At 74.1% G+C, this 99,890-nt stretch carries 89 protein-coding genes and 1 pseudogene; 53 read left to right on the top strand and 37 right to left on the bottom strand.

Annotated elements, in window-relative coordinates; genetic code table 11:
- Positions 1 to 378 precede the first annotated feature (378 nt).
- From ACIQU6_RS25010 to ACIQU6_RS25000, 3 genes are all read left to right on the top strand, one after another.
- Complete coding sequence (locus ACIQU6_RS25010) at positions 379 to 606, top strand: hypothetical protein (RefSeq protein ID WP_274911865.1); 228 nt, start codon at positions 379 to 381, stop codon at positions 604 to 606.
- 144 nt (positions 607 to 750) lie between these two features.
- Positions 751 to 2,238: a bifunctional transcriptional activator/DNA repair enzyme AdaA gene (locus tag ACIQU6_RS25005; RefSeq protein WP_403483905.1), complete on the top strand. Its 1,488-nt coding sequence runs from the start codon at positions 751 to 753 to the stop codon at positions 2,236 to 2,238.
- Positions 2,235 to 2,744, top strand: coding sequence for a methylated-DNA--[protein]-cysteine S-methyltransferase (locus ACIQU6_RS25000; RefSeq protein ID WP_403483904.1), 510 nt, complete (start codon positions 2,235 to 2,237; stop codon positions 2,742 to 2,744). The genes ACIQU6_RS25005 and ACIQU6_RS25000 overlap by 4 nt, the downstream gene beginning before the upstream one ends.
- 41 nt (positions 2,745 to 2,785) lie before the next feature.
- On the opposite strand, the gene ACIQU6_RS24995 is transcribed toward ACIQU6_RS25000, so the two are convergent.
- Both ACIQU6_RS24995 and ACIQU6_RS24990 read right to left on the bottom strand, forming a co-directional pair.
- Complete coding sequence (locus ACIQU6_RS24995) at positions 2,786 to 3,550, bottom strand: SDR family oxidoreductase (RefSeq protein ID WP_403483903.1); 765 nt, start codon at positions 3,548 to 3,550, stop codon at positions 2,786 to 2,788.
- Between the two features lie 189 nt (positions 3,551 to 3,739).
- Positions 3,740 to 4,708 carry a ScbA/BarX family gamma-butyrolactone biosynthesis protein gene (locus tag ACIQU6_RS24990; RefSeq protein ID WP_403483902.1) on the bottom strand — a complete coding sequence of 323 codons (969 nt, stop codon included), beginning with the start codon at positions 4,706 to 4,708 and terminating at the stop codon, positions 3,740 to 3,742.
- Positions 4,709 to 4,880: 172 nt separating this feature from the next.
- Here ACIQU6_RS24990 and ACIQU6_RS24985 point away from each other — a divergent pair, with 172 nt between their 5' ends.
- The 17 genes from ACIQU6_RS24985 (at position 4,881) to hypE (ending at position 23,252) form a co-directional block, all read left to right on the top strand.
- On the top strand, positions 4,881 to 5,588 hold the full coding sequence (locus ACIQU6_RS24985) for a ScbR family autoregulator-binding transcription factor (protein ID WP_403483901.1): 708 nt from the start codon (positions 4,881 to 4,883) through the stop codon (positions 5,586 to 5,588).
- Positions 5,589 to 6,152: 564 nt separating this feature from the next.
- Positions 6,153 to 8,510: an MFS transporter gene (locus ACIQU6_RS24980; protein ID WP_403483900.1), complete on the top strand. Its 2,358-nt coding sequence runs from the start codon at positions 6,153 to 6,155 to the stop codon at positions 8,508 to 8,510.
- A gap of 666 nt (positions 8,511 to 9,176) precedes the next feature.
- A complete protein-coding gene (locus tag ACIQU6_RS24975) occupies positions 9,177 to 9,881 on the top strand; it encodes a DUF4232 domain-containing protein (protein WP_403483899.1) in 705 nt (234 codons plus the stop codon).
- Positions 9,882 to 10,037: 156 nt separating this feature from the next.
- Entirely contained in the window at positions 10,038 to 11,123 is a 1,086-nt protein-coding gene (locus tag ACIQU6_RS24970; RefSeq protein ID WP_403483898.1) for a hydrogenase expression protein HypE, read from the top strand.
- Positions 11,124 to 11,190: 67 nt separating this feature from the next.
- A complete protein-coding gene (locus ACIQU6_RS24965; RefSeq protein WP_403483897.1) occupies positions 11,191 to 12,972 on the top strand; it encodes a nickel-dependent hydrogenase large subunit in 1,782 nt (593 codons plus the stop codon).
- Positions 12,969 to 13,514, top strand: coding sequence for a hypothetical protein (locus ACIQU6_RS24960; protein WP_403483896.1), 546 nt, complete (start codon positions 12,969 to 12,971; stop codon positions 13,512 to 13,514). The genes ACIQU6_RS24965 and ACIQU6_RS24960 overlap by 4 nt, the downstream gene beginning before the upstream one ends.
- Positions 13,511 to 14,158 (top strand): DUF5947 family protein, encoded by a 648-nt coding sequence (locus ACIQU6_RS24955; RefSeq protein WP_403483895.1) that lies wholly within the window; start codon positions 13,511 to 13,513, stop codon positions 14,156 to 14,158. The genes ACIQU6_RS24960 and ACIQU6_RS24955 overlap by 4 nt, the downstream gene beginning before the upstream one ends.
- Entirely contained in the window at positions 14,155 to 14,847 is a 693-nt protein-coding gene (locus ACIQU6_RS24950; protein ID WP_403483894.1) for a DUF6084 family protein, read from the top strand. The genes ACIQU6_RS24955 and ACIQU6_RS24950 overlap by 4 nt, the downstream gene beginning before the upstream one ends.
- Positions 14,844 to 16,241: a hypothetical protein gene (locus ACIQU6_RS24945; protein WP_403483893.1), complete on the top strand. Its 1,398-nt coding sequence runs from the start codon at positions 14,844 to 14,846 to the stop codon at positions 16,239 to 16,241. Before ACIQU6_RS24950 ends, ACIQU6_RS24945 begins: the two co-directional genes overlap by 4 nt.
- Positions 16,238 to 16,804, top strand: coding sequence for a hydrogenase maturation protease (locus tag ACIQU6_RS24940; RefSeq protein WP_403483892.1), 567 nt, complete (start codon positions 16,238 to 16,240; stop codon positions 16,802 to 16,804). The genes ACIQU6_RS24945 and ACIQU6_RS24940 overlap by 4 nt, the downstream gene beginning before the upstream one ends.
- Positions 16,798 to 16,899, top strand: coding sequence for a DUF6893 family small protein (locus ACIQU6_RS24935; protein ID WP_376568530.1), 102 nt, complete (start codon positions 16,798 to 16,800; stop codon positions 16,897 to 16,899). The genes ACIQU6_RS24940 and ACIQU6_RS24935 overlap by 7 nt, the downstream gene beginning before the upstream one ends.
- 147 nt (positions 16,900 to 17,046) lie before the next feature.
- Positions 17,047 to 17,427: a hydrogenase maturation nickel metallochaperone HypA gene (locus ACIQU6_RS24930; protein WP_403483891.1), complete on the top strand. Its 381-nt coding sequence runs from the start codon at positions 17,047 to 17,049 to the stop codon at positions 17,425 to 17,427.
- 4 nt (positions 17,428 to 17,431) lie between these two features.
- Positions 17,432 to 18,190 (top strand): hydrogenase nickel incorporation protein HypB, encoded by a 759-nt coding sequence (gene hypB, locus ACIQU6_RS24925; protein WP_403483890.1) that lies wholly within the window; start codon positions 17,432 to 17,434, stop codon positions 18,188 to 18,190.
- Positions 18,187 to 20,688, top strand: coding sequence for a carbamoyltransferase HypF (gene hypF, locus ACIQU6_RS24920; RefSeq protein ID WP_403483889.1), 2,502 nt, complete (start codon positions 18,187 to 18,189; stop codon positions 20,686 to 20,688). Before hypB ends, hypF begins: the two co-directional genes overlap by 4 nt.
- A 44-nt stretch (positions 20,689 to 20,732) precedes the next feature.
- Positions 20,733 to 21,032, top strand: coding sequence for a HypC/HybG/HupF family hydrogenase formation chaperone (locus tag ACIQU6_RS24915; RefSeq protein ID WP_376568535.1), 300 nt, complete (start codon positions 20,733 to 20,735; stop codon positions 21,030 to 21,032).
- A complete protein-coding gene (gene hypD, locus ACIQU6_RS24910; protein WP_403483888.1) occupies positions 21,029 to 22,153 on the top strand; it encodes a hydrogenase formation protein HypD in 1,125 nt (374 codons plus the stop codon). Before ACIQU6_RS24915 ends, hypD begins: the two co-directional genes overlap by 4 nt.
- Positions 22,146 to 23,252, top strand: coding sequence for a hydrogenase expression/formation protein HypE (gene hypE, locus ACIQU6_RS24905; protein ID WP_403483887.1), 1,107 nt, complete (start codon positions 22,146 to 22,148; stop codon positions 23,250 to 23,252). Before hypD ends, hypE begins: the two co-directional genes overlap by 8 nt.
- A 133-nt stretch (positions 23,253 to 23,385) precedes the next feature.
- Here the strand turns inward: hypE and ACIQU6_RS24900 are convergent, their stop codons facing one another.
- On the bottom strand, positions 23,386 to 24,663 hold the full coding sequence (locus ACIQU6_RS24900; protein ID WP_403483886.1) for a Dyp-type peroxidase: 1,278 nt from the start codon (positions 24,661 to 24,663) through the stop codon (positions 23,386 to 23,388).
- Between the two features lie 197 nt (positions 24,664 to 24,860).
- Between ACIQU6_RS24900 and ACIQU6_RS24895 the strand changes: the two genes are divergently transcribed.
- Complete coding sequence (locus ACIQU6_RS24895; protein ID WP_403483885.1) at positions 24,861 to 25,097, top strand: acyl-CoA carboxylase subunit epsilon; 237 nt, start codon at positions 24,861 to 24,863, stop codon at positions 25,095 to 25,097.
- Between the two features lie 155 nt (positions 25,098 to 25,252).
- Positions 25,253 to 25,507, top strand: coding sequence for a hypothetical protein (locus ACIQU6_RS24890; protein WP_403483884.1), 255 nt, complete (start codon positions 25,253 to 25,255; stop codon positions 25,505 to 25,507).
- Between the two features lie 57 nt (positions 25,508 to 25,564).
- On the opposite strand, the gene ACIQU6_RS24885 is transcribed toward ACIQU6_RS24890, so the two are convergent.
- A complete protein-coding gene (locus ACIQU6_RS24885; protein WP_403483883.1) occupies positions 25,565 to 27,013 on the bottom strand; it encodes an MFS transporter in 1,449 nt (482 codons plus the stop codon).
- A gap of 120 nt (positions 27,014 to 27,133) precedes the next feature.
- On the opposite strand from ACIQU6_RS24885, the gene ACIQU6_RS24880 reads away from it, so the two are divergent.
- The 4 genes from ACIQU6_RS24880 to ACIQU6_RS24865 all read left to right on the top strand — a co-directional run bounded on the left by ACIQU6_RS24880 (position 27,134) and on the right by ACIQU6_RS24865 (position 31,574).
- The gene (locus ACIQU6_RS24880; protein WP_403483882.1) at positions 27,134 to 27,874 is read left to right on the top strand and encodes an ArsR/SmtB family transcription factor; all 741 of its coding nucleotides are present in this window, start codon (positions 27,134 to 27,136) and stop codon (positions 27,872 to 27,874) included.
- A gap of 189 nt (positions 27,875 to 28,063) precedes the next feature.
- Complete coding sequence (locus ACIQU6_RS24875) at positions 28,064 to 29,623, top strand: APC family permease (protein WP_403483907.1); 1,560 nt, start codon at positions 28,064 to 28,066, stop codon at positions 29,621 to 29,623.
- Between the two features lie 81 nt (positions 29,624 to 29,704).
- Entirely contained in the window at positions 29,705 to 30,532 is an 828-nt protein-coding gene (locus tag ACIQU6_RS24870) for a PP2C family protein-serine/threonine phosphatase (RefSeq protein WP_274911839.1), read from the top strand.
- A gap of 64 nt (positions 30,533 to 30,596) precedes the next feature.
- Complete coding sequence (locus ACIQU6_RS24865; protein WP_403483881.1) at positions 30,597 to 31,574, top strand: MASE1 domain-containing protein; 978 nt, start codon at positions 30,597 to 30,599, stop codon at positions 31,572 to 31,574.
- Positions 31,575 to 31,589: 15 nt separating this feature from the next.
- Here the strand turns inward: ACIQU6_RS24865 and ACIQU6_RS24860 are convergent, their stop codons facing one another.
- Positions 31,590 to 32,651 carry an ATP-dependent DNA ligase gene (locus ACIQU6_RS24860; RefSeq protein ID WP_403483880.1) on the bottom strand — a complete coding sequence of 354 codons (1,062 nt, stop codon included), beginning with the start codon at positions 32,649 to 32,651 and terminating at the stop codon, positions 31,590 to 31,592.
- Positions 32,652 to 32,736: 85 nt separating this feature from the next.
- Here ACIQU6_RS24860 and ligD point away from each other — a divergent pair, with 85 nt between their 5' ends.
- Complete coding sequence (gene ligD / locus ACIQU6_RS24855) at positions 32,737 to 33,750, top strand: non-homologous end-joining DNA ligase (protein ID WP_403483879.1); 1,014 nt, start codon at positions 32,737 to 32,739, stop codon at positions 33,748 to 33,750.
- A gap of 156 nt (positions 33,751 to 33,906) precedes the next feature.
- A complete protein-coding gene (locus tag ACIQU6_RS24850; protein ID WP_403483878.1) occupies positions 33,907 to 34,221 on the top strand; it encodes a hypothetical protein in 315 nt (104 codons plus the stop codon).
- 87 nt (positions 34,222 to 34,308) lie between these two features.
- Here ACIQU6_RS24850 and ACIQU6_RS24845 read toward each other — a convergent pair whose 3' ends face one another.
- On the bottom strand, positions 34,309 to 35,853 hold the full coding sequence (locus ACIQU6_RS24845) for an AMP-binding protein (RefSeq protein ID WP_403483877.1): 1,545 nt from the start codon (positions 35,851 to 35,853) through the stop codon (positions 34,309 to 34,311).
- Positions 35,854 to 36,219: 366 nt separating this feature from the next.
- On the opposite strand from ACIQU6_RS24845, the gene ACIQU6_RS24840 reads away from it, so the two are divergent.
- Both ACIQU6_RS24840 and ACIQU6_RS24835 read left to right on the top strand, forming a co-directional pair.
- Positions 36,220 to 38,310 (top strand): SpoIIE family protein phosphatase, encoded by a 2,091-nt coding sequence (locus tag ACIQU6_RS24840; protein ID WP_403483876.1) that lies wholly within the window; start codon positions 36,220 to 36,222, stop codon positions 38,308 to 38,310.
- Between the two features lie 305 nt (positions 38,311 to 38,615).
- Positions 38,616 to 40,061: an APC family permease gene (locus tag ACIQU6_RS24835; RefSeq protein ID WP_403483875.1), complete on the top strand. Its 1,446-nt coding sequence runs from the start codon at positions 38,616 to 38,618 to the stop codon at positions 40,059 to 40,061.
- A 10-nt stretch (positions 40,062 to 40,071) separates the two neighbouring features.
- On the opposite strand, the gene ACIQU6_RS24830 is transcribed toward ACIQU6_RS24835, so the two are convergent.
- The gene (locus ACIQU6_RS24830; protein WP_403483874.1) at positions 40,072 to 40,416 is read right to left on the bottom strand and encodes a hypothetical protein; all 345 of its coding nucleotides are present in this window, start codon (positions 40,414 to 40,416) and stop codon (positions 40,072 to 40,074) included.
- A gap of 328 nt (positions 40,417 to 40,744) precedes the next feature.
- Between ACIQU6_RS24830 and ACIQU6_RS24825 the strand changes: the two genes are divergently transcribed.
- The 5 genes from ACIQU6_RS24825 to ACIQU6_RS24805 all read left to right on the top strand — a co-directional run bounded on the left by ACIQU6_RS24825 (position 40,745) and on the right by ACIQU6_RS24805 (position 48,634).
- Complete coding sequence (locus ACIQU6_RS24825; RefSeq protein WP_403483873.1) at positions 40,745 to 43,471, top strand: SpoIIE family protein phosphatase; 2,727 nt, start codon at positions 40,745 to 40,747, stop codon at positions 43,469 to 43,471.
- 109 nt (positions 43,472 to 43,580) lie between these two features.
- Positions 43,581 to 44,447: a DeoR/GlpR family DNA-binding transcription regulator gene (locus ACIQU6_RS24820; RefSeq protein WP_403483872.1), complete on the top strand. Its 867-nt coding sequence runs from the start codon at positions 43,581 to 43,583 to the stop codon at positions 44,445 to 44,447.
- A 119-nt stretch (positions 44,448 to 44,566) separates the two neighbouring features.
- Positions 44,567 to 46,927 (top strand): 4-hydroxythreonine-4-phosphate dehydrogenase PdxA, encoded by a 2,361-nt coding sequence (gene pdxA, locus ACIQU6_RS24815; protein ID WP_403483871.1) that lies wholly within the window; start codon positions 44,567 to 44,569, stop codon positions 46,925 to 46,927.
- Positions 46,924 to 48,270, top strand: coding sequence for an MFS transporter (locus ACIQU6_RS24810; protein WP_403483870.1), 1,347 nt, complete (start codon positions 46,924 to 46,926; stop codon positions 48,268 to 48,270). Before pdxA ends, ACIQU6_RS24810 begins: the two co-directional genes overlap by 4 nt.
- A gap of 145 nt (positions 48,271 to 48,415) precedes the next feature.
- Positions 48,416 to 48,634, top strand: coding sequence for a hypothetical protein (locus ACIQU6_RS24805; RefSeq protein ID WP_403483869.1), 219 nt, complete (start codon positions 48,416 to 48,418; stop codon positions 48,632 to 48,634).
- Between the two features lie 119 nt (positions 48,635 to 48,753).
- On the opposite strand, the gene ACIQU6_RS24800 is transcribed toward ACIQU6_RS24805, so the two are convergent.
- Complete coding sequence (locus ACIQU6_RS24800) at positions 48,754 to 49,248, bottom strand: MarR family winged helix-turn-helix transcriptional regulator (RefSeq protein ID WP_403483868.1); 495 nt, start codon at positions 49,246 to 49,248, stop codon at positions 48,754 to 48,756.
- Between the two features lie 52 nt (positions 49,249 to 49,300).
- On the opposite strand from ACIQU6_RS24800, the gene ACIQU6_RS24795 reads away from it, so the two are divergent.
- Both ACIQU6_RS24795 and ACIQU6_RS24790 read left to right on the top strand, forming a co-directional pair.
- Positions 49,301 to 49,981 (top strand): TIGR03086 family metal-binding protein, encoded by a 681-nt coding sequence (locus tag ACIQU6_RS24795; RefSeq protein ID WP_403483867.1) that lies wholly within the window; start codon positions 49,301 to 49,303, stop codon positions 49,979 to 49,981.
- Positions 49,982 to 50,179: 198 nt separating this feature from the next.
- The gene (locus ACIQU6_RS24790) at positions 50,180 to 51,241 is read left to right on the top strand and encodes an isopenicillin N synthase family dioxygenase (protein ID WP_403483866.1); all 1,062 of its coding nucleotides are present in this window, start codon (positions 50,180 to 50,182) and stop codon (positions 51,239 to 51,241) included.
- Positions 51,242 to 51,417: 176 nt separating this feature from the next.
- Here ACIQU6_RS24790 and ACIQU6_RS24785 read toward each other — a convergent pair whose 3' ends face one another.
- From ACIQU6_RS24785 to ACIQU6_RS24755, 7 genes are all read right to left on the bottom strand, one after another.
- A complete protein-coding gene (locus tag ACIQU6_RS24785) occupies positions 51,418 to 52,821 on the bottom strand; it encodes an 8-oxoguanine deaminase (protein WP_403483865.1) in 1,404 nt (467 codons plus the stop codon).
- Between the two features lie 140 nt (positions 52,822 to 52,961).
- Positions 52,962 to 54,239, bottom strand: a complete 1,278-nt coding sequence (locus ACIQU6_RS24780) for an MFS transporter (RefSeq protein ID WP_403483864.1) — start codon at positions 54,237 to 54,239, stop codon at positions 52,962 to 52,964.
- An 88-nt stretch (positions 54,240 to 54,327) separates the two neighbouring features.
- On the bottom strand, positions 54,328 to 56,103 hold the full coding sequence (locus tag ACIQU6_RS24775) for a M4 family metallopeptidase (protein ID WP_403483863.1): 1,776 nt from the start codon (positions 56,101 to 56,103) through the stop codon (positions 54,328 to 54,330).
- Positions 56,104 to 56,466: 363 nt separating this feature from the next.
- Complete coding sequence (locus ACIQU6_RS24770; RefSeq protein ID WP_274911754.1) at positions 56,467 to 56,760, bottom strand: hypothetical protein; 294 nt, start codon at positions 56,758 to 56,760, stop codon at positions 56,467 to 56,469.
- A 141-nt stretch (positions 56,761 to 56,901) separates the two neighbouring features.
- Positions 56,902 to 57,900 (bottom strand): alpha/beta hydrolase, encoded by a 999-nt coding sequence (locus ACIQU6_RS24765; protein ID WP_403483862.1) that lies wholly within the window; start codon positions 57,898 to 57,900, stop codon positions 56,902 to 56,904.
- Entirely contained in the window at positions 57,897 to 58,649 is a 753-nt protein-coding gene (locus ACIQU6_RS24760; protein WP_403483861.1) for a glucose 1-dehydrogenase, read from the bottom strand. The genes ACIQU6_RS24765 and ACIQU6_RS24760 overlap by 4 nt, the downstream gene beginning before the upstream one ends.
- Positions 58,646 to 59,773, bottom strand: a complete 1,128-nt coding sequence (locus ACIQU6_RS24755) for an LLM class flavin-dependent oxidoreductase (protein ID WP_403483860.1) — start codon at positions 59,771 to 59,773, stop codon at positions 58,646 to 58,648. The genes ACIQU6_RS24760 and ACIQU6_RS24755 overlap by 4 nt, the downstream gene beginning before the upstream one ends.
- Positions 59,774 to 59,908: 135 nt before the next feature.
- Between ACIQU6_RS24755 and ACIQU6_RS24750 the strand changes: the two genes are divergently transcribed.
- Complete coding sequence (locus ACIQU6_RS24750; protein ID WP_403483859.1) at positions 59,909 to 60,553, top strand: PadR family transcriptional regulator; 645 nt, start codon at positions 59,909 to 59,911, stop codon at positions 60,551 to 60,553.
- A 141-nt stretch (positions 60,554 to 60,694) separates the two neighbouring features.
- Here the strand turns inward: ACIQU6_RS24750 and ACIQU6_RS24745 are convergent, their stop codons facing one another.
- The 3 genes from ACIQU6_RS24745 to ACIQU6_RS24735 are packed head-to-tail and all read right to left on the bottom strand — an operon-like array spanning position 60,695 to position 63,781.
- Complete coding sequence (locus tag ACIQU6_RS24745) at positions 60,695 to 61,699, bottom strand: acyl-CoA dehydrogenase family protein (protein ID WP_403483858.1); 1,005 nt, start codon at positions 61,697 to 61,699, stop codon at positions 60,695 to 60,697.
- 58 nt (positions 61,700 to 61,757) lie between these two features.
- Complete coding sequence (locus tag ACIQU6_RS24740) at positions 61,758 to 62,930, bottom strand: acyl-CoA dehydrogenase family protein (protein WP_403483857.1); 1,173 nt, start codon at positions 62,928 to 62,930, stop codon at positions 61,758 to 61,760.
- Positions 62,930 to 63,781, bottom strand: coding sequence for an enoyl-CoA hydratase (locus tag ACIQU6_RS24735; protein WP_403483856.1), 852 nt, complete (start codon positions 63,779 to 63,781; stop codon positions 62,930 to 62,932). Before ACIQU6_RS24735 ends, ACIQU6_RS24740 begins: the two co-directional genes overlap by 1 nt.
- Before the next feature lie 139 nt (positions 63,782 to 63,920).
- Between ACIQU6_RS24735 and ACIQU6_RS24730 the strand changes: the two are divergent.
- From ACIQU6_RS24730 to ACIQU6_RS24715, 4 genes and pseudogenes are all read left to right on the top strand, one after another.
- Positions 63,921 to 64,055: pseudogene (locus tag ACIQU6_RS24730) on the top strand (acyl-CoA dehydrogenase); the annotation flags it as partial.
- Complete coding sequence (locus ACIQU6_RS24725; RefSeq protein WP_403483855.1) at positions 64,052 to 64,834, top strand: SDR family oxidoreductase; 783 nt, start codon at positions 64,052 to 64,054, stop codon at positions 64,832 to 64,834. The pseudogene ACIQU6_RS24730 and the gene ACIQU6_RS24725, both read left to right, overlap by 4 nt.
- Positions 64,827 to 65,411 (top strand): TetR/AcrR family transcriptional regulator, encoded by a 585-nt coding sequence (locus ACIQU6_RS24720; protein ID WP_403483854.1) that lies wholly within the window; start codon positions 64,827 to 64,829, stop codon positions 65,409 to 65,411. The genes ACIQU6_RS24725 and ACIQU6_RS24720 overlap by 8 nt, the downstream gene beginning before the upstream one ends.
- Positions 65,412 to 65,454: 43 nt before the next feature.
- Positions 65,455 to 66,612 (top strand): acetyl-CoA C-acetyltransferase, encoded by a 1,158-nt coding sequence (locus tag ACIQU6_RS24715; RefSeq protein ID WP_403483853.1) that lies wholly within the window; start codon positions 65,455 to 65,457, stop codon positions 66,610 to 66,612.
- A gap of 145 nt (positions 66,613 to 66,757) precedes the next feature.
- On the opposite strand, the gene ACIQU6_RS24710 is transcribed toward ACIQU6_RS24715, so the two are convergent.
- The 4 genes from ACIQU6_RS24710 to ACIQU6_RS24695 are packed head-to-tail and all read right to left on the bottom strand — an operon-like array spanning position 66,758 to position 70,180.
- Positions 66,758 to 67,855: an NAD(P)H-dependent flavin oxidoreductase gene (locus tag ACIQU6_RS24710; protein WP_403483852.1), complete on the bottom strand. Its 1,098-nt coding sequence runs from the start codon at positions 67,853 to 67,855 to the stop codon at positions 66,758 to 66,760.
- Positions 67,852 to 68,580 carry a CoA-transferase subunit beta gene (locus tag ACIQU6_RS24705; RefSeq protein WP_403483851.1) on the bottom strand — a complete coding sequence of 243 codons (729 nt, stop codon included), beginning with the start codon at positions 68,578 to 68,580 and terminating at the stop codon, positions 67,852 to 67,854. The genes ACIQU6_RS24710 and ACIQU6_RS24705 overlap by 4 nt, the downstream gene beginning before the upstream one ends.
- Positions 68,577 to 69,416, bottom strand: coding sequence for a CoA transferase subunit A (locus ACIQU6_RS24700; RefSeq protein WP_403483850.1), 840 nt, complete (start codon positions 69,414 to 69,416; stop codon positions 68,577 to 68,579). The genes ACIQU6_RS24705 and ACIQU6_RS24700 overlap by 4 nt, the downstream gene beginning before the upstream one ends.
- Positions 69,413 to 70,180 carry an enoyl-CoA hydratase family protein gene (locus ACIQU6_RS24695; RefSeq protein ID WP_403483849.1) on the bottom strand — a complete coding sequence of 256 codons (768 nt, stop codon included), beginning with the start codon at positions 70,178 to 70,180 and terminating at the stop codon, positions 69,413 to 69,415. Before ACIQU6_RS24695 ends, ACIQU6_RS24700 begins: the two co-directional genes overlap by 4 nt.
- Positions 70,181 to 70,260: 80 nt before the next feature.
- Between ACIQU6_RS24695 and ACIQU6_RS24690 the strand changes: the two genes are divergently transcribed.
- The gene (locus ACIQU6_RS24690) at positions 70,261 to 71,049 is read left to right on the top strand and encodes an SDR family oxidoreductase (protein ID WP_403483848.1); all 789 of its coding nucleotides are present in this window, start codon (positions 70,261 to 70,263) and stop codon (positions 71,047 to 71,049) included.
- Between the two features lies 1 nt (position 71,050).
- The gene (locus ACIQU6_RS24685; protein WP_403483847.1) at positions 71,051 to 71,959 is read left to right on the top strand and encodes an SDR family oxidoreductase; all 909 of its coding nucleotides are present in this window, start codon (positions 71,051 to 71,053) and stop codon (positions 71,957 to 71,959) included.
- 493 nt (positions 71,960 to 72,452) lie between these two features.
- On the opposite strand, the gene ACIQU6_RS24680 is transcribed toward ACIQU6_RS24685, so the two are convergent.
- Together ACIQU6_RS24680 and ACIQU6_RS24675 are read right to left on the bottom strand one after the other, a co-directional pair.
- The gene (locus ACIQU6_RS24680) at positions 72,453 to 72,968 is read right to left on the bottom strand and encodes a cupin domain-containing protein (protein WP_403483846.1); all 516 of its coding nucleotides are present in this window, start codon (positions 72,966 to 72,968) and stop codon (positions 72,453 to 72,455) included.
- Positions 72,969 to 72,993: 25 nt separating this feature from the next.
- Positions 72,994 to 73,236: a hypothetical protein gene (locus ACIQU6_RS24675; protein WP_403483845.1), complete on the bottom strand. Its 243-nt coding sequence runs from the start codon at positions 73,234 to 73,236 to the stop codon at positions 72,994 to 72,996.
- A 157-nt stretch (positions 73,237 to 73,393) separates the two neighbouring features.
- On the opposite strand from ACIQU6_RS24675, the gene ACIQU6_RS24670 reads away from it, so the two are divergent.
- Positions 73,394 to 74,326 carry a DMT family transporter gene (locus ACIQU6_RS24670; protein ID WP_403483844.1) on the top strand — a complete coding sequence of 311 codons (933 nt, stop codon included), beginning with the start codon at positions 73,394 to 73,396 and terminating at the stop codon, positions 74,324 to 74,326.
- A gap of 4 nt (positions 74,327 to 74,330) precedes the next feature.
- On the opposite strand, the gene ACIQU6_RS24665 is transcribed toward ACIQU6_RS24670, so the two are convergent.
- The 5 genes from ACIQU6_RS24665 to ACIQU6_RS24645 all read right to left on the bottom strand — a co-directional run bounded on the left by ACIQU6_RS24665 (position 74,331) and on the right by ACIQU6_RS24645 (position 80,168).
- Positions 74,331 to 75,353 (bottom strand): TolB-like translocation protein, encoded by a 1,023-nt coding sequence (locus tag ACIQU6_RS24665; protein ID WP_403483843.1) that lies wholly within the window; start codon positions 75,351 to 75,353, stop codon positions 74,331 to 74,333.
- Complete coding sequence (locus ACIQU6_RS24660; protein WP_403483842.1) at positions 75,350 to 76,660, bottom strand: MFS transporter; 1,311 nt, start codon at positions 76,658 to 76,660, stop codon at positions 75,350 to 75,352. The genes ACIQU6_RS24665 and ACIQU6_RS24660 overlap by 4 nt, the downstream gene beginning before the upstream one ends.
- Positions 76,661 to 76,665: 5 nt before the next feature.
- Positions 76,666 to 77,559: an alkaline phosphatase family protein gene (locus tag ACIQU6_RS24655; RefSeq protein WP_403483841.1), complete on the bottom strand. Its 894-nt coding sequence runs from the start codon at positions 77,557 to 77,559 to the stop codon at positions 76,666 to 76,668.
- A gap of 250 nt (positions 77,560 to 77,809) precedes the next feature.
- A complete protein-coding gene (locus ACIQU6_RS24650; protein WP_403483840.1) occupies positions 77,810 to 78,757 on the bottom strand; it encodes a trypsin-like serine peptidase in 948 nt (315 codons plus the stop codon).
- Positions 78,758 to 78,986: 229 nt separating this feature from the next.
- Entirely contained in the window at positions 78,987 to 80,168 is a 1,182-nt protein-coding gene (locus tag ACIQU6_RS24645; RefSeq protein ID WP_403483839.1) for a CaiB/BaiF CoA transferase family protein, read from the bottom strand.
- 131 nt (positions 80,169 to 80,299) lie between these two features.
- Between ACIQU6_RS24645 and ACIQU6_RS24640 the strand changes: the two genes are divergently transcribed.
- Positions 80,300 to 81,718 (top strand): tetratricopeptide repeat protein, encoded by a 1,419-nt coding sequence (locus ACIQU6_RS24640; protein WP_403483838.1) that lies wholly within the window; start codon positions 80,300 to 80,302, stop codon positions 81,716 to 81,718.
- Between the two features lie 16 nt (positions 81,719 to 81,734).
- Here ACIQU6_RS24640 and ACIQU6_RS24635 read toward each other — a convergent pair whose 3' ends face one another.
- The 4 genes from ACIQU6_RS24635 to ACIQU6_RS24620 form a co-directional block, all read right to left on the bottom strand.
- Entirely contained in the window at positions 81,735 to 84,170 is a 2,436-nt protein-coding gene (locus ACIQU6_RS24635) for a SpoIIE family protein phosphatase (protein WP_403483837.1), read from the bottom strand.
- A 97-nt stretch (positions 84,171 to 84,267) separates the two neighbouring features.
- Complete coding sequence (locus ACIQU6_RS24630) at positions 84,268 to 85,041, bottom strand: uracil-DNA glycosylase (protein WP_403483836.1); 774 nt, start codon at positions 85,039 to 85,041, stop codon at positions 84,268 to 84,270.
- A 57-nt stretch (positions 85,042 to 85,098) separates the two neighbouring features.
- Positions 85,099 to 87,147 (bottom strand): SpoIIE family protein phosphatase, encoded by a 2,049-nt coding sequence (locus tag ACIQU6_RS24625; RefSeq protein WP_403483906.1) that lies wholly within the window; start codon positions 87,145 to 87,147, stop codon positions 85,099 to 85,101.
- Between the two features lie 179 nt (positions 87,148 to 87,326).
- Complete coding sequence (locus ACIQU6_RS24620) at positions 87,327 to 87,677, bottom strand: CU044_2847 family protein (protein ID WP_403483835.1); 351 nt, start codon at positions 87,675 to 87,677, stop codon at positions 87,327 to 87,329.
- A gap of 278 nt (positions 87,678 to 87,955) precedes the next feature.
- Between ACIQU6_RS24620 and ACIQU6_RS24615 the strand changes: the two genes are divergently transcribed.
- A complete protein-coding gene (locus ACIQU6_RS24615) occupies positions 87,956 to 89,416 on the top strand; it encodes an SDR family NAD(P)-dependent oxidoreductase (RefSeq protein ID WP_403483834.1) in 1,461 nt (486 codons plus the stop codon).
- Between the two features lie 93 nt (positions 89,417 to 89,509).
- Positions 89,510 to 89,884, top strand: coding sequence for an MmcQ/YjbR family DNA-binding protein (locus ACIQU6_RS24610; protein WP_403483833.1), 375 nt, complete (start codon positions 89,510 to 89,512; stop codon positions 89,882 to 89,884).
- Here the strand turns inward: ACIQU6_RS24610 and ACIQU6_RS24605 are convergent.
- Complete coding sequence (locus ACIQU6_RS24605; protein ID WP_403483832.1) at positions 89,871 to 90,917, bottom strand: zinc-binding alcohol dehydrogenase family protein; 1,047 nt, start codon at positions 90,915 to 90,917, stop codon at positions 89,871 to 89,873. The two genes, ACIQU6_RS24610 and ACIQU6_RS24605, sit on opposite strands and share 14 nt — an antisense overlap.
- A 290-nt stretch (positions 90,918 to 91,207) precedes the next feature.
- Here ACIQU6_RS24605 and ACIQU6_RS24600 point away from each other — a divergent pair, with 290 nt between their 5' ends.
- Together ACIQU6_RS24600 and ACIQU6_RS24595 are read left to right on the top strand one after the other, a co-directional pair.
- The gene (locus ACIQU6_RS24600; RefSeq protein ID WP_403483831.1) at positions 91,208 to 91,474 is read left to right on the top strand and encodes a GlsB/YeaQ/YmgE family stress response membrane protein; all 267 of its coding nucleotides are present in this window, start codon (positions 91,208 to 91,210) and stop codon (positions 91,472 to 91,474) included.
- 146 nt (positions 91,475 to 91,620) lie between these two features.
- A complete protein-coding gene (locus tag ACIQU6_RS24595) occupies positions 91,621 to 92,202 on the top strand; it encodes a TerD family protein (protein WP_403483830.1) in 582 nt (193 codons plus the stop codon).
- 52 nt (positions 92,203 to 92,254) lie between these two features.
- Here ACIQU6_RS24595 and ACIQU6_RS24590 read toward each other — a convergent pair whose 3' ends face one another.
- Entirely contained in the window at positions 92,255 to 93,079 is an 825-nt protein-coding gene (locus tag ACIQU6_RS24590; protein ID WP_403483829.1) for a hypothetical protein, read from the bottom strand.
- A gap of 154 nt (positions 93,080 to 93,233) precedes the next feature.
- Between ACIQU6_RS24590 and ACIQU6_RS24585 the strand changes: the two genes are divergently transcribed.
- Entirely contained in the window at positions 93,234 to 93,488 is a 255-nt protein-coding gene (locus ACIQU6_RS24585) for a hypothetical protein (RefSeq protein ID WP_403483828.1), read from the top strand.
- Positions 93,489 to 93,527: 39 nt separating this feature from the next.
- On the opposite strand, the gene tatA is transcribed toward ACIQU6_RS24585, so the two are convergent.
- Positions 93,528 to 93,878 (bottom strand): Sec-independent protein translocase subunit TatA, encoded by a 351-nt coding sequence (tatA, locus tag ACIQU6_RS24580; protein ID WP_403483827.1) that lies wholly within the window; start codon positions 93,876 to 93,878, stop codon positions 93,528 to 93,530.
- Between the two features lie 157 nt (positions 93,879 to 94,035).
- Here tatA and ACIQU6_RS24575 point away from each other — a divergent pair, with 157 nt between their 5' ends.
- Both ACIQU6_RS24575 and ACIQU6_RS24570 read left to right on the top strand, forming a co-directional pair.
- Entirely contained in the window at positions 94,036 to 95,523 is a 1,488-nt protein-coding gene (locus ACIQU6_RS24575) for an LCP family protein (protein WP_403483826.1), read from the top strand.
- 71 nt (positions 95,524 to 95,594) lie between these two features.
- Positions 95,595 to 96,995: a hypothetical protein gene (locus ACIQU6_RS24570; RefSeq protein ID WP_403483825.1), complete on the top strand. Its 1,401-nt coding sequence runs from the start codon at positions 95,595 to 95,597 to the stop codon at positions 96,993 to 96,995.
- 45 nt (positions 96,996 to 97,040) lie between these two features.
- Here ACIQU6_RS24570 and mgtA read toward each other — a convergent pair whose 3' ends face one another.
- The gene (gene mgtA, locus ACIQU6_RS24565) at positions 97,041 to 99,764 is read right to left on the bottom strand and encodes a magnesium-translocating P-type ATPase (protein WP_403483824.1); all 2,724 of its coding nucleotides are present in this window, start codon (positions 99,762 to 99,764) and stop codon (positions 97,041 to 97,043) included.
- Between the last annotated feature and the right edge of the window lie 126 nt (positions 99,765 to 99,890).

The following is a 99,890-nucleotide window of genomic DNA, read 5'->3' as shown; positions in this document are numbered from 1 at the left end:
CGCCTCCCTCCGCGCCCAAGGCGACGGCGGCCTGGACCACTCCGCCCTCCTCCGCGGCACCGAACGCCTCGCCACACCCACCCCCAAGGGCTGAGGTCTCAACGGCCGAACCCTCAGGGGCGGTTGGCCAACGAGCCGCGAACCACGGCTCGTTGCCCAGGGGTGGTGTCCCTGGGCCGCTACCGAGCCCCGGACCGCGGTCGCAGACTGCGACCGCACCGGACCCCCGGCGCCGCGGCCGCCGCACTGCGGCCGCGGCACCGGCGCGTCGTCCGCCGCCCCCCGGCGCCGCCGTCCCGCCCGGACCGAGGCCCAGCCGTCCGGGTGAGTTACCGCCGCCGACGTGCGAGCGCGCGGAGCCCGTCGCACGCTGGAGGCATGTCCGAGCATCCGCCTGTCATCGTGCACCCGCCGACGCCGTCCGGTGGCCGTCGGGTGACCGTGCACGGGCAGATCGTCGGCCTGGCGCACGGCCGCGGCGACGTGGCCGAGTTCCTCCGCCGTGCCGGGGTCACCGACCCCGCCGAGGACATCGCGCTGGACGACCCGCGCCTGGTCGAATGGCGCGGCGGCTCCCTGGACGACTGGCCGATGCCGCCGGCCTGACCCCGGCCCGGCCGCTGCGGTACCCGCCCGGTATCCGGGCCGTCGCAGCGCGTCTCGTACGCATGTGCCCCGACGCCCCCCACCAGCGTCGCGTCCGATTTCCGCCAGAAGGCGGGCCCGGGATGGCGCACAGTAGGGGGTGTGATGAGCGAGGACAGCAGATACGAGGCGGTGCGGAGCCGGGACGCCAGGTTCGACGGGGCGTTCTTCTTCGCGGTGTCGACGACGGGGATCTACTGCCGGCCGAGCTGCCCCGCCACCACCCCCCGCCGGCGCAACGTCACCTTCTTCCCGACCGCCGCGGCCGCCCAGGGCTCCGGCTTCCGGGCCTGCCGGCGGTGCCGCCCCGACGCGGTGCCGGGTTCCGCGGAGTGGAACGCCCGGGCCGACGTCGTGGGGCGGGCCATGCGGCTGATCGGTGACGGGGTGGTCGACCGGGAGGGCGTCGCCGGACTGGCGTCCCGGCTCGGCTACAGCGCCCGCCAGGTGCAGCGGCAGCTGACCGCCGAGCTCGGCGCCGGGCCCGCGGCCCTGGCCCGGGCCCAACGCGCCCACACCGCACGGGTGTTGCTCCAGACCACCGGCCTGCCGATCGCCGAGATCGCGTTCGCCGCCGGGTTCGCCAGCGTCCGGCAGTTCAACGACACCATCAAGGAGATCTACGCGCTCACCCCGAGCACCCTGCGCGCGGTCCGCCCCGGACCCGGCGCCCGCACCGGCCCGGCCGCGCCGTCCGCGACCCCCGGTGTGCTGCCGTTGCGGCTGGCGTTCCGCGGCCCGTACGCGGCCCGGCAGATCTTCGACTACCTGGCGCTGCGGACGCTCGCCGGCATCGAGGAGGTCACCGGGGAGCCCGGCCGGCGGACGTACCGGCGCACCCTGCGGCTGCCCAACGGCACCGGCATCGCCGAGGTCGACGAGGCCACCGGCGACGGCTGGCTGGACTGCCGGCTGCACCTCGCCGAGCTGCGCGACCTGACCACCGCGGCCCAGCGCCTGCGCCGCCTCTTCGACCTCGACGCCGACCCGTACGCGGTCGGTGAACGGCTCGGCGCGGACCCGGCGTTGGCCCCGCTGGCCGCCGCCCGCCCGGGACTGCGCTCCCCGGGAACCGTGGACCCGGACGAGCTCGCGCTGCGCGCCGTCCTCGGCGGCCGGGCCGGTACCGCCGAAGGGCGCGCCCTGGGCGCGGCGCTGGTCGCCGCGCACGGTGAGCCGCTGGCCCGGCCCGCCGGCACCCTCACCCACCTCTTCCCGCGCGCCCCGGAGCTCGCCCGGGCGCCGCTCGCCGACCTCGTCCCGTCCCGGTCGGGCGCCGCCGCGCTGCGCGCCCTCGCCGAGGCGCTGGCCACCGGCGAGGTCACCCTGGACGCCGGGACCGACCGCGACCGGGCCGAGCACGCGCTCCGCGGGCTCCCCGGCGTCGATGCCCGGACCGCCGGCTACGTCCGCATGCGGGCCCTCGGCGACCCCGACGTCCTCCTCGCCGACCCGGCCCCGGGCAGCGCCCCGGAGCTCTGGAGCCCCTGGCGCTCGTACGCCACCCACCACCTCTGGGCGGCCGACGCCGCCGAGCCCGCCGGCTGTCCTCAAGGGCACCGCAACCCCACAGAAGGGCACGACCCCGCATGACCCTGTACACCACCCTCGACAGCCCCCTGGGCGAACTCCTGCTGGTCGGCGAGCGGTCGGCCACCGCCCCCGGTGGCACCGCGCTGGCCTCGCTCTCGCTGCCGGGCCAGAAGCGCGCGGCGGTCGTGCAGGACGACTGGACGCACGACCCGGCCGCCTTCGCCGACATCGCCCGGCAGCTGCGCGCCTACTTCGACGGCGCGACCGCCCCGTTCACCCTCGAATGCGTCCCCCGTGGCACCGACTTCCAGCAGCGCGTCTGGGCGGCGCTGGAGGCCGTCCCGTACGGCACGACGACCACCTACGGGGCGATCGCCGCCGCCATCGGGGCGCCGCGCGCCGCCGTCCGCGCAGTCGGGACGGCGATCGGCGCCAACCCGCTCTTGGTGCTCCGGCCCTGCCACCGCGTCATCGGCGCCGACGGCTCGCTCAGTGGCTACGCCGGCGGCCCGGAGCGGAAACGGCAGTTGCTGGACCTCGAAGGGGCGGTGCCGGGCGCCGCCTGAGGAGGCGGCCGCGGCCGGTTGCACCGCCGCGGCGCCGGTCGTCAGAGCATCGAGCCGCCGGTCACGTCGAGCCGCTGGCCGGTGATCCAGCGCGCGTCGTCCGAGGCCAGGAAGGCGACCACGTCCGCGACGTCGGCCGGCCGGCCGAGCCGGTTGAACACCGAGATGGCGGCAAGTGCCGCATGCGCCTCGGGAGTTGACCGCATGGCGGCGTTTATATCGGTTTCCAGGAAACCCGGCGCGACGGCGTTCACCGTGATCCCGCGGGCGCCGAGGTCCTTGGCGAGGGTGCGGGTGAGGGTGTCGAGCGCCCCCTTGGAGAGCCCGTAGGCGAGCGTCGAGGGGAAGGCCGTACTGGTCACGGCGGACGAGACGTTGATGATCCGCCCGCCGTCCCGCATCCGCCGCAGACCGTGCTGGATGAGGAAGAGCGGCGCCTTGGTGTTGACCGCGAGGACCCGGTCGAACTCCTCCGGCGTCACCTCGTCGATATGCCCGGGCAGGCTGATCGCCGCGTTGTTCACCAGGACGTCCAGGCCGGGTTCCGCGCCGGCGGCGGCCAGTTCGGCGTCGAAGGCGGCGAACAGCGTCTCCGCGTCGCCCGGTACCCCCAACTCCGCGGCAACCGGGAACGCCCGGCCGCCGCCGCCCCGGATGCGCTCGACGGTCTCGCCGGCCGCGTCGGCGTTCCGCCCGTAGTGGACGGCGACCAGCGCGCCGTCCCGGGCGAGGCGTAGGGCGATCCCGCGGCCGACGCCCCGGCTGGAGCCCGTCACCAACGCGGTCTTTCCGTTGAGGTCACCCATGGTCGTTGTCGGCCTTCCGTTGTGCTGACGGCGGCGGGCGCCACCGTGACCGGGCGGGGCGTCGCCCGCGCGGGGCGGAACGCCCGGCGCGCCAGTCTCCCGGCCGAAGGGGCCCAGGCTCATGGGGCATGCCTGATGCGGGCTCCTACGAGTTCGGCGGACCGCCCGGGCCGGTGCCGGCGCACCTGCTCAGTGGTACGCGTCCAACCCCGTCAGGGTCGATACGAAAACCGGTTCCCCATGCTGCTCCCCGACGACCTCGACCGTCGTGATGCCGGGGAGCGTCGGAGGGATCCGGCGCGCCGCGATCACACAGGGCACGCCGTGTTCCGCGTACCGGTGGAACTGCGTGCTGAAGGCGTACGGAACGAAGGGGGCGGGCGCGAACAGCGCGCGGGCGGCCTGCTGCGCCGCGTCGAGCAACGAGAGCCCGGGGACATGGTCGTTCGCCGGGTTGACGACCGTGGCGTGCCCGGGCGCCACCCGCAGCAGCCACCGGCCCGGCTCCCCGGTGGGGGAGAGCAGCACATCGCGGTCGCTGGCGTTGCCGGTCAACTCCCGCGGTACCGGTGGGGCGAGCGGGCCCGGGGCGGGCCGGGCCAGCAGCCGTTCGCCGCGGATCCTCCGGTAGACACCGGGCGAGGTCACGTTCACGTGGGAGTGACCGGTGGCGACGACATGACCACCCGTGCGGATGGTCATGTCGAACCGGCTGCTGGCCAGCGCACCGGCCCGCATGCGGGTGCCGCTGCACGTGACGTCGATGACCAGCGGGGTCGGCGCGGTCCTGGAGGCGAGGTGCCCGGGGGACATCGTGTAGACGAGGTCACTGAGGATGAAGTGGTGACCGAGGGGGACCCCGAGCTCGCTGTGCGAGAGCAGCAACCCGGCCTGGCGGATGGTCTCGCCGGTGAGGACGAGGTGGTGCCGGCCGTGGCTGGGGGTGAAGTACCCGTGGTTGTGGGGCCATTGGCCGGTGAGCGAGAAGCGGCTGCCGTCCCGGCGCTGCCAGGACGTGATCAGTACGTCCTCCGGATGCGGGCGGTGCACGAGCTCGCCGGGAACGGGGGGCGCCGTGACGGGACGGTTCCGGGCCGGTTGCGTCTGACGTCGGGTCGTGGGCCGAACTGTGCTGCTGACCTGCAACGTGTCGCTCATGACAGCCCCTAGGCATCAAACGGGAGAGCTCCGGACACGGTTTAAGATACGTACCATCCGGTTTTCTTTTCAATGCTGGTGCCGAGGTGCGGGGAGGGCGCCGTTCTGGAGGAAACTTGAGCCGTAGCGAATTGCTGAGAGACTCAAGCCTTTGAGAGACGGGAGGCGTTCTGTGGCACGTCAGGACCGCGCGATCAGGACCCGGCGAGTGATCTTGGAAGCCGCCGCGTCGGTCTTCGACGAGTCCGGCTTCGACCGCGCGACCATCGCGGAGATCCTGACGCGCGCGGGCGTGACGAAGGGCGCCCTGTACTTCCACTTCTCGTCCAAGGAGGAACTCGCCCTGGCCGTGCTGCACGAGCAGGTGTTGGACATCGCCGTGCGGCCGCAGCAGATCAAGCTCCAGGAGTTCGTGGACGCGGGGCAGATTCTCGCCTACCGGCTCCGCGACGACGCGATCCAGCGCGGCGCCGCCCGTCTGGCCATCGAGCAGGGCTCCAACCGCCTCGACCGCCGGCAGTCGATGTCGGCGTGGACGTCGTTCGTCGAGGGCCTGCTCAAGGAGGCCAAGGCGCGGGGCGAGGTCCTGGAGAGCGTCAACGTGCGGGACGCCGCAGAGCTGTTCGTCGGCGCCTTCGCCGGGATCCAGATGATGTCGAAGGCGTTCACCGACCAGGACGACCTCTGTCACCGGTTGGCCGTCTTCTTCGAGCACACCCTGCCCACCATCGCCGTGCCCGCCATGCTGGCCCGCCTCAGGCTCGACCCGGAGCGCGGCGCACTGCTCGACGCGGAACTCCGGCGGCACCGGGAGGCGCGCGACGCCTCCGACGGCGCGAAGGACGCGGCGGGAGCGCGCCTGCTGGACGCGGCGCCGTAGCGAGACTTCCCCGTCGTGCACGGGAGGATCCGCCGGGCGCGGAGCTCCGGAACGGAAGCTCCCCCGGTGTACCGGAAAGCCGGTTCCGTCCCCGGCGCGCGCCGGCGCCCGCACTCCGCCTTTGACCCACTCTTGATCCCCGCGCGGACGCATTGTCAGTGGCGTGCGGTTCACTGGATCCAGTGTCCGAAACGAGCCGGGGGAGGAGCGGTGCACGGCGTGCCGGACGGACCCGGGCGTGGACCGGGGAGCGGACAGTGGGGTAGGCCGAGGAGAGCCCCCAGGAGGGCGTCGCCGGCCGGGCGCACGCGGTTGGCCTGCGCAGGGACGGGGGCGATCGGCGGTGCGGTGCACGGGAGTTGGCACGGGCGGCCGCCGAGAGCGGCGGGCGTGAGCGAGATCACCGCCCGAAGCGCAAGCCGCGCGTAGGTGTCTTGGAATAGCCCCTCGCGGTGAAACGTTCGTCATGCACGTATCAAGGGGTCGCCCCCTGCCCGAGCGCCGCGCACCGTCGCGCACGGCGCACCCGCTCCGCTCGCTCCTGCCGCTCTGGAGGCCGCCCGCATGACCCAGACGACGACGGATCAACTCCCCGCGAGTTCGGCGGAATCCGCCGGCCCACCACTGCTGCCCCCGCGCTCCGGCGGCGGACACCGCGCACCCCGCAGGGCGGACGCCGGGGTCGTCCCCGTCCTCGCCTTCGCCGGCATCACCGTCGCGGTGATGCAGACGCTGCTCGTCCCGGTCATCAAGGACCTGCCGACGCTGCTCGGCACGGCGCCCAGCAACGCCACCTGGGTCATGACGGCCACCCTCCTCGCCGGCGCCGTCGCCACCCCCATCATGGGCCGCCTCGGCGACCTCTACGGCAAGCGGCGGATGCTGCTGGCCAGCCTCGGCGTCATGGTCATCGGCTCGCTGATCTGCGGATTCACCAGCCAGTTGGTCATCATGATCATCGGTCGCGCGCTCCAGGGCTTCGCGATGGGCGCGATCCCCCTCGGCATCGGCCTGATGCGCGACGAACTCCCCAGGGAGCGGCTCGGCTCGGCGATGGCGCTGATGAGCTCCTCGATAGGCGTCGGCGGCGGACTCGCGGTGCCCGGCGCGGCCCTGGTGGCCCAACACGCCGACTGGCACGCGCTGTTCTTCACCGCCGCCGGGCTCGGCGTGCTGTCGATGCTGCTCACGCTGCTCATCGTCCCGGAGACCCCGGTCCGGGCACCCGGCCGCTTCGACGTCGCCGGCGCCCTCGGTCTGTCCGCCGGGCTCGTCGCCCTGCTGCTGCCGATCACCAAGGGCGGTGACTGGGGCTGGGGTTCGCCCCGCACCCTCGTCCTGTTCGGGGCCGCCGCGCTGATCCTGCTGCTCTGGGGCGTGATGGAGCTGCGGATCGCCGACCCGCTGGTGGACCTGCGCACCAGCGCCCGCCGCGAGGTGCTGCTCACCAACCTCGCCTCCATCACGGTCGGTGTGGCGTTCTACGCCATCTCGCTGGTGTTGCCGCAGTTGCTCCAACTGCCCAAGTCGACCGGTTACGGCCTCGGCCAGACGATGGTGGTCGCCGGGCTCTGCGTGGCACCGCTGGGCCTAACGATGATGTTCGTCGCGCCGGTCTACGCCCGGATCGCCGCCCGCCGCGGCCCGAAGGTCTCCCTGCTGCTCGGCATGCTGATCATCGGCGTCGGGTACGGCGCCGGCATCGGCCTGATGCAGGCCCCCTGGCAGACCGCCGTCGTCGCGGTGGTGGTCGGCGCCGGCATCGGCCTGGCGTACTCCTCGCTGCCGGCGCTGATCGTCGGCGCCGTCGACGCCTCCGAGACCGGCGCGGCCAACGGACTGAACACGCTGATGCGTTCCATCGGCACCTCCGTCTCCAGCGCCGTGATCGGCATGGTCCTGGCGCACATGTCCCAGCCGCTGGGCTCGGTCACGGTCCCCACGATGGCCGGCTTCCGGGTCTCGTTCCTGATCGCCACAGCCGCGGTCGCCCTCGGCGTGCTCGTGGCCGCCTTCCTGCCCTCACCGCGCACGTCCCCGCCTCGCCCGCGGCCCACGGACGAGGTCGAGTCGACGCCCACCGCCCCCGGGTCGACCACCGCCGACGCACCCGCGACGCTCGCCCAACTCACCGACCCCGCCGGCTTCCGGGGTCGGGTCACGAACGCCACCGGCGAGCCGGTCCCGGGCGCCACCGTCACCCTCATCGACCGGCACGGGCAGCAGGCCGGCGTCACCACGGCCGCGCCCGACGGGAGTTACGCCCTCGCCGCCCCGGCCGCGGGCACCTACGTCCTCACCGCCGCCGCCCCCGGCCACGCCCCGCAGGCCACCTCCGCCACGCACTTCGGCGCGGGCACGGTGGCCGACGCCGACCTGGTCCTGCCGGCCACCGACAGCATCCTCCACGGCACCCTGCTCGGCGGCCCGCACGGCACCCCCCTGCCCGACGCCAGCGTCGTGGTCACCGACGCGCGGGGCGACGTGGTCACCGCCACGGCCACCGACACCGACGGCCGGTGGACCCTCCCCCACCTGCCGGACGACGACTACACCCTCGTCTTCAGCGCGCCGGGGCACCAACCGACCGCCCGCGCGGTCCAGTTGACCCCCGGCGACCGCCCGGCCGCCCCCCACGCCCGGGAGATCCGCCTGCACCCCAGTGCCACCGTCGCCGGCACGGTCCTCGCCCCCAACGGCCGCCCCCTCGCCGACGCCTCGGTAACGCTCCTGGAAGACGGCACGGTCGTCGCCCACACCGTCACGGGCCCGGACGGCGCCTACGCCTTCACCGACCTGGCCGCCCGCCACTACACCCTGTCCGCGGCCGGGTATGCGCCCCACGCCGCCCCCGTATCCCTCGCCAACGGCGCCGAAGCGCACCTCGACCTGGACCTCGCCCACCCCGCGGCCGGAAACTGACCGGGGCCGTCCGCGACGGCCCGGGGCGCCAGACCCAAGGAAGGTGACGGGCCGGGGCAGATGACGGCCCGTCACGCACTCCCACCCCCGACCCGCGCGCCGCGACCGCGCCCGCCGAAAGGACGTGACATCGCGTCACCGACCAACGAGGGCACCGCTCACGACGCCCCGGCCCCCGCCCGCCGCGGCCGAAAAACACGGTTCCCGTGCAACCCCAGCGTCAAGGAACGCGTCTCGTCCACACCCTATGGTGGGATTTCGGTCGAGTGCGGACTCCCGGTCCGCCCCGGTCGCGCTACCGCACCATCAGCACCGACGCCCGGAGCCCGCCCCTGCGCACTTACCAGGGGCATGGGCCCACGGCCCGGGACACCTGGGGCGGAAGCGGTATTCCGGGACAGGTGGGCAGGAAGGCTGAAACGGCCGAACCTCGTAGTGCCGCGTCCGCAACCGCGCGGATTTCTGCGAGCCTGGGCGGCGCACCGGAGTTCTGGCTGGTCACACCGGCCACCGGGGCAGCGTCCCATCGGGCGCGCGGCCTCGTTAGCGGGGTGTTAGTCCCTCGTTAGCGGACCGGCAGTGCTCGGGAGCACGCTGGAAGAGCAAGGGACGGACCGTACGCACCCACCTTTACGAGGGTACCCACCTACCAGACGAGGGGGACTCATGTCGCTCACCTTCAAGACCCTCGGTCGCGGCCGCCGCGTCGCCGCCGGATCGCTGATCGCCGTCACCGCGCTGACGCTCTCCGCCTGTCAGAACGGCACGGACAACAGCGCGTCCCGCTCCTCGTCGGCCGCCGCACCCGCCACTGCCACCGCCGCGAACGGCACGCCGTCGGCCGGTGGCGCCACGCAGTCCGCGGGCCACGCGCCCCGGCCGTCCAACGGGGCCAAGCCCTCCGGCGGCGCCAAGGGCGTCCCCAACGCCAGCCAGGCCAACCCCTCGGCCATGACGGACTCGGACCGTTGCACCGCGGCGAACATGTCGCTGCGCCTGGGCCGCACCGACATCGGGGCCGGCAACATCCGGATCCCGCTGATCTTCACCAACAAGGGCAAGAAGGCGTGCTCGCTGCGCGGCTTCCCCGGCGTCTCCCTGATCCAGCGCGACGGCTCGGCGGTCGGCACACCCGCCACCCGTGAGGGCGACGCCGGCGGCAGCGTCCGCCTCCAGCCCGGGCAGAGCGCGTCCGCCCTGCTGCACACGGTGAACGAGGGCGTCTCGGACACCCCCTGCTGGTCGAACTCGCAGATCGTCTTCGTCTACCCGCCCGGCTCCAAGGAGTCCATGACCACCGGCAGCGGCGGGCTGCGGGTGTGCGGCGGCACCTTCACGGTGTCCACGCTGACCACCGGGGTGCCGTCCTAAGAACCACCCCCCCACGGGCCGCGGGGCCGTTCCGGTGCAGGTGCGTCACCGGAACGGCCCCCGTCGGCTCTCCACGCCTCCCGGGCGGTGTTACCAAGGTGGACGGAAGGCGCGCCGCGCGCCCCGCCCACCACCTCCCCGAGGAGGCGCACCGCCATGAAAGCCGCACCCGCTGCCGCAACCGATTCCTCCTCGCCCGCGCGCAACGACGCGGACGAGTCCCCGATCCACGTCCTCTGGATCAACGCCGGGCTGAGCTGCGACGGCGACTCGGTGGCGCTCACCGCGGCGACCCAACCGAGCATCGAGGAGATCGCGCTCAGCGTCCTGCCCGGCCTGCCGAAGATCCAGGTCCACTGGCCGCTGATCGACTTCGAATGCGGCCCCACCCAGGGCGCGGACACCTTCATCGAGTGGTTCTTCAAGGGCGAACGGGGCGAGATCGACCCGTTCGTCCTCGTCGTCGAGGGGTCCATCCCCAACGAGGCCATCAAGCCCGAGGGTTACTGGTGCGGCTTCGGTGACGACCCGGAGACCGGGCAGCCCATCACCACCAGCGAGTGGATCGACCGGCTCGCCCCCAACGCGCTCGCCGTCGTCGCCATCGGCACCTGCGCCACCTACGGCGGCATCCACGCCATGGCCGGCAATCCGACCGGCGCCATGGGCGTGCCCGACTACCTCGGCTGGGACTGGAAGTCCAAGGCCGGCATCCCGATCGTGTGCGTGCCTGGCTGCCCGATCAAGCCGGACAACTTCGCCGAGACCCTGGTCTACCTGCTCTACCAGGCGGCCGGCGCCGCCCCGATGATCCCGCTGGACGACCAGCTGCGGCCCACCTGGCTCTTCGGCGAGACCGTGCACGAGGGCTGCGACCGGGCCGGCTACTACGAGCAGGGCCAGTTCGCTACCACCTACGACTCGCCGAAGTGCCTGGTGAAGGTCGGTTGCTGGGGCCCCGTGGTCAAATGCAACGTGCCCAAGCGGGGCTGGATGGACGGTATCGGCGGATGCCCCAACGTGGGCGGTGTCTGCATCGCCTGCACCATGCCCGGCTTCCCCGACAAGTTCATGCCGTTCATGGACGAGCCGCCCGGCGCCAAGCTCTCCAGCACCGCCAGCGCGACCTACGGCGGTCTCGTACGCCGACTGCGTGGCATCACCGCCAAGACCGTTGACCACGAACCCAAGTGGCGGCACCGCGGCGAGCAGTTGACCACTGGTTACCGCCGTCCCTGGTGACCGGTCCTCTCCTCGACGCTCCGTCAGTTCCCCACACCGGTAAGCGAAGAAGGGCAGTGCACAGACGATGGCACCGAAGACCAAGACGGCCGGTGACGGCAGCGGTCTGACGGAGATGTCCTGGGATCCCATCACCCGGATCGTGGGTAGCCTGGGCATCCACACCAAGATCGACTTCAAGCAGAAGCGGGTCGCCGAGTGCTACAGCACCTCGTCCGTCTTCCGCGGCTACAGCGTCTTCATGCGCGGCAAGGACCCGCGCGACGCGCACTTCATCACCAGCCGGATCTGCGGGATCTGCGGCGACAACCACGCGACCTGCTCCGTCTACGCGCAGAACATGGCCTACGGGGTCAAGCCCCCGCACCTCGGCGAGTGGATCATCAACCTCGGTGAGTCCGCGGAGTACATGTTCGACCACAACATCTTCCAGGAGAACCTGGTCGGGGTCGACTACTGCGAGAAGATGGTCCGCGAGACCAACCCCGGCGTGTGGGAGCTCGCCCAGCGCACCGAGTGCCCGCACGCCGGCGACCACGGCTACCGCACCATCGCCGACATCATGACCGCCCTCAACCCCATCGAGGGCGAGTTCTACCGCGAGGCCCTCCAGGTCAGCCGCTACACCCGGGAGATGTTCTGCCTCATGGAGGGGCGCCATGTGCACCCCTCCACGCTCTACCCGGGCGGCGTCGGCACGGTCGCCAGCGTCCAGCTCTTCACCGACTACCTCAGCCGGTTGATGCGCTACGTCGAGTTCATGAAGCGCGTGGTGCCGCTGCACGACGACCTCTTCGACTTCTTCTACGAGGCGCTGCCCGGCTACGAGGAGGTCGGCCGGCGCCGGGTGCTGCTCGGCTGCTGGGGCGCCCTCAACGACCCCGAGCACTGCGACTTCACCTACCGCAACATGACGGACTGGGGCCGTCGGATGTTCGTCACCCCGGGCATCATCGTCGACGGCAAGCTGGTCACCAACGACCTCACCGAGATCAACCTCGGCATCCGGATCCTCCTCGGCAGCTCCTACTACCAGGACTGGGAGGGCCAGGAGAAGTTCGTCACCCACGACCCGCTCGGCAACCCCATCGACGCCCGCCACCCCTGGAACCAACACACCATCCCCGCCCCGCAGAAGCGGGACTTCAACGACAAGTACAGCTGGGTGATGTCGCCGCGCTGGTTCGACGGCAAGGAGCACCTGGCGCTGGACACCGGCGGCGGCCCGATCGCCCGCCTGTGGTCCACCGCGCTGTCCGGGCTCGTCGACACCCCCTACGTCAAGGCCACCGGCAACAGCGTCGTCATCGACCTGCCGCGCAGCATGACCCGGCCCGAGGCCCGCTTCGAGTGGAAGATCCCGAAGTGGAGCAACGCCCTGGAGCGCAACCGCGCCCGCACCTACTTCCAGGCGTACGCGGCGGCCATGGCGCTGCACTTCGCCGAGCAGGGGCTGGAGGAGGTCCGCGCCGGACGGACCCAGACGTGGGAGAAGTTCGAGGTGCCCGACGAGTCCATCGGCTGCGGTTTCACCGAGGCGGTGCGCGGCGTCCTCTCGCACCACATGGTCATCCGGGACGGGAAGATCGCCAACTACCACCCCTATCCGCCGACGCCGTGGAACGCCAGCACCCGCGACTCCTACGGCACCCCGGGCCCGTACGAGGACGCCGTGCAGAACACCCCGATCTTCGAGGAGAACACCCCGGAGAACTTCAAGGGCATCGACATCATGCGGGCGGTGCGCAGCTTCGACCCGTGCCTGCCCTGCGGCGTCCACATGTACGTCGGCGGCCGGACCGTGGAGACCATGCACGTCCCCACCGGGCTGAGCGGGCTGGCCGGATGACCGCCCAAACCGCCGTGCCAGACGCCGAGTTGACGGGGCGTCGGGTCGAGGAACTGCTGGACCGGCTCGTCGAGCGCGGCGACGCCGCGACGGCCGCCACCGCCGAGGAGCTCGTCCGGGTCCTGATGGACTTCTACGGCGCCGGGCTGGCCCGCGTCCTGCACCTCGTGGAGCGGCGCACCGACGCCGGCGGGCCGCGGGCCGCGCTGCTGGGCGACGCGTTGGTCGCCAGCCTGTTGGTGCTGCACGACCTGCACCCGGAGGACGTCACCGCCCGCATCGGGCGGGCGTTGGCGAGCGTGCGGAGCCAGGACGCGGTGGAGGTGGCGGAGTTCGTGCCGGAGAGCGGGGCGCTGCGACTGCGGGAGGGCGCGTCCGGGGGGTGCGGATGCGGCGGTGCTGCCGACCGGTCCGCGGTGGAGGGCGCGCTGTCCTGCTTCGCGCCGGAGGTGACCTCGGTGGCCTGGGAGGCCGGCGGCGCGCCGGAGTTGCCGCTGCTGCAGATCTCCCGCCGCCCGCCGACCACCGCCCCGGTGTCGTGAGCGCCGCGCGCACCGCCGCCGCCCACCGCGGCCTGCGGCGCTTCCGGGCCCCGGCGCCGGCGCCGCCCGAGCGCTGCGAGCTGTGCGGCACCGAACTCGTCGACCGGCACCGCCACTTGGTCGACACCAGGAACCGGGCGCTGGCCTGCGCCTGCCCGCACTGCGCGCTGCTCTTCGAGCGCCCCGGCGCCGGCGGCGGCCAGTTCCGCACCGTCCCCGACCGCTACCTCACCGACCCCGGGCACCGCCTCGACGACGCGCTCTGGGACCGGCTCCAGATCCCCGTCGGCGTCGCCTTCCTGCTGGACAACACCGCGCTGGGCCGGATGGTGGCGCTCTACCCCAGCCCGGCCGGCGCCACCGAGAGCGAACTCGACCCGGCCGCCCGGCAGTCCGTCCGCGACGCCACCCGGCTGGCCGGGCTCCTCGCCCCCGACGTGGAGGCCCTGCTGCTGCACCGCACCCCGGGCCGGACCGACTGCCACCTGATCCCCGTCGACCGCGCCTACGAACTCACCGGCCGGCTCCGGACGGTGTGGCGGGGCTTCGACGGCGGGGCCGAGGCCCGGGCCGCCCTGGCGGAGTTCTTCACCGAGGTCGCGGGCCGGGCCCGGGAGCCACGGGAGGAGGACCGGCGGCCGTGACCGAGCTGTCCTTCACCTGCACCGGCGTCCGAGCCGACCGCTACGCCGCCGCCCCCACCCTCCTCTTCCGCCTGCGGGTCACCGCCGCCGGCGGGGACCGGGTGCACGCCCTCGCGCTACGTTGCCAGCTCCGCATCGAACCGGCCCGGCGCGACCACGACGCCGAGGAGGCCGCCGCACTGGCGGGCCTCTTCGGCGCGCGGTCCCGTTGGGGCAGCACCCTCAAGCCCCTCCAGTTCGCCCAGGTCTCCCTGGTCGTCCCCGGTTTCCACGGCGAGACCGAGGTGGACCTCCCCGTCCCGTGCAGCCACGACCTGGAGGTCGCCGCCGGCCGCTACGTCCACGCCCTGCGGGACGGCGAGGTGCCGCTGCTGCTGCTCTTCTCCGGCACGGTCTTCGCCGGGCCGGGTGGCTTCCAGGTCGCGCCGGTGCCCTGGCACAAGGAGGCCGAGTGCCGGCTCCCGGTGGCCGTGTGGCGGGAGATGACCGACACCCACTTCCCCGGCTGCGGTTGGCTGCGGCTGCCGCGGGAGAGCCTGGACGCCCTGCTGGCGTTCCGGTCCCGACACGCCCTGCCGTCCTGGGAGGCCACCGTCGCCGCGCTGTTGGCCACCGCGGACGGTGCCGCGCCCGCCCGCGGGGGTTTCCCCGCCGTCGCCCGCCCCGCCATCGAGAGGACCGCACCGTGACCACCTCCGCGCCCACGGACACCCTGGCGGAACGGTTCGCCACCGCCCGGCAGGTCGCGGACGCCGTGCTCTTCGAGGGCTATGTGCTCTACCCCTACCGGGCGTCCGCCGCCAAGAACCGGCTCCGGTGGCAGTTCGGCGTCCTGGTGCCGCCCCGTTGGGGCGCCGACCGGGGCGAACCGTCCCACCAGCGCACCGCATGCCTCATGGAGCCCCGCGCCGGCGCCCGGCTCCGCGCCGAGCTGCGGTTCCTGCGCGCCCAGCGGCGGACCGTCCAACGCCTGCGCCCGGACGGCACGTTCGAGACCGTCCCGGAACTGGAGCTGCCCGACCGGGTGTTGGTCCCGTGGGACGAGGGCGTCGAGGAGCGCTGCCCGGTCGACGTCCCCGTGGCCGGGCTGGCGGGCGACGGCGTCACCGTCCCGTTCACCCGGCCCGCGGGCGAGGAGACCGAGCCGGTACACGACGCGGACGGGCGGCAGGTGGGCCGGCTGGTGCGCCGCCGCGCGGAGATCAGCGGGACGCTGCGACTGACCGCGCGGGAGCTCGCCGGCCCGTACGCGGTGCGGCAGTTGACCGCGACCGTGACGAACACCAGCGACTGGCAGCCGGGCCCGGACGCCGGCGACCGGGACGCGGCGCTGCCCCGGTCGCTGGTCGCCGCGCACCTCCTGCTCGGCCTGACCGCCGGCCGGTTCCTCTCCCAGACCGACCCGCCCGAATGGGCCCGGGGCGCGGTCGCCGACTGCCGCAACGAGCACGTCTGGCCGGTCCTGGCCGGCCCGCCCGGCAGCGCGGACGTGGTGCTCTCCGCCCCGATCATCCTGGCGGACCACCCGGCCATCGCCCCCGAGAGCCCCGGCGCGCTCTACGACGCCCTGGAGATCGACGAGATCCTCACCCTCCGCACGGCGGCCCTCACCGACCAGGAGAAGCGCGAGGCCCGCGGCACCGACCCCCGGGCCGCCGAGGTCATCGCCCTCGCCGACGGGATGCCGCCCGAGGTCCTGGAACGGCTGCACGGCGCCGTACGGGAGTTGCGGGCGGCCACCGGGCTCGACCCGGCCCCGGAACCGGCCCGCCCCGACACCCCCTGGTGGGACCCGGGCGCCGACCGCTCCGTGGACCCGCTGAGCGACCGCATCACCGTCGACGGCCGCCCGGTCGGCGCCGGCAGCCGGGTGGCGCTGCGCCCCGGCCGGCGCCGCACGGACGCCCAGGACCTCTTCCTGCACGGCCGTACCGCGCGCGTCGAGGCCGTGCTGCACGACGTGGACGGCGGGGTGCACCTCGCGGTGACCGTCGACGGCGACCCGGGCGCCGACATCCGGCGCGAACAGGGGCGGTTCCTCTACTTCCAACCCGACGAGGTCGCGCCCCTGGAGGACGAGTGAACAGCGACCGGATCCGCCCCTTCCCGCCCGGCCGCACCCTGATCGCGGGCGTCGGCAACATCTTCCTCGGCGACGACGGCTTCGGCGTCGAGACCGCCCGCGCGCTCGGGGAACACCCCCTCCCCGACGGGGTGGACCTGGTCGACTCCGGTATCCGGGGCGTCGACCTGGCCTACCGGATGCTGGACGGCTACGCCTCGGTGCTGCTGGTGGACGCCGCGGCGCGCGGCGGCCGGCCCGGCTCGCTCTACCTCCTGGACGCCACCGACCCCGCCGCCGCGACCGTCCGCCCCGGCGCCGGTCCGCTCGACGCCCACCACATGACCCCGGACGCCGTCCTGGCGCTGCTCGGCACGCTCAGCGCGGGCACCGGCGCCCACCGCCCGGAGCGCGTCCTGGTCGTCGGCTGCGAACCCGCCGACACCGCCGAGGGGATCGGCCTGAGCGCCCCGGTCGCCGCCGCCGTCGACGAGGCCGTCCGGCTCGTGCTGCGGTTGGTCGGCGCACCGGAGCCGGCGCCGGTCCCCGCCGACCCCACCGAGAGGAACACCACCCCATGCTGAAGATCGCCCTCGGCGGCACGCTGGCCGCCATCCTCGCCGTCGCCCTGCGCAACCTGCCCGACATCAAGCGGTACTTGCGGATGCGCGCCATGTGAGGCGCGTCGGTCCCGCGGCCGGCGGGGCGCGCTGCACCGAACGGTGTATGCCACCGCCCCGCCCGGCGAGGCATCCCGGGCGGCCCGGGGTCGGGCCGTCTAATGAGGCAGCGGCAACCGGTCGTCACACCCGAAAGAGACGGGCCGATGCACGAGATGTCCATCGCGCTGGCGGTCATCGACCAGGTCGAGAGCGCGGTCCCGCCCGCCGGCGCCGCCGCGGTCAGCAGCGTCCGGCTACAGATCGGTGAACTGGCCGGGGTGGTCCCCGACGCCCTGGCCTTCTCCTTCCAACTCGCCATCGAGGGAACGGCGCTGGCCGGCGCCGAGCTGATCACCGAACCGATCGCGGCCCGCGCCCGCTGCGGCTGCTGCGAGCGGACCTGGCCGGCGGGCCGGCCGCCGCGGCTGAGCTGCACCGGGTGCGGTGGGGCGTCCGTGGAGCTGCTGTCCGGCCGCGAACTGCGGATCGCGGACGTCAGTTGGCACGACGGCCCGCTACCCACCCCGACGCACGAGGAGCGTTGATCCCATGTGCCGTGTCCTTGATCTGCAACAGGCGGTGCTCGCCAAGAACGACGCCTGCGCCCACACCCTCCGCGAAGACCTGGCGGCCCGCGGCACCGCGGTCGTCAACCTGCTCTCCAGCCCGGGCAGCGGCAAAACCGCCCTGTTGGAACGGGAGTTGACCCTTGCCAGGGAGCGCGGGGTGCCGGTCGCCGCGCTCACCGCCGACCTGGCCACCGAGAACGACGCGGTCCGCCTGGCCCGCGCCGAGGTCCCCGTCAAACAGGTGCTCACCGACGGGCTGTGCCACCTGGAGGCCGAGATGCTCGGCGGGCACCTGGACGGCTGGCTGCCCGCCGGCACCCGGCTGCTGTTCGTCGAGAACGTCGGCAACCTGGTCTGCCCGGCCTCCTACGACCTGGGGGAGACGCTGCGGGTGGTGCTGGCCTCGGTGACCGAGGGCGAGGACAAGCCGCTGAAGTACCCCACCGCCTTCGGGCTGGCCCACCTGGTGCTGATCACCAAGACCGACCTCGCCGCCGCGGTGGAGTTCGACGAGGCGACGTTCCGCGCCAACGTGGAACGGATCAACCCCGGTGCCGAGGTCGTGCGCACGTCGGTCCGCGGCGGCGAGGGCCTCGGGACGCTGCTGGAGCGGGCGTTGGCGGCGCGGGAGAACGGTCCCGGGCACATCCCGGTGATGACCCGCCGGTCGCACCACCTGCACGACGGCCCGGAGGACCGGGACGGCGACCGCGGCCCGGTGGGGTCGAGCCGGTCATGACCGTCGGGCAGCCCGGCGCCGGCACCGTTCCGCAGGCTCCCGCGCCGTCCCCCGGCCCGCCGGATCCGGCGCCCGCCCCGTCCTCGTACGACGGCGGAGCGGTGCGCACCGCCCGTCCGGCACAGGCGCCCGCAACGGACTTCGCGCGCCGCCGGATCACCGTGCGCGGCATCGTCCAGGGCGTCGGGTTCCGCCCGTTCGTCCACGGCCTCGCCACGGAACTGGGGCTGACCGGGCACGTGAGCAACACCGGTGAGGGCGTGGACGTGGAGGCCGAGGGACCGGCCGCGGTGCTGCACCGGTTCGCCGCGCGGCTGCGGGCCGAGGCGCCACCGCTGGCCGTCGTCGAGGCCGTGGACGGCGAGGACCTCGCGCCCACCGGCGGCAGCGGGTTCGCCATCCGCCCCTCCCGCACCCGCGGCCCGTCCCGCACCCTGGTCGCCCCGGACGCCGCCACCTGCGACGCCTGCCTGGCCGAGCTGACCGACCCGGACGACCGCCGCCACCGGCACCCGTTCATCAGCTGCACGCACTGCGGCCCGCGCTTCACCATCGTCCGCGCGCTGCCCTACGACCGCGCCCAGACCACGATGGCCGGCTTCCCGATGTGTCCGCGGTGCGCCGCCGAGTACGCCGACCCGACGGACCGGCGGTTCCACGCGCAGCCGATCGCCTGCCACGACTGCGGTCCCCGGCTGCGCCTGCTGGCCGCGGGCCCGGACGGTGCGGACGGCACCGCGGAGCCGCCGCGTCCGGTCCCCGGCGACCCGGTGGCCGGCACCCGGCGGCTGCTCGCCGACGGCGCCATCGTCGCCGTCAAGGGGCTCGGCGGCTACCACCTGGTGTGCGACGCGGCGAACGACCGCGCGGTGACGGAACTGCGCCGCCGCAAGGCCCGCGGGGACAAGCCGTTCGCGTTGATGGCACGTCAACTCGCCGATGTGGCAAGGCTGGTGGAGGCCGGGCCGGAGGAGCGCGAGCTGCTCACCGGGCCGGTGCGGCCGATCGTGCTGCTGCGCCGGCGTCCCGGCGGGTCCGCGGGCGGAGCGCCCGCGGTCTCCGACGCCGTCGCCCCCGGCTGCCCCGACCTCGGGCTGATGCTGCCCTACACCCCGCTGCACCACCTGCTGTTCGGCCTGCCCGGCGACGACCACGGCCCCCGGCTGTTGGTGATGACCAGCGGCAACGTGTCCGGCGAACCCCTCGTCACCGACGACGCGGACGCTTTGGTCAAACTGGCGCGCCTGGCGGATGCCTGGCTCGCCCACGACCGGGCCATCCAGGTCCCGTGCGACGACTCGGTGGTCCGGATCAGCGACGGCGAGCCGCTGTACGTCCGGCGCTCGCGCGGCCGCGCGCCGTACCCGGTGGCGCTACCGGTGCCGGTCCGGCCCGCGCTGGCCACCGGCGGTGACCTCAAGACCGCGCTGTGCCTGGGGGAGGGGAAGCGGGCCTGGCTCTCCGCGCACATCGGCGACATGGACGACCTGGCCACCCAGTTGGCGTTCGAACGGGCCGCCGCGCACCTGGAAACGATCACCGGGGTCCGGCCGCGGCTGCTCGCCACCGACCGGCACCCCGGATACCGCACCGGCCAGTGGGCCCGCCGCCACACCGGCGGCCGGCCGCTGGTCCGGGTCCAGCACCACCACGCCCACGTCGCCGCCGCCATGGCCGAACACGGACTGGACGGCCGGCAGCCGGTGATCGGCGTCGCCTTCGACGGCACCGGCTACGGCGACGACGGAGCGATCTGGGGCGGCGAGATCCTCCTCGCCGACTACGCCGGATACCGCCGCTTCGTCCAACTCGGCTACGTCCCGCAGCCCGGCGGCGACGCCGCGGTCCGCCGCCCCTACCGCATGGCCCTCGCCCACCTGCACGCCGCCGGCCTGCCCTGGAGCGCCGACCTGCCGCCGGTGACGGCCTGTCAGCCCGATGAACTTCCCTTGCTGGAGCGCCAGTTGGAGCGGGACCTCAACTGCTCCCCGACCTCCAGCATGGGCCGGCTCTTCGACGCGGTCTCCTCGCTCGCCGGGATCTGCCACCACGCCGGGTACGAGGCCCAGGCCGCGACGGCTCTGGAGGCCGCGGCCCGCGCCGCCGGCGACGACCGCGGCCCCGGCTACACCTTCGCGCTGCGCACCGGCGCCCCGGTCGGCGGCGCCGCCGCGCTGGTCGCCGACCCCGCCCCCGTCCTCGCCGCGATCGTCGAGGACGTGCGCGCCGGCACCGGCCAGGCACTGGTCGCGGCCCGTTTCCACGCCGCCGTCGCCGGCCTCGTCCGGCGCGCCTGCGGGCTGGCCCGGGAGCGCACCGGCCTGGCGACCGTGGCGCTGACCGGCGGCGTCTTCGGCAACACCCTGCTGTCCGAGACCGCCGCCCGCATGCTGCGGCAGGACGGTTTCACCGTGCTGCGGCACCGTCTGGTCCCGCCCAACGACGGCGGGTTGGCGCTCGGCCAGCTGCTGGTCGCGGCCCGCAGTCGCGGCGCCTAGCCCGTAGCCCGTATGTACCCCCACCCGCACGACGAGGAGGACCCATGTGCCTGGCGGTGCCCGGCATGGTGATGGAGATCGAGGATCGGGACGGCACCCGGATGGCCACCGTCGACTTCGGCGGGGTGGTCAAGGAGGTGTGCCTGGAATACGTCCCGGACCTCGCGGTCGGCGAGTACGCGATCGTCCACGTGGGCTTCGCGCTCCAGCGGCTCGACGAGGAGTCGGCCCGCCGGACCCTGGCGCTCTTCGAGGAACTGGGGCTGCTCCAGGAGGAGTTCGGTGATCCCTGGGAGGCGGCCGCGGAACAGGACGGACCGCAGGCGGAGGAGGCGCGGCAGTGAAGTACCTCGACGAGTTCCAGAACCCCGAGCTGGCCCGGCGGTTGTTGGACGACATCCGGGGCATGGTGACCCGGCCCTGGGCGCTGATGGAGGTCTGCGGCGGTCAGACGCACACCATCATCCGACACGGTATCGACCAACTCCTGCCCGAGGAAGTGGAGTTGATCCACGGGCCGGGCTGCCCGGTGTGCGTGACCCCGCTGGCGGTCATCGACAAGGCGCTGGAGATCGCCGCCCGGCCCGAGGTGATCTTCTGTTCGTTCGGCGACATGCTGCGGGTCCCCGGCACCGACCGCGACCTGTACCGGGTGCGCAGCGAGGGCGGCGACGTCCGCGTGGTCTACTCCCCGCTCGACGCGCTGAAGATCGCCCAGCAGAACCCGGACCGCGAGGTGGTGTTCTTCGGCATCGGCTTCGAGACCACCGCCCCGCCCAACGCCATGGCGGTCCACCAGGCGCGCAGGCTGGGCCTGGACAACTTCAGCATGCTGGTCTCGCACGTCCGGGTCCCGCCCGCGATCGAGGCCATCATGAACTCGCCGAGCTGCCGGGTGCAGGGCTTCCTGGCCGCCGGCCACGTGTGCAGCGTGATGGGCGTCGACGAGTACCCGGCCCTCGCCGACCGCTTCGGCGTGCCGATCGTCGTCACCGGCTTCGAACCGCTGGACATCCTGGAGGGCATCCGCCGCACCGTCCGCCAACTGGAGCGCGGCGAGCACACCGTGGACAACGCCTACCCGCGCGCCGTCCGCCCCGAGGGCAACCCGGCCGCCCGGGCGATGCTGGCCGACGTCTTCGAGGTCGCCGACCGCTCCTGGCGCGGCATCGGCACCATCCCCGCCAGCGGCTGGCGGCTCTCCGAGCGCTACCGCGGCTACGACGCCGAACACCGCTTCTCGGTCGAGGGCATCACCACCCGCGAGCCGGCGGCCTGCCGCAGCGGCGAGGTCCTGCAGGGGCTGATCAAGCCCCACGAATGCCCGGCGTTCGGCACCACCTGCACCCCGCGCACCCCGCTCGGCGCCACCATGGTCTCCAGCGAGGGCGCCTGCGCCGCCTACTACCTGTACCGCCGGCTCGGCACCGCGCCGACCCCCTTGGAGGCGACCCCCGTTGTCTGACACCACCTCGTCCCGCCCCGCCACCGGGGCGGGCCCCCGGGACCTGCCCACCGTCGACATCACCGGCTGGACCTGCCCCGCCCCGCTGCGCGAGACCCCCCGCGTCGTCATGGGTCACGGCGGGGGCGGGGCGCTGACCGCCGAGCTCGTCCAGCAGATCTTCGTGCCGGCCTTCGGCGGCGAACTCCTCGGCCAGCTGGGCGACTCGGCGGTCTTCCCGCTCGGCGGGCAGCGGCTGGCCTTCTCCACCGACTCCTACGTCGTCCGGCCGCTGTTCTTCCCCGGCGGCAGCATCGGCGACCTGGCCGTCAACGGCACCGTCAACGACCTCGCCATGAGCGGCGCCCGGGCCGCCTACCTCTCCTGCGGCTTCATCCTGGAGGAGGGCGTGGAGATGCCGGTGGTCGCCGGGGTCGCGGACGCGATGGGCGCCGCCGCCCGGGCCGCCGGGGTGGAGGTGGCCACCGGCGACACCAAGGTCGTCGAGGCCGGCCGCGGCGACGGCGTCTACCTCAACACCGCCGGCATCGGCGTCATCCCGCCCGGCGTCGACCTGCGGCCGCAGCGGGTGGTGCCCGGCGACGTGGTGATCGTCAGCGGCGACATCGGGGTGCACGGCGTGGCCATCATGAGCGTCCGCGAGGGCCTGGAGTTCGGCGTCGAGATCGAGAGCGACTGCGCGGCCCTCGGCGGGCTCGTCCAGACCATGCTCGCGGTCACCCCCGATCTGCACGTGCTGCGCGACCCGACCCGCGGCGGGCTGGCCGCCGCGCTCAACGAGATCGCCACCGCCTCCGCCACCGGTGTGGTCATCGAAGAGCGCGCCGTCCCCGTCCCGCCGGTCGTCGCCAACGCCTGCGCCATCCTCGGCCTGGACCCCATGTACGTCGCCAACGAGGGCAAGTTGGTGGCGTTCGTCCCCCGCGAGCACGCCGACGCGGTGCTGGACGCGATGCGCGCCCACCCGCTGGGCGCCGGCGCCGCGGTGATCGGCGAGGCGGTCGCCGCCCACCCCGGCATGGTGGTGGCCCGCACCCCGCTGGGCGGGACGCGGGTGGTCGATCTGCCGCTGGGGGAGCAACTTCCCCGGATCTGCTGAGACTTCGGGACGGTCGGCGGCCGGGCGGCAACGTCCGGCCGCCGACCGCCGTGTCCGCGCACTCGGGGCCGGAGACGGCGCACCCCGCGCCGCCCGCGTGGGGCGACACGGGGTGCGCCGGTCGCGGTACGGCTCAGTGGGTGTCGCGCATCAGCCGGGACCCGAACCAGTCGTCCTTGTCCCGCACGCCGGGCAGGACGAAGAAGTAGCCGCCGCCCTCCGGGGTGATGAAGTGCGACAGCGGCTCGTGCCGCAGCCGGCGCTGCACGCTGGCGAACTGCCGCTGGACGTTCTGCTGGTAGCCGCAGAAGACCAGCCCGAGGTTCATCCGCCCGCTCCGGTCGTAGCCCCGGTCGTAGTTGTAACTCCGGCGCAGGAAACGGGACTTGTCGGTGCGCGGGGTGCGCGGGTTGGCCAGTCGGATGTGCGCGTCGAGGGGGATCGTGCGGCCGTGCGGGTCGTGGTGGTAGTCCGGTGCGTCGTTCTCCCGCTCGCGCCCCAGGGGTGCGCCGCTCGCCTTCTGCCGGCCGAAGATCCGTTCCTGGCGGCCGACCGGCACCTGGTCCCAGGACTCGACGTGGAACCGGATCAGCCGCAGCACCTGATAGCTGCCGCCCTCGGCCCAGTCCGGCTCCCCGCACTCCGGCGTCACCCAGATCAGCCGGTTCATCTCGCGCGCCGAGCTGGTGTCCGGGTTGACGATGCCGTCCTTGAAGCCGACGAAGGTGCGCGGTGACCCCGAGGGCCGGGACGGGTTGAGGAACGCGTCCGTCCGCCACCGCGGCCGCATCATCCCGTGGGTCTCCCGGCCCAGGTCGCGCAGGACGTGCACCACCGCGTCCGGGTGCTCCGCGCAGACCTGCAACGACAGGTCGCCGTGGCAGCGCGCCGGGTCCAGCCGGTCGTCGGGGAAGGCCGGCATGGCCTTCAGGTGCCGCGGCTTGTGCCCGGCCAGCCCGAAGCGGTCGTCGAAGAGGGACGCGCCGACGCCGACCGTGATGCTCAGCGAGTCCGGGGTCGGCGGCTCCGCGGCGGTCTTCTCGTCCTTCGGCTTCACCCCGGCGGCCAGCACCCGGGACCGTTCGGTGACCTTCTTGAGCAGTCGCGTCAGCTCCGCCCGGTCCTGCACCAGCACGTCGAACGCCACGAAACCGGCGAACAGTTGCTGCGGGGTGACGATGCCAGCCTGGTGGTGACCGTGGAACGGGATCCGGTCCGGCGGCAGCAGCCGCCCCTCCGCGGAGTGGCCCTGCGGCGACGGCGACCGGCGCGCCGGGACGGCCGCCGCCTCGCCGCCGCACAGCCCCGCGCCGGCCGCCGCGCCCGCGACCCCGGCCGCGTACTTCAGGAACCCCCGGCGCCCGCCGTCCTGCGCCGCGCCCCGCTCGTCTCCGCTCCGCTCATCTCTCATCGCCCAGCCATCCCCACTGCGGCTCTCGCCGCCGGTGTGCGTTGCCCCTGCTTGCGCCGCGATCCTCGCGGCCGGCCCGGCGCCGCCCGGGAACAACACGGTGGGGCCCGTCGAAATCACGCGTGGGGTGGCCACTCGGCCGCCGAACGGCGCAGGCCCCCGCGCCGTCGCCGGCGTCCGCTCCTAGCGTCGGCGGGGTGACCCGCCCGACTGAGGACGACCCCGCCGAGATGCCGCTGCGCATCGTCCGGGGCAACGCCGAGCCCGAGGAACTGGCCGCGCTCACCGTCGTCGTGTGCAGTCGGCTCGCCTGGGCCCGGGCGCTCGCCGACGATGAGTCCGCGCAGGCGCGCGACGACGGACTCACCGACCGCCAACTGCGCAACCACCGCGCCCGGTCGGCGTGCTGGGCGGGGTGTTGGCTCTGCGGATGAGTCCGCGGCGGGCGGTTGGGGGCTTCGCCGGCGGGGGCTCGTCCGGAGGCTGACGGCGGTTGTGGGGGCGACCGCGCGTTCCCCGGTGGGCCGGTGGGTGTGCCGGCCTGGTCGACGGGCAGGCGGCGGGTGTGGAGGAACGTGAGGAGAGGCCGATGACGTTGCCGTGGCGGGAGGACGAGCGCTGGCGCCGCCGGTATCCGCGGTCGGGGCCCGACTGGACCAGCGGGATGCCGCAGGGGACGACCGAGCCGCTGACGCCGATGGGGCGGAGCGAGCAGTACGGGCGGATGGGGGGTGCCCTGCGGGGCGGCTGGGTGGCGCCCTGGCAGCGGAAGGTGATCGCGGGCTTCGTCGTCGGGGCCGTTGTGGTGGCCGTGGTGGCGGCCGGGTTGGTCGTCTTCGGGTGAGCGGAGCCGGGGCCGCCCCTGAACCGGCCGTTCTGCCGCGTCGGCTACGGGGCCCGGCTAGCGGCGCCGGCTGGAGCGTACGGGCGCGTGCTGGGCGGCCGTTCCCGGTGACGTGCGGCGGGAGCCCGGGGCCCAGCGGGCCGCGCCCAGGGCGGCGGCCAGGAAGCCGGCGGCGCCGATCAGCGCCGCGGTGTGCAGCCCGGGGACCAGGCCGCCGGTGGTCAGCGTGCCGAAGACCGCGACGCCGAGGACGCTGCCCATCTGGCGGGCGGCGTTGAAGACCGCGGCCGCCGCGCCGCCGCGGTCGCCGGGGGCGGACTCCATCACCGCCGCGGTGGCGGCCGGCATGGTCAGCGCCGTGCCGAAACCGGCGGCGGCCATCGGGCCGACCAGCGCCGCGTAGGGCGTCCCGGGCCCCGCGCACAGCCAGCCGGCCAGGCCCGCCGATCCGACGAGCAGGCCGGCCACCATCGGCGGCCGGGGCCCGCTCCGCGCGGTCAGTCGGCCGGCCAGCGCCGAACCGACCGCGATCAGGCCGACGGCCGGCAGCAGTGCCCAGCCCGTGCGCAGCGCGCTGTAGTGGTGGACCCGCTGGAAGTAGAGCGGGGCGAGGAACAGCAGCCCGTAGAAACCGGTGTTGAGCAGGACGCCGACGGCCGCGGAGGCGGCGAAGGCCCGGCTGCGGAAGAGGGCGAGCGGCAGCATCGGGGCCGGCGCACGGTGTTCCAGGAGCAGGAAGGCGGCCAGGCCGAGCAGCGCGAGGGCGAACGCGCCGAGGACGAAGGGGTGCGTCCAGCCCAGGGAGCCGGCCTCGATGCAGCCGGCGGCCAGTGCCGCGACGCTCACCGTGGCGGCCGTCTGGGCCGGGACGTCGAGCCCGTCGCGGGTCGGTCCGTCGGGGGAGCGCGGGATGTGACGGAGCGTCAGTGTCAGGGCCAGCAGCGCGGGCGGCAGGTTCGCCAGGAACACCGCGCGCCAGCCGAACGCGGCGACCAGCGTTCCGCCGAGCACCGGGCCGGCCCCGGCGGCCAGCCCCGCGACCGTTCCCCAGACGCCGAACGCCCGCGCCCGGGCGGCCGGTTCGCGGTACGCGGCCCGCAGCAGCGCCAGCGACGCGGGCACCAGGAGAGCCGCGCCGACCCCCTGCGCCAACCGGGCCAGCACCAGCACCGCCACCGACGGGGCCAGTGCGCAACCGGCCGAGGCCAGTGCGAACACCGCCAGCCCGGCCAGGAACACCCGCCGCCCGCCGAACCGGTCGGCCAGTCCGCCGCAGAACAGCAACAGCCCGGCGAAGACCAGCGTGTAGCCGTCCACCGTCCACTGGAGGCCGGTCACCCCGGCGCCCAGCGCGCGGCCCAGGTCAGGCAGCGCCACCGTGACCACGGTGACGTCCAGGATGACCAGGAAGTAGCCCAGGCACACGGCCACCAGGGGCAGGCGGGCGGCGCGGGCGGTGCGTGGCCGGGCCGGGGCGGGGGCGGGGAGCGTCGGTGTCGTCGGCATGCGGTCAGTGTCGGGCCGGGACGTTGCGGTCTACGGCGAAACGTTCCTGTCGAGGGAGGGGTCCGGGGCCGCGAGGACGTTTCGCTGATTGCCGAATCGTTCGCGACGTACGGTCGCGGTATGGACGCCCGGACCGAGCCCGCAGCCCGCACCGAGACGGACGTGGCGCACGTCGCCGCGGCGATCGGCGACCCGTCCCGGGCCAAGGTGCTGCTCGCCCTCGCCGGGGGCGGTGCGCTGCCGGCCAGCGCCCTGGCGGCCGAGGCCGGGGTGAGTCCCTCCACCCTCAGCGGCCATCTGGCCAGACTCCGGGAGGCGCGGCTGCTCACCGTCGAGCTCGACGGCCGGCACCGCTACTACCGGCTCGCCACCCCCGACGTCGCCCGCGCCCTGGAGCAACTCGCCCAGATCGCCCGGCCGTTGCCGGTCCGCTCCCTGAACGCCGACACCCGCGCCCGGGCCCTGCTGCGCGCCCGGCTGTGCTACGACCACCTCGCGGGCCGCCTCGGCGTCGCCCTGATGGCCGCCCTGCTGGCCGACGGCGTCCTCGGCGAGGAGCGCGCCGGCGACGAGGCCGCCGACGTCCGCTACGTCCTGACGCCGTCGGGCCGCCGTGCGCTGACCTCCTTCGGCGTGGACCTGGACCGGCCGCCGCGGCGCCGTTCGGCGGTCCGCTACTGCGTCGACTGGGCCGAGCGCCGCCACCACCTCGCCGGTCCGCTCGGTGCCGCCGTCACCACCCGGCTGTTCGCGCTGGACTGGCTGCGCAACGGCCGGTACCGGCGGGTCGTCCGGCTCACCGACGCCGGGCGTCGGGGGCTGTCGGAAACTTTCGGCCTCGCCCCCGAGCGGCTCGGCTAGCGCCGGAAACCCTCCCGCCAAACGCTTCACATTGCCGCAACATTTGGCTTCCCCTTGGCGCGAACACGTCGAGTAGGGTCCTGACCGGCGCAGACAGCGAGTCGAGGAGGCCGTTTCGTGACGGAGCATCAGGTAGCGGGGGAGCCCGTCGGAGGCGGTGCGTCCGAAGTGCGGACGCAGGAACGCCGATTGCGGCGCGACCTGGGCTTTTGGGGACTGACCGGAATCGGCTTCTCCAACATCGTCGGCTCCGGATGGCTATTCGCCGCCATGTACGCCGCGCAGACCGCCGGCCCGGCCGCGCTGCTGTCCTGGGTGGGCGCGGGCCTGCTGTGCGGGCTGGTCGCGCTGGTGATGATCGAGCTGGGGGCGTCCCGACCGGAGGGCGGCGGCACCGTCCGCTGGCCGCTGCTCGCCAATGGGCGGCTGGTCGGCACCCTCGTCGGCTGGTCGGTGCTGCTGTCGGTCGGCGCCACCGCCGCCGAGATCAGCGCCATCATGCAGTACACCGCGCACTACGTCCCCGGCCTCTACAACGGCCACACCCTCACCGCCTCCGGACTGGCCGTGGCCGCCGGCCTCAGCGTGCTGCTGACCGCACTGAACTGGTTCGCGGTCCGGCTCTTCGCCCGCCTCAACACCCTGGTCTCGATCTTCAAGATCGCGGTACCGGTCGCCACCGTGCTCGCCCTGATCGCCTCCGGCTGGCACTCCGGGCGCCTGACCGACCACGGCGGCTTCGCCCCGTACGGCTACGTCGCCTGCCTGACCGCGCTGGCCGGCGGCGGCATCGTCTACTCCGTCAACGGCTTCCAGGCCCCGATGGACTTCTCCGGCGAGACCCGCAACCCCCGCCGCACCCTCCCGTGGGCCGTCCTGGCCGGCATCGGCCTGGCCCTGCTGATGTACGTGGCGCTCCAGGTCGCCTATCTGTTCACCGTCCCCGAGAGCCTGCTCGGCGGCGGCTGGAAGGGCGTCTCCTTCGACTCGCCCTTCGGGCAGTTGGCGCTGATCCTCAACCTCCACTGGCTCTCCAGCCTGCTCTACGCCGACGCGGTGCTCTCGCCCGGCGGCTCGGCGTACGTCGGGGTGGCCATCGACGCCCGGCACACCTACGCGCTGGCCAAGAACGGCACCATCCCGCGCTACTTCATGAAGATCGACGAGCGCTCCGGCATGCCGCGCCGCGCGCTGGTGATCAACCTCGTGGTGATCGTGCTGTACCTGCTGCCGTTCGGCGGCTGGCAGGACATCGTCAGCGTCATGGGCGACATGTACCTGCTGATCTACTGCGCCTCCGCGGTCGCGGTGGCGGTCTTCCGCACCGACGCCGGCGGCGGCACCGCCGGGTGGGTACCGGGGCTGCGCTGGATCGCCCCGCTGAGCTTCGTGGTGGCCACCGAGTTCGTCTACTGGTCGGGCTGGCAGCACCTGCGGCTGGCGCTGCCGATGGTCCTCGTGGGACTGCTGATCTTCCTGGTGATGCGGCGGCCCGGCGCCCGGGCCGCGGAGAGCGACGGAGCCGGTCCGCGCCGCCCGCTGAAGGCCGAACTCACCACCGGCGCCTGGCTGGTGGTGTACCTCCTCGCGCTCACCGCACTGTCCTGGCTGGGCACCTTCAAGGGCTCCGGGCACCTGCCCGCCCCCTACGACTCGCTCACCGTGGCCGCCGTCGCGCTGACGGTCTTCTTCTGGGCGGTACGGTCCGGCGTCGGCCACCTGACGGCCGTGCGGCGTGCCGTCGCCTGAAACCCTCGTGCCCCGGCGGGAGCCGCCGGGGCGCCCGGTCGCCGCGGAGCGGATGCCGGACCCCGGAAATATGATGGGGCCATGCTTCGGCGTCGTCCCCCGCGGTCGGCGAGCGCCGACGATCTGCTGAGCACGCTCGGCCGGCTGACCGCCCAGGCGCGGGAGGGCGCGGAACTCCAGCGGGCCAGGGTCGAGCTGGCCGAGGTCCTCCAACGGGAGATGCTGCCGGCCACCCTCCCCGAGCTCCCCGGCCTGCGCACCGCCGCCAGCTACGTCCCGGCCCGGCACGGCCTCGCCATCGGGGGCGACTGGTACGACGGCTTCGCCCTCCCGGACGGCTCGCTCGCCTTCTCCGTCGGCGACGTGCAGGGCCACGACGTCGAGGCGGCCGCGTTCATGGGGCAGATCCGGATCGGGCTGCGGGCCGTCGCGGCCCACGCCCCCGACCCCGGCGAGGTGCTCAGCCGGGCCAACGACCTGCTGCTGTCCATCGACTCCGAACTCTTCGCGACCTGTACCTTCGTCCGCTTCGACCCGGTGTCCTGGGAGTTGACCAGCGCCCGCGCCGGGCACGTCCCCGCGGTGTGGGCCACCACCGACCGCCGGTGCGGCCTGGCCGAGGACCCCGGGGGCATCCCGCTCGGCGTGCTGCCGGGCCAGCACTATCCGGTCACCCGCCGGCGGCTCGCCACGGCGGGCGCGTTCGTGCTGCTCACCGACGGGGTGATCGAGGGCCCGTCGTTCCCCATCGACGACGGACTGGCGGAGGTGGCCCGGCTGGTCGGCGCGAAGGCCGGGGACGACCCGGCCGAGGTCGCCGAAGCGGTGCTGTGCGTCGCCGAACTCACCGGGCACACCGACGACGCCGCCGTGATCGTGCTGCGCTACGACGCGGACCGACGGGGGTGAAGCCCGGAGCCGCGAGCGCGTGTCGTCGCCGGGGCCCGGCCACCGGCGTTGTCTGATGGCAGGCGTGGTGCGCACCGGGGAGATCCGTCGGCTGGCGCCGGCAGCCCTGGGGAACCTCGCGCTCGCCGCCGTCTACTACGGAGCCGCGAAGGTCGGTCTGCTGGAGCAGGTGGTGGTCGCGGGGGCGGTGGTCACCCCGCTGTGGCCACCCACCGGCATCGCGTTGAGCTTCCTGTTGCTGATGGGCCTGCGGATGTGGCCGGGCATCGCGCTCGGCACCTTCCTGGTCATCTCCACGCTCACCAGGCTGGACCCCGCCGGCATCGGCGTGATCGTCGGCAACACCCTCGCCCCGGTGTGTGCCTGTCTGATGCTGCGCCGGGTCGGCTTCCGCACAGAACTGGACCGGCTGCGCGACGGGGTGGCCCTGGTGGTGCTGGGCGCGTTCGCCGCGATGGTGATCAGCGCGACGCTGGGCAGCGGCACCCAGGTGCTGACCGGGACGCTGCCCACGGGGGACTTCTGGCGCACCTGGGCGTCCTGGTGGGCGGGGGACGCGATGGGGGTCCTGGTCATCACCCCGCTGCTGTTGGCCTGCCGGACCGTCCGGTGGCCCCGGCACTTCCCCCTGTACCGCTGGGCCGAGGCGATCATGCTCCTGGTGGCCGTGGCGGCGGTCTCGGCGGTGATCACCCGCTCCTCGCTGTCCCTGCTGTTCCTGGTCTTCCCGGTGATCGTGTGGGCGTCGCTGCGGTTCCAACTGATCGGCGCGGCGCCCTGCGTGCTGGTGATGTCGGTCTGCGCGATCACCGCCGCCACCCGCGGGTACGGCCCGTTCGCCGGCCGGAGCCTGCTGGAGACCATGGTCAACCTTCAGGCCCTGAACGCCTCCGCCGCCCTCACCGCGCTGCTGCTCTCGGCGATCGTCACCGAGCAGAACGCCGTCCGGCGGCGGATCGAGCAGGCGTGCCGGGAGCTCGCCGAGGTGGTGGACCGGTTGGCGCCGGGGGAGAGCCGGCGCAGCTGGCCGCCGGAGCAGTGACCGGCCGCCGCCCGGTCACTCGCCCAGCAACTCGCCCAGGTCGTAGCCGACCGGCTCCTCCAACTGGGCATAGGTACAGCTCTCCGGCGTGCGGTCGGGGCGCCAGCGGCGAAACCGCGTGGTGTGCCGGAAGCGGTCGCCCTCCATGTGGTCGTAGCCCACCTCGCACACCCGCTCCGGGCGCAGCGGCACCCACGACAGGTCCTTCCCACCGCTCCAGCGGCTCGGGCCGCCCGGCATCCGACGGGCCCCGTGCGCCGCCTCGTCGGTCCAGTCGCCCCAGGGGTGGCCGGTCGCGTCGGCCATCCGCAGCGGTGCCAACTCCGCCACCAGCGCCCGCCGTTCGGCCATCGGGAACGAGGCGCAGACCCCGACGTGTTGGAGGTGGCCGGCGTCGTCGTGCAGCCCCAACAGCAGCGAGCCGACCACCGGGCCGCTCTTGTGCTCGCGGTAGCCCGCGACCACGCAGTCCGCGGTCCGGGCGTGCTTGACCTTGAACATCGCCCGGTCACCGGCCCGGTACGGCAGGTCCAACGGCTTGGCGATCACGCCGTCCAGCCCGGCGCCCTCGAACTGCGCGAACCACCGCCGGGCCAACTCCAGATCGGTGGTGGCGGGCGCGGTGTGCACCGGCGCCCGGGCCGGCCGCAACGCCTCCACCAGCGCCTCCCGGCGGACCGCCTGCGCCTCGCCGAGCAGGGCGGCGTCGTCCAGCGCCAGCAGGTCGAAGGCGACCAGCGACGCCGGCGTACGGGCCGCGAGGGTCCGTACCCGGGAGGCGGCCGGGTGGATGCGCTCCAGCAGCTCCTCGAAGTGCAGCCGGCCGTCGTGCGCGATGACGAGCTCGCCGTCGAGCACGCAGCGCGGCGGCAGTTGGGCCCGCGCCGCGTCGAGCACCTCGGGGAAGTAGCGGCTCAGCGACTTGGTGGTGCGGCTGGCGATCTCGACCTCGTCGCCGTCCCGGAACACGATGACGCGGAAGCCGTCCCACTTGGCCTCGTACTGCATGCCGGCGGGGAACTCGGCGACCGGCTTGGCGAGCATGGGGGAGACCGGGGGCATCACGGGCAGGTCCATGCCCCGATCCTGCGGGCCGCGGCCCGTTCCCGCCCGCCGGGCCGGCCGGCGCGCGCGGGCGTGCGGCGGAACCTAGCGTGGAGGCATGGCCGGAGCCGGAGCGGTGGAGCTGGACGTCGCGGGACGCGCGGTGCGGGTGTCGAACCCGGACAAGACGTACTACCCGGAGCGCGGCTTCACCAAGCTGGACGTTGTCCACTACTACCTGGCGGTAGCCGACGGCGTGCTGCGCGGGCTGCGGGACCGGCCGACGACGATGCAGCGCTTCCCCGACGGCGTAGAGGGCGAGTTCTTCTACCAGAAGCGGGCGCCCAAGGGGCTCCCGGACTGGCTGCCCACCGCTCGAATCACCTTCCCCAGCGGGCGGTTCGCGGACGAGATCTGCCCCGGCGAGCCCGCCGCCGTGATCTGGGCCGCCAACCTGGGGTGCCTGACGTTCCACCCCTGGCCGGTCCGCCGCACGGACACCGAGCACCCCGACGAGATGCGGATCGACCTCGACCCGCAGCCCGGCACCGGCTTCGCCGACGCCGCCGTGGTCGCCCACGAGCTGCGCGCGCTGCTGGCCGAGCACGGGCTGTGCGGCTGGCCCAAGACCTCCGGCGGCCGCGGGGTGCACGTCTATGTGCCGATCCGCCCCCACTGGACGTTCACCGAGGTCAGACGGGCCGCGATCACCGTGGCCCGGACGCTGGAGCGGCGGCTGCCGCAGCGGGTGACCGCCGCCTGGTGGAAGGAGGAGCGCGGCAGCAAGGTGTTCGTGGACTACAACCAGATGGCCCGCGACCGCACCATCGCCTCGCCCTACTCGCTGCGTGCCCGCCCGCGGGCGACGGTCTCCACCCCGCTGCGCTGGGAGGAGCTGTCCGCCGCCCAACCCGAGGACTTCGACCTGCTCACCGTCCCGCCCAGGTACGCCGAACTCGGCGACGTGCACGCGGACATGGCCGAGCACGCCTTCGGTCTGGAGTCGCTGCTGGAGCTGGCCGACCGGTACGCCGCCGACGAGGGCCTGGGCGATCTGCCGTATCCGCCGGACCACCCGAAGATGCCGGGCGAACCGGCCCGGGTGCAGCCGAGCCGGGCGCGCAAGCACTAGGACGCTTCTGCCGGATCGCCTTGCGGGGGCCCGGGAGTCTTGCGTTCGGAGCAATCGCGGGGGCCGTTGGAGTGGATGCGCGCCGTGCCTGCGAGGAAACGGACGGTGCGAGGTACCCATCACGTGTCCGATTTCCTGCCAATCAGGAGAAACGTAATGCGTAAGTTTATAGGCCGTTCCCTGGCCGTCGCGGCCCTTACCGCCGCAACCGTCGTTCCGGCCGCCGGTGTGGCCTCGGCCGCTCCCCAGAGCCAGACCGTTGCGGTGAGCGGCGACCACGGGCGCGGTGGCAACCACGGGCGTGGCGGCAACCACGGCCGCAACCACCGACGCCACGAGTGCCGGCACCACCACTTCCGCTTCGGTCACGAGGGCCGTGAGGGCCGCGAGGGCCGGCGGGGCGAGGAGGGCCGTTTCGGGTTCTTCGGCCTCCGGCACATCCTCCACCGGATCCTCAGCTTTTGGTTCTGATCGGAAGCAGCCCGGCGGGCCGCCGCAGTTGAGCAACTGCGGCGGCCCGCCGCTGCCGGTCCGGCGCCGCGGACCGGCGGGCCGGGGTCAGACCGCGGCGCCCGACTCCTCGGCGCGGCGCCGGAGTTCCTTCTTGTCCGGCTTGCCCACGTCGGTGAGCGGCAGCGCGTCGACGAAGGTGATCCGCGCCGGCTCGTACATCGCGCCGCGGGCCTCGCGCACCATGGTGCACAGCCGCTCGGCGTCGAGGTCGCTGCCGGGGGTGCGGACCACCGTCGCGTGCACCCGCTCCATCCGGTCGGCGTCGCGGACGCCGTAGACGGCGCTCTGGAGCACCTCCGGGTGGGAGTTGAGGAGGTCCTCCAACTCGGTGGTGTAGACGTGGCCGCCGACCACGACGATCATGTCCTTGATCCGGTCGACGATGGTCAAGTAGCCCTCGTCGTCCAGGAATCCGACGTCGCCGGTGTGCAGCCAGCCGTCCCGGAGGACCTCGGCGGTCAGCTCGGGCTGCTTCCAGTAACCCTGCATGATCATGGTGGAGCGGACACAGACCTCGCCGTGCTCGCCGTGCGGCAGATCGCGGCCTGACCCGTCCCGGATCACCACCTCGACGTCGTCGAGCACCTTGCCGGCCGAGCGCAGCCGGTCGGGGCGCTCGGGGTCGTGGTCCTCCGGGCTGAGCACGCTGATGCCGCCGGCCTCGTTCTGGCCGTAGCCCTGCACCAGCACCGGGCCGAACGTCCGTACCGCGTCGGCGAGTCGGGCCGGGGACGCCTGGCAGCCGCCGTAGGTGACCATGCGGAGGCTGGAGGTGTCGGTCGTCGGGCGGCTGGGGTGGTCCATCAACTGGTAGAGCAGCGGCGGCAGCAGGAACATCGCGGTGATCCGCTCGCGCTCGATGGTGGCCAGCGCCTCCTCGGCGTCGAAGTCGTCGAGGAGGACGACGGTGCCGCCGGAGTGCAGGACGGTGTCGGCCATGTAGCCGGCCCCGTGGGCGAGGGTGGTGCACACCAACTGGCGGTGCTTGACGCCCTCGAACTCCGGGAGGACGCCGCTGAACCAGCGCGCCTGCTCGAAGGTGGTGCAGATGCCCTTGGGGTGGCCGGTGGTGCCGCCGGTGTGGCGGATGGTGCAGATGTCGTCGGGGAGTGACGCGGCGGCGAGCGGTTCGTCGCTCTGACCGGCGGCCAACTCCAGGAGGTCCGTGCCCAGCTTGGCCGGGCCGAGCACCAGCACGTCCGGGACGGGCGCCAACTCGACCAGTTCCGCGGCCCGTTCGGCGAGGCGCGGGTCGACGATCAGCGCGCGGGTCTCGACGTCGCGGACGATCGCGGCCTGGGAGTCGGCGGAGAGCTTGTTGTAAAGGTGGTTGATCCGGGCGCCGACGAGGTTGGCGGCGTAGCGGGCGGCGATCGTCTCGGGGAGGTTGCCGCTCAGCAGGGTGACGGTGGTGTCGCGGCCGACGCCGCGGTCGCGCAGGGCGCGGGCCATGCGCAGGACCAGGGAGCGGAACTCGCCGGCGGTGACCCGGCGGCCCTGATGGACCAGGACCTCGTTGTCCGGGTCGTGGTTAAGCGCATCGAGGTTCTCCTCCACGTATATGCGGAACGAGTGGTCGGATATGGGCATCGGGGGCTTCCTCCTGACCCCGGCGGCGCGTGGGGTGCGCCGGGGCGCGACTAGCGATTATTGGTTGCCTCCAGCAACTAATCTCAGGGTAGACCCAAGAGATCGACATCTCCAACTCGGGAGTCCCTCAGGGGGCGTTGTCCGGCCAACCGGCAGTGGATCAATATCGTCAATCCGGTCGACCTGCCGGGGGAGTGCGGCGCATAATGCTCCATCCGGTTCCGTCCCCGCCCTGGTGGGCCGCGCTCTGCCTGCGGGTTCGTCCGGTGTCGAGAGATGATGGAGGGCAGCGGCAGCACGGCAGGGCCAGCCGTGCACGGAGCGCCACGGCTGTCGGCCTGGCAGGCCGGCGGAAGGAGTGCCTGGATGGGTGCGACCGACGCGTCCCCTGACGCTGTCGCCCAGGCCGGGGCCGGGCCGAGCCAGCCCGGTGGGCTGCTGGACCTCCTGGGTGTGGCCGCCGTCATGCTCGACGCAAAAGGCCGGATCGCGCTGTGGAGCCCGCAGGCCGAGAAGCTCTTCGGGTGGAGCGCGCAGGAGGCCCTCGGCCGGTCCGCCGTCCGGCTGCTGGTCAACCCCGAGCACGTCGACCTGGTGATGCGGCTGTTCGCCGGGGTGATGGCCAGCGGCGAGAGCTGGGCCGGGGTCTTCCCCGTCCGGCACAAGGACGGCAGCACCCGGCTCGTCGAGTTCCGCAACATGCGCCTCCAGGACGAGCACGGTGCCTCCTTCGCCCTGGGCATCGCCACCGACCAGTCGGTGCTGCGCGAGGTCGAGCGGGATCTGGCGCTCTCGGTGCGGCTGGTGGCCCAGTCGCCGATCGGGCTGGCGGTGCTCGACACCGACCTCCGCTTCGTCATGGTCAACCCGGCGCTGGAGCGGATCAACGAGCTGCCCGCCGAGCAGCACATCGGGCGGCACGTGCGGGACGTGCTGTCGTTCCTGGAGACCGACGCGATCGAGGAGCGGATGCGCGAGGTGCTGGCCACCGGCCGGCCGCTGCTGGACGACTTCTCCGCCGGCCCCACCGCCGACCACCCCGACGCGGACCTGGCCTGGTCGGTCTCGTACTACCGGCTGGAGGACGCCAACGGGCGGGTGCTGGGCGTGGCGACCTCGATCGTGGACGTCACCGAGCAGCACCGGGCCGCCACCGAGGCGGCCCGCGCGCGGCGGCGGTTGGCGCTCATCGCGGACGCCTCGGCGTCCGTCGGCACCACCCTCGATGTGGGCCAGACCGCCCAGGAGTTGGCCGATGTCATCGTGCCGGAGCTCGCCGATCTGGCCGCCGTCGACGTCCTCGACGCCGTCCTGGACGGCCGTCGGCCCGTCACGCTCACCCGCGGCGCTCCGGCCCGCTTCCGGGCGCTGGCGGTCGCGGCGGCCGGCGAGACACCCGCCGTCCGGGCCGCCGATCCCACCGGGGCGCTCGCCGCGTACGAGACCGAGCGGTTGATCACCCGCTGCGTCACCGAGGCCCGTCCGGTGCTGGTCGCCGAGGTGGGCCCGGAGGAGCGGCGGCACATCGCCGCCGACGGGCAGGGGGCCGAACTGCTGCGGGAGGCCGGGCTGCACTCCTACCTGGCGGTGCCGCTGATCGCCCGCGGCGAGGTGCTGGGCGCGCTGTCGCTGTACCGGATGGACAACCCGGTGCCGTTCGACGAGGACGATGCGGTGCTGGCCGTCGAGTTGGCCGCCCGGGCGGCGGTCTGCATCGACAACGCCCGTTCCTACCAGAGCGAGCGGCGTACCGCGCTCACCCTCCAGCGGCACCTGATGAACCACCGGCCGCCGCAGCCCACCACGATGGACATCGCCTACCGCTACCAGCCGGCCCAGGCGGCCAGCGAGGTCGGCGGCGACTGGTACGACGTCATCCCGGTCGCCGGCGACAAGACCGCGCTGGTCGTCGGCGACGTCATGGGCAGCGGCATCAACGCGGCCGCCACCATGGGGCAGTTGCGCACCACGACCCGCGCGCTGGCCGACCTCGACCTGGCGCCCGCCGAGCTGCTCGACCACCTCGACCACATCGCCGGCGGGCTCGACCCGGCCTTCGCGACCTGCCTCTACGCCGTCCACGACCCGCACCGCGAGGAGTGCGTGATCGCCATCGCCGGCCACCTGCCGCCGGTCGTGGTGCGGCCGGGCCGGGCGCCGGAGCTCCTGGACCTGCCCACGGGTGCCCCGCTGGGCGTGGGCGGCGTCGGTGAGGTGACGTTCGAGCAGACCACCGTGCCGCTGCGCGCCGGCGATCAACTGGTGCTCTACACCGACGGTTTGATCGAGACCCGCGACCAGGCCATCGACGCCCGGCTGGACCGGCTGCTCGCCCTGCTCGCCGAGCCCGAGCGGCCCCTGGAGGAGCTCTGCGACCGGCTCCTGGGCGAGCTGCGGCACGGCAACGACCATGACGACGTGGCGTTGTTGATCGCCCGGATCCGGGGCGGCGGCTGATTTTCCCACCCGGGAGGGGGTGGCGGCGAAAGTCGTCCGGTCGTCCGCCGAAGAATCCGCAGCGCGTCAAACATCCACGGAATCCGCGTGGCTAGCGACTTGATGGCATGGATAAGCGGGTTTGTGGCGCCGTTGGCTACGGATTTCGTTGCCATCAAGCCTTAATGAACTCTTGACGGGAGGGTCCCGCGGGGGTTGTATTCCGGTCACCGAAGCGGCCCCCGCAGTGCCTCCGGTGCGACCGCTCACCGGCACCTCCCCCACGTGCCGCCCGCTCCCTGCCCGCCAGCACCGATGGGACCCGGATGACCGATATGCCCACCACGCCAGTCGCCACCGCCGCCCCGCCACCAAATGCCCCGACCGCGACACCCGCGGACAGCCCCCAACTCACCCGGTCGATCGGTGTGGTCGGCGGCACCCTGCTCACCCTGTCCTGCCTGACCCCCGCGTCCTCGCTCTTCGTCATCGTCCCGGACTCGTTCGCCACCCTGGGCACCGGTACGGCGCTGACCATCGCCATCGCGGCGGTGCTGTGCGTCGGCGTCGCCTTCGCCTACTCCGAACTCGGCACCCTCATACCGAGTTCCGGCGGCGAGTACGCCATGGTCGGCACCCTGATGGGGCGGCTCGCGGGCTGGCTGGTCTTCGTGCTCTCGCTGATCGTCGTCATGATCGTGCCGCCGATCATCGCGCTGGGGACCGCCGACTACCTCGCCCCGGTCGTCCACTTGGACAAGCAGACGACCGCCGCCGCGGTGATGCTGCTGGCGACCGCCATGGGCCTGCTCGACCTGCGCGCCAACGCCTGGATCACCGGCATCTTCCTGGTACTTGAGGTGATCGCCGCGGCCGTCGTGGCGTTCCTCGGCTTCAGCCACAGCCAGCGGTCCGCGGCCACCCTCGTCCACCCCGTCATGGACGCCGGGCACGGCACCAGCACCGCGGTCACCGGTGGGCTGATCGTGGCCGGGCTCGCCACCGCGCTCTTCATCCTCCAGGGCTTCTCCACCGCGGTGTACCTGGCCGAGGAGATGGAGAACCCGCGGCGCAACGTCTCCCGCACCGTGCTGTGGACGCTCGCCATCGGCGCCGCCGTCGTCCTCGTCCCGGTCGTCGCCATCACCCTCGGCGCCCCCGACCTCAAGACGCTCGCCGCCGGTGACGTCGCCGGCATGGTGCAGGGCTGGAGCAACTCCGCCGTCGGCACCTTCGTCAGCCTCTGCATCGCCCTGGCCATCATCAACGCGGCCATCGTGATGGTGATCCAGAACTCCCGGGTGGTCTTCTCCTCGGCCCGCGACGGCGCCTGGCCGACCCCGGTCAACCGGATCTTCTCGCACGTCGGCAAGCGCTTCGGCTCCCCCTGGGCGGCCACCCTCGCGGTCGGGGTCCCCGGCGCCGCGCTGTGCTTCGCCACGCTCGACACGCTCAACGAGGTGACCGGCGTCGCGGTCGCCGGCATGTACGTCTTCGTCGCGCTGGGCGCCCTGGTCTCCCGCCGCGGCGACCACAAGCACCGGCTCGCCTGGCGGATGCCGCTGTGGCCGGTGGTCCCCGCGCTGCTCGTCCTCGTCCTGGTCTGGGTGCTGTGCCAGCAGAGCGCCAGGAGCCTGCTGATCACCGGCGGGCTGATCGCGGCGGCCGCCCTCTACTGGGTGCTCTACCTCCGCCCGCGGCAGGACAGCCACTGGGTCATCTCGGTCCCCGAGGACGAACTGGCCGCGGCCGCCGAGCCGGCCCGGACCTGACCGCCCGCCCTCAGCGGCCGGCGTCCGGCCGCGCCAGCGCGAGCGCGTCCAACAGCAGACACACGTGGTCGACGGCGTCCCGCCCGACGGGGCCGTCGGCCACGCCCGTGTCTTCCAGCAGACCGGCCGTGGCCCGCAGCAGGGCCAGCAGTTCCGCGCTCACCGGCGCCGCCGGCTCCGGGGGTGCGAGGGCGGAGCGGATCTGCTCGCCGCTGAGCGGCAGCCCCGTCTCCAGGTGGCGGAAGAGCGCGGCGGCGGTCCGTCGGTCGGCGTCGTTCGGCCGCCAGGCGCCGCGCGCATGGTGGTCGATGAGCTCGGCCGCCCCGGCACGGATCTCCTCTGCTGCAACATGCATGCCCACGAACGTCTCATACGCGCCCGGCGGCCCCCGGAGCGGCCCCGGGCGCCCGCCGGCCGCCCCCGCGCCCCGCCCGACTCCCGAGTAATCCCCGCTGACCTGGCACATTGCCCTCGACGCCGGGATCGCCCCGCAGATCGTCGGCCGGTGCGCAACCGTCCGGGCCTGTGGGAAGAGTTACACATACACGGACATGGGAGTGCGCACCCGTAGCCGGGAAACCTACCGAGAGGTTTTACTGACGCTACTGTGCGCAGGTTCTCCGGGTCGCTGCGCTGCCCGACAGCGGCTCGCCCACCGTATGGGGGAGGTGTAGAAAGAGGACATGGCCGGACGCTACGGCCGCCCGCGTTCGGTTCTGAGGATGCGAACTGTCGCTGGCCAGGTCTTTCTCCTGCAGGTGGCGATCGTGGTCCTGCTCGTCGCCGCTGCCATCGCGGCCCTGGTGCTGCAGTCCGGGACCGACTCCGAACGGGAGGCCCGGAACCGCTCGGTCGCGGTGGCCCAGAGCTTCGCCGACGCCCCGGGCATGGAGGCGGCCCTGAAGAGCCCCGACCCCACCGCCGTGCTCCAGCCCCGCGCCGAGACCGTCCGCAAGGGCTCCGACGTGGACTTCCTGGTCGTGATGAACACCCACGGCATCCGCTACACCCACCCGATGACCAACCGCATCGGCCAGAAGTTCGTCGGCACGCTCGGGCCCGCGCTGGCCGGCCATGTGGTCACCGAGGAGACCACCGGCACCATCGGGCCGCTCGTGCAGGCCGTGGTGCCGGTCGTCGGACACGACGGCAAGGTCGTCGGCCTGGTATCGGCGGGCGTCACCCTCAGCAGGGTGAGCGGCGTCGCCGACGACCAGTTCCCGCTGCTGTTCGGCTCCGCGGCCGGCGTGCTGCTGCTCACCACCGGCGGTACCGCCCTGGTCAGCCGGCGACTGCGGCGCCAGACCCACGGGTTGGGGCCGCAGGAGATGACCCGCATGTACGAGCACCACGACGCGGTGCTGCACGCGGTCCGCGAGGGCGTGCTCATCGTCCGCGGCGACGGGCGGCTGGTGCTCGCCAACGACGAGGCCCGGCGGCTGCTCGACCTCCCGCCCGACGTCGAGGGCCGCCAGGTCGCCGAACTGGGCCTGGACCCGGCCACCGCGGCGCTGTTGGAGTCCGGCCGGGCCGTCACCGACGAGGTGCACCCGGTCGGCGACCGGCTGCTCGCGGTCAACCAGCGCTCCACCGACGACGCCGGCGGCCCGCCCAGCAGCGTCACCACCCTGCGGGACACCACCGAACTGCGGGCCCTGACCGGCCGCGCCGACCTCGCCCGCGGCCGGCTGCGGCTGCTCTACGACGCGGGCACCGAGATCGGCACCACCCTCGATGTGGTGCGCACCTGCGAGGAGTTGGCCCGGTTCTGCGCCGCACGGTTCGGCGACATCGTCACCGTCGACCTGGCCGAGTCCGTTCTCAAGGGCGAGGAGCCGGGGACCGCCGGGCCGGCCGTGGCGATGCGCCGCACGGCCGTCGGCGGCGAGGTGCCCGACGGGTCGCTCTACCCGGTCGGCGAGCCCGTCCGGTTCGCGCCGACCACCGCGCTCGGGGTCCGGCTGCCGGTCGGCGAGCCGGTCCTGGAGCCCGACCTGGCCGCGTTCGCCGGCTGGCAGCGGCAGGACCCCGAGCGGGCCCGGCGGATCGTCGCGCACGGTATCCACTCGCTGATCGCGGTCCCGCTGCGGGCCCGCGGCGCCATCCTGGGCGCGGCGCTGTTCTGGCGCTCGCGCACCCCCGAGCCGTTCGACGAGGAGGACCTCTCGCTGGCCGAGGAGCTGGTCGCCCGCGCCGCGGTGAGCATCGACAACGCCCGCCGCTACACCCGCGAGCACACCATGGCGGTCACCCTCCAGCGCAGCCTGCTGCCGCGCGCGCTGCCCGAACAGAGCGCCGTGGACGCCGCGTTCCGCTATCTGCCGGCGCAGGCCGGGCTCGGTGGGCTGGGCGGCGTCGGCGGCGACTGGTTCGACATCATCCCGCTGCCCGGCGCCCGGGTCGCCCTGGTCGTCGGCGACGTGGTCGGCCACGGCCTGCACGCCGCCGCCACCATGGGCCGGCTGCGCACCGCCGTCCACAACTTCGCCAACCTCGACGTCCCGCCCGACGAACTCCTGTGGCACCTCAACGAGTTGGTCACCCGCATCGACCAGGACGAGGGCACGGACGGCACCGGCGAGGACCCCAAGTCCCCGATCACCGGCGCCACCTGCCTCTACGCCATCTACGACCCGGCCGCCGGGGTCTGCACCATGGCCCGCGCCGGGCACGTCCAACCGCTGCTGGTGCGGCCGGACGGCGGCGCGGAGTTCCTGGAGGTGCCCGGCGGCCCGCCGCTCGGGCTCGGCGGAATGCCCTTCGACACCTGCCGGTTGGCACTCCCGGAGGGCAGCAGCCTGGTGCTCTACACCGACGGGCTGGTCGAGGACCGTGACCGCGACATCGACGAGGGCATGGCGCTGCTGCGCCGCACCCTCGGCTCCGGCCCCGGCCGCACCCCGCAGGCGATGTGCGAGGCGGCGCTCGGCGCGCTGCTGCCGGACCGCCCGGCCGACGACATCGCCCTGCTGATCGCCCGCACCCGGCGGCTGGACGCCGCCCGGATCGCCGACTGGGACGTCCCCGCCGACCCGTCCGCGGTCGCCCGGGTCCGCGCCGCCGCGGTCGGCAGACTGAGCGAATGGGGGCTGGCCGACGAGGCGTTCACCACCGAGCTGATCCTCAGCGAGCTGGTCACCAACGCCATCCGGTACGCCAGCGGTCCGATCCGCGTCCGGCTGATCCACGACCGTTCGCTGGTCTGCGAAGTGGCCGACCGCAGCAGCACCTCGCCGCACCTGCGGTACGCCGCCTCCACCGACGAGGGTGGCCGGGGGCTGTTCCTGATCGCGCAGCTCGCCGAGCGGTGGGGCACCCGTTACACCGGCGACGGCAAGGTGATCTGGACCGAGCAGGCGCTGCCGGACCCGGCCCGGGTCCCGGTGGCGACCGGCGGCCCCGGGCACTGACCGGCGGGCGGGGCGGCTGCTAACCTCCAGTTGCGCGATGCGCGCAACTCGGCACGGAGGGCAGCCAGTTGAGGAGCGTCGGCCTTCAGGCGAGGAGGGGCGCAGTCGGATGACCGGTGGGGAACGTCCGGCCACCAGGCGCCGGCGGGAGCGGATGGTGGAGCTGCTCGGCGCGGGCGACGGCAGCGTGCACGCGCTCGCCGCCGCCTTCGGGGTCTCGCTGTCCACCGTCCGCCGCGACCTGGCGGCGCTCGCCGAGGGCGGCCGGATCACCCGGACGTACGGCGGCGCGCTCGACCACCGGGCCGTCGAGCGGTCCTGGCACGACAAGGCCCGGGAGCGCCGCACCGAGAAGGCCGCCATCGCCCGGGCGGCCGCCGGCCTGGTCCGCAGCGGCGACGTGGTCCTGCTGGACGCGGGCACCACGGCGGCCCGGCTGGCGCACGAGCTGCGCGCTCGCAGCGACCTCACCGTGGTCACCAACGGGCTGTCCGCGCTGGTGGAGTTGGCCGACGCGGAGGTGGAGGTGGTGGTGCTCGGCGGCCGGCTGCGGCGGCCCAACGAGTCGCTGCTGGGCACCCGCACCGACCAGGCGCTCCGCCGGCTCACCCCGGACCTCGCCTTCCTCGGCGTGGACGGTCTGGACCCGCGGCGCGGGGTCAACTGCCCGGACGTCGAACAGGCCGCGCTGAAGGAGACCATGGCGCGGTGCGCGCGGGCCGCCTGGGTGCTCGCCGACGGCTCCAAGCTGGGCGGGGGAGGGGGGTTCCCGTACTGGGCGGAGATGCCGCGGGGGACGGGGTTGATCTCAGGGGCGGGGGGAGACGGGGACGGCGGGGGCGACGACGGTGCGGCGGGCGAACGGTGGCTGGCGGCGTACGAGGCCGCGGGCTGGCGGGTGCTGTCGTGCGCGGAGCGGCCGGACGCCGCGGTACGACCGGATGCGGGAGAACGGTCCGACCACCGGGAGCCGTAGCCCTCGGCGGTGCACGCCCCTTGACAGGCCCTCCTGGCCCTCGCCACTCTCAGTGCGTGTATCGCGCAACTCAGTTGCGTGGTCCGGTCGTTGTGGTGCTGGCGGCGGGAGGGGAGCCCATGGCCCAGGTGCTTGTGATCGGCGACGACCTGACCGGCAGCAACGCCACCGGCGCCCGTTACGCCCGGCGCGGACTGCGGGCCGTCACCGTCGGCGACCCCGCCCGGGCGGCCCGCTACGCCCCGCTGGTGGACGTCCTCGTCGTCAACACCGCCTCCCGGCACTGGCCGGCCGCCCGCGCCTACGCCGCCGTCCGGACCGCCGTCGAGTGCGCCTGCGCCGTCGAGGAGCCGGCCCTGGTCGTCAAGCGGGTGGACACCACGCTGCGCGGCAACCCCGGCAGCGAACTCGACGCGGTCGCCGACGCGTTGGCGACCCGCACCCCTGCCGCGCCGCCGCGCACCCTGGCCGTCCCCGCCTTCCCGGACGCCGGCCGCACCACGGTCGGCGGGCTGCACCTGGTCGACGGGGTGCCACTGACCCGCACGGCGGTGGCCCGCGACCCCTTCGACCCGGTACGGCACTCCCGGGTCACCGCCGTCCTCGGGGCACAGAGTCGACGGACCCTGGACGAGCTGCCGTTGGACGTGGTGGAGCGCGGTACCGACGCGGTGGTCGCGGCGCTCCGGACGAGCCGGGCCGAGGTGGTGGTCTGCGACGCCACCGAGAACGCCCATCTGGGGACGGTCGCCCGGGCCGCCGCGTCCCTCGCCACCGCGGACGGCATCCGCTGGCTCGCCCTGGACTCCGGGCCGTTCGGCGCCGCCCTCGCCGACGCGCTCGGCATCCGCCCCGCGGCGGCCCCGGTGCGGGTGCTCGCCGTCGTCGGCAGCGTCACCGACCGCACCCGCGAACAACTCGCCCGTACCGAGGCGGCACTTGGCGCACGATGGGTCGGTCTCGACCCGGAACGACCCGACGTCGAACGGGCGTTGACGGGACTGCGCACCGCCGCCGCGGAGGGCGCGACCGTGCTCGGCGTCAACGTGCTGCCCATTGACCGCAGTTCGGACACCGCGGTCCCCGACCAGGAGACCGCCGCGGGCCTGCTGCGCTGCCTGGCCGAGGTCGCCCGGCGCGCGGTGGTCGAGCTGCGCCCCGGCGGGCTCTACGCCTCGGGCGGCGACGTCGCCGCCGCGGTCACCGCCGCGCTGGGCGCCGACGGCTTCGCCATCGACCGCGAGGTGCTGCCGCTGGCCGTCGCCGGACATCTGGTCGGCGGCCCCCACGACGGACTGCCCTTCGCCACGAAGGGCGGGCTGATCGGCGGGCCGGACGCGGCCCGCGACTGCCTGGAACACCTCCGCGCGGCCGGCACCCGCACCGCGCCCACCCCGGAAAGGCGACACATGAGCACAGCAGACACGGCGGACCGTCAGCAATCGAAGCACCGTCAACGTCCCCTGCTGGCCGTGACGTTGGGCGATCCGGTCGGCATCGGACCGGAGATCACCGCGCGCACCCTCGCCGATCCGGCGAGCGCCGGGCTCGGGCGCGGGCTGGCGGTCGGCGACGCCGCCGTGCTGCGCCGCGCCGTCGAGGTCTGTGGGCTCGACGTCCGGGTCAACCCGGTCGGCGCGCCCGGCGAGGCGCGGTTCGAGCCCGGCACCATCGACGTGCTGGACCTGGGGATCGCCCCCGCGGACCTGCCCTGGGGACGGGTCGACGCGGTCGCCGGTCGCTCCGCGGTGGCCGCGATCGAGGCGGCGACCCGGGCCGCGCTGGCCGGCGAGGTGGACGCCGTCGTCACCGCCCCGATCAACAAGGAGGCCATCTGGGCGGCCGGTTCGCGGCACCTGGGGCACACCGAGATGCTCGGCGAACTGACCGGCGCCGCCCGGGTGGACACCATGTTCGTGGTCCGCGGCCTGAAGATCTTCTTCACCACCCGCCACCTCGCGCTCCGCAAGGCCCTGGACCAGCTCACCGAGGAACGGGTCGGCGCGAGCATCCGGCACGCGGTCACCGCGCTACGGGTCTTCGGCCACGACCGGCCCCGGCTCGCGGTGGCCGCGGTCAATCCGCACGGCGGCGAGGGCGGGCACTTCGGCGACGAGGAGGTCACCGTGCTCGGCCCGGCCGTGGCCCGGGCGGCGGCCGAGGGCCTGGACGTGACCGGGCCGGTCCCCGCCGACTCGGTCTTCCACCAGGGTCTCGAAGGCCGCTTCGACGGGGTGCTGTCGCACTTCCACGACCAGGGCCACATCCCCGCCAAGACCGTGGACTTCGCCGGCACGGTGTCCGTCACCGTCGGCCTGCCGATCCTGCGGACGTCCGTGGACCACGGCACCGCCTTCGACCTCGCCGGCAGCGGGCGGGCCTCGCACGCGACCATGACGGCCGCCTTCCGCGCCGCCGCCGACCTCAGCCGCCACACGGACCGGATCCGCGCCGCCTACGGGACGGCAGCCGCCCGATGACCGACGCTCCCCGGGCCGGCGACGCCACGGGCGGCGCCGCGCCCCCGGCCCAGCGCTGGGCCTATGTCATCCCGGTCGCCGCCATCATGTACATGCTGGCGTACCTGGACCGGAACAACGTCTCCGTCGTCCTCCCCTACCTGCACGGCGACCTGGACCTCTCCAACGCCGACAAGGGCCTGGTCGGCGGCATCTTCTTCGTCGGCTACGTCTTCCTGCAGATCCCGGCGGCGGTGCTCGCCCAGCGGTGGAGCGCCCGGAAGACCGTGCTCATCCTCATGGTCGCCTGGGGCCTGTCCGCGATGCTGTCCGGACTGGTGCAGACCCGGGCCCAGTTCTACGCCGCGCGGTTCGTGCTGGGCTTCTTCGAGGGCGGCGTCTGGCCGGCCGTGCTGATCCTCCTCGCCTCGTGGTTCCCGCTGCGCGAGCGGGCCCGCGCCAACGCCCTGTGGATGGCCTGCCTGCCACTGTCGTCGGTGCTGATGGCGCCGCTCTCCGGCTGGATGCTGGACCACGCGAGTTGGCGCTGGGTGCTCGTTCTGCAAGGGGTGCCGCCGCTGCTGTGGGCGGTGGTCTGGTGGTTCGCGGTCGCCGACCGTCCCGCGCGGGCCCGTTGGATCTCCCGCGCGGAGGCCACCCACCTGGAGCGCGCGCTCGCCGCCGACGAGGCCGCCAAGTCCCCCGCGGGCGGCGGCTCTTACCTCGGCGCGGTCCGCCAGCGCTCCGTCCTGGTCCTGATCGGCGTCTACTTCTTCTGGATCACCGGCTTCTACGGGTTCAGCCTGTGGCTGCCGGCCGTCATCAAGGAGCTCACCCACGACGGCTCGGCCACCGAGGTCGGGCTGCTGACCGCGATCCCGTTCGCCGTCGCCCTGGCCGCGATGATCGCCAACGCGGCCTGGTCCGACCGCACCGGCCGCCGACGGCAGGCGGTCGCCCTCCCCCTGGTCGTGGGCATCGGCACCCTCCTCCTGGGGCAGGCGGTGCACGGCGCGCTGCCGCGCATGGTGCTGCTCTGCCTTACCGCCGCCGCGGTCTACGCGCCCTACGGCCCCTTCTGGGCGATCCCCGGCCAGCTCCTCCGCTTCGAGGTGGTGGCGGTGGCGATGGGCCTGATCAACGCGCTGGGCAACCTCGGCGGCTTCGCCGGCCCGTACCTGGTGGGCTGGCTCACCGACGCCACCGGGAGCAGCCTGACCGGCTTCGCGGTGCTCGCCGGATTCCTGGCCGTCGCGGTCATTCTGGTGACGCTCGGGTTGCGGCCGGCCTCGTCACCGCCTCAGGGGCGCGCCCCGGAGATCCCCACGCCGACCGCCAACTCCTCACCACCTGAGGAGAGGTGACGGAGCAGGGTTCGGTGCGGGCGGGGTGGGGCGCGGCGGTCTCGGGGCGGCTCACGCGATTGGTGGCAAGGCAGGTTTTAATGGCTTTCGCCAGGGTGATTCCTGAAAAGGTCGATATCCCCCTCGTTACTCCTGAGGAGCAGACATGCGCATCCGCGCCGCGATCGCAGCCAGCGCCCTGGCCGCCACCATCGTCCTGGGTGGGGCGAGTGCCGCACTCGCCGGTGGGAAGCACCACCACCACAAGGGCTGGTTTGCCGGATACTCGTTTGACGCGGCCATCATCGATGGCAACCCGGTCTTCCACGAGGGTGCCCACAAGGGCGGCTTCGAGCACGGCAAGAGGCACCACGGCCTGAAGTGAGCGGCATAGCTCCTGCGCGACGACATCGGACACAGCAACAGCGGATGCCGGTCGGGAACCACCTGCGGGTGGCCCGGCCGGCATCCGTCGTAGGGGGCACCGGATCGCCGGCCGCGCGCTCAGGCGTCGGACGACGGCTGGTGCGGAGGGATCTCGGGGAGCGCGTGCAGCGCCAACAGGCCGCGGACGAAGCCCTTCCGGTCGGCCGCCGGGAGGCCGGCGAGCAGGCGTTCCTCGCCGCGTTGGATGTCGGCCCGGACGGCGTCCCGTAGGCGGCGCCCTTCTGGGGTGAGGGAGACCAGTCGGACCCGGCGGTCGGCGGGGTCGGGGCGGCGGCGGATCAGGCCGCGGGATTCCAGGTCGTCCAGGACCGGGATGATCCGGGTCTTGTCGGCGCGGATGGCCTCGGCCAGTGCGGCCTGGGTCCGGATCGGGGTCGCGTCGAGGCGCAGCAGCACCGAGTAGGCCCACATGGTCAGGCCGTGCGCGTCCAGGACCGGCCGCTCGGCGTCCACCAGGGCGCGGCTCAACGGGACGAGCATCGCGGCCAGATCGGGGCGGGCGCCCGCCGGTCCGGTGGTCGGGGTGTCCGCGGGGTCGGTGTGCTCGGGCATGCACAGGAAAATACCCCTTGACGGATGATGTGCTTGAGCGCATCGTAAGCGCATGCATATGAATAGCGAACGGGACGCGGAGCTGGACCGTCTGCGGGGGCTCAACGCCCGGGCGGTGCGCGGCGGTGTGGCGCTGGTGGACCGGTTGGCGCCGGGCGACCTGGCCCGGCCGACGCCGTGCGCGGGGTGGGACCTGGCGGCGTTGCTCGGTCATCTGACGGCCCAGCACCGGGGGTTCGCCGCCGCGGCGCGGGGGAGCGGGCGGGAGTTGGAGCACTGGGCGGTCCGGCCGCCCGGTGAGGACGTCGCGGCGGCGGCGGACGAGTACCGGCGCGCGGCGGAGGACGTCATCGCGGCGTTCGCGGCGGTGGACGACCCCGATCGCCCCTGCACGCTCCCGGAGTTCACCGGTGAGCAGACCTTCCCGGCCGTGCGGGCGATCGGCTTCCATCTGATCGACTACGCCGTCCACGGGTGGGACCTGGCGCGCACCCTGGAGCTGCCCTACGACCCGGACCCCGAACTCCTCGGCGCGGCCCTGCCGATCGCCCGCGCCGTGCCGGACGCCGGCAACCGGCTCGCCGACGGGGCCGCCTTCCGGCCCGGCCTGCCGGTGACGGGGGAGGCCGGGGAACTGGACCAGATCCTCGCGATGTTGGGGCGGGCGCCGGACTGGCGGGCGCCGGCGGGGAGCACGCCGTGCGGGGAGGGCGGGACGCCCGGCGTTTGGTGAACGGCGCATTGCCGCCGCGTACGGGGGAGTTGGGCCGCGGGGCTCGACCAAGGGGCGGCTGGTTTCGGCTCGTTCCTCGCGGGGACGTCAACAGGACGTTCCGCAAACTGTTGAAGCGGATAGGGGTGGGTGGGCGCCGCACGGGACCGCCTCGGGCGCCGTGCAGTCGGAAGCAGCGCGACGGAAGGAAGGCACGCGATGGGCAGGGCCACGGCCGTCAACGGCGTACTCGACGTACCCGTCATCGACATCTCCGCCTGGGCCGACGGGTCCGCCACGGACCGGGCCGGCATCGCCGCGGAGGTCGACCGGGCGGCGCGCACCGTCGGATTCATGCAGATCAGGGGGCACGGCGTCCCCGAGGGCGCGGCGCGGGCGTTCGCGGCGGCGCTGGACGCGCTCTTCGGCCTCCCGATGGACGGTAAGAAGGCGCTGCGCGCCCCGTCGCCGGACGTCAACCGCGGCTACACCCCGCCGCGCACCGAGAAGCTCAGCCTGAGCCTGGGCGTCCCCGCGGCGGCCGAGGACCTCTTCGAGGCGTTCAACGTCGGGGCGGAGGCCGCCGCGTTCCCCGGGCTCGACCTGCCCGAGGCGCACTATCCGGCCAACATCTGGCCCCAACTGCCGGGATTCCGGGCGACGGTGGAGGAGTGGTGCACCCAGGCCGGCGGGCTCGCCAGACGGCTGACCGGGATCTTCGCGCACGCCCTGGGGCTGGCGACGGACTACTTCGCACCGTTCACCGACCACTCCCTCGACGTGCTCCGGATGAACAACTACCAGCTCCCCGAGCGCGCACTCGTCGTCGACCGCGACCAGATGGGCATGGGCGCCCACACCGACTACGGTATCGTCACCGTGCTGTGGGCCGACCGGGTTCCCGGACTCCAGATCCTGGACACCGAGGGACGCTGGCACGACGTGCTGCCCGAGCCGGGGTGCCTGCTGGTCAACCTCGGCGATCTGCTGGCCCGTTGGACCAACGACCGGTGGCTGTCCACCCTGCACCGGGTGCTGCCGCCGACCGACGCCGGGGGGCGGATGGTGCGCCGCCGCTCCGCCGCGTTCTTCCACGACGGCAACTGGGACGCCGAGATCAGTTGCCTGCCCACTTGCGTCCCCGCCGGCGCAGCCCCGCTCTACCCTCCCACGACGGTCGGCCGGCACCTCGCCGAGAAACTGGGCGGCTCGCGCGCCGGAAGGCCCAACGCCAACTCGCCCCGCGAGGCCGCCCGACTGCTTGCGGCCCGGGGGGAGTGAGCGTCAATTGTGGTGTCGCTGGGGGCATCCTGCGCGAACCCTCGTGGTCCGTGTAGCTGTCGGTGGCGGGGAGCGGCATCCCTCCGTGGGGCGCACGGTCGCCCTCGGGCTCCCTCTCGCCTTCCGGCACGGTCGATGCCGGGCCGAGGGGGCGTCGGGGGCGGCGTGACGGATGGTCAGTCCAGGCCCTGGATCCGCCGGGCGACTCGGGTGTGCTCGCGCAACTTCTCCTCCAGGTAAGGTAGTTGGAGTTCGCCGCCGTCGACGAGGACCCGGCCGCCGACGACGGTGGACCAGGCGCGGGACGGGGCGCAGCGCAGCCACGCCTCGACCGGGTCGGTGAGCGCCCCGGCCAGCGCCACCTGCGGGGTGTCCCAGACGACGAGGTCGCCGCAGGCGCCCGGGCGCAGATGGCCCAGTTCGTCGGCCCGGCCCAGGCAGCGGGCCGAGCCGCCGGTGGCGAGGCCCAGCGCGTCCCGGGCGGTCATCGCCGCCGGGCCGCCGCGGTACCGGCCGAGCAGCAGGGCGCCGCGGGCCTCCAGCCACAACGAGGCGTGGTCGGTGGAGGCGGAGCCGTCACAGCCGAGCCCGACCGGCATGCCGAGGGCGCGCATCTCCTGGACCGCCGCGGTGCCGCCCGCGATCAGCATGTTGGAGCTGGGGCAGTGCGCCACCCCGACGCCCGCCGCGGCGAGCCGGGCGCGCTCGGCCCCGTTGGGGTGGATGCAGTGCGCGACCCAGGTGCGGTCGGTCATCCAGCCGACGGACTCGAAGTACTCGACCGGACGGCAACCGTAGGTTTCCAGGCAGTACGCGTCCTCGTCCGGGTCCTCGGCGAGATGGGTGTGCAGCCGGACGTCCAGGCGCTCGGCCAACTCGGCGGTGGCGGCCATCAGTTCGCGGGTCACCGAGAATGGCGAGCAGGGCGCGAGCGCGACCCGGGTCAGCGCGCCCGGGCTCGGGTCGTGGTGGGTGCGGACCAGTCGTTCGCTGTCCGCCAGCACCTCGTCGGCGGTCTGGGTGACCGAGCGGGGCGGCAGGCCGCCGTCCTCCGTCGAGCGGGTCATCGAGCCCCGGGTGGCGTGGAAGCGGAAGCCGAGGTCGGCGGCGGTGCGGATCTGGGCGTCGATCAGGCGGGGCCGCGGGTGGACGTAGTGGTGGTCCGTCGAGGTGGTGCAGCCGCCCATGAGCAGCTCGGCGATGCCGACGTAGGTGGAGAGGTGGACGGCCTCCTCGTCGAGCGCGGCCCACAGGGGGTAGAGGGTGGTGAGCCAGGTGAAGAGGGTGCCGTTGACGGCGGGGGCGTAGGCGCGGGTGAGGTTCTGGTAGAGGTGGTGATGGGTGTTGACCAGGCCGGGGGTGACCAGGCGGCCGGTGGCGCGGAGCGTGCGGGCGGCCCGCTCCGGCTCGGTGCCGGCGTGGCCGTACGCGGTGACGCGGCCGTTCCGCAGGGCGATCCAGCCGCCGGGGATCTCGGTGTCACCGTCGACGACCAGCAGGCGGGCGTCCCGGACGAGCAGGTCGCAGCCGGCGGTTGTGCTGAAGTCTTCCTGCTGATCGGGGAGTTGGTGGTCGGGCATGGGGGCTCCTGTGAGGCGGTGTGCCGGGGCGCCGGCACGGGGCTCGGGTGCGCGCGGGGCCCTGTACCGGTGTGCTGCGCGGACACCGGATCGGCACCGCCGGGGCGACCGGCGGGCGGGCGGTCCTCCTTCCGGTCGGGTCAACTCGACGGCGGCGGGCCGTCGTTGGAGCCCTGCCCGGATTTCCGCGGGCCAGTCGCGGCGCGGGCGGGCGGCGCGGGCCGGGGTTCCGCGGGCAGTGGACGCCGCAGGACGTAGCCGCCGACCGCGACCGCCACCGCGATGACGCAGCCCGCGAAGGTCAACCCGGCGCCGCGCAGCCCCAGTTGCAGGGAGAGCGCGCCGATGCCCACCACCGGCAGGGAGATGCCGAGGTAGGCGACGAGGAAGAAGGCGGAGAGGGTGCCGCCGCGGTGTTCCGGAGGGGCGGCGGCGCTCACCGCGGTGAGCCCGGCGCGGAACGCCAGGCCCTGCCCGGTGCCGCCGCACAGCGCGCCGACGACCAGTACGGGCAGCGAGGTCACCGCGAGCGAGGTGCCGACCAGGACCAGTCCCAGCACCAGGACCAGGCAGCCGGCCGGGAGGGCGGCGCGGGTGCCGATCCGGCCGGTCAGCGACTGGCCGAGGGTGGAGCCGAGGAAGACCGTGCAGACGACCGCCCCGGAGACCGCGAGGTTGTGTTCGTCGAGGGTTTCCGCGACGAAGCTGGGGGCGACCGCGGTGAAGAGCCCCAGCAGGGCGAAGCCGGCGAACGCGGCGACCGCGGCCGGCGCGAACACCCCGCGGACCTCCGGCGGCACCACCAGCCCCTGGGGGCGCAGCGAGCGGGGGCGGTGCGGGTGCGTGACGGTCTCCGGAAGCAGCCGGGTCACCACGGTGGCGACGGCCAGCAGGAGCAGGTGGACGAGGAAGGGCAGGACCAGTGGCCGGGGCGCGTACTGGGCGAGCAGCCCGGACAGCAGCGGGCCGCAGCCCAGGCCGCCCATGTTGGCGGCGGTCGCGGCGAAGCCGGCCGCGGACTCCCGGCCGGGGCGGGCCAGTTCGAGGACGGCGGCGGTGGCGGCGCCGCTGAACAGCCCGGCGGCGAAGCCGGACAGCACCCGGCCGAGCAGCAGCAACGGCAGCCCGCCCTCGAAGAGGAAGCACAGGGCGCTGGCCGCGGACAGGCCCAGCGCGACGAACAGCACCGGGCGCCGGCCGGTGGTGTCGGAGAGGTTGCCGGCGCCGAAGAGGACGGCGATCACGCCGAGGGCGTAGGTGGCGAAGACCACGGTCACCATCAGCTCGGAGAAGCCGAGCTGTTGGCGGTAGAGCCCGTAGAGCGGGGTGGGCAGGGTCGTCCCCGCCATGCCGATCGCGAAGACGGCCGCCGCGGCGGAGCTGCCGGGCCGGCGGCCCCGGCCGGTGCGCAGGGTCATGGCGTCAACGTACCCGCGCCCCGGCCGGGTCGGAACGCGGCGGCCCCGCGCGTGGCGGGGACACCGGTCCGGTCGGCTCAGCGTCGGGTCACCGCTTGGGGGTGTTGGCGGCGGTGACGTTGACGGAGGCCCAGGCGCGGTCGACCGTCTTGTACGCGGTGCTGCCCGCGCCGTAGAGGTCCTTGGCGGCCTGGAGGGTGGCGGTCCGGGCGCCGTGGAAGTCGGTCGTGGAGACCATGTAGCGGGTGAGCGCCCGGTAGAAGATCGCCGTCGCCCTGTCCCGGCCGATGCCGGTGACCTTGGCGCCGTCGTAGGTGGGGGAGTCGTAGGCGACCTTGCCGATGGTTTTCTTGCCGCTGCCCTCGGCCAGCAGGTAGAAGGCGTGCGAGGAGACGCCGGAGCCGGCGTGCACCTCGGTGTCGTAGGTGTCCTTCGACCAGTAGTCGACGGTGCCTTCGAGCTTGTCCAGGGACGGCTTGTCCAGGCGGCGCAGGAACTTCTGGGCCAGGCCCAGCTTTTCGCCCATCAGGTAGTTCGGCGGGTTCTTGGGGTTGTTCGTGGCGAACTCCACCGCGGTGCCGAAGATGTCGGCGAGCGACTCGTTGAGCGCACCCGGCTCGCCGAACTGGTGGCCCTCGGCGTCGACGCGGGTGGGCTGGAGGTTGGCGGTGGCGTTGACCACGCCGTGGGTCAACTCGTGGCCGGTGACGTCCAGGACGACCAGCGGCTTGTTGAACAACTCGCCGTCGCCGTCGCCGTAGAGCATGCAGCCGCAGTCCGGGGACCAGAAGGCGTTGCCGACCTTCTCGCCGTAGTGGACCAGGGCGTGCGCGCCGGCGCCGTCGTTCTTGATGCCCTTGCGGCCGAAGGTCTTCTGGTAGAAGTCCAGGGTGCTGGTGATGCCGTACTGGGCGTCGACCGCGGCGGTGGTCCGGTCGGCGGTGGTGCCGTTGCCCCAGCGGTTGGTGCCGTTGGTGACGGGCTTGCCCGCGCTGAACTCGTCGAGCGCCCTGCCGCCGGCGTCGCGGGTCTCGGTGTTGCCGCGGGTGGTGTCCTTGAGCACGAAGGCGTTCTTGGCGGTCTGCGTGGTGGACAGCGGGACGGTGCCGACGAAGAGGGCGGCGCCGCTGCCGGTGGCCGGGGCCGGGTAGCGGCCGGCCGCGGGCTTGCCGGGGGCGGACGGGGTGGCGGTCGCCGCGGCGCCGGGGTTCGGGCGCTCGCCGCGCTTGCGGAGCTCGTGCAGGACGGAGGGCGACAGGAACGGCTCGTTGACCGGGACGTTGCTGAGGACCTGGCCGCTGTCGGCGTCGAGGACGACGGTGCGGGCGCCGCCGCCGTCCGCGGTGCGGCTGTCGTCGACCTGCACCTGGTAGGCGAGCGCGGTGCGGCCGTCGCGGGCGTCGACGACGAGTTGGGGCGCGCCGGCGGTGCCCTGGGCCACCGAGGCGGCCTTGGCGGCGGCCTGACGGTCGGACAACTTCGGTTGGGCGGAGGGGAGTTCGACCTCGTGGCGGGCGGCTCGGGTCACGCCCTGGTAGGTGGAGTCGGCGCCGAGGTGGATGACCAGGTCGCCGCCGAGCACCGGCATGCCGCGGTGTGTGCGGACGAACCGCACGTGTCGGCGGCCGTCGGGGTCGACCAGGGTGTCGGTGGCCTTGAGGCTGTCCTGCTTGTCGACGCCCGTCGTCGCGGAGTGCGCGTAGGCGGCGGCGCGGGCCGCGTCCACGAGCGAGGGGGTGCCGGTGGCCGAGGGGGTGGCGGGAGTGGCGGGGGCCGCGACGGCGGCGCCCGCGGTGAGGGTGGCGGCCGTGGTGACGGCCAGGGCTATCGCCAGGTGGCGGCTGCGTATGTGGGGCCTACGCACAGATTCGTTCCCTTTGCGCTGTGGGCGGCGGAATGCGCCAACCGCCCGTACACGCGGTGGTGTTGCGCACCGCGGGGGCCGTCCGGCCCCGCACAGACCCTGATATGTCTGCCATGGGCATGTAAAGAGAAATGATCAACTTTCCATGCCGAGCAATCAAAAATTGACAATTGATCAGCTATGGGTAGTCAGAAGATGACCAATCGTGTTCTGGGGGAGGGGATGCAGGGGGCCGCGCCACGGTTGCCCGGTGCGGGGCGGGAGTTGCCGGCGCGACGGAACGGCGCACGGTACGAGGCCGGGACGGCAGCTGCCGTCCCGGCCTCCAGGTGATCAGGGTGCGCGGTGGCGCCGCGCCGGCCGCTAGCCGGTGCGGAAGAGCTCCTCCAGCGACGCCTGGGCCTTTTCGCCGCCGCGGACCGCCTCGACGACGGCCTGGTGGAAGGCCCGGCTGTCCTCCTCGGAGTGGCAGGGCACGGGGCTGCCGACCATGGTGTACCAGTCCGAGGACCCGGTGTACTGGACGGCGACGTGCGCCTCGTCCTCCGACCACGTGGTGTGGATGGTCAGATCGCCCTGCATCGGGCCGACCTCCTCGGTCTGCACCGCGCCGGGGCGGGCATGGATACCCACCGTGGTCCAAGATGCCCAGGTCATGTCGTTCCCCTCGGTCACATGGGCTCCGGCCGGCAGCCGGGCGCGGTGCTTCAAGTCTGGCACTCGACGTGCGGTGGCGCACCGCATCGACGGGCCGCCACGGCTCCCCCGCATACTGTCACCATCCTCGCCACCCGGCCCTCACCGGCTCGTCACGTCGCCGTCACTCACGGTGCCGACGAACCACGTCGCGACGGCGCCCAGCGCGTCGTCCGCCGCGGGTAGCACGCCGGCCGCGCCGAGGAAACCGTGGAACGCGCCCGGGCATTCGTCCACCCGCGCCGGGACGCCGGCACGGCGCAGCGCCCGCCCGTAGGCGCGCCCCTCGTCCCGCAGCGGATCGCACGCGGGCAGCACCAGCAGCGCGGGCGGCAGACCGGTCAGGTCCGCGGCCCGGCCGGGGGCGGCGTAGGGGTGTGCCGGGTCGCCCTCCGGGCCCAGGTACTGCTCCCAGTACCAGCGCATGTGGGCCGTGGTGTGGAAGAAGCCGGTGGCGTAGTCGGCTGCCGAGCGACCGGTCAGCCGGTGGTCGAGCGCCGGGTAGAGCAGCACCTGGGCGGCGAGCGGCGGGCCGCTGCGGTCCCGGGTCATGAGGGCGACCGCGGCGGCCAGGTTGCCGCCGCTGGAGTCGCCGGCGACCGCCACCCGGGCCGCGTCGCAGCCCAGTTCGGCGGCGTGCCGGGCCGCCCACCGGGTCGCCGCGTAGGCGTCCTCGGCGGCGGCCGGAAAGCGGTCCTCCGGGGCCCGGCGGTAGTCCACCGAGACCATCACCGCGCCGGTGCGACGGGCGAGTTGGCGGCACAGCCCGTCGTGGGTGTCCAGGTCGCAGAGCACCCAGCCGCCGCCGTGGAAGAAGACGACCAACGGGCGCGGGCCGGCGGCGGGGGCGGTGGGCCGGTAGATCCGCACCGGGAGGGCGGGGGCGCCGGGCGGCCCGGGGACGGTGCGGTCGACCGAGGTCGCCCCGCCGCTCTCCGGTTCGGGAGGGTCGGCCCGGGAGGCGCGGCGCAGCGCCGCGGCGTCCAACGGGCCGCGCGCCGGGTCCGGGAAGCCCGCGGCCATCGCGTCCACGATCCGCCGGGCCAGCGGGCCGAGCGGATCGTGGACGCCCGCCGCGGGTCGGTGCGGGGTGCCGGTCATCGGGTGGTCAGCCCCCCGTCCACCGCGAACTCCGCGCCGGTGACGTACCCGGACGCGTCGGACGCCAGGAAGCGGACCAGCTCGGCCACCTCGTCCGGGCGGCCGACCCGGCGCAGGGGCACCCGCGGCCATTCCTGTTCGCCGGGGGCCGGGCCCAGCACGTCCGCCACCATCGGGGTGTCGATCACGCCCGGGTGGACCGAGTTGACCCGGATCCGGTCCGCCGCCAGGTCCAGCGCGGCGGACCTGGTCAGCCCGCGCAGCCCGAACTTGCTCGCCCCGTACGCCGCGTGGCCCGGGATGCCGCGGAGGCCGGCCGTCGAGGAGATGTTGACGATCGAGCCGCCGCCCGCCTCCCGCAGCGCGGGGACGACCGCCCGGATGCCCAGGAACGGGCCGAGCAGATTGACCCGCAGCAGGCGGTCGAAGTCCTCCTCGGTCTCCTGGTCGACCGGCGCGGTGCGCCACAGCGCGGCGTTGTTCACCAGGACGTCCAGCCGACCGAAGGCGGCGACCGCGGTCTCCACCACCGCCCGCCAGCCGTCCGCCTCGGTGACGTCGTGCCGCACGAAGCGGGCCGCGTCGCCGAGTTCGGCGGCGAGCGCCCGCCCCTCCTCCTCGCGGACGTCGCCGAGCACCACCCGGGCGCCCGACGCCACGAACAACCGGGCCTCGGCCGCGCCCTGCCCGCGCCCGGCCCCGGTGACGACCGCGACCCTGCCGTCCAGCCGCACCCCGTCGCCGGTCATGCCCGCGCCTTTGGGGCCCGGAAGTGCGGGATGACCGTCTCGCCCCAGTGCCGGATGGTCTCCAGGCACACCTCCTGCGGCACGGTGCCCATCTGGATCAGGCACATCACCTCGTCCACCCCGATCTCCCGCAACCGCCCGACGTAGGCGAGGGCGTCCTCGGCGGTGCCGTAGGCGTGCCGGGCGTTGTAGGTGCCGGTGTCGACGGGGCGGGCCGGGATGTCGGCCTCGTGCAGCCTGGCGACCAACTCCTCGCGGCCCTGCGCCAGTGCGGCCACGTGGTCGTCGTGCTCGTCGTGGACGGTGGGCGCCGGGCCGTTGCCGTACCAGTGGGCGATCGCCTCGGCGAAGAACCGCTGGCCGCGGGTGCCGACGCGGTACGCGGCGGCGCCGTCGTCCAGCACCACGGTCGGGCAGAGCGCGGCGAAGTGGTCGTTGGCCGCGTCGGAGACGAAGCGCTCGCCGGTGCGGGTGGCGATCGCCTCGTCGTAGACCTCGCGCATGGTGCGCACGTCGTCGGCGCCGGCGAACCCCAACACCAGGGCACCGATGCCCAGTTCGGCGGCCAGCTTGAGGGTGTCGTGCTTGCTGCACGCCATGAACAGCGGCGGGTGCGGGGCCTGTACGGGCCGGGGAAGGATCGCGCCGGGGCCGATGTCGAGGGAGCCGTGCCACTCGAAGGTGTCGTTCCGCCAGGCATTGCCGACGATCCGCAGCGCCTCCTCCAGCTGCGGATAGGTGTCCTCGGGGCGGACCCCGAACATCGCCATCTCCTGCGCGGTGGCGCCCCGTCCGGCACCGAGGTCCACCCGGCCGCCGGAGAGCACGTCGAGCATCGCGGCCCGTTCGGCGACCCGGACCGGGTGCTGGTAGCCGAACGGCATGGTGACCACGCCGTGGCCGATCCGGATCCGGGACGTCCGGGCGGCGACCCAGGTCAGGAAGATCTCCGAGGCGCTCAGGTGCGCGTACTGGGTGAGCGAGTGGTGTTCCACCGCCCAGATGCGGTCGAAGCCCATCTCCTCGGCGTAGACGGCCTGTTCGACGCAGTCGTGGATGACCTGGCGCTCCCGTTCGGGCGTGGGATCGGCGAGCTGGGCCTCGAAGATCATCGAGAACTTCACGGAACTGCCTCCTCGTTCTGGAGGGGGAGTGGAGTATCTCTAATCGGAATATGTCTAGCAGGAACACGAGAGGAAGGGGAAGGGGCCTGACGATGTCCCGTCGGGCCCGGCCCGCGAGGCCGTAGACTGCGGAGCGTGACGGAGAAGAAGGCGCACGGGGCCGGGGACGACGTGGAGCGCCCGGCGCTGCCGGCGACCAGTTGGGCGGTGCTCGGACTCCTCTCGTTCGGCGAGGAGTTGTCCGGTTACGACCTCAAGAAGTGGTCGGACTGGTCGCTGCGCTCGTTCTACTGGAGCCCGTCGTTCAGCCAGATCTACGGCGAGCTCAAGCGCCTGGAGAAGGTGGGCTACGTCAGCTCCCGGATGGTCGCCCAGGAGACCGGCAACCGCGACAAGCGGGTGTACGTCATCACCGACGACGGCATGGCGGCGGTCCGGCGGTGGGCGCGTGAGGCCCCGGTGGAACCGCCGGTCCTCAAGCACGGGGTGATGCTGCGGCTGTGGCTGGGGCACCTGTTGGAGGCCGACCAGATGCGCGACGTGCTGGGTCGGCACCGCGAGTACGCCGAGACGATGCGCCGGCGCGCCGAGGCCGACGCCGAGGGTGCCCGCGCCGACGCGGCATGGGCCTATCCCGCGCTCGTCCTGAAGTGGTCCGAGCGCTTCTACGCCTCCGAACGCGACCTGGCCGACGCGATGTTGGCCGACCTCGACGAGCTGGCGGCCGCGGACAGCACCGACACCGAGACCCGCAAGCACCCGCAGGCGCGCCGGAAGTAGAGCAACGGGCCCACCACACAAGGCCGTTCGGGGGGCATGTCTTCCAGCGCCCACCCCCACTCACCAACACCGCACCCCAACTCCCCCTGCGCCGAAGGCGCAAACAGCAACCCCCACGGCGGGACAGCCGAAGACGCGCGATCAACCGGCCAGCACCCGCGCCCGACACTCGCCGGGACCACCCCACGCATCCCGCAACGGCCGCGCCTTCCGAATCCACAGCGAAAGATCCGGCTCGTCGGTATAGCCCACCGCACCGTGCAACTGGAGGGCGGCGCGCGCCGCGGCATAACCCGCCTCACCGGCCGCCACCTTCGCCGCGGCCACCTCCGCCCCGGCCGACAGGCTGCCCGCCCCGGCCAACGCCGCATCGTTGGTGAACGCCAACGCCCCCGCGTAGACCAACGGCTCGGCGAACTCCACCCCCATCAACGCATCCGCCAGCCTGTGCTTGACCGCCTGGAAGGATCCGATCGGCCGCCCGAACTGGGTGCGCTGGCGCACGTATGCGACCGTTCGGGCCAGCAGTGCCCGCCCCACCCCGACCGCCTGGGCGGCGGTGAGCAGCCGCGCGAGGTCGGTCGCGTGCCGGGCGGCCTCGGTGACCGCGGGGCCCCGGGCGAGCACGGTGCCGCCCAGCGGACGCGCGAGCCGCCGGGCCGGATCGAGTCCGGGCTGCACCGGCCCGTGGGCCTTGGTCCGGCAGAGCGTATCGCCCCGGACGACCAGCACGGTGTCGACGGCGTCCGCGTCCAGCGCGAACGGCTCGCCGTCCGCGCACAGTCCGACGACCGCGTCCCCGGCGGCGATCCGCGGCAGCCAGTCACCGGCCGCGGCGCCGTCGCCCAACCGGTGCAGAAAGGCCGCCGCCGCAACAGTCTCCACCAGCGGTCCGGGAACCGCGTGCCGTCCCAACTCGACGAAGGCGACGGCGAGTTCGAGGGGCAGCGAGCCCATGCCGCCGTGCTCCTCCGGTACCGCGAGGGCGAACACCCCGGTCCCGGCGAGCCGGGCCCACAGGTCGCGGCCGGGCTTGTGCTCGCCGGCGGCCCAGGCGCGGGCGGCGGCCGGGGCGTCGGCCGCCCCCAACAGGGAGTCCAGGGTGCGGCCGAACTCCCGCTGCTCGTCGGTCAGCAGGAAGCGCATCGGCGGTGCCCTCCCGCAAGGCCGGCCCGGGGCGCCCCGCCCCGGCGCGTGCGCATGCTCATGCCCTGGCCTCCTTCGGCAGGCCGAGCAGCCGCTCGGCGATGATGTTGCGCTGGATCTCGTTGGTGCCGGCGTAGAGGGGGCCGGCGAGGGAGAAGGTGTAGCCCTCGGCCCAACTGCCGTGCGCGGGCGCGTCGTCGGCGTCGTCGGCGAGGGCGCCGTACGGGCCGAGCAGGTCCAGCGCGGTCTCGTGGAGGGCGATGTCCAGCTCCGACCAGAAGACCTTGTTGAGACTGGATTCCGCGCCCAACGTGCCGCCGGCGGCGATGCGGGAGGCGTTGGCGTAGGTGAAGAGCTGATAGGCGCGGGCGCCGATCACCGCGTCGGCGACCCGGTCGCGCAGCGCGGTGTCGGTGGGGTCGGCGGTCTCCCGCCACAGCGCGGTGAGCCGGTCGGCGGCCGCGGTGAAGCGGCCTGGGCTGCGCAGGGTCAGCCCGCGCTCGTTGCCGGCGGTACTCATCGCCACCCGCCAGCCCTGGCCCGGCTCGCCGACGACGTCCTCGTCCGGGACGAAGACGTCGTCGAGGAAGAGCTCGGCGAAGGCCGGTTTGCCGTCTAGCCGGCCGATCGGACGGACCGTCACCCCCGGTGCGTCCAGCGGGAACATCAGATACGTCAGGCCCTGGTGCGGGCGCGGGGCGCCCGGTTCGCTGCGGAACAGGCCGAACGCGCGGTCGGCGAAGGCGGCCCGGGACGACCAGGTCTTCTGGCCGCGCAGCAGCCAGCCGTCGTCGGTGCGGACGGCGGTGGACCGCAGGGCGGCCAGGTCCGAGCCGGCCTCGGGTTCGGACCATGCCTGGGCCCAGACGACCTCACCGTTTGCCATCGGCCCGAGGACGCGGGCGCGTTGGTCCGGGGTGCCATGCTCGAAGAGGGTGGGGGCGAGCAGGTTGATGCCGTTCTGGCTGACCCGGCCGGGGGCGCCCGCGGCGTAGTACTCCTCCTCGAAGACCAGCCACTGGAAGAGGGTGGCGTCCCGACCGCCGTGCTGGGCCGGCCAGGAGACCACCGACCAGCGGTCGGCGGCGAGTTGGGCCTCCCAGGCGCGGTGCGCGGCGAAGCCCTCGCGGGTCTCCAGGGACGGCAGCGGCGTCGTGGGGACGTGCGCGGCGAGCCAGGCACGGGCCTCGGCCCGGAACGCGGCGTCGGCGTCGCTTGCGTCCAGGTCCATCAGGAACCGGCCTCCTTCATCTTCGCGATGTCCATCCCGCCGAGCGGGTCCCGGGCGGTCTCGGCGTTGTGGGCGTGCGCGAGGTGGTGCAGTCCGAAGACCGAGTCCAGGCCGGGGTGCAGGCCCTGGAGGTCCTCGGCCTGGTTGACCGCGCGCTTGGTCAGTGCCAGTCCCATCCGCGGCATCTCGGCGATCCGCTCGGCCAACTGCCGTGTGTGCTGGCTCAGTTCGGTGCGCGGGACGACGCGGTTGACCATGCCCAGTTCGTACGCCCGTTGCGCCGGCATCCGTTCGCCGGTGTAGAGGAACTCCTTGGCGATCCGCGGGGGCATCACCCACGGATGGGCGAAGTACTCGACGCCGGGGATGCCCATCCGGACGACCGGGTCGGCGAAGAAGGCGTCGTCGGCGGCGACGATCAGGTCGCAGATCCAGGCGAGCATCAACCCGCCCGCCACGCAGGCCCCTTGGACCGAGGCGATCACCGGCTTGGGCAGCTCCCGCCAGCGGCGGCACATCCCGAGATAGACCTCGGACTCGCGTGCGTAGCGGCTCTCCGCGCCGGCCTTGTCCGAGTGGTCCCACCACAGTCCGGCCCTGCGGTCGAAGGGGAGGTGGGCGTCCCGTCCGGGGCTGCCGATGTCGTGGCCGGCGGAGAAGTGCCGGCCCTCGCCGGCCAGTACCACGACCTTGACCCCGTCGTCGTCCGCGGCGCGGTAGAAGGCGCGGTCCAGGGCGTAAGTCATCGCGGAATTCTGGGCGTTGCGGTAGTCCGGGCGGTTCATGGTGACGGTGGCGACCGGGCCTTGCCGGGCGTAGCGCACCACGGGCGTCTCTTCGCCGGCGGTCATCGGCGACTCCTTCCCTAACAAGTGTTTGGTAGATTAATGTACGGCCATGAGTAGCGTCGAGGCCCCCGCCACCGTCGAGAGCTTCCGCACCGAGATCCGCGACCGGCGGGGCCTGGACTGCCCCCTCGCCACCGCCGGGCCCGACGAACTCGGCGACTGGCAGCGGCACTTCCTCATCTCCCGTGCCGACACCCGCTATGCGGGCTCCGGCGAGATCCAGCGGGACATCGTCGCCGAGCGGGGGCTCGGCCTGCCCAGGGAGGCGAAGCCATGACAACGCCGTCGTATGTGTCCGGACACGAGCTGCTCGCGGGGCGGACGGCCGTGATCACCGCCGCCGCCGGGGCCGGGATCGGCGGGGCCACCGCCCGCCGGTTCCTGGAAGAGGGCGCCCGGATCGTCGTCGGGGACGCACACGCCCGGCGGCTGGCCGAGAGCGCGGCCGCGCTGGCCGAGGAGTTCGGGCCCGACCGCGTCGCCGGGCTGCCGTGCGACGTGACGGACGAGGAGCAGGTGGCGGCGCTCTACGCGCTCGCCGAGGAGCGGCACGGCCGGCTCGACATCGTGGTCAACAACGCCGGACTCGGCGGCACCGCCGACCTCGTCGACATGACCGACGACCAGTGGGCGAAGGTCCTCGACGTCACCCTCAACGGCACCTTCCGCTGCACCCGGGCCGCGCTGCGCCGGATGAAGGCGACCGGCGCGGGCGGCGTGGTCGTCAACAACGCCTCCGTGGTGGGCTGGCGTGCCCAGCGCGGCCAGGCCCACTACGCCGCCGCCAAGGCCGGCGTGATGGCGCTGACCCGCTGTGCCGCCATGGAGGCCGCCGAGTACGGCGTGCGGATCAACGCGGTCGCGCCCAGCCTGGCCATGCACCCGCACCTGGTGAAGGTCACCACCCCCGAGCTGCTGGCCGAGCTGACCGAGCGGGAGGCGTTCGGCCGCCACGCCGAGCCCTGGGAGGTGGCCAACGTGATCGTCTTCCTGGCCGGCGACTACGCCTCGTACATGACCGGGGAGACCGTCTCGGTCAGCTCCCAACATGCCTGACGAGCGCCGCGGCCAACTCCTCGCCACCGCCGCGGAGGTGTTCGCGGCGCAGGGCTACAGCGCGACCACCGTCCGGCAGATCGCCGACGCCGCCGGCCTGCTCGCCGGCAGCCTCTACTACCACTTCGACTCCAAGGAATCGATGGTCGACGAGATCCTCACCGCCTTCCTGGACGAGCTGCGGGCCGGTTACGACGCGGTCCTGGCGGCCGGACTCGGCCCGCGGGAGACCATCGAGTCCCTGGTCACCGAGTCGTTCCGGCAGATCGACCGACACCGCCCCGCGGTCGCGATCTACCAGAAGGAGGCCCAGCACCTCGCCGACCGGCACCCGCGCTTCGGCTACCTCGCCGACGCCCGCCGGCGCTTCGCCCGGGCCTGGCTCGGCACCCTGGAACGCGGGGTGGCCGACGGGGTCTTCCGCGCCGACCTCGACCCCCGGCTGACGTACCGGTTCGTCCGCGACACGGTCTGGGTCGCCGCCTCCTGGTACCGGCCGGGCGCACAGCACGCCCCCGAGGAGATCGCCCGCCAGTACCTGTCCATCGTGCTGGACGGCATCGCCTTGCGGAGCTGACCGGCACGTCCGCAGAATCTGACCAAGGACCAAGGAGTTCACCATGTCCGAGGCATACATCGTCGACGCGGTCCGCACCCCGGTGGGGAAGAAGGGCGGCGGACTGTCCGCCGTCCACCCGGCCGACCTCGGGGCGCACGTGCTGACCGCGCTGGTCGCGCGGACCGGGATCGATCCGGCCGCGGTGGAGGACGTCGTCTTCGGCTGCCTGGACACCGTCGGGCCGCAGGCCGGGGACATCGCCCGGACCAGTTGGCTGGCCGCCGGGCTGCCGGAGGAGGTGCCCGGCGTCACCGTCGACCGGCAGTGCGGCTCCTCGCAGCAGGCGCTGCACTTCGCCGCCCAGGGCGTGCTCTCCGGCACCCAGGACCTGGTCGTCGCCGGCGGGGTGCAGAACATGTCGCAGATCCCGATCGCCTTCGCCAGCCGCCGGGCCGCCGAGCCGCTCGGCCTCACCCAGGGCCCGTTCGCCGGCTCCGAGGGCTGGCGGGCCCGCTACGGCGACCAGCCCGTCCACCAGTTCCACGGCGCCGAACTGATCGCCACCAAGTGGGGCATCTCCCGCCGGGACATGGAGGAGTTCGCGCTCCGCTCCCACCAACGGGCGGTCCGCGCCCAGGACGAGGGCCGCTTCGACCGCGAGATCGTCGCCTACGGGGGCGTCGCCGCCGACGAGGGCCCCCGGCGCAACACCTCACTGGAGAAGATGGCCTCGCTGGCCCCCGTCGTCGAGGGCGGCCGGCTGACCGCCGCGGTCTCCTCGCAGGTCTCCGACGGTGCCGCCGTCATGCTGCTCGCCTCCGAGCGGGCGGTGGCCGAGCACGGCCTGACCCCGCGGGCCCGCATCCACCACCTCTCGGTCCGCGGCGAGGACCCGATCCGGATGCTGTCCGCGCCGATCCCCGCCACCGCGCACGCGCTGAAGAAGACCGGGCTGACCCTCGACGACATCGATCTGGTCGAGATCAACGAGGCGTTCGCACCGGTGGTGTTGGCCTGGCTGAAGGAGACCGGAGCCGCACCGGAGCGGGTCAACGTCAACGGCGGCGCCATCGCCCTCGGCCACCCGCTGGGCGCGACCGGCGCCCGGCTGATGACCACGCTGCTCAGCGAACTGGAGCGCACCGGGGGACGGTTCGGCCTCCAGGTCATGTGCGAGGGCGGCGGCCAGGCCAATGCGACGATCGTCGAGCGGGTGTGACAGGACGTCAAAACATCGGAAACGCAGGGAAATTCGCGGACTGGTGGTCCGGGCTGGCGCAGCGGTGGTGCGTCGATCCGGGCCGTCGTCGTGACAGGTGTCCGGGTGTCCAGGCGTCCCGGCGCCCTGGCGTCTGGACGGGCGGTCAGCGGGGAAGATCCGCCAACGTCCGGTGTGCCTCGGCCATGACCCGGTCGACCAGTTCGGCGCACGACGGGAGGTCCTCGATCACCCCGGCGACCTGGCCGGAGGCCATCACGCCGAGGTCCGTGCGGCCGTCCACCATCGACGCCTTGAGCAGCATCGGGGTGTTGGCCGCCAACAGCACCTGACTCCAGGTCAGGTCCCGGCCGTGCTTCATCGCCAGTCCGTCGCGGACCAGTTGGGCCCAACCCAGCCCGGACAGTTTCCGGAACGACGCGGCGTGCCGTACCGCCGTCAGCAGCGCGGCGGCGCGTCCGGACCGTTCCAGGGACGCGACCAGTTCGCTGCGCAGCATCCGGTGGGGCAGCCCGTCGACCTTGGTGGTGACGGTGACGTCCTTGACCGCCGCCGCCAGATAGCGGGCCTGGACGGCCGGTGGCACGGTGCTGTCCGAGGTCAGCAGGAAGCGGGTGCCCATGGCGATCCCGGCTGCCCCGTAGGCGAGCGCGGCGACCAGGCCCCGGCCGTCGAAGAACCCGCCCGCGGCGATCACCGGGATGTCGACCGCGTCCACGACCTGGGGCAACAGCACGGTGGTGGCGACGCTCCCGGTGTGCCCGCCGCCCTCGCCGCCTTGGACGACCACCGCGTCGGCTCCCCAGGCCGCGACCTTCTCGGCGTGCCGCCGGGCGCCGATGGACGGGATGACCACCACCCCCGCGTCCTTGAGGCGGGCGATCAGCTCCCGGGACGGCGCCAGCGCGAAGGAGGCGACGCGCACGCCCTCGTCGATGATGATCCGGACCCGCTCGGCCGCGTCGCCCGCGTCCGCCCGGAGGTTGACCCCGAACGGCCGGTCCGTACGGGACGCCACCTCCCGGATCGCCGACCGCAGTTGCCCGGGGGGCATGGTCGCCGAGGCGAGGATGCCGAGCGCGCCCGCGTTGGCGGCGGCGGAGACCAGCCGGGGGCCGGCCACCCAGCCCATCCCGGTCTGCACGAGGGGATGCCGCACTCCGACCAGCTTCGTCAGCGGGGTGGCGAGGACGGGGGCCTCGCCGGCGTCGGCCCCCGCGGTCGCGGTGCCCCCGGTGGTCATGCCGGCACCTCGCGGTCGCGGAGCCCCTGCGGATCGATCACCTCGCGGATCAACCGCAGCTCCTCGGTGGTCGGTTCGCGGGTGGACGGCACCTCGTCCGGGCGGGCGAGTTCGAAGCCGGTGGCGTCCAGCACCTCCTCGACGGTGACGCCGGGGTGCACCGACGCCAGGCGCATCGAGTGGTCCGGGGTGGCGAAGTCGAGGACGCCGAGGTTGCTGACCACCCGCGGGATGCGGTGGTAGCGGGTGGCGGACGGTCCGGCGGCCGCCGCGTTGTCGTAGCCGACACCGCAGACCATGTCGACCCGCTCGACGAAGACCCGACGGGAGTGCCTGGGAACCCAGTAACTCGTCGGGTTGTTGAGGGAGTTGACGGGCGCGCCGCGGACACCGAGCAGCTGCCGGGTGGGCCGCTCCCAGTCACCGATGCAGGAGATGTTCTGGTTGCCGAACCGGTCGAGCTGACTGGCGCCCATCATCACGTGCCGTTTGCCGCCGGTGACCATGGCCAGGTGCTGGCGGTAGGGCAGCCAGCCCTCGGCCCGCCCGTCCAGGTCGACCAGCAGCGCCTCGCCGTCGGTGAGCAGCAGGTCGGGGGAGAAGGTGCGCTTGGCGAGCCGGGCGCCGATGGACGGGACGGTGCCCATCGGACTGGCGAGCACCTCGCCGTTGTCGCGCCAGGCATCGGCGCAGGCGAGCACGGCGTATTCGGCGCGACTGGTCATCGCTTCTCCTCGTGCCAGGTCTGGACGGCCGACTGGTAGTCCTTCTCGTCCCCGTGCAGGAACCGCGCGGCGAACTCGGGCCAGGGCGTGGCCGCATAGAGCTTCAGAAACGCCTCGTCGCGGTCGTAGTCCGGCACACAGGAGGTGAAGTGCGCGCCGTGCGGGGTCGCCACGACGCCGGTGACGGCATGGCGTTTGATCAGCAGGGTCTGCGGGGCGGTGGCGCCGAAGTCGTCCACCACCCGCTCGCAGGAGACATAGGCGGTGTCCGCCGCCGCGCAGAACAGGTCGTCGAAGTACGGGTCGGGGCCCAGGTACTGGCCGTTGCCGAGCCGGTCGGCGCGGTTGACGTGGACCAGCGCCGCGTCCATCCGCAGCGCGGGCGCGGCGACGAAGGTCTCGCCGTCCTCGTACGGCGAAGTGACCGTCCGCAGCTCGGGGTTGACCCGCATCACGTCCGAGCCCAGGCCGGCCCGGACGGGGAGGAACGGCAGCCGGTTGGCGGCCGCGTGCAGCCCCCACATGAACATCGCCTCGTCGAGCTCCCGCAGCGCGAACGCGCCCTGCTGGCGGGCCGCGCGGAAGTGCGGCTCCAGGGGTACCGAGTCGAGGGTGACGAACGCGGTGACCAGCCTGCGGATCTTCCCCGCGGCCGCCAACAGCCCCACGTCCGGCCCGCCGTAGGAGATCACGGTCAGATCGGTGACGTCGGACCGCAGCAGCGCCCGCACCAGCGCCATCGGCTTGCGGCGGGCGCCCCAGCCGCCGATGCCCAGGGTCATGCCGCTGCGCAGGCGCGCCACCACGTCCTCGGGGGCCATGGTCTTGTCGGTCATGAGCGTGCCTCCTTGCCGGCTGTGCCGAAGGCGTCGCGGACCCGGTCCGCGACCCCGCTGAGGTTGGCCTCGAAGGTGAAGCCCTGCTCGAAGCGGTAGCTGCGGCGGACGTCGACCGGGTCGATGCCGTTGAGGGCGGCCTTCGCGAGCCGCAGCAGGTAGCCGTCCTTGCGTGCGATCTCCCGCGCCAACTCCGTTGCTGCGCCGCGGAGTTCGTCCCTCGGCACCACCCTCCACACCGAACCGTGCGCGTGCAGCTCGTGCGCGGTGGCGGTCCGCGAGGTGAAGTACAGCGCGCGCATGAGGTGTTGGGGCACCAGCCGGGCGAGGTGGGTGGCGGCGCCCAGCGCGCCGCGGTCCAACTCCGGCAGCCCGAAGGTCGCGTCCTCGCTCGCCACGATCGCATCGGCGTTGCCGACCAGGCCGATGCCGCCGCCCAGGCAGAAGCCGTGCACGGCGGCGACCACCGGCACCGCGCAGTCGTAGACCGCGGCGAACGCCTCGGCGCAGCCGCCGTTGGCGCCGAGCAGCGCCCCGTGACCGCCGGTCGCGGTGTCCCGTTGCATCTCCTTGATGTCCACGCCGGCGTTGAACCCGCTCCCCTCGGCGGTGAGCAGCACGCAGCGGACGGCGGGGTCGCGACCGGCGGCCCGGACCGCGTCGGCGAGGTCGTACCAGCCTTGTACGGGAAGGGCGTTGACCGGCGGGAAGTCGACGGTGACGGCCGCGACGCCCCGGTCGGGCGCGGAGGTGGAGACACCCATGAGCAGATCAGCTACCTTTCCACCAAGCGTTTGTTAGGTAGCGAAGTTAGCAGCGGATCGCCCGCCGCGGGAGGTACCGGTTGTCCCTCACCCTCGATCTGACCGGACGCGTCACCGTCGTCACCGGCGGCACCAGGGGCGTCGGCGCCGGCATCGCCCGCGCGTTCCTCCGGGCCGGCGCGGAGGTCGTCGTCTGCGCCCGCCGACCACCGTGGGACCCCGTCGCCGCAGACGGCCACACCGCCCGCTTCCTCCCCCTCGACCTGCGCCAACCCGACGCCGTCCGGGCCTTCTTCGGCGCCGTCGCCGCCGACCACGGACGCCTGGACTGCCTGGTCAACAACGCCGGCGGGACCCCCTACCGGCTCCTCGACGAGTCCACCGCCGAACGCCACGCCCGGGTCCTCGAACTCAACCTGACCGCCCCCCTGACCGCCTCGCTCGCCGCGTACGAGGTGATGCGCCGACAGCCGGACGGCGGCTCGGTGATCATGATCGGCAGCGTCAGCGGCACCCGCCCCTCACCCGGCACCGCCGCCTACGGCGCCGCCAAGGCCGGCCTGGACAACCTGGCCCGCTCGATGGCCGTCGAATGGGCCCCGCACGTCCGCGTCAACACCGTCGTCCTCGGCATGGTCCGCACCGAACTGGCCGCCGTCCACTACGGGGACGAGGCGGGCGTCGCCGCGGTCGAGGCCACCGTGCCGCTCGGCCGGCTCGCCGAACCCGCCGAGATCGGCGACGCCTGCGTCTTCCTCGCCTCCGGCCGCGCCGGCTACGTCAGCGGTGCCAGCCTGCTCGTCCACGGCGGTGGGGAACGCCCCGCCTTCCTCGACGCCGCCACCGTCAACCACCCCAAGGAGCCTTGAGATGACCGGAATCTGCACCGGACGCGTCGCCGCCGTCACCGGGGCCGGCCGCGGCCTGGGGCGCGCCCACGCCCGCGCGCTCGCCGCCGAGGGCGCCGCCGTCGTCGTCAACGACCTGGGCGTGGCGGCCGACGGCGCCGGCGGCTCCGCCGGGCCCGCCCAGCAGGTCGTCGAGGAGATCCGGGCGCACGGCGGCCGGGCCGTCGCGCACACCGGCGACATCACCACCGACGAGGGCGCCGCCTCCCTCGTCGCCACCGCCCTGGACGCCTTCGGCCGCCTGGACGCGCTGGTGAACAACGCCGGCTTCCTGCGCGACCGGATGCTGGTCAATCTCGCCGAGGACGACTGGGACGCGGTGATGCGGGTCCATCTCAAGGGCCACTTCCTCCCGTTGAAGCACGCCGCCGCGCACTGGCGCGCCGAATCCAAGGCGGGGCGCACGCCCGACGCCCGGGTCGTCAACACCAGCTCCGGCGCCGGGCTGTTGGGCAGCGTCGGCCAGGCCAACTACTCCGCGGCCAAGGCCGGCATCCTCGGCCTGACCCTGGTCGCCGCCGCCGAACTCGCCCGCTACGGCGTCCAGGTCAACGCCCTCGCGCCGGCGGCCCGCACCCGCATGACGGAGCGCACGTTCGCGGCGGCGATGGCGCCCGTCGAGGGCGCGTTCGACGCGATGGCCCCGGAGAACGTTTCGCCGCTCGTGGTCTGGCTCGCGTCGGCCGAGAGCGCCGGCGTCACCGGGCGCGTCTTCGAGGCCGAGGGCGGCCGCATCACCGTGATGGAAGGCTGGCGACCCGGCCCGACGGCGGACAAGGGCGCACGGTGGGCCCCGGCGGAGGCGGGCGCCGCGGCCCGCGAGCTGCTCGCGGCGGCGGAGCCGGGGCGGGCGGCGTACGGAGTGAACTGAGCCTTCCCACGATGTTGGCCTCCCCGCCGTGGGGGTTGCTGTCTTTGCGCCTGCGGCGCGGGCGTTGTTGTCCGCTGCGCGGGCGGTGCCGCTGCGCGGGGCTGTCGGGGTGCGGTGACGGGCCTCCGGGGCAGGGTGTTCGGACTGCTTCGCTTTACGTCCGAACACCCTGCCCCTCCGGCCCGTCCCCTCCCGGGGAGGGGTGGGAAAAACCGGTGAGTGCCACGTCCCCTCCGGTGGGCCAACTCGGCTCTCTGGACTGAGTGGTGGCCGTCAGGGGCACCAACGACCGTTGCCAGAATGACGCGTCTGGACGGTCAGGGGACCACGAGGATCAGCCGTCGCCCAGAGACCCGCCCCCGCAGCCGACAGCCCCGCGCAGCGGATCAACGCGTCTGCGCCGCAGGCGCGAAGACAGCAACCCCCACGGCGGGGCAGCCGACAACGTGCGGGGCAAGACAGAGGCGCGGGCCAAGACAGAGGCGCGGCGCCGTTACAAATGGGGGAGGTTGACGACGACCGCCTCCTGCGTGCTGCGGGCGATCACCACCACCGCCTCCTCCTCGGGGTGGGGGTTCTCCTCGCGGTGCGGGACGTACGGCGGGACGAAGACATAGTCGCCGGGAGAGGTCAGCAGGCGGATCTCCTCGCCCGACTCGTCGGCGAAGACGAACTCCGGGTTGCCCCGGACGACGTAGATGGCCGTTTCCGAGTGGCCGTGGTGGTGGTTCGCGGAGGAGGTCGCGGGAGCGACATGCGTCTGGCCCATCCAGAGGCGTTCCGAGCCGACCCGTTGCCCGCTGATCGCGGCGAAGCGCCGCATGCCGCCGGTCTGTGCGGTGTCTCCGTCGAGCGCGTCGGCACGGACGTGGTGCAGGCGCGCCCGTAGCGGTGCGGGATCGTCCCGGTCGGTGGCGGGGGAGTCGGTCAGGTGCGGGTGGAAGGCGTCGCCCGGCGTCGCGCCGGCGGGCGACGGGTCGGGCGGAAGAGCGTGGTCGGGCGCCGTCATGGCGTTCCTCCTCGAGGCGACGGGCTTAGCCGATCGCCACATGCTCCCATCGGCTCGCGGACCTCCGTGGCCCTTCGGCCGTGACCGCCGCGTTGACGCGGAACGGCCACGGCAGCAGGACCGGCGAGGGGCGGCCGGGCGCGACCGTGCGCCGGGACGAGCCGCCGGGGCCGGGGGTCGAGTGGGAGTCCGGGGCGGCGGTGCAACCGGCGGCGGCGAGGGAGGCGGCGGCCAGTGCGGTGGTGAGGAGGGGCGAGATGCGGCGCACGGTCTCACGGTGGGGGACGGGCCGCGGGGCGCCAAGCGACGCGCCGGGCGGTCACGCGGACGAACGACAGGGGTGGGCCCCGGCAGGTCCGTGCCGGGCGGCCGGGCCCGGCTCCGGTTAGCGTCGAGTCGACGTCGGGCGAGGGAGAGGTGGGCGCGTGGCCATCTGGGCGGCCGTCGTGTTCGCGGTGCTCGCGGCGGGGTGCAACGCGCTGTCCACCGTGCTCCAGCGCCGCGCGGCGCGCACCGTGCCGGTCTCCCCGCGGCTCCGGTTCGGGCTGATCGCCGATCTGTTGCACCGCGCGGTGTGGCTCGCGGGGATGCTGATGGTGTTGCCGGCCGCCGCGTTCCAGGCGCTGGCGCTGCTGCTGGGCCCGCTGTCGGTGGTCCAGCCGATCTTCGTGCTGGAGCTCCCGTTGGCGCTGCTCATCGCCCGGGTGTTGCTGCGCGGGCCGACGCCGGCGCGGATCTCCCCGGCCGGTTGGCTCGGGGTGGGGCTGATGGTGCTGGGGCTGGCGACGGCGCTGGGCGCCGCGGCGCCCACGGGCGGCCGTGACTACGCGCCGCTGAGCCGTTGGGTGCCCGCGCTGATCGCCTGCGTCTCGATGATCTGCGTGACGGTCGCCGCGGGGCTGCGCCGCGGGGCCGGCAGCGTCCGCGCCGCCTGCTTCGGGGCGGCCGCCGCGGTCGGCTACGCGCTCACCGCCGCGCTGCTCAAGGACGCCACGCACAGTTGGCAGCACGGCGGACCGGCCGAGTTCTTCACGTCCTGGCAGAGCTACGGCTTCGCGGTCAGCGGCGTCGTGGCCCTCTTCATGATGGAGAACGCCATGCAGTCCGGGCCGTTGACCGCCTCCCAGCCGGTGCTCACCCTGGGGGACGCGCTGGTCAGCCTGTCCCTGGGGGTCACCCTCTTCAACGAGCGGGTCCGGGCCGGTTGGTGGCTGATCCCGGAGGCGGTGGGCGTCGGCCTCGTCCTGTGGGGCGCGGTGCTGCTCTCCCAGGTGTCGCTCGCCCGCGACCTGGCGACCGGTCAGGCCGGTGAACCGCTGCCCCGGCCGCCGCGCGCCCGGTCCCGGCGCCGGGATTGACCGGTCAGCCCGCGTACGCGGGGGCGAGGGCCGACGTCATCAGCCGCCGGGCGGTGCCGGTGCCGTCGGCCGGGACGGTCCACAGGTCCGAGCCGTAGTCGCCGGGCAGCGCGTAGTCGAGGGTGTGGTCGTCGGACCAGAGGGCCTGGTCGTCGATGTTGCGGCGCTCGGCGGTGGCGGTCTCCCGCAGGGTGGCGAGGTCGAGGACGTACAGCCGCCAGGGGGCGTCCGGGGAGGCGCCCAGGACGCGCTTCTTGTACGCGATGCGGGTGCCGTCGGGGGAGAGCGAGGGACATTCGACGTTGGGGTGGAGGGTGGTGAGGGTGCGGGTGGTGCGGTCGCCGCGGACGAGGTAGGTGTGGCCGGCGGTGGCGAGGGTGGCGTAGAAGCGGGTGTCGTCGGCGAAGGTGACGCCCCAGATGTTGATGTCCGAGGCGTGGTACGGGTGGCCGTCCTTGATGACGGCGTACTCCTCCAGGTTGTCGTCCAGCGCCCAGGTGCGGGTGTCGGCGAGCGCGGTGCGGGTGGAGAAGGCGGTGCCCGCGTACGAGTCGCCGCTGACGAAGACGGTCCAGGCGACCGTGTGGCCGGAGGGGGAGACCCGGGCCCGGGTGGGGATGCCGGGCGCGGGGAAGCGGTGCCGCTCGCGGAGGTGGGCGTCGAGCACCACCGCCCGGTAGCTGTCGGTCAGCGCGCCGCGCTCGGCCTGGAGGCAGATGCCGGTGCCGGCGGCGGCGTGGAAGCGCAGGCACCGCACGCCGGAGGCGGTGCGCGGGCCGTCGGGGCGGCCGGCCGGCACCGTGGCGAGCTCGTCGCGGTGCGGGCCCCAGGCCAGGTTGCGCACCAGCAACTGCCGCCCGCCGGACGGGCGGAGGGTGACCGCGCCGGCGCGGACCGGCGGGCCGCCCGCCTGCTGCCGGTCGCGCACGGCGGACCGGTCGGCGGCCCGCAGCACCGCCGCGGTGCCGACCGTCCCCAGCAGCGCCACCGCGAGCAGCAGCACGGTCAGGCGGGTCGTGCGGTTCATCGAAGTGCTCCTTCGGGGGTGCGGTGGTCGTCGTCGGTGCCGGCGGTCCGGAGCAGGCGCGCGGCGAGCAGGGCAGCGACGGCCAGCGCCGCCGCGGCGACCGCCAGCGCGGCCCGCCCGTCCCACCGGCTCCAGGCCGCGCCGAACGCCAGCGAGCAGACGAACCGGGCCAGGGCCTGGCCGGTGCCCACCAGGGCCTGCCCGGCGCCCAGGTGCTCCGCCGGGACCGCGCCGGCGGCCGCGGCCGCCAACACCCCGTCGGTGGCGGCGTAGAAGGCGCCGTGCAGCACCAGCACCGCGACCACCGTGGCCGGGCCGCGCGACGGGCCGAGCACCAGCCCGTACGCCAGGAGCAGCGCGGCGTGGCCGGCCAGGAAGAGCCGGCGGCGGCCGACCCGGTCGGCCAGGGCGCCCAACGGGACGGCGAGCAGCAGGAAGACCGCGGCGGTGCCGAGCGGCAGCAGCGGGAACAGGCCGGCGGGCACGCCGAGTTCGCGCTGGAGGAGGAGGTACAGGAAGGCGTCGCTGACGGTGGTCAGGCCGAGCAGCGCGGCGCACAGCGTCAGCCGTCGGAGTTCGGGGCGGCGCAGCAGGGCCAGCGAGTCGCGCAGTGCGGGCCGCGGGGAAGCGGGGGCGGGGGTGCGGGCGGCGCCCGCGCGGGCGGGGACGAAGAGCACCAGTACCAGCACGCCCAGCGCCGCCACACAGGCGCTGACGGTGAACACCGCGTCGTACCCGTCCACCGCGACCCGCAGCACCGCGAACGCGACCAGCGGGCCGAGCAGCGCGCCGGCGGTGTCCATGGCGCGGTGCACCCCGAACGCCCGGCCGCGCTGCTCCGGCGCGCTGGCCAGCGAGATCATCGCGTCCCGGGGCGCGGTGCGCAGCCCCTTGCCGGCCCGGTCCACGGCCAACACGGCGCCGATCGCCGGCAGTCCCCGGGCGATCAGCAGCAGCGGCTTGCACACCGCCGACAGGCCGTAGCCGATCCCGGCGACCACCTCGTGCCGGCGCCCGCCGCCGTCCGCGAGGTGGCCCCCGGCGAGCCGGACCAGCGCCCCCACCCCGTTGTTGAGGCCGTCCAACAGGCCGAAGCCGAGCGGTGACAGGCCGAGCGCGGTGATGACGTACAGCGGGAGGACCGCGGTGACCATCTCCGCGGAGACGTCGGTGATCAGGCTGACCGCGCCGAGCGCCAGCACCGTGCCGGGCACCGCGGGCCGCCGCCCCGGACGGGTGCGGTCCGGGGCGGCGGCGGTACCCGGGTCGGGCGCCGGGTCGGCGGTGCGGGAGTCCGCGAGGTACACCGGCGTCAGTTCCAGATGCCGGTGATGTCGGCCGCCGCGGCGGCGTTGCCGGCGTGCGCGGTGAGCCCGGCCAGGTCCTCCAACGTGCGCAGGACGTTGTAGTGGTTGTAGGTGGTGTCGGTGGTGCTGCCGGGCGCCACGTGCGCGCCGTAGAAGAGCGTCGGGATGCGGTTGCCGGACAGCCGGTCGTCCTCGTCGAAGGTGACGGCGAGGATGCTGTTGTGGCTCTTGGCCCACTCCGCGTAGCCGGCGAGGTTCTCCTTGAGCCAGCCGTCGCCGGTGGCCACCGAGCAGTCGTGCATGTCGTTGCACAGGTCCGGGATGACGAACGAGACCTTCGGCAGGGTGGTGTAGTCCGACGGGAACTGGTCGAAGGACTGCGCGGTGTCGGTCGGCACGTTGCCGAAGCCGAACCACGGGTTGTGCTTCTGCGCGTACCGCCCGCTGCTGCACACCGTCGAACCCTGCTCCGGCAGGCCCTCGTTGTAGCTGCCCCAGCTCTTGCCGGCGGCGATCAGCTCGGAGGCCAGGTTGGGCGCGGTCATCGAACCGACCGACACGCAACCGTCGTCGGTGCGCCCCTGGTTGGAGCCGGAGAACAGCATGTAGTAGTTGGGCTCGCTGGGGTGGGTCAGGGCGTGCGACTGGGTCAGGTCGGCGCCGCCGGCCTTGAGGGAGTTCAGGTAGGGGGCGTCGGAACTGCCGACGACCTGGTCGTAGGCGTGGTTCTCCAGCACCACCACGACCACGTGGTCGGGGGCCGGGAGCCCGGCGGCCTGTGCGCTGGCGGTGGCGCCGGTGGTGGCCCACAACCCGAGCGAGGCGGCGGCCAGCGCCGCCGCGCCGGCCAGCGCGGCGAGGGAACGCCGGTTGCGCTTGCGCGCGTTGACTGCGGTCATGACTGTCCTCCGGACGGAAGCGAGGGGCGTGCGGGGGAGGGGCGCGGTAACCCTAGAAGCCGCCGCACGGATTCGGCCGCGTCCGGAGGATGAAGAACAGGCGAACGAATGGCCTTGGGGAGTGCGGTGCGATGCCCCGTCAACTGGTGGTCAATGCGGGGGAGTTCCTCTACCGCGGGGCGGCTGTGCGGGTCGCCCGGGCGCCGGATTCCCTCCGGGGCCCGGGCGGTTCGCCGGGCGTGCCGGGGCGTCAGGCGGCGGTGCGCGGCGCAGCGGGGGTGTCGCCGTGCACCGCGTGCAGGTACAGCAGCAGGGTGTCGACGGTGAAGTACGAGCTGTACGAGATGTCCGGGGTGTCCCCGCCGGTGTGGTAGCCGCCGATCACGCCGATCACGGCGTAGCCGTGGGAGTCCCGTACCAGGAACGGCCCTCCGGAGGTGCCGCCGACGTAGCCGGCGCAGGGGATCTCCAGGAAGTCGCCGGGGGCGGCCGGGTCGGTGCTGGTGTAGCGGTGGGTGGACGAGGAGCAGTCCAGCGGCTCGGGGTAGTGGGCGTCATCGCTGCCGGGGTAGCCGACGAGCCGGACCCGGGGGTGGTCGTAGCCGGGGTAGGCGAACAGGTCGAAGCCGCCGGTGACCCGCTGGACGCGGGCGCCGTCCTCGCGGGGGCCGACCCGGACGACCGCGTAGTCCCAGCGGGCGCCGCCGTCCGTGCCGAGGTCGTAGTAGTGCTGGTCGAGGTAGATCCGCTCGACCGGGTAGATGCCGTGCGGCTTCTGGCCGTCGTGGTACTGCGGCACGAAGGACAGGTACTTCTTCGGGTCGGGGGAGCGCAGGCAGTGCCCGGCGGTGAGCACGAGGTCGCGGTGCGGGCTGCGGAGCACCGTTCCGCCGCAGAACCGGCCGGTGTTGGTGCCGTCCGTCCAGAAGAACGTGCCCACCTGGGGCAGCCCTTGGAAGGGGTGGCTGGGCGGCGCCGGCGGGGCGGTCGTCGCCCGCGGGCCCAACGCGCCCTTGTCCACCACGGGTTCGGCGGCCTCCATGCGGTGCGCGGTCCAGTACGCGTCGACGTCGGAGGCCGGGTCGCCGACGGCGTGCGCGGGCGGCGCCGGTACCGCGAGCAGCGCCAGCACCAGCACGAACAGGGCGGCGAGCGGCACGGGGGCGGGGCGCCCGCGGGCGGCCAGGGGTCTGCCCATGGTCGGGTTCCTTTCGGGGGGAGACGACGTGCACGACGGGATGCGGTCGGGGCCGTGCGGTCCGGGTGCGGTGCCGGGGTGGGGGACGCCGGCTCACCGCCCGGCGGTCGCGGTGTGGGGGCCCGCCCACTCAACTGGGCGGGGCCTGGGGCCTGTCCGACGGGTCAGGGTCGGACGGGTCCCAGGCCGACATGGTCGTACGCCGGTGGGCGGCTGACCAGAGGGGGCGTCATCCCTTCTCCGTGGCGCCCCCGCCCGTTTCCCCGGCCGTGTCGTCGAGTTCCGCCAGAATGCGCTCCCGGTCCTCGTCCAGGGCCGGGATGCGGTCCATCCGGGGCTCCCGGCCGGCGACGGTGACCGGCGGCAGCAGCGCCCGCAGCGGGCCGACGGGGGAGTCCACGGTGCGCCAGCGGTCCCGGGCGGCGAGCTGCGGATGGTCGGTGAACTCCGCGACGTCGCGCAGCCGTCCGTGGGCGATCCGGGCTCCGGCCAGTCGCCGTTCGATCTCCTCGGCCGGCAACGCGCCGAACCGCGCCTCGATCCGCTCGCGCAGCGCCGCCCGGTTGGCCACCCGCGCGGAGTTCCGGGCGAACCGCGGATCGGTCGCCAACTCCGGCCGCCGCAGCACCTCCCCGCAGAACGCCCGCCACTCCCGCTCGTTCTGGACGCCGAGGAAGATCCGGGTGCCGTCGGCCGCCGGGTACGGCCCGTAGGGGGCGATCGCGGCGTGTTCGGCGCCGGAGCGGGGCGGGGTGGTGCCCCCGTAGCCGGTGAAGTAGGCCGGGTAGCCCATCCATTCGCCCAGCGCCTCCAGCATCGACACCTCGAAGGCGCCGCCCCGGCCGGTCCGTTCGCGCTCGTAGAGGGCCGTCAGGATGCCGCTGTAGGCGTACGTCCCGGCGGCGATGTCGGCCACCGGTATGCCGATCTTGGCCGGTTCCCGCTCGGTGCCGGTCAGCGACATCGCCCCGGCCTCGCACTGCACCAGCAGGTCGTACGCCTTCTCCTGCTCGTACGGGCCGCCGGTCCCGTAGCCGGAGATGCCGCACACCACCAGCCGGGGGTGCGCCGCGAGCAACTCCCCGCCGGACAGGCCCAGTCGGTCGACGGCGCCCGGCGCGAGGTTCTGCACGAAGACGTCGGCGCGGGCGATCAGCCGCCGCAGCACCGCCGCGTCCCCGGGGTTCTTGACGTCCAGCGCGATCGACTCCTTGTTGCGGTTGAGCCAGACGAAGTGGCTGGACATCCCGCGCACCGTCTCGTCGTAGCCGCGGGCGAAGTCGCCGGTCCCGGGGCGCTCCACCTTGATGACCCGGGCGCCGAGGTCGGCGAGTTGACGGGTGGCGAAGGGCGCGGCGACGGCCTGTTCGAGCGCGACCACGGTGATGCCGTCCAGGGGGAGAGGGAGCATGATCGGACCTTTCCGGAAAAGACGGGGCCGGGGCGGCCGGTGGGGGTACCTATCTGCGCATGGATCCGATCGACGGATCCCCGGATCCGGCAGGGATCCGGTGGCACCCCCACGCATCCGCAGGAGTCACCATGACAGCCGACCGGCACGGACACGCCATGACCGACACCGGCGCCGAGGCCCTCGGCCACTACGAACAGGCCCTGGACGACCTGCTGTTCTTCCGTCCCAGGATCGAGGAGACCAGCAAGGCGCTGCTGGCCGCCGCGCCCCGCTCGCCCATCGGGCACGCCCTCGCCGCCTACCTGGGCGTGCTGGGCACCGAGGAGCAGGGCGCCGCGGCCGCCAAGAAGACCTTCACCGCCTTCCGCACCGGCCTCGACATCGACCGCCTCACCCCGCGTGAGCGGATGCATCTGGCCGCCGCCGAAGCCTGGTTGGACGGCGACTACCGCACCGCCGGCCGGACCCTCGGCGAGATCGCCGTCGCCCACCCCCGCGACCTGCTCGCCCTCTTCGCCGGTCACCACCACGACTTCCTCACCGGCGACGCGCTGCGGCTGCGCGACCGGGTCGGCGGCGCGCTCGACGCCTGGGACGAGGACGACCCGCACTACGGCCCGCTGCTCGGCATGTACACCTTCGGCCTGGAGGAGAACGGCCACTACGAACACGCCGAACAGACCGGCCTGGCGGCCCTGGAGCGGCACCCGCACGACGTCTGGGGCATCCACGGCGTCGCGCACACCTACGAGATGCGCGGCCGGTTCGTCGACGGCGCGCGCTTCCTGGACGCCCGCACCGACGCCTGGTCCGAGGGCACCCTGCTCACCGTCCACAACTGGTGGCACTACGCCCTCTACACCCTGGAGACCGGCGACACCGCCCGCGTCCTGGACATCCACGACGCCGCGGTGCACCACGAGGACTCCGGCGACGTGGCCATGGAACTCATCGACGCCGCGGCCCTGTTGTGGCGGCTGTACCTCGCCGACGACGACCAGGGCGCCCGCTGGGCGGCCGTCGCCGACGCCTGGGAGCGACGGGACGACGGCCCGCACTACGCCTTCAACGACGCCCATGCGGTGATGGCGTACGTCGGCGCGGGCCGCCTGGCGCGGGCCGAGCGGCTCATCGCGGACCGCGAGCGCTGGCTGGCGGCCACCCCGGCCGGCCCCGCGCCCGCCAACCGCGCGATGACCGCCGGCGTCGGCCTGCCCGTCTGCCGGGCCCTGGTCGCCTACGGCCGACGGGACTTCGCCGCCGTCACCGACCTGCTGCTGCCGATCCGGCACCGGCTGAACGACTTCGGCGGCAGCCACGCCCAGCGGGACGCGGTCCAGCGCACCCTGGTCGAGGCCGCACTGCGGGCCGACCGGCACGACCTGGCCGGCACCCTGCTCAGCGAGCGCAGTCGGCTCCGCCCGATCTGCCCCTACAACTGGTCGGCCAAGGCCCGGTTGGCGGAGCGGGCGGGCGACCCGGAGCGCGCGGCGGTGGCGCGGGAGCGGGCGCGCGTCCAGGCGGCCGGCCGGGTGGGGACCGTCTGAAGCGGGCCGGGGCGGCTCAGGCCAGCAGTTGCTCCGCCCAGATGACCTTGCCGTCGGTGGTGTAGCGGGTGCCCCAGCGGTGGGTGAACTGGGAGATCAGGAACAGGCCCCGGCCGCCCTCGTCGGTGGTCCGCGGATGCCGCAGGTACGGGGAGGTGCTGGAGCCGTCGCACACCTCGCAGATCAGGGTGTGCTCCAGGATCAACCGCAGCCGGATCGGCCCCGACCCGTACCGGATCGCGTTGGTGACCAGCTCGCTGACCACCAGCTCGGTGGTGAACTCCAGCTCCGGCAGCTCCCATTCGGCCAGTTGCCGGGCGGCCATCTCGCGGGCGCGGCCCACCACGGCCGGGTCCGCGTCCAGTTCCCAGGCGGCGAACCGGTCCGGGGCCAGGCCGCGGGTCCGGGCCAGCAGCAGCGTGATGTCGTCGTGCTGCCGGCGCGGCATCAGGGCGCCGATGACCGACTCGCACAGCGCGTCCAGGGACTCGCGCGGCGCGGCGAGCGCGCGCAGCAGCCGCTCCTTGGCCGGTTCGCCCGTCCCGGCGGCCGCGCCGGCCAGCAGCCCGTCGGTGTAGAGCGCCAGCACACTGTCCTCCTTGGCTGCCACCTCGACGGCCTCGAACGGCAGCCCGCTGACGCCCAGTTGGGGGCCGACCGGCAACTCGGCGAAGGCGGCGGTGCCGTCGGGGGCGACGATGACCGGCGGCGGGTGTCCGGCGCTGGCCGCGGTGAAGCAGCGGCCGACCGGGTCGTAGATCGCGTAGAGGCAACTGGTGCCCACCGCGCCGGCGTCCGCGCCCTGGCCGCCCTCCTGTGACACCCGGCCGACCAGGTCGTCGAGGTGGGCCAGCAGCTCCTCCGGGCGCAGGTCCAGGGCGGCCAGCGTCTGCACGGCGGTGCGCAGCCGCCCCATCGTGGCGATCGCGCCGATGCCGTGCCCGCGCACCTCGCCCACCACCAGTGCCAGCCGCGCCCCGGACAGCGGGATCACGTCGAACCAGTCGCCGCCCACCCCCGCCAGCTCGTCGGCCGGCCGGTAGCGGGTGGCCAGCGACAGGGCGCTGTGGTCCTGCACGCCCTGCGGCAGCAGGCTGCGCTGGAGGGTGAGCGCCGCCTCCCGTTCCCGGGTGTAGCGGCGGGCGTTGTCCAGGCAGACCGCGGCCCGGGCCACGAACTCCTCGGCCAGCCGCAGGTCGTCGGGGCCGAACGGCTCGCCGCGCGCGCCGCGGAAGAAGCTGGTGACGCCCATCGTCGTGCCGCGGGCCCGGATCGGGACCACCATCGCGGTGTGCAGGCCCTGTTCGCGCAGCGCCCGGCGCCGGCCGCCGGGCACGTCCGCGGCCCACTCCTGGCCGTGCGGGTCCAGCCACTCCATCCGCCACGGCTTGCCCTCGGCCAGCGCGCGGATGGGCGGGGACCAGGAGTGGTACGAGGCCAGGTCCCCGACGTCGACGACCGCCTCGGGGACGCCCGCCCGGGCGGACTGCTGGCCGCCGCGGCGCAGCGCGACCCGGTCCGCGTCGCCGGGCGGCCCGGTCAGCGGGTCGCCGCCCCGGATCACCGAGTCCAGCAGGTCGACGGTGACGAAGTCGGCGAGGTCGGGCACCGCGACGTCGGCGAGCTCCTGGGCGGTGCGCAGCACGTCCAGGCTCTGGCCGATGGCGGTGCCGGCCCGGTCCAGCAGGATCAGCCGCTGGCGGTTGCGGTACCGCTCGGTGATGTCGATGACGGTGTAGCAGACGCCGATGGGGCGGCCGTCGCCGTTGTCGAGCCGGACGAAGGACATCGCGTGGGCGCGTTCGTGGCGCGGCTCCGACTGGGGGCGGCCGACGTGCTCGTAGCCCAGGACCGGTTCGCCACTCTCCAGGACCCGCCGCATCTGGGCCTCCAGCGCCTCCGCGTCCAGGCCCGGCTGGACCTCGGCCAGCCGCCGCCCGATCCGCTGCCGGGCCGGGCCGCCGCCGAACCGCTCCAGCGCCACGTTCGACCAGACGAACCGCAGGTCGGTGTCGACCACGGCCATCCCGACCGGCGTCTGGAGCAGCAGTTGCTCCAGCACCGCCCGGCTCATCTCCCGCCCGGGGAACACCGACGCCTGGGTGGCCACCGCCAGCCAGTGCGCCGCCCCCGTGCCGTCGACGGCACGGGCCAACTGCACCGCGACGTCGACCGGTCCGCCGTCTTTGTGCCGGGCGGTGACGGTGCCGCTCCAGCCGCCCTGCGTCCGGCACTCCGCGGCGATCGCGGGCAGCCGCGCCGCGTCGTCGGGGGTCAGCAGGGCCGCGGCGGTCCGCCCCACGACGTCCGCGGCCGGGTGGCCCAGGAGCCGTTCGGCGCCCTCCGGCCAGCTCTCCACGCGGCCGCGGGCGTCGCACAGCACCAGGGCGGCACCGGCGATGTCGAGCGGTGCCTGCCGTCGTGCGGGGCCGTGCTCCTCGAAGTCCACCATCTGAGCCGTTCCGTCTCTGCCGGACGAGCCGGGTGAATGTGTTATATGCGCTATTTACCCCATATGAGGCTACTGGCCCCGGGCCTTTCGCCCCGTCTCACAGCCCGGCGAGTTCCCGGGCTCGGGTGAGCAGGTCGACCAGCATGCCCGGGGTGAGCTTGCCGGTGAAGGTGTTCCGCTGACTCGGGTGGTAGCAACCCAGCACCCGCAGCTCCCCGAGCGCCCCGACGGCCGGCAGTGCCACCTCCGCGCCGTGGCCGAACGCCGGCCGGGGCCGCGGCACCGACCAGCCCGCCGCGCCCAGCACCGGCCACAGCGCCTGCCACCCGAACCCGCCCAGCGCCACCACCGCCCGCAACCCCGGCGCCAGCAGCCCCAGCTCCGCCGCCAGCCAGGGCCGGCAGGCGTCCCGCTCGCCCGAGGTCGGCCGGTTCTGCGGCGGGGCGCAGCGCACCGGCGCGGTGACCCGCACCCCGTACAGCTCCAGCCCGTCGCCCCGGTGCGTGGCGGTCGGCTGCGAGGCCAGGCCCACCGCGTGCAGCGCCGCGAACAGGAAGTCCCCGGAGGCGTCGCCGGTGAACATCCGGCCGGTGCGGTTGCCGCCGTGCGCGGCCGGCGCCAGGCCCACCACCGCCAACGCCGCGTCCGCAGGACCGAAACCCGGCACCGGCCGGGCCCAGTAGTCCCAGTCCCGGAACGCCGCCCGCCGCTCCGCGCCCACCCGCTCCCGCCAGGCCACCAGCCGGGGGCAGGCCCGGCATGCCACCACCGCGGCGTCCAGCTCCGGCAGTCCTCCGCAGCGCGGCGCCCGCTCGGCCGGATACCCGGGCGCCTCCGTGCCGACCGGTGCCCCGTCTCGGTCCCGTCGCATCCGCGCCCCTCCTCTCCGGGCGCCGCCCACCGGCGCGCCGCGACCCGGTATACCGGGTCATCCGCCCTCACCCCGCCCGTCGTCCGTCGGCGAGAGCAGCAGCAGCGCCACGTCGTCCAGCCGCTCGGCATGGATGCCGCGCCGGGTCAGGACGGCGTTGGCGAGGCGGTCGAGGTCCACCGGCCCCGCCGCGGTGAGGTCGGCGGCCAGCGCCGCCACCCCGTCGTCCAGGTCCGCGCCCGGCCGCTCGACCAGCCCGTCGGTGTAGAGCGCCAGCACCGCACCGGGCGGCAGGGCGACCGTGGTCGCCGAGTAACGGGTCCCGTGCGCCACGCCCAGCAGCATGCCGGGCGGCACCCGCAGCACGTCCGCGCGCCCGTCGGGATGGCGCAGCACCGGCGGCGGATGGCCGGCGCTGGCCAGCCACGCCAGGTGGGTGCGCAGATCGAGGTGGACGTAGAGGCAGCTGGTGAACAGGTCCGGGTCCAGGTCGGCCAGCAGCCGGTTGGTGCGTGCCAGCACCTCGTCCGGCGCCGCGCCGGCCGTCGCGTACGCGTGCACCGCGGTGCGAGCCTGGCCCATCAGGGCGGCGGCCGCCGCGTTGTGCCCCTGGACGTCGCCGATGACCGCGGCCACCTGGTGCTCGCCGAGCCGGATCAGGTCGTAGAAGTCGCCGCCGATGTCCATCCCGCGGGTCGACGGCAGATAGCGCGCGGCGACCGACAGCCCCGGGACCGGCGGCAGCCCGCGCGGCAGCAGCCCCGCCTGCAACTCGTGCGCCAACTGCTGCTTGGCGTCGTAGAGGAACGCCCGGTCCAGGGCCTGCGCCATCAGCCCGGCCAGCGAGGTCAGCACCTGGCGCTCCTCCGGGGTGAAGGTCCGCGGATGCCGGTAGGCCAGGATGCAGCAGCCGACCGGGCGGCCGGAGACGATCAGCGGCAGCACCGCCCGGGCCGCCATCCCGGTCAGCTTCCCCAGCCCGGGGAACTGCCGCTCGGTCTCCTCCAGGGAGTTGAAGAAGCTCGGCTCGCCGGTGGCCAGGGCGCGCACCGCGGGACTCTGCGCGGTGCTCAACGGGATGCCCTCGAACGCCTCCACGGCCTCCTCCGGGTAGCCGCGCTGACCGACGGTCCGCAGCCGGCCCGCCTCCGCCGCGTACATCAACATCCCCTGGGCGCCGAACGCCGGCACGATCTGCTCGGCGAACAGGTCCGTGACGTCCTGGACGCCCACCGTCTCGGTGAGCGCCGCCGCCAGGTGCAGCACGTGGTACATCTGCGTGGCCCGCACCGGCAGCACCTCCGCCGGCCAGCGCGCGGCCGGGTCCTGCTCCTCGTCCGCGGCGCCGAACCACACGCTCACCCCCCGGCCGTCCGGGAACAGCCGGAACGTCAACCACTGCTCCGGCGGCCGGCAGGCGGTGAACGAGGCGGGCCGGCGGCTGAGCACCGCGGCCCGGCACCGGTCCTCGAAGACCGGGCCGCCGAGCCACGGCAGCGCCTCCCACGGCCGCGCGCCCAACAACTGCGCCGGTCCCGCGCCCAGCAGCTCCGCCGCGCCGGTGCTGAGCATCGTGATCCGCCCCTCCAGATCGAGCGCGCAGCCGCCGCCGGGCAGTCGCTCCACGAAGTCCACCGCGGCCCGCGCCTCGTCCGGACCGGCGACACGGGCCGGGGGCCTCGGCACCACCAGCGGCCCGTCCGGGCTCCGCCCCACGGGCAACAGCGCGGCCAGCCGCCGACAGGCGGCCGCGAACGCGGCGCGCTCGGCGGGCGACAGCTCCGGCGGGTGCCCGGCCGGCCACAGCAGCACCGCCGCGCCCCGGCACCCGCCCCCGTCGTCCAGCGGCGCCGCACCCAACGCGAAGTCGTACGGCAGCGCCACCGCAGTCCGGGGAAAGTCCCGGGCCAACTGCTGGTGGCCGGCCGCCCACACCAGGCACTGCCGGCGCGCGGCCACCGCGACCGGGATCGGCGACGCCAGCGCGATCCGGCGCCACGGGGCCAGCACCGGCGGCGGGAGCCCGCTCAGCGCCGTCAGCCGCAGCACCGGGGCGTCCGGGGCCAGCTCGTAGAGCATGACGGCCGAGGCCCCGGTGTCCGCCATCGCCCGCAGCAGCTCCTGCCCCAGCGAGACCTCCCCGGCCCCACGGGTCGTCGTCACGGCGCACCTGCCGACAGCCACGGCACAGTGCTGACGTTACGCCGCCGGGCGTCGACCAGCAGTCCCGCCGGACACCGCTGGCGGCCGCCGGGGACCGGCCCGAACGGCTCGCGTCGGCGGCCTCACTCCGCCTGCTGCGGCCGCCAGGTGGCGGTGACCGTCAGGGACGCCCGCCCGTTGGCCCCGACGATGCCCAGCTTGAGGTCCTGGCCGATCTGCACCCCGAACTGCACCGACATCTCGGGCGGGAGCCGCTCGGCGGTGGTGACCGCGTCATGGATCTCCTGGAGCAGCTGGCCCAGGGGGTGGAGCGTGGTGCGCAGCGCGGCCGCGACGGGCGCCTTCCCCAGCCCGAGGAAGGCGGCCTCCGTGGTCTCGGGGGGACCGGGCGGGCCGGGCGCACCCTGCGCCGGCGCGAGCTCCAGGCGGATGGATGTCCCATCGGCGAGCGTGAGTTCAGCGTGATTCGGCACGGTCCCCATTGTGCCGATCGCCCGCGATCATGCGGGGCGAACGGGCCGAACACCGGAGTCGTGCGTCAACTCCCCTACGTAGCAGGTTCGCTACGTTCCGCGAGGGTGTGTGCGTGCCCGGCCCGCGCTCCCGCCCCGCGCCTCCGCCCCCTCCTCGCCCTCGGTTTGGCGGAGGTGCCCACCGCTACGTAAAGTTCCGCCGAAGCTCGAACAGGGTTTGAGGGCCGGAGGCGGCCGGCCTGGCGAGACCGTACGAACCCAGGAAAGCGGCAGCGGCGATGACGGTGACCGAAGAAGGCCGGGCCGAGGGCGTAGGCATCGACGCGGAGCGGATGGCGATCTGCCTCAGCGTGCTGGAGGAGCTCGACACCCTGCCGCTGGACCACCCCGACGCGATCGCCATACGACGGGCCACCGCCGGCGTCTTCCGCGAGGTCAAGCGGCGCCGCCGGCAGGAGCGCCGGGCCTCCAAGACCGCCCACGACAAGGCCGTCACCGAGGCCACCGCCACCGGCGCCGCGGACCGGATCGACGACGAGACGATGGGCCGCGCCCTGGCCAGTTCGGTGACCACGGAGCTCGCCGGCATCCTGGAGCGGCCCCGCTCCTGCTACGTCTGCAAGGACCGGTACGTCGAGGTCGACGCGTTCTACCACCAGCTCTGCCCGTCCTGTGCGGAGGAGAACCGGGCCCGCCGGGAGGCCAGGACGGACCTCACGGGGCGGCGCGCGCTGCTCACCGGGGGCCGCGCCAAGATCGGCATGTACATCGCCCTCCGTCTGCTGCGGGACGGCGCGCACACCACCATCACCACCCGCTTCCCCAACGACGCGATCCGGCGCTTCGCGGCGATGCCGGACAGTGCGGAGTGGCTGCACCGACTGAAGATCGTCGGGATCGATCTGCGCGACCCGTCGCAGGTCCTCTCGCTCGCCGAGTCGGTGCGCGCCGAGGGCCCGTTGGACATCCTGATCAACAACGCCGCGCAGACCGTGCGCCGTTCGCCCGAGGCGTACCGCAAGCTGGTGGAGGCCGAGTCCGCGCCGCTGCCCGCCGGGGAGTTGCCCACCCCGGTCATCCTGGGCCGCTTCGGCAGCGGGGCCCCCGAGCTGCCGGCCATAACGGCCGGCGAGCCCGACTCGATGACCGCCGAGCACCTCACCGCCCTTGCCCTGACCAGCGGTTCGGCCTCGCCGGCCCGGATCGAGGCGGGCACCGCGATCGACGCCGGCGGGCTGGTGCCCGACCTGCACGCGCGCAACAGCTGGATACACAAGGTGGACGAGGTCGACCCGGTGGAGCTGCTGGAGGTCCAGCTCTGCAACATGACCGCGCCGTTCCTCCTGGTCAGCAAGTTGCGTCCGGCTATGGCCAGTTCCCCGGCCCGGCGCAAGTACGTGGTCAACGTCTCCGCGATGGAGGGCCAGTTCAGCCGCGGCTACAAGGGGGCCGGCCACCCGCACACCAACATGGCCAAGGCCGCGCTCAACATGCTCACCCGCACCAGCGCCCGCGAGATGCTGGAGACCGACGGCATCCTGATGACCGCGGTCGACACCGGCTGGATCACCGACGAGCGCCCGCACCCGGAGAAGATGCGCCTGGCCGACGAGGGCTTCCACGCCCCGCTGGACCTGGTGGACGGCGCGGCCCGGGTCTACGACCCGATCGTCCGCGGTGAGCAGGGCGAGGACCTGCACGGCTGTTTCCTCAAGGACTACGCCCCGTCCCCGTGGTGAGCCCGCGCGGCCGCCGCACCGGGGCCGCGGTAGGCGGCTCCGGGCGGTGCTCCGCCGCCCCCGGCGGAGATCATCGGGTCGTACCCTGGTGAGGTGACCACGACCGCATCCGGCGCCGGCTCAGGGCTCGACTCCCACGACGTCCGCCGCATCGCGCTCGCCCTCCCGCAGACCGTGGAGAAGGAGGCGTGGAGCATGCCCACCTTCCGGGTCGCCGGGAAGATGTTCCTGACCGTGCCCGACGACGAGACCTCGGTCGCGGTGCGGTGCCCCATCCACGAGCGCGGCGAGCTGATCGCGGCGGAGCCGGCGAAGTTCTGGGTGCCGCCGCACGAGGCGGGTTCGCACTGGGTCCGGGTGCGGCTGGCCGCCCTCGACGACCGGGACGAGCTGCGCGACATCCTCGTCGACTCCTGGAAGCAGGCGGCCCCCGCCGAACTCGTCGCGGCCTACCTCACGACGGGCTGAACTCCCCGTCCGGCACCAGCACCGCCGCCCCCTGCACCCGGTCGCCCGCGAGGTCGGCGAGCGCCTCGGGGGCGCGGCCCAGCGGATACCGCATGGTGCTGACCCGGATGCCGATGCGCGCGGCGGTCTGCAGGAACTCCCGCCCGTCGCGCCGGGTGTTGGCGGTCACGCTGCGCACGTTCCGCTCGTAGAAGAGGTGCTCCTGATAGTCGAGCGGGGGCACGTCGGTGAGGTGGATGCCGGCGATCGCGAGCGTCCCGGAGCGGTCCAGCGCCGCCAGCGCCACCGGCACCAGCTCGCCGACCGGTGCGAAGAGGATCGCCGAGTCCAGCGGCTCGGGCGGCCGGTCGTAGGCGTCGCCGACCGACACCGCGCCCAGGGCGCGGGCCAGTTCGCGCGCCTGCGGGGACCGGGTGAGCACATGCACCCGGGCCCCCTCGGCCACCGCGACCTGGGCCGCCAGGTGGGCCGAGCCGCCGAAGCCGTAGATGCCCAGCCGCCCGCCCGGTGGCAGCGCGGATCGCCGCAGCGCCCGGTAGCCGATGATCCCGGCGCACAGCAACGGGGCCAGCGCCTCGGCGTCTTGGGACTCCGGCAGCGGGTAGGCGTAGTCGGCCGGGAGCAGGGTCAGGTCGGCGAAGCCGCCGTCCGCGTCCCATCCGGTGTACCGGGAGGCGGGGCAGAGGTTCTCGGCGCCGGACCGGCAGTAGCGGCACTCGCCGCAGGTGGCGCGGAGCCAGGCGCCGCCCGCCCGGTCGCCGACCCGGAAACGCGTCACCGCCGGACCCGCGGCCACCACCCGCCCCACGATCTCGTGTCCCGGCATGGTGCCCGGCCGGTGTGGCGGAAGATCACCCTCAGCGAGATGCAGATCCGTACGACAGACACCACAAGCCTCCACCCTCACCAGTAGTTCCCCGGGACCGGGCGTCGGGACGGGGCGGCGCACCGCCGTCAGCGGCCCCGAGGCCATCGGCCCCGGCCGCTCAACGGCCCACCCGGACAACGTCTCCGGGCGCTCGGCGCCCGCCATACCCCCAGCCTCCCGCCGGCCCGGCACCCCGGCAAACGCGGTGCCGCAGGTCCTGGCCGGATCGCGCGCGGCCAACTTCTACAGTCATGTAGATTTTCGCGAGTGTGCGACGGCGACGGCCGTTCACCGGGCGTCCCCGAGGCAACGGTGCCGGTACCCGGCGGCGTCCTTGTCCACGGCGTCCGCGGCCGACGACCGCCCGCCCGACGACCGCTCACCCGACGACCGCCGTACACAACGAACCGGGTACGCAACGACCTGCGTACCCACCACCGAGGAGAGGATGTCCCGTGGGCATCATCAGTTGGATCGTGCTCGGGCTCCTGGCCGGGGCGATAGCCAAGTTCCTGCTTCCTGGACGCGACCCCGGCGGGTTGGTGGGCACCACGCTCATCGGCATCGCCGGTTCGTTCATCGGCGGTTGGCTGTCGGCGAAGTTCCTGCACCGGCCGATCGCACACCACTTCTTCGACGTCGCCACCTGGGTCGCGGCCATCGCCGGCGCCCTGGTCCTGCTCATCATCTACCGGCTGCTGTTCGGTAATTCCCGCGACTGAGCGCGCGCCGGCCCGGCCGTCAATGGCCAACTCTGTCCCGGTATGTCTGTTTCGCGCCTGGCAGGGATCGCGGATTCGTCGACGGAATCCGGAACTGCCGGGCCGGCGCGTCCGTTTCCCGGGGAGACCGACATATGGGGAATCAGATGAGTGTGAACTTGAGCAAGGGCCAGAAGGTCAGCCTGAGCAAGGCCGACGGTGGCTCGCTGAGCGTGGTCCGGATGGGCCTGGGCTGGCAGGCCGCCCGCCGCAAGGGCTTCCTCGCCCGGCTCACCGCCCGCGAGATCGACCTCGACGCCTCGGCCGTGCTCTTCGCCGGCCAGCAGCCCGTCGACGTCGTCTTCTTCAACCACCTGGTGAGCGACGACGGTTCGGTGCGGCACACCGGCGACAACCTCGTCGGCGGCGCCGGGCAGGGCGGTGACGACGAGTCGATCCTGGTCGACCTCCAGCGGGTTCCGGCCCACGTCGACCAGATCGTCTTCACCGTCAACTCCTTCACCGGGCAGACCTTCCAGGAGGTGGAGAACGCCTTCTGTCGTCTGCTCGACGAGGCCAACGGTCAGGAGCTGGCCCGCTACACCCTCTCCGCCGGCGGCTCGCACACCGCCCAGATCATGGCCAAGGTCTTCCGGTCGGGCGGCGGTTGGGAGATGGCCGCGATCGGCGCGCCCGCCCAGGGGCGGACGTTCGAGGACCTGATGCCCGCTGTCGCCGCGCATCTGTGAGGCACCCGGCCGGGACGGTGCGTCGCCGCCGGGGGTTTCCCGGCGGCGCGCATCAGGGGGAGTCGGACGCCGACGGCCCGGTGAAGCCCGGTCGGCCGTAGTCCGGGCCGGCGAAGTCGGGGCTGGCGAAATCCGGGCTGGCGAAGTCGGGCGAGCTGAAGCCCGGTCCGTCGGCCGGCACCGGACGTCCCTCGCCCGCGCCGCCGGTCACGCCGGCCGCGGCCGGGCGGGGCAGCGCGGGGCGCTCGACGGCCCGCGCACCGCTCGCCGCGGCGTCGATCCGGCCGAGCAGGAACGGCGTGATCCCCCGCTCCAACAGGGCCAGTTGCCAGACCTCGTGTGCCCGGGCGGCCGCCGGGTCGGGCTCGGCGGAGGCGTCGCCGGCGCGGTTGCGGGCGGCCGTCGTCAGCAGCCAGACCAGCCCGACCAGGGTCGCCACGACGGCGACCCCGGCGGACGTCCAGCCCGCCGTGATCAGGTTGTCGGCGAGGGAGGACGGGGCCACGGCGCGCAGCCCGAAGCCGAACAGCAGGAAGACGGCCGCGGCGGTGGTGGCCAGCCCCGGTATCAACACCCCCAGCGCGGGCAGCAGTCCACCGCTCCGGGAGGTCGTGCCGACGCCGGACGGCGAGGGGACGACGCTGGCCGGTGCGTCGGCCGAGGCGGTGCGCAGCCGGAGCAGTTCGCGGTATTCCGCGGCCGCCGTGGCGGCCAGGGTGTCGCGGGACTGCAGCGCCGCGCTGCGCAACTGCTCGGCGTTGACCGAACCGGCGGTGCGGGACAACGCGGCTCTGAGGTCCGGGGAGTTGAGGGCCTGGTCCAGGGTGCGCTCGAAGGCGAGAGCGTCCTGGGCCGTTAAGCGGTCGTTGTGGTGCACGTGTCATCCCCGATGGGTTGAGGGTCAGTTGCCCGGCGGCCCGGCCCGCTTGCCGGCCGCGTCGCCCGGACGGTGAACGGGGGCGGCCACCGCTCAGACAACGCGGCGCGCTCCTTGATGGTTCCCTGCTTGCGCAATCCCTAAAGTGTTGCTCATGGACGAAACGAAGTTGGTACAGGGCGCGATGACGGACGCGGTGCGCTGGGAGACGGCCGTGCTGAACGGGGGGCCCGCCGACGGGGTGCGGCTGCAACTGACCGGCCGGCCGAGCGTGCTCCAGGTGAGCCACCCCTGCCGGGTGGAGAGCGCCCCGGAGGGCATGCAGATCGCGGCGCTGCACATCTACCGCCGCGACCTCAAGGTGAAGAGCGAGCCCCTGCGCTACGGCTTCGACGGGGTGAGCCCGTGAGGCCGGTGCGGGGGTAGGCGTGCCGGTGGCGGCCCGACCTCAGTGCGCGGGGTTCGGGCCGGCCTCCTGGCTCGTGGGGGCGGCGGCCGGTCGCTCGGCGGTGCCGGGGGTGGCACCGGAGGTGGTGCCGGCGGTCGGGGTGCCGGTCGCGGCGCCGGGTGCCGCGTGGATCGTCCGCGGTGCCTCCGCCGACTCCTGCGGACCGGGGGCGTAGCTCGCGGTGGGCGGCGTCCCGTCGTCCTCCCGCATCGCCTTGGTCTCGCTCTTGAGGATGCGCAGCGACTTGCCCAGCGCGCGGGCGGTGTCCGGCAGCTTCTTGGAACCGAAGAGGAGGATCACCACGAGCGCCACGATCAGTAGATGCCAAGGTTCCAGTCCGTTGCGCAGCATCGCTGCCACCCTTCTCTCGTTGTCACCACGGTCGGTGTGCGCGACCGGTCTCGCGGGGACCGGGCGCACACTTCACTTGCTACATTGCGCAACTGTATAACCCTGGGCAGGGGGGATCCGTCTGCCGTCGGGAAATCGCACGGACGAGGGTGCACACGTGACACGCAGCCACAGGGCAGGAGGCGCACGCGGGGACGGGGACGGGGGCGGGTCCGGCCGCGGGCCGGGCGCGGTCCGCACGGCGGCCGCGGCGACCCTCTCGCTCCTGGTGCTGCTGGTCGCCGGTGCCGGCTGGCTCTACCTCCAGCTCAACGGGGACATCACCACCTTCGGCGCGGACGGCCTCAGTCGGGACCGGCCCGCCGCCGGCGCCGGCGGCAACAACGTCCTGGTCATCGGCTCCGACTCGCGGTCCGGCGAGAACCGCAAGCTGGGCGGCGGCACCGGCGACGTGGGGCGCTCCGACACCGCGTTCCTGCTGCACGTCTACGGCGACGGCCGGCACGCGCTCGCGGTCTCCTTCCCCCGGGACGCGCTGGTCGGGATCCCGCCCTGCCGGATGCCCGACGGGACGTGGACGCCGGCCAGGTCGGCCGCGATGTTCAACTCCGCGTTCACGGTGGGCGGCACGGCCAAGGGGAACCCGGCCTGCACCCAGAACACCGTCGAGCAACTGACCGGAGTACGGGTGGACCACACCGTCGTCGTCGACTTCGCCGGCTTCGCCGCGCTGACCACGGCCGTCGGTGGGGTGCCGGTCTGCGTGCCGCAGGACGTCTACGAGGGCGACCTCAACCCGCACCGGGGGGCCCGCGGCAGCCTGCTCTTCCCCCGGGGGCCGCAATCCGTCTCCGGGCAGCGGGCGTTGGACTACGTCCGCCTGCGGCACGGCCTCGGGGACGGCTCCGACATCGGCCGGATCAAGCGCCAACAGGCGTTCACCGCCGCGCTGATCAGGAAGGTCAAGTCCCGCGGCATGAACCCCTCCACGCTGCTCCCGCTGGCCCGGGCGGCCACCGCGGCCCTCACCGTCGATCCCGGGCTGGGCTCCGCGGACCGGCTCCTCGCCTTCGCGCTGTCGATGAAGGACGTCGACCTGCACGACACCAAGTTCCTGACCGTGCCCTGGCGTTACCAGGGCGCCCGGGTCGCGGTGGTGCACCCGGACGCCGACCGGCTCTGGGCCGACCTGCGCGCCGACCGCACCGTCGACGGCCAGGACGCCGGGGCCGGCCCGCACCACGGTGCGCAGGAGGACCACAAGGCCGCCGTCCCGACGCCCGGCGCCGCACCGACCGCGGCCGGCGCCGCCGTCGCGGTCTACAACGGCACCCCCGTCCCCGGGCTCGCCGCGCACGCCGCCGCCCAACTCCGGACGGCCGGCTTCACCGTGACCCACACCGGCACCGCCACGGCCCAGCAGTACACCACCACCGTCGTCGCCTACGGTCCCGGCCAGCAGGACCAGGCGCGGGGCGTCGTCCGGCAGTTCGCCGGCGCGGTCCTCCGGCAGGCCACCGCGCCCGGCATCAGCGTCACCCTCGGCCGGGACTACGCCGACGGCCCCGCCACCCCGCCGGCACACCTCGGCGGCGCGGCGCGCTCCGCAGCGGACGACCCGTGCGCCGATCTCTCGTACGGTTAGCGCCAGCACCGGTACGCCACTTGTCACCCATGTCCCCTATGTCGCCACGATGTTGAGGAGAAGATCAGCTCATGTCAATCCTTAGCCGGCCCTCGCCCGGCGCGATGCTCAGAGCCGTTCCCGGCGCCCTGCCCAGAGTCCTGGCCGGACTCCTGCTCGCGGCCCTGGCGCTGCTCGGCGCGGCGGTGGCCGTTCCGCAGCCGGCGCATGCCGCGGGCGGCGGCCTGGACGCCGTCGCCGAGGCCCTCAAGAAGAGCCCGGTGTACGTCGATCCGCGGGTCCGCGACCAGCTCCCGGACGCCGACCGGAAGGCCCTCGCGCAGAAGATACTCGACGCCGACAAGCCGGTCTTCGTCGCCGTCCTGCCCGAGGCCCCCGAGTTCCCCCAGAAGACCCTGCTGCAGGACCTGCGCACCAAGGTCGGGATCACCGGCGTCTACGCCGTCCACCTCGGCGCCAACGGCTTCAACGCCGGCGCCGACGGCCAGGTCCTGCCCCGCAACGCGGTGCACAACCTCAAGGACGCGGCGCGCGACTCCCACAAGGGCGACACCAAGGCCATGGTCACCGAGTTCGCCCAGCAGGCCGCCGCCCAGGCCCGCGGCGAGGCGCCCACCTCGTGGAACGAGGGCGCGGGCGGCGGCGGTTCGAGCGCCGGGCTGCTGGTCGGCGGCGCGGTGGTGGTCGCCGGCGGCGTCGGCGGCTACGCCCTCTTCCGTCGGGCCAAGAAGCAGCGGGAGGAGCGCGAGCGCGCCGAACTGGAGACGCTGCGGGTGGTCGTCGACGAGGACATCACCGCCTTCGGCGAGGAGTTGGAGCGGCTGGACTTCACCCCGTCCGAGCCCGGTGCCACCGACGCGATGCGCGCGGACTACAGCGCCGCCCTGGACGCCTACGACCGCGCCAAGACGAAGATGGCCGAGGCCCGACGCCCCGACGACGTCCGCCCGGTGACCGAGGCCCTGGAGGACGGCCGGTTCGCGCTGGCGACCCTGGCGGCCCGCCGCACCGGCGCCCCGCTGCCCGAGCGCCGGCTGCCCTGCTTCTTCGACCCGCGGCACGGCCCCTCCACCGTCGACGTCGCGTGGGCCCCGCCCGGCGGCGCCCCGCGCCCGGTCCCGGCCTGCGCCGCCGACGCGACCCGCCTGGCCGACGGCCTGGAGCCGATGTCCCGCACCGTCCAGACCCCGGGCGGTCGGCAGCCCTACTGGGACGCCGGACCGACCTACTCCCCGTGGGCCGGTGGCTACTTCGGCGGCGGCAGCGTGCTCACCGCGATGGTCGCCGGCACCGTGCTCGGCTCGGTGCTCAGCGCCCCGACCGCGTACGCCGACTCCCCGTCGTTCCTGAGCGGCCCCGAGGGCGGCACCGAGTCCGGCGCCGACTTCAACCCCGGGGACTTCGCGGGTGGTTTCGGTGGCGGCGACGGCGGCGGCTTCGACGGCGGGGGGTTCGGCGGCGGCGACTGGTGAGCCGACCGACCTGTTAGCCGTTTCCCACGAGGGCGGGCCCGCGGATCAGAGCTGTGATCCGTCGGGCGCGCCCTCGGGCGCTTCCGCGCCGCGTTCCCGGCGCGCGTACCGGGTGCGCGCGAACGCCAGCGCCGCCCCGTAGAGCGTCAACACCACCGAGAGCAGCAGGTAGTACAGCGGCGGCGGCGCCGACATGCCCAGCACCGGGGCCAACGGGGAGACCGGCAGCAGCAGCCCGACCACCGCCAGCGCGGTCACCGCCAGATGGACCGGACCCACCGTCCGCCCCTCCGCGGCCCGTCGCCCGGTGCGCAACAGCAGCATCACCATCCCCTGGGTGAGCAGGTTCTCGGTGAACCACCCGGCGTGGAACATCGTCGGGCTGTCCACCCCCGCGGTGGCCCGCGCGGCGAGCGCCAGCGCCGCGAACGTCGCCAGGTCGGCGGTGGCGTTGATCACGCCGAACGCGGTGATGAAGCGCAGGAACACCCGCGGCCGCAGCACCGCGGGCCGCCGCGCCGCGCCCGCCGCCGGCCGGTCGAAGGCGAGCGAGAGCTGCGCCGCGTCGAAGCAGAGGTTCTGCACCAGCACCTGCGCCGGCAGCATCGGCAGGAACGGCAGCAGCAGCCCCGCCGCCAGCATCGCGATCACGTTGCCGAGGTTGGACGACAGCGTGATCCGCAGATAGGCCGAGATGTTGCCGCTGGCCAGCCGGCCGGTGGTGATCGCCCGCTCGATCGCGGTCAGGTCCTTCTCGGCCAGCACCACATCGGCGCCCTCCCGCGCCACCGGCACCGCATCGCGCGGGCAGATCCCGACGTCGGCCGCGTGCAGCGCCGGCAGGTCGTTGACCCCGTCGCCGAGGAACCCGGTGGTGTGCCCGGCCGCGCGCAGCGCCGCGACGATCCGGGCCTTGTCCTGGGCCGTGCAGCGCGCGACGACCGTGGCCCGCCCGACCGCCTCGGCCAGCGCCGGACCGTCCAGCCCGGCCAGCCGGCCGGCGATGAGCACCTCGCCCGGCTCCAGCCCCAGATCCCGGCAGGCCCGGGCCGCGGTACCGGGATGGTCGCCGGTGAGCACCTTCACCGCCACCCCGCGCTCGGCCAACACCCGCAGCGCGTCCGCCGCCGACGGCGCCAGCGCATCGCTCAGCGCCACGAAGCCGAGGAAGGTCAGCCCCCGCACGTCCGCGTCGGAGTACGTGCCGAGCCGGGGGCGGCGGTCGCCGCGGGCCACGGCCAGCAGCCGCAGGCCACCGTCCGCCTCCGCGGCGGCGCTCCGCAACAGCCGCTCCCGGGCCGCCGCGTCCAGCGCCACCTCCCGCCCGCCGGTCCGCAGCCGCCCGCACCGGGCCAGGACGTCCTCCACCGCGCCCTTGACGACCAGGGTGTGCGAGCCGTGCTGCCCCGGGCGGCGGACCACCGCCGTGGACGTCCGCACCGCCGGGTCGAACGGCAGCGCCGCGATCCCGTCGAACTCCAGCGGATCCGCGCCCCTTTCGTCGGCGGCGGTCAACACCGCCTCGTCCAACGCGTCCGGGACCGGCAGTTCGGCCAGCTCGATGGTCCAGAAGCTGTTGACCGCCGCCAGGCGCAGCACCTCCGGATCGGGCGCGCCGTCCGGGTCCACCGACCGCACCACGACCGGCCGGTCCTGGGTGAGGGTGCCGGTCTTGTCCAGGCACAGCACGTCGATCGCGCCCAGGTCGTGCAGCGCCGGCAGCCGCTTGACGATCACCCCGCTGGTCCGGGCCAGCAGCGCGGCACCGCGGGCCAGCGCGGTGGTCACGATCACCGGCAGCATCTCCGGCGTCAGCCCGACCGCGACCGCCACCGCGAACGGCAGCGTCTCCAACCCCCGCCCGCGCAGTGCCGCGTTGGCCATCAGCACCAGCGGCGGGGTCAGCAGCATGAAGCGGATCAGGGTCCAGGCGATGCCGTGCACCGACCGGTCGAAGGCGGTCTCGCCGCGCCGCCGGGCCCGCTCGCGGTAGGCCGCGGCGAACCGGGTGTCCCGACCGGTCGCCACCACCAGGCCGGTGCCGCTCCCGGTCGCCACGCTGCTGCCCTGGAAGCACAGGTGCGGCGGCTCCTCCCCGTCCCGCTCCGCTGCGGGCGGGGCGTCCAGGGCCCGCTTCGGCACCGGCGCGGACTCCCCGGTCAACGCCGCCTGATGCACCGTCAGCCCGTTGGCGCGCAGCAACCGCACGTCCGCCGGGACCAGATCGCCCGGCCCCAGCCGCACCACGTCCCCGACCACCAACTGGTCGACCGGGACCTCCCGCACCTGCGGCGGCGCCTCGGCATCGGCCCGGCGCTGCACCGACGAGGTGGTGGCGACCATCTCCCGCAGCGCCGCCATCGCCCGACCCGCCTGGTGCTCGCCGCCGGACCGCAGCGCGCAACTGACCACCACCAGCGTCATGATCACGCAGGCGGTGCCCCACGAGGCGACGGCCGCCGAGACCAGCGCCAGGCACAGCAGCACCGTGGTGAACGGATCGCGCAGCGCCCCCAGGAACCGCCGCGGCCAGGACACCGGCCGCCACGACGGCACGGTGTTCTCCCCGTGGCGCGCCAGCCGCTCCTCGGCCTCGGCCTCGGTCAGCCCGCGCGGCCCGCTGTCCAGCCGCCGCATGAGCTGCAAGGACGTCAGCGCCGCCGACTCCTCCGTCCCGGCACCGCCCGGCGGCCCCACCGGGCCCGCGCACACCGCCTCCGCATCCGGGGGCACCGGGTTCGCCCCCGACACGGCGGTGGTCTCAGGCACCGAGCCGGCGCAGGCGGGCCGGTGCCGGGGTCGGGGGTGCGTTGCGGGCGGCGAGTTGGGTGACGAGGGTGCGCATCACGGCGACGGTTTCGGGGTCGTCGACGAAGTAGACGACGCGGCGGCCTT

It is taken from the genome of Streptomyces sp. NPDC090442, assembly GCF_044769405.1.
Classification (GTDB): domain Bacteria; phylum Actinomycetota; class Actinomycetes; order Streptomycetales; family Streptomycetaceae; genus Streptomyces.
This window is presented reverse-complemented; position numbering and strand designations above follow the sequence as displayed.

Excerpts from the sequence above, each read along its gene's own strand:
- ACIQU6_RS25010 (WP_274911865.1), top strand. The coding sequence starts at position 379 with ATGTCCGAGCATCCGCCTGTCATCGTGCACCCGCCGACGCCGTCCGGT.
- ACIQU6_RS25005 (WP_403483905.1), top strand. The coding sequence starts at position 751 with ATGAGCGAGGACAGCAGATACGAGGCGGTGCGGAGCCGGGACGCCAGG.
- ACIQU6_RS25000 (WP_403483904.1), top strand. The coding sequence starts at position 2,235 with ATGACCCTGTACACCACCCTCGACAGCCCCCTGGGCGAACTCCTGCTG.
- ACIQU6_RS24995 (WP_403483903.1), bottom strand. The coding sequence starts at position 3,550 with ATGGGTGACCTCAACGGAAAGACCGCGTTGGTGACGGGCTCCAGCCGG.
- ACIQU6_RS24990 (WP_403483902.1), bottom strand. The coding sequence starts at position 4,708 with ATGAGCGACACGTTGCAGGTCAGCAGCACAGTTCGGCCCACGACCCGA.
- ACIQU6_RS24980 (WP_403483900.1), top strand. The coding sequence starts at position 6,153 with ATGACCCAGACGACGACGGATCAACTCCCCGCGAGTTCGGCGGAATCC.
- ACIQU6_RS24975 (WP_403483899.1), top strand. The coding sequence starts at position 9,177 with ATGTCGCTCACCTTCAAGACCCTCGGTCGCGGCCGCCGCGTCGCCGCC.
- ACIQU6_RS24970 (WP_403483898.1), top strand. The coding sequence starts at position 10,038 with ATGAAAGCCGCACCCGCTGCCGCAACCGATTCCTCCTCGCCCGCGCGC.
- ACIQU6_RS24965 (WP_403483897.1), top strand. The coding sequence starts at position 11,191 with ATGGCACCGAAGACCAAGACGGCCGGTGACGGCAGCGGTCTGACGGAG.
- ACIQU6_RS24960 (WP_403483896.1), top strand. The coding sequence starts at position 12,969 with ATGACCGCCCAAACCGCCGTGCCAGACGCCGAGTTGACGGGGCGTCGG.
- ACIQU6_RS24935 (WP_376568530.1), top strand. The coding sequence starts at position 16,798 with ATGCTGAAGATCGCCCTCGGCGGCACGCTGGCCGCCATCCTCGCCGTC.
- ACIQU6_RS24930 (WP_403483891.1), top strand. The coding sequence starts at position 17,047 with ATGCACGAGATGTCCATCGCGCTGGCGGTCATCGACCAGGTCGAGAGC.
- hypB (WP_403483890.1), top strand. The coding sequence starts at position 17,432 with ATGTGCCGTGTCCTTGATCTGCAACAGGCGGTGCTCGCCAAGAACGAC.
- hypF (WP_403483889.1), top strand. The coding sequence starts at position 18,187 with ATGACCGTCGGGCAGCCCGGCGCCGGCACCGTTCCGCAGGCTCCCGCG.
- ACIQU6_RS24915 (WP_376568535.1), top strand. The coding sequence starts at position 20,733 with ATGTGCCTGGCGGTGCCCGGCATGGTGATGGAGATCGAGGATCGGGAC.
- ACIQU6_RS24900 (WP_403483886.1), bottom strand. The coding sequence starts at position 24,663 with ATGAGAGATGAGCGGAGCGGAGACGAGCGGGGCGCGGCGCAGGACGGC.
- ACIQU6_RS24890 (WP_403483884.1), top strand. The coding sequence starts at position 25,253 with ATGACGTTGCCGTGGCGGGAGGACGAGCGCTGGCGCCGCCGGTATCCG.
- ACIQU6_RS24885 (WP_403483883.1), bottom strand. The coding sequence starts at position 27,013 with ATGCCGACGACACCGACGCTCCCCGCCCCCGCCCCGGCCCGGCCACGC.
- ACIQU6_RS24880 (WP_403483882.1), top strand. The coding sequence starts at position 27,134 with ATGGACGCCCGGACCGAGCCCGCAGCCCGCACCGAGACGGACGTGGCG.
- ACIQU6_RS24870 (WP_274911839.1), top strand. The coding sequence starts at position 29,705 with ATGCTTCGGCGTCGTCCCCCGCGGTCGGCGAGCGCCGACGATCTGCTG.
- ACIQU6_RS24860 (WP_403483880.1), bottom strand. The coding sequence starts at position 32,651 with ATGGACCTGCCCGTGATGCCCCCGGTCTCCCCCATGCTCGCCAAGCCG.
- ligD (WP_403483879.1), top strand. The coding sequence starts at position 32,737 with ATGGCCGGAGCCGGAGCGGTGGAGCTGGACGTCGCGGGACGCGCGGTG.
- ACIQU6_RS24850 (WP_403483878.1), top strand. The coding sequence starts at position 33,907 with ATGCGTAAGTTTATAGGCCGTTCCCTGGCCGTCGCGGCCCTTACCGCC.
- ACIQU6_RS24845 (WP_403483877.1), bottom strand. The coding sequence starts at position 35,853 with ATGCCCATATCCGACCACTCGTTCCGCATATACGTGGAGGAGAACCTC.
- ACIQU6_RS24840 (WP_403483876.1), top strand. The coding sequence starts at position 36,220 with ATGGGTGCGACCGACGCGTCCCCTGACGCTGTCGCCCAGGCCGGGGCC.
- ACIQU6_RS24835 (WP_403483875.1), top strand. The coding sequence starts at position 38,616 with ATGACCGATATGCCCACCACGCCAGTCGCCACCGCCGCCCCGCCACCA.
- ACIQU6_RS24830 (WP_403483874.1), bottom strand. The coding sequence starts at position 40,416 with ATGCATGTTGCAGCAGAGGAGATCCGTGCCGGGGCGGCCGAGCTCATC.
- ACIQU6_RS24825 (WP_403483873.1), top strand. The coding sequence starts at position 40,745 with ATGGCCGGACGCTACGGCCGCCCGCGTTCGGTTCTGAGGATGCGAACT.
- ACIQU6_RS24820 (WP_403483872.1), top strand. The coding sequence starts at position 43,581 with ATGACCGGTGGGGAACGTCCGGCCACCAGGCGCCGGCGGGAGCGGATG.
- pdxA (WP_403483871.1), top strand. The coding sequence starts at position 44,567 with ATGGCCCAGGTGCTTGTGATCGGCGACGACCTGACCGGCAGCAACGCC.
- ACIQU6_RS24810 (WP_403483870.1), top strand. The coding sequence starts at position 46,924 with ATGACCGACGCTCCCCGGGCCGGCGACGCCACGGGCGGCGCCGCGCCC.
- ACIQU6_RS24805 (WP_403483869.1), top strand. The coding sequence starts at position 48,416 with ATGCGCATCCGCGCCGCGATCGCAGCCAGCGCCCTGGCCGCCACCATC.
- ACIQU6_RS24800 (WP_403483868.1), bottom strand. The coding sequence starts at position 49,248 with ATGCCCGAGCACACCGACCCCGCGGACACCCCGACCACCGGACCGGCG.
- ACIQU6_RS24795 (WP_403483867.1), top strand. The coding sequence starts at position 49,301 with ATGCATATGAATAGCGAACGGGACGCGGAGCTGGACCGTCTGCGGGGG.
- ACIQU6_RS24790 (WP_403483866.1), top strand. The coding sequence starts at position 50,180 with ATGGGCAGGGCCACGGCCGTCAACGGCGTACTCGACGTACCCGTCATC.
- ACIQU6_RS24785 (WP_403483865.1), bottom strand. The coding sequence starts at position 52,821 with ATGCCCGACCACCAACTCCCCGATCAGCAGGAAGACTTCAGCACAACC.
- ACIQU6_RS24780 (WP_403483864.1), bottom strand. The coding sequence starts at position 54,239 with ATGACCCTGCGCACCGGCCGGGGCCGCCGGCCCGGCAGCTCCGCCGCG.
- ACIQU6_RS24770 (WP_274911754.1), bottom strand. The coding sequence starts at position 56,760 with ATGACCTGGGCATCTTGGACCACGGTGGGTATCCATGCCCGCCCCGGC.
- ACIQU6_RS24765 (WP_403483862.1), bottom strand. The coding sequence starts at position 57,900 with ATGACCGGCACCCCGCACCGACCCGCGGCGGGCGTCCACGATCCGCTC.
- ACIQU6_RS24760 (WP_403483861.1), bottom strand. The coding sequence starts at position 58,649 with ATGACCGGCGACGGGGTGCGGCTGGACGGCAGGGTCGCGGTCGTCACC.
- ACIQU6_RS24745 (WP_403483858.1), bottom strand. The coding sequence starts at position 61,699 with ATGCGCTTCCTGCTGACCGACGAGCAGCGGGAGTTCGGCCGCACCCTG.
- ACIQU6_RS24740 (WP_403483857.1), bottom strand. The coding sequence starts at position 62,930 with ATGGACCTGGACGCAAGCGACGCCGACGCCGCGTTCCGGGCCGAGGCC.
- ACIQU6_RS24735 (WP_403483856.1), bottom strand. The coding sequence starts at position 63,781 with ATGACCGCCGGCGAAGAGACGCCCGTGGTGCGCTACGCCCGGCAAGGC.
- ACIQU6_RS24725 (WP_403483855.1), top strand. The coding sequence starts at position 64,052 with ATGACAACGCCGTCGTATGTGTCCGGACACGAGCTGCTCGCGGGGCGG.
- ACIQU6_RS24720 (WP_403483854.1), top strand. The coding sequence starts at position 64,827 with ATGCCTGACGAGCGCCGCGGCCAACTCCTCGCCACCGCCGCGGAGGTG.
- ACIQU6_RS24715 (WP_403483853.1), top strand. The coding sequence starts at position 65,455 with ATGTCCGAGGCATACATCGTCGACGCGGTCCGCACCCCGGTGGGGAAG.
- ACIQU6_RS24710 (WP_403483852.1), bottom strand. The coding sequence starts at position 67,855 with ATGACCACCGGGGGCACCGCGACCGCGGGGGCCGACGCCGGCGAGGCC.
- ACIQU6_RS24705 (WP_403483851.1), bottom strand. The coding sequence starts at position 68,580 with ATGACCAGTCGCGCCGAATACGCCGTGCTCGCCTGCGCCGATGCCTGG.
- ACIQU6_RS24700 (WP_403483850.1), bottom strand. The coding sequence starts at position 69,416 with ATGACCGACAAGACCATGGCCCCCGAGGACGTGGTGGCGCGCCTGCGC.
- ACIQU6_RS24695 (WP_403483849.1), bottom strand. The coding sequence starts at position 70,180 with ATGGGTGTCTCCACCTCCGCGCCCGACCGGGGCGTCGCGGCCGTCACC.
- ACIQU6_RS24685 (WP_403483847.1), top strand. The coding sequence starts at position 71,051 with ATGACCGGAATCTGCACCGGACGCGTCGCCGCCGTCACCGGGGCCGGC.
- ACIQU6_RS24680 (WP_403483846.1), bottom strand. The coding sequence starts at position 72,968 with ATGACGGCGCCCGACCACGCTCTTCCGCCCGACCCGTCGCCCGCCGGC.
- ACIQU6_RS24665 (WP_403483843.1), bottom strand. The coding sequence starts at position 75,353 with ATGAACCGCACGACCCGCCTGACCGTGCTGCTGCTCGCGGTGGCGCTG.
- ACIQU6_RS24655 (WP_403483841.1), bottom strand. The coding sequence starts at position 77,559 with ATGACCGCAGTCAACGCGCGCAAGCGCAACCGGCGTTCCCTCGCCGCG.
- ACIQU6_RS24650 (WP_403483840.1), bottom strand. The coding sequence starts at position 78,757 with ATGGGCAGACCCCTGGCCGCCCGCGGGCGCCCCGCCCCCGTGCCGCTC.
- ACIQU6_RS24645 (WP_403483839.1), bottom strand. The coding sequence starts at position 80,168 with ATGCTCCCTCTCCCCCTGGACGGCATCACCGTGGTCGCGCTCGAACAG.
- ACIQU6_RS24640 (WP_403483838.1), top strand. The coding sequence starts at position 80,300 with ATGACAGCCGACCGGCACGGACACGCCATGACCGACACCGGCGCCGAG.
- ACIQU6_RS24635 (WP_403483837.1), bottom strand. The coding sequence starts at position 84,170 with ATGGTGGACTTCGAGGAGCACGGCCCCGCACGACGGCAGGCACCGCTC.
- ACIQU6_RS24630 (WP_403483836.1), bottom strand. The coding sequence starts at position 85,041 with ATGCGACGGGACCGAGACGGGGCACCGGTCGGCACGGAGGCGCCCGGG.
- ACIQU6_RS24625 (WP_403483906.1), bottom strand. The coding sequence starts at position 87,147 with ATGGCGGACACCGGGGCCTCGGCCGTCATGCTCTACGAGCTGGCCCCG.
- ACIQU6_RS24615 (WP_403483834.1), top strand. The coding sequence starts at position 87,956 with ATGACGGTGACCGAAGAAGGCCGGGCCGAGGGCGTAGGCATCGACGCG.
- ACIQU6_RS24605 (WP_403483832.1), bottom strand. The coding sequence starts at position 90,917 with ATGGCGGGCGCCGAGCGCCCGGAGACGTTGTCCGGGTGGGCCGTTGAG.
- ACIQU6_RS24595 (WP_403483830.1), top strand. The coding sequence starts at position 91,621 with ATGAGTGTGAACTTGAGCAAGGGCCAGAAGGTCAGCCTGAGCAAGGCC.
- ACIQU6_RS24585 (WP_403483828.1), top strand. The coding sequence starts at position 93,234 with ATGGACGAAACGAAGTTGGTACAGGGCGCGATGACGGACGCGGTGCGC.
- tatA (WP_403483827.1), bottom strand. The coding sequence starts at position 93,878 with ATGCTGCGCAACGGACTGGAACCTTGGCATCTACTGATCGTGGCGCTC.
- ACIQU6_RS24570 (WP_403483825.1), top strand. The coding sequence starts at position 95,595 with ATGTCAATCCTTAGCCGGCCCTCGCCCGGCGCGATGCTCAGAGCCGTT.